We start from the raw sequence: 89,704 nt of genomic DNA on the forward strand, positions 1-89,704 counted from the left end.
CCTTGCGACTGCCCCCTCCCCCGTGCTCCAGAGTGGCGCGGGTGCTGGAGGGGGCAGTCGCAAGGCGGAGGAGGAAGCGATACCGGCGGTATCGCGCCCGACGACAACGCCGCGAATGCCCCCTCCAGCACCCGCGCCTAGCGGCGGGTGGCGTCGTCGACTTCGCCGACGAGCTCCTCGATGATGTCCTCGAGGAACAGCACTCCCGTGGCGCGGCCCTGCTCGTCGAACGCCCGGGCGAGGTGGGCGCCGGTGCGCCGCATGATCGCGAGGGCGTCCTCGAGGTCGGTGGCCTCGAAGATCGAGGCGAGCTGGCGGATGCGCTTGGCGGGGACGGGGAGGCGGAACTTGGCGCCCTCCGTGTCGCCGTCGAGGTCGAGGACGTCCTTGAGGTGGATGTAGCCCTCGGGGGTGCCGTCCTCGCCGAGGATCACGTAGCGCGAGAAGCCGTGCTTGGCGACGGCGCGCTCGACGTCGGCGGGGGTCGCTCCGCTGGGGAGGCTGACGATCCCGTCGAGGGGCAGGGCCACGTCGTGGACCTTCTTCTCGGTGAACTCGAACGCGGCGAGGAGGGTCCCGGTCGAGTCGCGGAGGGTGCCCTCGCGGGTGGACTGGTCGACGATCGTCTGCACCTCCTCGAGCGTGAAGGTGCTGTTCGCCTCGTCCTTGGGCTCCACCTGGAAGAGGCGGAGCACGCCGTTCGAGATCGCGTTGAGGGCGACGATGATCGGGCGGAGGACCCGGGCGATGGCGACGAGCGGCGGCGCCAGGAGGAGCACGGCGCGGTCGGGCATCGAGAACGAGATGTTCTTGGGGACCATCTCGCCGAGCACCACGTGCAGGAACGACACGATCAGCAGCGTGATGACGAAGGCGACGGTGCCGGAGAGCTCGTCGGGGACGCCGACGGCGTGCAGCGGTACCTCGAGCAGGTGGTGGATCGCCGGCTCGCTCACGTTGAGGATCAGCAGCGAGCAGACGGTGATGCCCAGCTGCGTGGTCGCGAGCATCAGGGTGGCGTGCTCCATCGCGGCGAGCGCGGTGATCGCGCTGCGGCGTCCGCTCTCCGCGAGGGGCTCGATCTGGGAGCGGCGCGCGGAGATGACCGCGAACTCCGCTCCGACGAAGAAGGCGTTCGCGGCGAGGAGCACCACGAGCCAGGCGATTCCGGCCCAGTCACTCATCGTCGGACTCCTTCCGGCCGCGGTGTCCGCGGGCGACGTCGGCGAGCGGGTCGGGGATCCCGTCGGGATCCGCGTCGGGGTCGGGCGTGAAGCGGAGGCGGTCGATGCGGCGGCCGTCCAGGCGCTCGACGCGCAGCGAGCCGCCCTCGACGTCGACCCGGTCGCCGACGGCGGGGAGGCGGCCGAGCTCGCTCATCACGAATCCGGCGACCGTCTCGTAGGGGCCCTCCTCGGGGATGTGCACGCCGGCGCGGTCGAGGACCTCGTCGGGGCGGAGCATGCCGGGGAAGGTGGTGGAGCCGGGGAGCTTCACGACGTCGGCCCGGGAGCGGTCGTGCTCGTCGGCGACCTCGCCGACCAGCTCCTCGACCAGGTCCTCGAGCGTGGCGACGCCCGCCGTCCCGCCGTACTCGTCGACGACGACTGCGAGCTGGAAGCCGCGTCCGCGCAGCTCCGTGAGCAGCACGTCGAGCTTCATGGTCTCGGGGACGCGGAGCGGCTCGGAGCGCAGCGCCGTGACGGGCACGTCGGACCTCTTGCCGCGGGGCACCGCGACGGCCTGCTTGACGTGCACGACTCCGACGATGTCGTCGATGTCGTCGTCCGTGATCGGGAAGCGCGAGAACCCGGTGGTGCGGGCGAGGTCGAGCACGTCCTGCGCGGTGCTCGCGCGCTCGACCGTCGACAGGCGCAGGCGCGGCGTCATCACGTCGCCCGCGGTGAGGGCGGAGAAGCGGAGGGTGCGCCCGAGCAGGTCGGCCGTGTCCTCCTCGAGCAGTCCGGCGCTGGCGGAGTGGCGCACGAGGCTCGAGAGCTCCTCGGCGCTGCGGGCGCCCGAGAGCTCCTCCTTCGGCTCGATGCCGACCAGGCGCAGCAGGGCGTTCGCGCTGCCGTTCAGCAGGGCGACGGCCGGGCGGAACACCGTCGTGAACGCGGTCTGCAGCGGCACGACGAGCTTCGCGGTCGCCCGCGGCAGGGCGAGGGCGAAGTTCTTGGGGACCAGCTCGCCGAGGATCATCGACAGCAGGGTCGCGATGACGATGGCGACCACCGTCATCACCGGCGCGAGCGCCTCCTCCGGGATTCCGAGTCCGCTGAACGGCTCCTGGAGCAGCGTCGAGAGGGCGGGCTCCATCGTGTAGCCGGTGAGCAGCGTCGTGAGGGTGATGCCCAGCTGCGCGCTCGACAGGTGCGTGGAGGTGACGCGCAGGGCGGCGATCGTCATGCCCAGGCGCGTCTCGCCGCGGTCGCGACGGGCTTCGAGGTCGGCCCGGTCGAGGTTCACCAGCGCGAACTCGCTGGCGACGAAGACGCCGGTTCCCAGGGTCAGCAGCAGGCCGACCCCGAGGAGGAGCCACTCAGTTCCCACGGTGGGCGCCCCCGGTCACGAGAGGGAGGTGCGAGGAGGGCCGGACGGTGCGGGCCGGCGGAGCGGCGGCACCGGAGCGGCGAGCGGGAGTCCGAGGAGCACGGCAGCGAGCGGAACGGTCCGGATGCGCAGAGGGAGGGTCGTCCATTGTGGCGCCGAGTCTACCCGCCGCGGAGCCCCGTCGGGCGTGCTCCGACGCGGCGGCTCAGAGCCACTTCTTCCGCTTGAACACCGCGTAGAGCGCGAAGCCGAACAGCACCATCAGGCCCAGCGCCCAGGGGTAGCCGAGCCGCCAGTGCAGCTCCGGCATGTCGTCGAAGTTCATCCCGTAGATGCCGGCCACCAGCGTCGGAGCGAAGAGGATCGCCGCCCACGAGGAGATCTTGCGGACCACGTCGTTCTGGGCGAGCCCGGTCTCGGTCTGCCGGCGCGAGACGAGCGTCGAGTGCACCGTGAGCGCCTTGTCGAGGATCGCGCGCAGGGAGTCGACCGCCTCCGTCACGCGGATGGTGTGGTCGAGCACGTCCCGGAGGGAGCGGCGCAGCTCGATCCGCTCCGGCGAGGGCGAGGGCTCCCCCTCCACGGGCGTCGACTCCTGCAGCAGCTCGTGCAGCAGGGCGGTCAGCGGCTGCACCGAGCGCTGGAAGTGGATGACTTCGCGCGAGAGCCGGTAGATGCGCTCCGAGAGCCCGTCGTCCGAGTCGTCGCCGAAGAGCTGGTCCTCGATCTCGTCCACGTCGCCCTGGACGCCGAACACCACCGGCGCGTACTCGTCGACGACCTGGTCGAGGATCGCGTAGAGCACCGCTTCGGGCCCCCGAGCGAGGAGGGCCGGATCCTCCTCCAGCCGGCGGCGCACGCGGGCCAGGTCCGGGGAGTCGGCGTGCCGGATGGTGACCACGAAGTCGGGGCCGACGAAGACGTGCAGCTCGCCGAAGACGACGGTCTCGGCGGCGTCCGCGTAGCGCGCCGGCCGCAGCACCACGAAGAGCCCGTCGTCGTAGCGCTCGAGCTTGGCCCGCTGGTGCCCGCTCAGCGCGTCCTCGACCGCGAGCGGGTGGAGTCCGAACTCCTCGGCGACCGCCTCGACCTCCTCGCGCGTCGGGCGGTAGAGGCCGATCCAGGCCATGCCGTGCTCGTCGCGCATCAGCTCGAAGGTGTCCTCGAGCGAGTCGGGGTTCCGGATGCGGCGGCCGTCGACGTACACGGCGTTGTCGACGATGGTCATGGGCTCGGTTCTAGCACGCGGCGCCCGCTCACCAGCTGACCGGCAGCGCCTTGCCCTCCTCGTAGCCCGCCGCCGACTGCAGGCCCACGTGCGCCCGCTCGTGGAAGTCGGCCACGCTCCGGGCGCCGGCGTAGGTGAAGGACGAGCGGACCCCCGAGGTGATCATGTCGAGCAGGTCCTCGACCGAGGGCCGCAGCGGGTCGAGGTAGATGGTGGAGGAGGAGATGCCCTCGGCGAAGAGGCGCTTGCGGGCCAGCTCGTAGGCGTCGAGGCGGTCGAACCGCTCCTGCACCGCCTTGGCCGAGGCCATGCCCCAGCTCTCCTTGTAGACCCGGCCGGCCGCGTCGCTGCGCAGCTCCCCCGGCGCCTCGATCGTGCCGGCGAACCAGGAGCCGATCATCACGGAGGCGGCGCCCGCGGCCAGCGCGAGGGCGACGTCGCGCGGGTAGCGCACGCCGCCGTCGGCCCAGACGTGGGCGCCCAGCTCGTGCGCGCGCTCGGCCGTCTCGAGGACGGCCGAGAACTGCGGGCGGCCGACCGCGGTCATCATCCGGGTGGTGCACATCGCGCCGGGGCCTACGCCGACCTTGAGGATGTCCGCTCCCGCGTCGACGAGGTCGTGCACCGCGTCGGCCGTGACGACGTTGCCCGCCGCGATCGGCACTCCGAGATCGAGCGCGGAGACCGTCCGCAGCGCCCGGAGCATCCCCTCCTGGTGGCCGTGCGCCGTGTCGAGGACGAGGACGTCGACGCCCGCGGAGACGAGCGCACGCGCCTTCGCCTCGACGTCGCCGTTGATGCCGACCGCCGCCGCGACCCGCAGACGCCCGTCCGCGTCGAGCGCCGGGTCGTAGACGGTGGAGCGGAGGGCGCCGGTGCGCGACAGCGTGCCGACCAGGGCGCCGTGGTGCAGCACCGGGGCGAAGTCGAGGTCGGCGGCGACCATGAGGTCGAAGGCGGCCCGCCCGGTGGGCACGTCGTCGGCGTCGATCGAGGGGGTGGCGGAGTGCACCAGGTCGCCCAGGCGCGCGTCCGGCAGCGCGGTCGCCAGGCGCGACGCCGGGACGCAGCCGAGGATCGCGCCGCCCTCCTCCTGCACCACGAAGCCGTGGCCGGCGACGGCGGGCAGGATGCGCAGCGCCTCCTCCACGGTCGTCGCCGGAGAGGCGGTGAGGGCGCCGGAGAAGGCGACCGGCTGGCGCTTCACCCAGCGGATCGCGGCGTCCAGCGCCTGCAGGGGCATGTCCTGCGGGAGGACGCCGAGGCCGCCCCGGCGCGCGAGCGTCGCCGCGAGACGCTGACCGGTGACCGAGTTCATGTTGGAGGAGACGACGGGGATCGTCGCCCCGGTGCCGTCGCCCGGGGCGAGCGAGACGTCGAGGCGGCTCGTCACCGACGAGCGGCCGGGGACGAGGAAGACGTCCGAGTAGGTGAGGTCGCCTGAGGGTGTTCCACCGGAGAAACGCATGGGGGAGACGCTACTCCGGCGCGGCCCCGGGTCGGCCGTGCAGGGAACGGGGCTAGGCTTGGCGACCGGGACGGGACCAGGCGACGGCACCGGTTCCCGCTGGTGCGAGGACGGACTCCTCCGCCGCGGTGGCAGGCGCCGAGGGATGCGACGGGCCCGTCCGGATGATCGAGGACGAATCAACGGAGAGAGTGGGCGATCGGCTGTGTCGAGCCAGTTGACCGGAGCAGGAACAGAGCAGGGCGCGGAGGACTTCGGAGCCAACGAGTGGCTCGTGGAGGAGCTGTACGAGCAGTACAGCGCCGACCGCGCCTCGGTGGACGAGTCCTGGTGGCCCATCCTGGAGCGCTACGGCGCCCAGCTCGCGAACTCCGGCAAGGACGCTCCGGCTCCGGCTCCGGCCGCCGCCGCGGCCCCCGCGCCCGCCGCCTCGAAGCCCGCCGCTGCCGCCGAGCGCGTCTCGTCGAGCGGCGGAGGCGCCGTGACCCATCCCGCCGCGGCCTCCTCCTCCGAGTCGACCCCCGCCTCCCGCACCACGTCGAAGCAGCCGAAGGCGCAGCCGATCCCGGCCGACGCTCCGGTGAGCAGGCCCTCCGCCGAGGAGTCGACGCCGGACGAGGACGTCGTCACCCCGCTCCGCGGCATGGCGAAGAGCCTCGCGACCAACATGGACGCCAGCCTCAGCATCCCTACCGCGACGAGCGTCCGCACGATCCCGGCGAAGCTGATGATCGACAACCGCATCGTCATCAACAACCACCTGCGCCGCACCCGCGGCGGCAAGGTCTCGTTCACGCACCTGATCGGCTGGGCGCTCATCCGCGCGCTCAAGGACTTCCCGAGCCAGAACGTGTTCTACGACGAGGTCGACGGCAAGCCCGCCGTCGTCGCCCCGGCGCACGTCAACCTCGGCATCGCGATCGACATGCCCAAGCCCGACGGCACCCGCGCGCTGCTCGTGCCGAGCATCAAGCGCGCCGACACGCTGAGCTTCACCGCCTACCTCTCGGCCTACGAGGACCTGGTCAAGCGCGCGCGCGGCAACAAGCTCGTCGCCGGCGACTTCGCGGGCACCACTCTCTCGCTGACGAACCCCGGCGGGATCGGCACGGTCCACTCCGTCCCCCGCCTGATGAAGGGCCAGGGCTGCATCATCGGCGCCGGCGCCCTCGAGTACCCGGCGGAGTTCCAGGGCGCGTCCGAGAAGACGCTGGTCGAGTTGGGCATCGGCAAGACCATCACCCTGACCTCGACCTACGACCACCGCGTCATCCAGGGCGCCGGCTCGGGCGAGTTCCTCAAGATCGTGCACGAGCTCCTGCTCGGCGGCCGCGGCTTCTACGAGGACATCTTCGCCGCGCTGCGCATCCCCTACGACCCGATCCACTGGTCCACGGACATCGCCGTCGACCTCGCCGAGCGCGTCTCCAAGACCGCCCGCGTGCAGGAGCTCATCAACTCGTTCCGCGTCCGCGGGCATCTGATGGCCGACGTCGACCCGCTGGAGTACGTGCAGCGCTCGCACCCCGACCTCGCCATCGAGAGCCACGGACTCACCTTCTGGGACCTCGACCGCGAGTTCGTCACGGACGGCTTCGGCGGCAAGCGCCAGCTCAAGCTGCGCGACATCCTCGGGATCCTCCGCGACTCGTACTGCCGCACCGTCGGCGTCGAGTACATGCACATCCAGGACCCGGAGCAGCGCGCCTGGATGCAGCAGAAGCTCGAGCGCGGCTACGAGAAGCCGGGCCACGACGAGCAGCTGCGCATCCTCGGCAAGCTCAACGAGGCCGAGGCCTTCGAGACCTTCCTGCAGACCAAGTACGTGGGCCAGAAGCGCTTCTCGCTCGAGGGCGGGGAGTCGCTCATCGCGCTGCTCGACGCCGTCCTGCAGGGTGCGGCCGACGAGCACCTCGACGAGGTCGCGATCGGCATGGCCCACCGCGGCCGCCTGAACGTGCTGACCAACATCGCCGGCAAGACCTACGGCCAGATCTTCCGCGAGTTCGAGGGCACCCAGGACCCGCGCACGGTCCAGGGCTCCGGAGACGTGAAGTACCACCTCGGCACCGAGGGCACGTTCCGCGGTGCTGCGGGCGAGGAGATCCCCGTCTACCTGGCGGCGAACCCCTCGCACCTCGAGGCCGTGAACGGCGTGCTCGAGGGCATCGTCCGCGCCAAGCAGGACCGCAAGCCCATCGGCACCTTCACCACGCTGCCGATCCTCGTCCACGGCGACGCCGCGATGGCGGGCCAGGGCGTGGTGGTCGAGACCCTGCAGATGTCGCAGCTGCGCGCGTACCGCACCGGCGGCACGATCCACATCAACATCAACAACCAGGTCGGATTCACGACTCCCCCTCACGAGGCCCGCACCTCGATCTACTCGACCGACATGGCGAAGACGATCCAGGCGCCGATCTTCCACGTGAACGGCGACGACCCCGAGGCCGTCGTGCACGTCGGCCAGCTCGCGTTCGAGTACCGCCAGCGGTTCAACCGCGACGTGGTCATCGACCTGATCTGCTACCGCCGGCGCGGGCACAACGAGGGCGACGACCCCTCGATGACCCAGCCGCTGATGTACAGCCTGATCGAGGCCAAGCGCTCGGTGCGCAAGCTGTACACCGAGGCGCTCGTCGGTCGCGGCGACATCACCGAGGAGGAGTACGACCGGGCGCACCAGGACTTCCAGGACCGCCTGGAGCGCGCCTTCGCCGAGACCCACGCGGCGCAGACGGGTGCGATCCCCGTGATCAGCGCCGACGGCGACTCCGTGGCCGACCTCGAGCTGCCCGATGCGCAGCAGGGCGAGGACTATCCGGGCGAGCCGGAGGCGACCGGAGTGAAGAACGAGGTCGTCACCCGCATCGGCGACGCGTTCACCACTCCGCCCGAGGGCTTCACCGTGCACCCCAAGCTCCAGCAGCTGCTGGCGAAGCGCCAGGAGATGAGCCGTTCCGGCTCCATCGACTGGGCCTTCGGCGAGCTGCTCGCGCTCGGCTCCCTCCTGCTCGAGGACACCCCGGTGCGCCTCGTCGGCCAGGACACGCGCCGCGGGACGTTCGTCCAGCGCCACGCGGTCCTCCACGACCGCGAGAACGGCCAGGAGTGGCTGCCGCTGATGAACCTGTCCGAGCAGCAGGCCCGGCTGTGGATCTACGACTCGCTGCTCTCGGAGTACGCGGCGATGGCGTTCGAGTACGGCTACTCGGTCGAGCGGCCCGACTCGCTCGTGCTGTGGGAGGCGCAGTTCGGCGACTTCGCGAACGGCGCCCAGATCGTGATCGACGAGTTCATCTCCTCCGCCGAGCAGAAGTGGGGCCAGCGCTCATCGCTCGTGCTCCTGCTCCCGCACGGCTACGAGGGCCAGGGCCCCGACCACTCGTCGGCGCGGATCGAGCGCTACCTGCAGATGTGCGCGGAGCGGAACATGACCGTCGCGCGCCCGTCGACCCCGGCGTCCTACTTCCACCTGCTGCGCCGACAGGCCTACTCCCGGCCGCGCCGCCCGCTGATCGTCTTCACCCCGAAGGCGATGCTGCGCCTGCGCGGAGCCTCGAGCCCGGTCGAGGACTTCACCTCGGGCCGCTTCGAGCCGGTGATCGACGACGCGCGGATCCAGGACGCCTCCGCCGTGAAGCGCGTCCTGCTCCACGCCGGCAAGGTCCACTACGACCTCAAGGCCGAGCTCGAGAAGAAGCCCGACGACGGCATCGCGCTGGTCCGGGTCGAGCAGTACTACCCGGCGCCGATCGAGGAGCTGCGCGGCATCGCCGAGCGCTACCCGGACGCGGAGCTCGTCTGGGTGCAGGACGAGCCCGAGAACCAGGGCGCCTGGCCGTTCATGGCCCTCGAGGTCGCTCCGAAGCTGGGCCGGTCCATGCGGGTCGTCTCGCGGCCGTCCGCGGCCTCCCCCGCGGCGGGCTCGGCCAAGCGGCACGCCTCCGAGCAGGCCGACCTGCTGTCGCGGGCGCTCACCCGCTGACCCGCGGTCCTCGCGACGCGGTCGGGCCCGTCGGAACCTCGTGTTCCGGCGGGCCCGACGCGTTGCGGGGGGACCGTGCCGGACCGCAGGCCTGCGGGAGCTGCAGCAGCGCTCCCGCTGTGCGCGTCGGCGGCCAGGAGGCCGCCGGACACGACGGAGCCCCGGCCCCTCGAGGGGCCCGCGGTGCGCGGGACTCCTCGTCGGGCCGGGGCTCCCCGGGTCGTGCTGCGCCTAGAGGCGGGCGGGCGTCTGGGAGTGCGCGGCGTGCTCGTCGCGGAGCATGCCGAGAACCTGGGCGCGGAGGTCCTCCGGCGCCGTCTCCTTGCACGCGCGCTGCACGGCGACCGTCAGCACCACGCCGACCTTCGCCTCGTCGGCGCAGTCCACGCATCCCGCCATGTGCTCGCGGATGTCGGCGGAATCCTCCTTGCACAGCTCGTTGTGGAGGTACTCCTCGAGCTCGGCCTTCGCCTTCGTGCAGCCGCTGTCGGTCATTTCGTGCTCCCGGAAGTGAATGCGGCGCGGAATCCGCGCTCGCGTGCGTAGTCGGTGAGTCGTTCGCGCAGCATGCGCCGGCCGCGGTGCAGCCGGCTCATGACGGTCCCGACGGGGGTCTTCATGATGTCCGCGATCTCCTGGTAGGAGAAGCCTTCGACATCGGCGAAGTAGACGGCGAGCCGGAAGTCCTCCGGGATCGCCTGGAGCGCCTCCTTCACCGCGGTGTCGGGGAGGTGGTCGATCGCCTCCGCCTCGGCCGAGCGGCTGGAGGTGGCCGTGGTCGACTCGGCGCCGCCCAGCTGCCAGTCCTCGAGCTCGTCGATCGCGCTCTGGTAGGGCTCGCGCTGCTTCTTGCGGTACGAGTTGATGAACGTGTTCGTGAGGATGCGGTAGAGCCAGGCCTTCAGGTTGGTGCCCTGCTCGAACTGGCGGAACGCGCCGAAGGCCTTGGCGAACGTCTCCTGCACGAGGTCCTGCGCGTCGGAGGGGTTCTTCGTCATCCGCAGACCGGCAGCGTAGAGCTGGTCGATGAAGGGCAGCGCCTGCTGCTCGAAGAGGGAGCGGAGACCCACGGGAGCCTCGACCGGGGCGTCGTCCAGCGACTCCTCGACGGTCTCCACGATCGTCTGCTCCGCGTCGGCGGGCTCGGGAGCCTCGTCGGCGGGGGTGGTGCGGGGTTCGTCGTCGCGAGTCATCACGAGCGATTCTAGAGCGGCGGCGCGGCGGACGACCGGGGTTGCGGCCCGAGGGCGCCTCCGGGCGACGGGCCTGCTGCTGGGGAGGACCGGGGGTGCTGCCGTCATGCTCCGCCTCCGTCACGCTCCTGACGACGCCCTGCGCGCCGACTATCCTGACAACCGATGGTCTTCTCGCGTTATTCCGCTCCCGAGTTCGATCCGTACGGCGACGCCCGTGCGCTCCCCGGCGACGACGCCTGGCCCGCACCCCTCGCGGCCGGCGCTCTCGACGCCGAGGTCGGCCTGCCCGGCTCCAAATCGCTGACCAACCGCGAGCTCGTGCTCGCGGCTCTGGCCGACGGGCCCTCCACGCTGCGGGCGCCGCTGCACTCCCGCGACAGCGCCCTGATGATCGAGGCGCTGCGCTCGCTCGGCACCACGATCCGGGAGTCGGGCTCGACCGGCGGCTTCGGCGCCGACCTGGTCGTGGAGCCCGCGGAGGAGCTGCTCGGCTCGACCACGATCGACTGCGGGCTCGCGGGCACCGTGATGCGCTTCGTCCCGCCGCTGGCCGGCCTCGCGCTCGGCCCCACCACCTTCGACGGCGACGCGTACGCGGCGAAGCGGCCGATGGGGGCGACCATCGCCTCCCTCCGCGCGCTCGGCGTCGACGTCGCCGATGACGGGCGCGGCGCGCTCCCCTTCACCGTCCACGGCTCCGGATCCGTCCGGGGCGGCGACGTCGTCGTCGACGCCTCGCGGTCGAGCCAGTTCGTCTCGGCGCTCCTGCTGGCGGGCGCCCGCTTCGACGAGGGACTCCACCTGCGCCACGAGGGCAGCGCCGTCCCCTCCCGGCCCCACATCGACATGACCGTCGCCGCGCTGGCGGCCCGGGGCGTCGAGGTCGGCACGCCCGCCGACGGCGAGTGGACCGTCGCGCCGCAGCCCATCGCCGGCGCCGACGTCCTGATCGAGCCCGACCTCTCGAACGCCGCGCCGTTCCTCGCCGCGGCCCTCGTCACGGGCGGCCGGGTCCGGCTGCGCCACTGGCCGGCCGTCACCACGCAGGTCGGGGCGCACCTCGAGCGGATCCTGCCGCTGTTCGGCGCCCGCGTCGAGCGCGACGGCGAGGACCTCGTGGTCACCGGCGGCGACGAGATCCTCGGCGTGGACCTCGACCTGTCGGAGGGCGGCGAGCTCGCCCCCGCCCTCGCCGCCCTCGCCGCACTGGCCTCCACTCCCAGCACCCTGACCGGGATCGGCCACATCCGCCACCACGAGACGGACCGCCTCGCCGCCCTCGCCGCCGAGATCACCGGCCTCGGCGGCCGGGTCACCGAGCTCGAGGACGGTCTGCGCATCGAGCCCGCCGAGCTCCACGGCGGCCGCTGGCGCACCTACTCCGACCACCGCATGGCTCACGCCGGCGCTCTGATCGGCCTCGTGGTCCCCGGAGTGGTGATCGAGGACGTCGCGACCACCGCGAAGACCCTCCCGCAGTTCCCGGAGCTGTGGACGACCCTCGCCGGATCGGTCTGACCCGTGTCGTGGTGGACGGACAGCGGCCTCGACGCCGACGGTGCTCTCGACGACTTCGACGGCTACGACGAGTCGGACGCGCGGGTGCGCCCGAATCCGAAGGGCACGAAACCCCGGACCAAGAACCGGCCCGCCTACGAGGACGCCGAGATCGCGATGGTGCTCGGCGTCGATCGGGGGCGCTACACCGTGATGATCGGCGACGGGACGCCCGAGGAGCACGAGTTCACGGCCGCCCGGGCTCGCGAGTTGCGGCGCCAGGCGATCGTGGCCGGCGACCGCGTCGACGTGGTCGGGGACTCCAGCGGCGACGAGGGGACGCTCGCCCGCATCGTCCGCATCCGCGAGCGGTCGACCCTCCTCCGCCGCAGCGCCGACGACACCGACGCGATCGAGCGCGTGATCGTCGCCAACGCCGACCAGATGCTCTGCGTCGTGGCCGCCGCCGACCCCGAGCCCCGGACCCGGCTGGTCGACCGCTACCTGGTCGCCGCCTTCGACGCCGGGATCACGCCAATGCTCTGCATCACCAAGACCGACCTCGCGGACCCGGCCCCGTTCCTCCGCAACTTCGAGGGGCTCGACCTCCGCGTGTTCCTCTCGAGCCAGGACGAGCCGCCGGTCGACGAGATCGCCGACGCCCTCCTCGGCCACGAGACCGTGGTCGTCGGGCACTCCGGAGTCGGCAAGTCCACCCTCGTGAACAAGCTCGTCCCGGACGCGCACCGGGCGATCGGACGCGTCAACACCGTGACGGGGCGCGGACGGCACACCTCCTCCTCCACCGTCTCGCTGCGCGTCGAGCGAGGCGACCGGCACGGTTGGGTGATCGACACCCCCGGCGTCCGCTCCTTCGGACTCGGCCACGTGAACACCGACAACATCCTCGGTGCCTTCACGACCCTCGCGGTGATCGCTCAGGACTGCCCGCGCGGCTGCACGCACCTGCCCGACTCCCCCGACTGCGCGATCATCGAGGCCGTCTCCGGCGGCCTGCTGGGCGCCAGCGGACCGGAGCGCCTCGACTCGCTCCAGCGCCTCCTGACCACCTTCGCCACGACCGACGGAAGCAGACGATGACCGATCTCTCCCCCCTCCCCGCCGAGGCGCGCCTCGCCGCCGGCGACTCCGCTCCGGAGTTCACGCTGCCGAACCAGGACGGCGACCCCGTCTCGCTCGCGGAGTACCGCGGACGGCGCGTCATCCTGTTCTTCTACCCCGAGGCCGACACCCCCGGCTGCACCACGGAGGCCTGCGACTTCCGCGACAACGCGGCGTCCCTCCGCGACTCCGGCTACGAGGTCCTCGGGATCTCGCGGGACGCGCCGGAGGCTCTGCGCCGCTGGGCCGACGCCCAGGGCATCGCCTACCCGCTGCTGAGCGACCCCGACATGACCGTGCACCGCGCCTACGCGGTGTGGGGCGAGAAGAGCCTCTACGGCAAGACCGTCGTCGGCGTGCTGCGCTCGACGTTCGTCGTCGGAGCCGAGGGCGCGCTGGAGTTCGCGCAGTACGGCGTCCGGGCGACCGGGCACGTGCAGGCGCTCCGCAAGAAGCTGAAGCTCGTCTGACCCCGGGCGCGCGGTGCGGGTCATCGCGCGCCACCGGCTCTCCGGACACCGATCGTCTGCGAGCACCTCTCATGTCGACATGAGCGGCGCCACCGGTGCCCCGTCGCGACGAGAGGTGGTCAGGATGCGCTCGAAGGCTCGCAGGACGACGGCCGGAGCGGCGATCGCGGTCGTGGCCGCCGCGCTGGCGGGCTGCACGCCGCCGGTTCCGGCGCTCACCGCCGCCAGGGTGCTGCAGTCGGTGTCCGTCGCCGTCTCGTCCGACGGGGGTGTCCGCGCGATCGAGGGGACGGCCCTCGGCGTCGGTGACGATCCCTCCCAGTGGATCCCCGGCACTCCTCGCCATGCCGCCCCCGATCCGAGCTTCCGTCGGCTTCGAGGGGAAGCGTAGCGGAGACCGCTCGGGCGGATCAGCGGTGGCGCATCGATCAGAACCCCTCGTTGGCCCGCGGTGCGTAGTCGGCGCCCAGCGCCTCCAGCTCGTCGGCGGTCAGCTCCACGTCCAGCGACGCGACGGCGTCGTCGAGGTGGTGGAGCTTCGTGGCTCCGACGATGGGAGCGGTGACCGCCTCCTGCTGCCGGACCCACGCGAGCGCCACCTGCGCACGGGGGACGCCGCGCTGCTCGGCGATGCGCGCGACCGTCGCGACGGTCCGCCGGTCGGCCTCCTCCTGCTGGCGGTAGAGGGTGCCGCCGAAGACGTCCGTCTCGGTGCGCGCCGTGGTCTCGTCCCAGTCGCGGGTGAGCCGGCCCCGGGCGAGCGGCGACCACGGGATCACGCCGACCCCCTGGTCGAGGCAGAAGGGATGCAGCTCGCGCTCGTCCTCGCGCTGGATCAGATTGTACTGGTCCTGCATCGAGACGAACCGCGTCCAGCCGCCCAGATCCGCGGTGTACTGCGCCTTCGCGAACTGCCACGCCCACATGCTCGAGGCACCGATGTAGCGCACCCTGCCCGAGCGGACGACGTCGTGGAGCGTCTCCATCGTCTCCTCGATCGGCGTCTCGGGGTCCCAGCGGTGGATCTGGTAGAGGTCGACGTAGTCCGTGCCGAGTCGTCGGAGGCTGTCGTCGATCGCGGTGAGGATGTGCCGCCGCGAGAGGCCGCCGCCGTTGGGGCCGGGGCGCATCCGCCCGTGGACCTTCGTGGCGATCACGACCTCCTCGCGGACCGCGAAGTCCGCGAGCGCCCGGCCGACGAACTCCTCGCTCGTGCCGTCGGAGTAGACGTCCGCCGTGTCGAACGCGGTGATGCCGAGCTCCAGCGCCCGCCGGAGGAAGGTCCGCGACTCCTCCTCGCCCATGCTCCAGCCGTGCGCCCCGCGGTCGGGAGCGCCGAAGCTCATGCAGCCGAGGACGATCGAGGAAATCTGCAGGCCGCTGGAGCCGAGTCGGGTGGAGTCCATGCGCGTCGCTTCCGTGTCGAGGAGGGGGGTCGCCCCAGCGTCGCACCCGCGAGCGGCGGCGCGCCAGCCGTGCGGCTACACGCCCGTATCGCGACGCGTGGCGGCGACCACGCTCGGGAGGAACAGCGCGACGACGGCCACCCCGGCCGGCGCCAGCAGCGCCCAGCCGATGTCCGGCACGGCGTACTTGCCCTGGAAGGCGCCGAGCGCCACGGCCGTCATCACCAGCTGGATCGTCAGCGCCGACGCGCGCATCCAACCGCGCCGCCGCACGGCTCCGAGCGTCGTCGCAGCGGCCCAGCAGACGGCGATCAGCGCGAGGACGACGATGGCGATCCCGCCGCCGACGGTGTCGGCGCGGGTCGTCAGCAGCTCGAGCACCAGCCACGCTGCGACGGCCGCGACGCCGAGCGTCTCCAGGGCCAGGACCGCGATCAGCACGACCAGGCCGAGCGGCCGGGAGGCGGCCGGGCGGGGTCCGCGGGACCCGTTCGCGTCAGCGGTCACAGGCACATCCCATCCAGGACTCTTGATTCGGGCTCATCCCCGTGACAGGCTAGTCCAGTTCGTTTCACCGCTCACAGGGTCGTGGGTTTCCGCCGATGTGAACATCCGATCCCGCCGCGCCGTCAGGCACGGGGGCGAGCCGGATGACCAGCACTGGAGCCGGGTGGCCGACGCAGTGCTCGCGCATCGCGTCGAGTGCACCGGCAAGAACCGAGCGTCCTCCCGTCCACCACCCCGATCCACCCCGCGCTCCAGCACGGGGCCTCGTGGCGTGCGCCGGTGAGGGCGCGGAGGTCGAGTACTGGTCGGGATCGTCGGCGTGGATCGATCATCCCACCCGAACACTGCGTGGTTCCTCCACGCACGCCTTCACACAAGGAGCACCCGCATGGACTGGCGCGACAAGGCCGCTTGCCTCACCGCAGACCCCGAGCTTTTCTTCCCGGTCGGCAACACCGGCCCGGCCGTGGACCAGATCGAGAAGGCGAAGTCGGTGTGCGCACGTTGCACCGTCACCGAGGTCTGCCTCCAGTACGCCCTCGAGACCGGCCAGGACTCGGGCGTGTGGGGCGGCCTCAGCGAGGACGAGCGCCGTGCCCTGAAGCGCCGCGCCGCCCGCGCACGCCGCGCCTCCTAGGCGCACCAGCCGCTCGGCGGCACGAACGATCCCGACCCCCGTCGCCTCTCGGCAGCGGGGGTCGCGTCGTCTCCGGGCTCAGGAGCGGGCGCGCTCCAGCCACCGCAGCGGCACCTCGATGGTGACCTCTGTGCCGCGCCCGACCAGCGTGTGCCAGTCGATCGTGCCGCCGAGCTCGCCCTGGATGAGCGTGCGCACGATCTGCGTGCCCAGGCCCGATCCCACCTTGCCCTCCGGCAGCCCGACGCCCGTGTCGCGCACCTTCACCGTGAGCTCGTCGTCGCTGCGCGAGGCGACGATCTCCACGTCGCCCTCGCGTCCGGCCAGGCCGTGCTCGACGGCGTTGGTGACCAGCTCGGTCAGGGCGAGGGCGAGCGGAGTCGCGTACTCGCTGGGGAGGTTGCCGAAGCTCCCCGTCAGCTTCGGGTGCACCGTGGTGTTGTGGGTCGAGGCGACCTCGGCGATCAGCAGCAGCACCCGGTCGAAGACCGCGTCGAAGTCGACGTTCTGGTTCAGCCCCTCCGAGAGGGTGTCGTGCACGACCGCGATGGCGGCGACGCGGCGCATCGCCTGCGTGAGCGCCTCCCGGGCGAGGTCGGAGTGGGTGCGCCTGGCCTGGATCCGCAGCAGCGAGGCCACGGTCTGCAGGTTGTTCTTGACGCGGTGGTGGATCTCGCGGATCGTCGCGTCCTTGGTGATGAGCTCCCGCTCCTGGTGGCGCAGCTCCGTCACGTCGCGGCACAGGACGACGGCGCCGACCCGCTCGCCGCGGTCGCGGATCGGGATCGCGCGCAGCGACACCGTCACTCCGCGGGCCTCGATGTCGGTGCGCCACGGCGCCCGGCCGGTCACGACCAGCGGGAGCGACTCGTCGATGACGACCTTGCCCGCGATCAGCTTCGTGGTGACCTCGGCGAGCGACTCCCCCTCGAGCTCGTCGGCGAACCCGATGCGGTTGAACGCCGAGAGGGCGTTGGGGCTCGCGAACGTGGTGACGCCGTCGACGTCCAGGCGGATCAGGCCGTCGGACGCGCGCGGGGCTCCCCGGCGAGGACCGGTCGGCGCGCCCAGATCGGGGAAGTCGCCCGAAGCGATCATCGAGAAGAGGTCGTTCGCGCAGTCGTTGAACGTCAGCTCCTGCCGGCTCGGCGTGCGCGTCTCGCTGAGGTTGGTGTGGCGCGTGACGACCGCGATGGGGCGGTCCGTCGTCCCGCCGTCGGAGGCCCCCAGGCGGCGCAGGACGGGCACCGCGCGCACGCGGGTGGGCGTCTCCTCGAACCAGTCCGGGGCGGAGGTGTCGACGATCCGAGCGGTCTCGAACGCCTCGACGACCTGGGCGCGCCACTCCGACTTGATCCTCTGCCCGACGAAGTCACGGTAGAAGAGCGTCGCCGCGCTGCTGGGGCGCGCGTGGGCGACGGCGACGAAGCTGTCGTCGGCCGTGGGCACCCAGAGCACGATGTCGGCGAAGGCCAGGTCGGCGAGCAGCTGCAGGTCGCCGACCAGCAGGTGCAGCCATTCGACGTCCGCTTCGTCGGATCGGCCGTGGGAGAGGACGAGGTCACTGAGGGTCGACACCCGCCAAGCCTAGGGCGCGCTCGGGCGGCGCACGCCGCACTCGCTGTCCACAGCTCGGGGCGGCCGACGATTATCCACAGACTGCGCGTCTGCGCTCCATGAGCATCTCTCGACTGCTTCGATGAGGTCGTCCTCGCGTGCCGACCCGGCGCGCCCCGCCCGTCGAGCAGAGAGGTGACCCGGACCCGTGAACAGCTCGTCCTGCCCCAGGAGATCGCCGCATGAGCCTTCCCCTCCACGCCTTCGACTACCGCACCCTCCCCCTCGACCCCGAGGCGGCCGTGGAGCCGCTCACTCTCGCGGAGTTCTTCGCCCCTCAGCCCGCGACCCGCGCGGAGCTGCCCGATCCGGAGCCCCTGCTCGCCCGCCTCACGCACCTCGTGATCGAGATCCTCGAGGGCTCGCGCGAGATCGACCAGATCGCGCGATGGCTGAGCGACGAGGTGTACCACCACCTGCAGAAGCGGGTCGTGCTCGCGGCCCGCGCCCGCAGCCTGCGGAAGCGGACGGCCCAGCGCGTCCCGTTCACGGTCGGACGAGTGATCGTCACCGAGCCTCGGGACGGCGTCGTCGAGGGAGTGGTCCTGGTGCATCACCGCGCACGGAGCCGAGCCGTCGCGATCCGGCTCGAGGGCACGGATGCGCGCTGGCGGGCCACCGCGATCACCGTGCTGTGAGGAGCGGGTCAGCGCTCCCGGGCGGCGGGGCGTCGGTGACGAGAGAGTCGGCGCGACCGAGCTCCGCTACCTCCTCGGGGACGGCTTCACCGCCGCCGACTACGACCGCGTCGGCGGGCTCCCTCCCCAACCCGGGTCGGAAGCGGTCTGCTCAGCGGTGGAGTCGACGCTCGAGGCCTGCTGCGTCCTCGAGACGGACCGGCCGACGACGATCGGCCTCGGCGACACCTTCGCCGGCGGCTTCGTCTCGGCCCTCGCGCGCGGCGAGTCCTGACGGCGGGAGGGAAGGGGATCCGAAGCCTCCGCAGGAACGCCGACGGCCCCGGACCCCGCTGCTGCGGGACCGGGGCCGTCGGCGTCGTCCGGGAGGACTCAGCGGCGCTTGGACTGCGCGCGGCGCTCCTCGCGGTTGGCGGGAGGGGCGTCCGAGCCGCCCGGCTTCTGGCCGAAGGCGCCGGTCGTCGGAGTCTCCTCCGCCTCGCCCTCGGGGAGCGCCTTGCGGGCCTCCTCGGCGCGGGCCTTCGCGGTGGCCGCCTGCTGCACCTGTCCGCGCTGGTTGCGGACCTCGACGCCGCCGGTGTCGCTCGGCGCCGAGTAGCTGAGCTTCTCGGCCGGAGCCACCGGCTGAGCGAGCCCCTTGGCCGCGACTCCGGCGACCTCGCCCTGCTTCTGGGTCACCTCGACCTCGAGGTTGAAGAGGAAGCCGACGGTCTCCTCGCGGATCTGCCCCATCATCTGCTGGAACAGGGCGAAGCCCTCGCGCTGGTACTCGACCAGCGGGTCGCGCTGGGCCATCGCGCGCAGGCCGATGCCGTCCTTGAGGTAGTCCATCTCGTAGAGGTGGTCGCGCCAGCGGCGGTCGATCACCGAGAGCACGACGCGGCGCTCGAGCTCGCGCATGGCGGGAGAGCCCAGCTGCTCCTCGCGGCGCTGGTAGGCGAGCTGCGCGTCCGAGAGGATCTCGCGGCGCATGAACTCCTTGTTGATGCGGCCGCGGCTGCCCGCCTCCTGCACCACCTCGTCGATGGTGAGGCTGATCGGGTACAGCGTCTTCAGCTCGGTCCAGAGGGCGTCGAAGTCCCAGTCGTCGCCGTTGCCGTCGCCGGTGTGCACCTCGAGGATCTCGTCGATCACGTCGACGAGGAACTTCTGGGTGCGCTCGTGCAGGTCGTCGCCCTCGAGGATGTGGCGGCGGTCCGAGTAGATCGCCTCGCGCTGGCGGTTGAGGACGTCGTCGTACTTGAGGACGTTCTTGCGGATCTCGGCGTTGCGGGCCTCGACCTGCGACTGGGCGCTGCGGATGGCGCGCGAGACGACCTTCGACTCGATGGCGATGTCGTCCGGGACGTTGCCCCGGCCCATGAGCGCCTCGGCGGCGCCGGAGTTGAACAGGCGCATCAGGTCGTCGGTGAGCGAGAGGTAGAAGCGGCTCTCCCCCGGGTCGCCCTGGCGGCCCGAGCGTCCGCGGAGCTGGTTGTCGATGCGGCGCGACTCGTGGCGCTCGGTGCCGAGCACGTAGAGGCCTCCGGCGGCCTGGACCTTCTCGGCCTCCTCGCCCACCTTCTCCTTGACGGCCGCGAAGACCTCGTCCCATGCGGCCTCGTACTCCTCCGGGGTCTCGGAGGGGTTGAGGCCCTTCGCCGTCATCTCGGAGACAGCGAGGAACTCGGCGTTGCCGCCGAGCATGATGTCGGTGCCTCGACCGGCCATGTTGGTCGCGACGGTGACGGCGCCGAGGCGGCCGGCCTGGGCGACGATGGCCGCCTCCCGCGCGTGGTTCTTGGCGTTCAGGACCTCGTGGCGCACGCCCTTCTTGGCGAGCAGGCGCGAGAGGTACTCGCTCTTCTCGACGCTGGTCGTGCCGACGAGGACCGGCTGCCCGGCCGCGTGGCGCTCCGCGATGTCCTCGACGACCTGGGCGAACTTGACCTGCTCGTTCTTGTAGACGAGGTCGGCGTTGTCGATCCGCTGCATCTTGCGGTTCGTCGGGATCGGGACGACGCCGAGCTTGTAGGTCGACATGAACTCGGCGGCCTCGGTCTCGGCCGTTCCGGTCATGCCGGAGAGCTTCGCGTAGAGGCGGAAATAGTTCTGGAGCGTGACGGTCGCCAGGGTCTGGTTCTCGGCCTTGACCTGCACGCCCTCCTTCGCCTCGATGGCCTGGTGGATGCCCTCGTTGTAGCGGCGTCCCGCCAGGATGCGGCCGGTGTGCTCGTCGACGATCAGGACCTCGCCGTTCAGCACGACGTAGTCCTTGTCCTTCTTGAACAGCGCGCGCGCCTTGATGGCGTTGTTGAGGAACGAGATCAGCGGCGTGTTCGCCGACTCGTAGAGGTTGTCGATGCCGAGGTAGTCCTCGACCTTCTCGATGCCGGGCTCGAGGACGCCGACGGTGCGCTTCTTCTCGTCGACCTCGAAGTCCTCGCCCTCGTCGAGGCGCTTCGCGAGGTTGGCGAACTCCGCGAACCAGCGGTTCGCCTCGCCCGAGGCCGGTCCGGAGATGATCAGCGGCGTGCGGGCCTCGTCGATGAGGATCGAGTCGACCTCGTCGACGATGGCGTAGAAGTGGCCGCGCTGGACCATGTCCTGCGCCTGCCACGCCATGTTGTCGCGGAGGTAGTCGAAGCCGAACTCGTTGTTCGTGCCGTAGGTGATGTCGGCCGCGTACTGCTCGCGGCGCTGCTCCGGGGTCTGGCCGGAGAGGATCACCCCGGTCGTCATGCCGAGGGCGCGGAACACGCGCCCCATCAGCTCGGACTGGTACGACGCGAGGAAGTCGTTCACCGTGACGATGTGCACGCCGCGACTGGCGATCGCGTTGAGATAGGCCGGGAGGGTGGCGACGAGCGTCTTGCCCTCTCCGGTCTTCATCTCGGCGATGTTGCCCAGGTGCAGGGCGGCGCCGCCCATGAGCTGCACGTCGAAGTGGCGGAGGCCGAGCGTCCTGCGCGAGGCCTCGCGGACGGCGGCGAACGCCTCCGGCAGCAGGTCGTCGAGGGACTCGCCGTTCGAGTAGCGCTCGCGCAGCTCGACGGTCTCGTTCTTCAGCTCCTCGTCGCTGAGGTGCGTGAAGTCCTCTTCGAGGGCGTTGACGGCCTTCGCGTAGTTCTCGAGGCGGCGGATGACCCGCCCCTCCCCGACGCGAAGGACCTTTTCGAGGACAGAGGCCACGGGGTACTCCAAAAAAGTAGAAGACAGGAGTCGCGCGCCGGAGCGCGGACCGCGACCAGCCTAGCCGGGGCGGGCGGTGAGCGGTCGGGGCGACGCGTCCGCCCTGGGCGGACTCCCTGCCTGGGCACGGGGAGGGCCCCGGAGCGGATGCTCCGGGGCCCGGGGTCGGATCTCAGCCGGCGGCCTGCTCGGCGAGCTCGTCGGCCTCGTCGCCGAGGCCGATGACGCCGTAGTCCCAGCCCTTGCGGCGGTAGACCACGCTCGGGCGGCTCGTGTCGGAGTCGATGAAGAGGTAGAAGTCGTGTCCGACCAGCTCCATGTAGTCGACGGCGTCGTCGACGGTCATCGAGACGGAGGCGAAGACCTTCTTGCGGATGACGACGGGGCAGTACGGCTCCTCGGCCTCGTCCTCCACCGGCTCCGGCGCCTCCTGCACGGGGATCACACCCGTGCTCAACTGCTCCAGGACCGCGGCGTCGGCCGGCTGGATGGCGACGACGCTGAAGTCGTCGGCGGCCGCGTCGCGGAGCGAGGTCGGCCGATGCTGGCCCCGATGGACCTTCTTCCGATCCTTGGCCCGTCTCACCCGTTCGAGCAGCCGGCCGATGGCGACGTCGAACGCCGCGTACTTGTCGGCTCCGCTCGCCTCGGCCCGGACCACGGGCCCCTTGCCGATCAGCGTCAGCTCCACGCGGTCGCCGCCGGCCGAGCCCTTGCCCTCGGCGTGCCTGCTCGCCTTGATCTCGAGTGCGAGAGCACGATCGGCGAGGTGCGCCACCTTGTCCGACTTCTCCGTCGCGTACGCGCGGAAGCGATCGGTGATGTCGATGTTGCGTCCTGTGATGTCGATGTCCATGACAACCTCCCAGTCGAGTACGGCGTGCCGCCTTTCTCCGGGGCGGACCGTTCACGCCGTGCCCCCACCGTAGACCCCGGCCACCGGATCGTCACCGGGAGTTCGTCCGGATTCTGCTGGTACGTTCCCTCCTCGTTCCGCAGTGCCGGCGAGCGCTGCCGCCGCCCTGACGGTCCCGCCCGCCGCGCGCAAGGCGCGCCGCAGCTCGAGCAGGGTCGCGCCCGAGGTGACCACGTCGTCGACGAGGACCACCGGCGGCCACGACGAGAGCGGCCGGCGGGCGCGGAACGCCCCGTCGAGATTGCCGCGCCGCTCGACGCGGCCGAGCCCGACCTGATCGCGGACCGTCCGCGACCGCCGGAGAGGACGCGCCGCCCGCCCTCCCGCCGCGGCGACCAGCTGCGCGACGGGATCGGCGCCCCGCCGCACGCGGCCGAGCCAGGAGCCGGGCGGGACGACCAGGATCGCAGGGCTGCCGGCGAGCGCCGCGCCGAGGGCCGGGCGCAGCAGCGCGCCGAGCGGGGCGAGGCAGGCAGTGCGGCCCTCCTCCTTCAGCGCGACGATGAGGCGGCGCACCGTGCCCTCGTACGGGGCCCCGGTGACGACGAGGAGCGGATCGTCCGGCGGCCCGACGACGCGGGTCAGCAGTGACGCCGAGGCGGCCGCGTCGACCGAGCAGTCCGGGCAGGGCGCCCGGCTCGTCGGCTCTCCGCAGGCGGGGCACTCCAGCGGGAGGAGGACGGCGAGGGCGTCGAGCAGGTGATCGGAGAGCATTCCTCCACGCTCGCCGACCGAGCCGCGGCGCGGGGTGCGGATCCGTCGGGCCGGGACGATCCGCCCGCTGGACGAACCTGGGGAGGAGCATCCGGAGCGCGCCGCCGCCGTGGGTAGTCGCCGCCGGGGACAGGACCCGTCAGGACCCCATGCCGGTCTGCGCCGCGAGCAGCCGGATGTCCGTCGCGATCGTCTGCCAGGCCGAGCCCCGCTGCTGCCGGAGCTCCCCGCCCTCGGCGAGGATGCGGACCTGGGTCGAGGTGTTGCCCGCGGCGATCTGGACCGTGCCCGTCGTCGTGCCGAGCGCCGTGGCGCCTCCGCCGAGGAGGTTCATCGTGACCGCGTCCTCCCCCGTCGAGCCTCGGACGACCGAGACCACGTCGAGCTCGTCCGTCCAGGCCGCGGCGACCGCGGTCCCCAGGGTCGAGCGGAGGACGACCGGCTCGCCGACCGCCACCGGGTCGCCGTCGCGCGAGCGGGTGATGCCGGCCACCAGCACTGTCGCCTGCTGCCCGTCCTGGGCGAGCGCCAGCATCCGGGTGCCGTCGCGGGACACCGCGATCGAGGCGAGCGACTCGACCTCGCTCCAGGCCGTCGCGACCTGCATCGAGCGTGAGCCGTCCGCGGAGTACGCCACAAGCTGCCCGGGCGAGGCCGAGGGCACGGACCAGACGTACCCGAGCGGATCGATGGTCGGCGCGACGAGGCCCGAGCGCGCGTCGAGCAGGACGTCGCCGCCGTCCGGATCCACGAGGCTCACGCCCGCGGTGGTGAGCACGGCGGCGGCCGCGTCGGAGTCGGCCCCGCGCTGCTCACCGAGCACCGCGGCCATCGGCTGCAGCGCCTCGATCCGATCCGAGATCCCGAGGCCGGCCAGGCCGGAGGAGCCGAGGAAGCCGAAGGCGTCGTCGGTCAGCACGAGCGGCCGGGTGTCGACGCGGGGCGAGGTCGGCAGCCCGGTGACCTCGGAGGGGACGTCGATCGGGTTCTGCTCGACCGAGAGCGCGACGCCGGTGACGTTGGAGACGTTCGCGAGGCTCCGGTTCAGCTGCAGGGCCATCAGCCGCCACTGCGCCGGATCGGCCTCGAGCGCGGCCGGGTTCAGGTCGACCACGGCCCGCTGCGACTCGACCGGCACGGTCTCGGCCGCCAGCGTCGTCCCGGTCGGGAAGGCCGACACGACGGCGGCGGAGTCCCGCAGCCACGGTGTGGGGCCGCGCAGCAGCTCGGTGACGATCGTGGTGCTGGTGGAGCTGTCGGCGCGCGAGGCGAACCAGCGCAGGTCCGGCACGAGGTACTGGTATCCGGGGTCGAAGAAGTAGAGGGCGTGCGTCGAGAAGACCTGCTCGAACGTGGTGCGGTCGATCACGACACCGCTCGGCGGCGCGCTGATGCGCCACTCGCCGTTCTCCTGGACGAAGCCGTAGTCGAGGGTCAGGCCGGCCGTGGTGGCGAGGTCGGTGTAGACGCCGGTCGCGTCGACTTCGGCGACGGGCGTGATCGTCAGCGAGAGCGTGGAGCCCGACTGCGGCGAGGCGGAGCGCTGGCCCTCGTCGACCGTCACGTGCTCGCCCGGCGTCCAGTCGGCGCCGGTGGAGAGGAACTCCCGGGCGATCTTGTAGTTGCTCTGCGGGCTCGACGCGGCGTCGATGAAGCCGGTGAGGATGTCGCGCTGCGACGCACCGACGGCGGGTCCTGACGGGAGGAAGTCGTACTGGAGGTCCTGCGGCGCGGTGTCGGGCCGTCCGACTCCGACGTCGCCGTCCCTCGGGATGCCGGCGCACCCGGCGAGCCCGAGCGCGAGCAGCGCGGCGGCCGCGGCGGCACGGAGGACGCCGCGCCTCACGGGAGCACCCCCGCGGCCCCGACCGGAGGAGCCTGCAGCGGCGGGAGGACGATCGGCCCGCTGTAGGCCTGCTCGCCCGCGTCGACCGGGGGCAGCGGGAGCGGCGAGGCCTCGATCCGCTCGCCGCGGTGCCGGGGCACGGTGAGGCGGAAGCAGGCGCCGCGGTCCGGCACGGACCAGACCTGCAGCCAGCCGTGGTGCAGGGCCGTGTCCTCCTGCGCGATGGAGAGGCCGAGGCCGGTGCCGCCGAGCGTGCGGCGGCGGGACGGATCGGCGCGCCAGAAGCGGTCGAAGACGCGCACGACCTCCTCGCTGCTCATGCCGTGGCCGTAGTCGCGCACGGCGAGGGCGACCGCGCTGGCGTTGCTGTCGACGGTGACCACGACCTCGCGGCCGTCGCCGTGCTCGATCGCGTTGCCCAGCAGATTGCGGACGATCCGGCGGATGCGGCGCGGATCGAGGTCGGCGTCGAAGTAGCCGCCCGGGGCGGAGAGCGTGAGCCGGGAGCCGTTCGCCTCCGCGATCCCGCGCATCGCCTCGATCTCGTCACCGGCCAGCTTCACCAGGTTGACCGGCTCGAGCTCGAGCTCGGCCGACCCCGCGTCGTGGCGGGAGATCTCGAGCAGGTCGGCGAGGAGGCTCTCGAAGCGGTCGATCTGGCTGTGCAGCAGCTCGACCGTGCGCTCGGCGACCGGGGCGAAGTCCTCGCGCTGGTCGTAGAGCACGTCCCCGGCCAGCTTCATCGTCGTCAGCGGCGTGCGGAGCTCGTGCGAGACGTCCGAGACGAAGCGCTGCTGGACCCGGCTGAGCGTCGCGAGCTCGCTGATCCGGTCCTGCAGGCTGTCCGCCATGCCGTTGAAGGACCGGGCGAGGGTCGCGATCACGTCCTGGCCCCGCTCCGGGATCCGCACGTCGAAGTCGCCGGCGGCGAGGCGCTGGCTCGTCTCTGCCGCGACCCGCACCGGGGCGACGACGATCCGCACGACGACCCAGCTGACCGCTCCGATCAGCAGGATGAGCAGGATCCCCGCCACGTTGAGCACCTGCTGCACGAACTGGAGGGTGCGCTCCGCGTCCGCGAGGGAGTAGCCGATGTACAGCTCGTAGCGCCCGGCCGAGCTCGGCAGCTCGAGGGTCGAGCCGACGAGGATGCCCGGCTGCTGCTGACCGGAGGCGTCGAGCGTCACCGACTGCCAGTACTGCCCGTCGGAGCCCGCCTGCACCCGCTCGCGCAGCGCGTCGCTGATCACGCCGTTCTGCAGCTCGCGGTTGTAGATGTCCTGGGGCGCCAGCGACGACGCCTCCTGGTCGGGCGAGCGCACGACGGCGATGAGCGCGGAGGAGGAGGCGTCCCGGACGGCGGTGCGCACCGAGCTCATCACCTCCTCCATGTCCTGGCGGGTGGAGACGGTGGCGGCGTCGAGGTAGCCCTGCGCGGCCCGGGTCGCGCGCGACGTGTCGCCCGTGACCTGCGTCAGCCGCGACTGGAACAGGTTGTCGCTGATGCTGTACGAGAGGTAGACGCCGGTCGAGCCGATGGCGATGCCGCTGAGCAGGACCGTGATCGCGACCGCGCGGAACTGCAGCGACGTGCGCCACACCCCGAGCACGCGGCGGGGCCACCGGCGAACGTCGGGAGCGGCGAGGCGGCGCACGGTCAGCTCGGGAGGACGGCGCCGGCGCGGTAGCCGACGCCGCGCACGGTCATCACGATGCGGGGGTCGTCCGGGTCCTTCTCGACCTTGGCGCGCAGGCGCTGGACGTGCACGTTCACGAGGCGGGTGTCGGCCTTGTAGTGGTAGCCCCAGACCTGCTCGAGCAGCATCTCGCGGGTGAAGACCTGCTGGGGCTTGGAGGCGAGGGCGAGGAGGAGGTCGAACTCGAGCGGGGTCAGGCCGATGCGCGTCTCGCCGCGGCGGACCTCGTGGCCGGCGACGTCGAGGCTCAGGTCGCCGACCTGCAGCACCGCGTTCGCGGCGGCGGTGGCGGGTCGCAGGCGCGTCTTGATCCGCGCGACGAGCTCCTTGGGGTCGAACGGCTTGACCATGTAGTCGTCGGCGCCGGACTCGAGGCCCTGCACCACGTCCGCCGTGTCGGACTTGGCCGTGAGCATGATGACGGGGACGCCGGACTCGCCGCGGATCGCGCGGCACACCTCGATCCCGTCGATCCCGGGCAGCATCAGGTCGAGCAGGACCAGGTCCGGCCGGGCCCGCCGGAAGGCCTCGAGGGCGCCGGAGCCGTCCGCGCAGAAGGAGACGTCGTACCCGTCGGCGCGCAGGACGATGCCGATCATCTCGGCCAGGGCGGCGTCGTCGTCGACCACCAGAATGCGCGCGCTCATCGGTCTGCTCTTCCTCGTCTCGGGTCGCGCCCGCCCACGGCGCGCACGGTGACCGCCCCAGGCTAACCGACGCACCTCCCCGCGGGCGGGGAGCGGGCTCTGCGGGCGAAGGGGGTCCGCTCGGGGGAGGACCCGGCCCACAGGCCTGTGACAGCATGGAGGGGATGACCGACGCAGCTCAGTGGCCCCCGCCCGCAGGGCGTCCGGACGACGCGGCCGTCCCGGCGCAGGACGGCGACCGGCGCACGCCGCCGCCCGCTCCCGTCGCCCCGTCCTGGTCGCCCGCGCCGCCGAGCGCAGGTCCCGTACCGCCCGGTCCCGCCGGAGGCTCCTGGACGGCCGGATCCGGCGCCGGCCCCTGGCCGCCCGGTCGCCCCGCTCCCGGCTGGACTCCCCCGCCCAGGCCCGGCCTCGTGCCGCTGCGCCCGCTCGGCTTCGGCACCCTGCTCGGCGCCCCGTTCCAGGTCCTCCGCCGCAGCCCCCGCACGACCCTGGGCGTCGCTCTGCTGGTGCAGGGCCTCGGGTCGGTGCTCGCCCTGGCGGTCTACGGCCTGATCGCGGTGCTCGCCGTCGGGCGCATCGCGCAGGCGGAGTCCGCCGACCGCGACGCCGTCGGCGCGGGGTCCCTCGCGGTCGTGGTCCTGGCCGCCCTCATCCCGCTCGCCGTCTCGCTCGCCAGCGGGGCCCTGGTGCAGGGCGTGGTCGTGCTCGAGGTCACCCGCGGCGTCCTCGGCGAGCGGGCGACCTTTCGACAGCTGCTCGCCCGGCTGCGGGGCCGCTTCTGGGCGCTGATCGGCTGGACGGTCCTGCAGGGTGTCGGCTACCTCCTCCTGGTTCTCCTCGCCGTGGCGCTGGCCGTGCCGCTGTTCGTCATCGGAGCGATGGACGGGACGTCGAGCGCGATCGTCGGCGGGATCCTGGTGCTCGTCGGCTCCGGCCTGGTCGCCCTCGCGCTGGGCGTCTGGCTGTCGACGAAGCTCGCCCTGGTGCCGAGCCTGATCGTCGTCGAGCGGCTGCCGCTGCGCCGCGCGGTGGCGCGCTCCTGGCGGCTGGTGGCGGGCGGCTTCTGGCGCACCTTCGGCGCGCTCGCGCTGATGACCGTGATCATCCAGGTCGCGGGCCAGATCGTGGCCACACCCTTCAGCCTGCTCATCCCGATCGCCGGCGCCCTGATCGCCCCGACCGATCCGGATGCGCAGCTCGTCACCTCGCTGGTGGTCACGATCGCCTCCGTCGCCGTGGGCTTCGTGATCGGCGCCGTCGGAACGGTGCTCCAGTCGGCCGTGACGGGCCTGGTCTACCTCGACCGCAGGATGCGCCGCGAGGGCTTCGACCTGGTGCTGATGCGCCACGTCGAGGAGCGCGCAGCGGGACGCCCCTCCTCCGATCCCTTCCCCGTGCCGGAGCGCCCGTGATCCTCGCCGCGGCCCCTCTCGAGCCCGACGCGGAGCAGGCGCGCCGCCTCCTCCTCGAGGAGCTCGCCGACCCGCGCTACCGGGCGGCCGAGCCGACCCTCTTCGACCGGGTGGTGCAGGCGGTGCGCGACTGGTTCGCCTCCCTCACGCTGCAGGGCGACGGCCCGCCGGTGCCGATCGCCGCGGTGATCGGCGTGCTGGTCCTCGTGGCGCTCGTGGTCGCGGCGCTCGTCATCGCCGGACGGCCCCGCGCCGGGCGCCGCAGCACCGTCACGGGAGCCGTGCTCGCCGACGACGACACCCGCTCGGCCGCGACCCTCCGCTCGCTCGCCGAGGCCGCGGCCGCCCGCGGGGACTGGGACGAGGCCCTCGTCGAGCGCTTCCGCGCTCTGGTGCGCTCCCTCGACGAGCGGACCGTCCTGCGGGTCTCGCCCGGCACCACCGCGCTCGGCCTGGCGTCGCGCGCCTCCGCCGCCTTCCCCTCCTCCGCCGCCGCGCTGCGCCGTACAGCCGACGACTTCGACCGCGTGCGCTACCTCGGGCAGCCCTGCGGCCCGGCCGAGTACGAGCGGGTCGCGGCACTGGACCGCGAGCTCGACGCGGCCTCGCCGGTCCTCGACGCCCTGGCGGCGCCCCGGTGAGCGCCGACACGGTCTCCAGCCCGACCCTCGGCGCACTGCTGCGCCGCGGACGGGTGTGGGCGCTCCTCCTGGTGATCGTCGCGGTCGGCACTCTGCTGCTCACCGTCGCGACCGGGACCCGGGTGGCCGCTCCGGACCTCGACGTCGACAGCGCGACCCCGGACGGCGCCCGCGCGCTCGCCGAGGTGCTGCGCGATCAGGGCGTCGAGGTCGTCCGCGCCGACGACCTCGACTCCGCTCTCGCCGCTTCGTCCACCGACACGACACTGCTCGTCGACGACCCGGACGTCGCCCTCGACGAGGCCCAGTACCGCCGGCTCGCCCGCGCCTCCGCGTCGCTCGTCCTGGTGACCCCGGGGGGTGCCGCGCTGGACGCCCTGCTGCCGGCCGTCCGCTTCGCCGGCTCCCCGGCGGGCGACGGCCCCTTCCGCGCCGAGTGCCCGCTCCCCGCGGCCGAGCGCGCCGGGACGCTGCCCGCCGGAGGGAGCACCTACCGGATCCTCGACGACGGCGACGCCGTCGGCTGCTTCCCCTCGGGCGACGACGGCTTCCTGCTCGTGAGCACCGGGTTCCCGCAGGGGGCCGAGGTCACCGCGATCGGCGACGCCGACCTCCTCCGCAACGGCACCATCGGCCAGGACGGCCGCGCCGCCCTCGCGCTCGGACTGCTCGGCGGCGAGGACCGGCTGGTCTGGTACCGCGCCGGAGCCGCCGACGAGGCGAGCACCACTCCCGCACCCGCCGACCTCGCCCCCGGCTGGGTCACCCCGGCCCTCCTGCTGCTGGTGGCCGTCTTCGTCGCCTCCGCCGTCTGGCGCGGCCGTCGGCTCGGCCCGCTCGCGGTCGAGCCGCTGCCGGTCGTCGTGCACGCCAGCGAGACGGCCCGTGGCCGCGCCCGGCTCTACGCTCGCGGAGCCCTGCGGCCCCGCGCCCTCGATGCGCTGCGCATCGGCACCCTCCGGCGCACGGCCGCGCTCCTGGGACTCGCTCCGGCGACCGGAGTCGACGAGATCGTCGCCGTCGCCGCCGAGCGCCTCGGCCGCGATCCGACCGCGCTGCGTCGGCTTCTCGTCGACGACCTGCCGGCCGACGACGCCGCCCTCGTCGCCGCCTCCGACGAGCTCCTCCGCTTCGAGAGCGCGCTCCGCGCCGCCCTCTCCCCGACGACCGCCCGACGACCGGAAGGCCCCTCCCGATGAGCGACACCACCCCCTCCGCCCGCGACGCGGCGCCGGTCTCCGACGACGACCTGCGCGCCGAGCTCGACCGGGTCCGCGCCGAGGTCGGCCGCGCGGTCGTCGGTCAGGACGGCGCCGTCTCCGGGCTCCTGATCGCCCTGCTCGCGGGCGGGCACGTCCTGCTCGAGGGCGTCCCCGGAGTCGCGAAGACTCTCCTCGTGCGCGCCCTGTCCGTCTCGCTCGGCCTCGACACCCGCCGGGTGCAATTCACGCCGGACCTGATGCCCGGCGACATCACCGGCTCCCTCGTCTACGACGCCTCCACCTCCGGCTTCGCCTTCCGCGAGGGCCCGGTCTTCACGAACCTCCTGCTGGCGGACGAGATCAACCGCACGCCGCCGAAGACCCAGGCCGCGCTCCTCGAGGCGATGGAGGAGCGCCAGGTCAGCGTCGACGGACGCACCCTGCCTCTGCCGGACCCGTTCCTCGTCGCCGCCACCCAGAACCCGGTGGAGTACGAGGGGACCTACGTGCTCCCGGAGGCCCAGCTGGACCGGTTCCTGCTCAAGCTCGTGCTCGACATCCCGCCGCGCGACGTCGAGGTGGAGGTGCTCTCGCGCCACGCCGCCGGGTTCGACCCGCGCGACCTCGACGCCGCGGGCGTGCGCCCTGTGCTCGACGCCGCCCGCCTTCGCGCCGCTCAGGCCTCGGCCCGGCGCGTCGGAGCCGGCCCCGACGTCCTCGGCTACATCGTCGACCTCGCCCGCGCCACCCGTGAGAGCCCGAGCGTCAAGCTCGGCACCAGTCCCCGCGGCTCGACCGCCCTGCTCGCGGCGTCCCGCGCCTGGGCGTGGCTCAACGGATACGGCTCGATCACCCCGGACCACGTGCAGGCGATGGTCCTGCCCGTGCTGCGCCACCGCATCCAGCTGGAGCCGGAGGCGGAGCTCGAGGGCGTCCGCACCGAGGCCGTCCTGGGCGGGATCCTGCAGCAGGTCCGCGTCCCGGTCTGAGCCGTGCACCTCACCGGACGCAGCGTCCTCGTCCTCCTCGTCGGCCTGGTGCCGGTCGTCCTGTTGGGCGGTCGCCCCGAGGTCGCCTTCGCCGTGCTCGGCCTCTGGCTCCTGGCCTGGGCGGCCCTCGTCGGGATCGACGTCGCGGTCGCGGGCTCGCCGCGTGCCGTCGTGCTCGAGCGGCGTGTGCCGGACCGGGTGCGGCTCGGCGAGCGGACCGAGGCGACCCTCCTGGTCACGAGCACCGGCCGCAGGAGGATCACGGGGGTCCTCCGCGACGCCTGGGAGCCGTCGGCCGGCGCCCTCGAGACCCGGTCGTCCCTGCGCCTGCCGCCGGGCGAGCGCCGCGCGGTGACCACGGTCCTGGAGCCGCTCCGCCGCGGCGAGCGCCGGGCGCTCCACGTCACCATCCGCTCCCGCGGGCCGCTCGGGCTGGCGGGCCGCCAGGCGACGCGGGCCGCGCCGGCCGTCGTCCGGGTGCTGCCCGCCTTCCGCTCCCGCCGCCACCTGCCCTCGCGCCTGGCGCGGCTGCGCGAGCTCGAGGGTCGGACCAGCGTGATGATCCGCGGCCAGGGGACGGAGTTCGACAGCCTGCGCGAGTACGTCCGCGGCGACGACGTCCGCTCGCTCGACTGGCGGGCGACCGCCCGGCGCCGGGAGCCGGTCGTCCGCACGTGGCGCCCGGAGCGCGACCGGCGAGTGATCGTCGTGCTCGACACGGGCCGCACCTCCGCCGCCCGGATCGAGGACGAGCCGCGCCTGGACACGGCGATCGAGGCCTCGCTCCTCCTGGCGGCCCTCGCCGCCTCGGCCGGCGACCGGGTCGACGTGCTCGCGTTCGACCGCACCCGGCGAGCCCGCGTGCACGGCGCCACCGGCACGGAGGTGCTGACCCGCGTGGTGGACGCCCTCGCCCCCGTGCAGCCCCAGCTCATCGAGACCGACTGGGCGGCGGTCCCCGCGCAGGTGCGCACCCTGGCCTCGCAGCGCTCGCTGGTGGTGCTGCTCACCGCGCTCGACTCGGTCGGCTCGGCGGAGGGGCTCCTCGCGGTGCTCCCGCAGCTCACCCGCGTGCACACGGTCGTGGTCGCCTGCGCGCTCGACCCCGAGCTGCAGCGGATGGCGGAGGACCGGAGCGACAGAGCCGCGGTCTACTCCGCCGCCGCCGCGGAGCGCTCGCTCGCGGACGTCGACCGGCTCTCGGCCGCCGTCCGCCGCCTCGGCGGGGACGTCGTGCTCGGCAGCCCCTCCGCCCTCCCGCCGGCCCTCGCGGACCGCTACCTCGCGCTCAAGGCGGCCGGACGGCTCTGACCTGCGCGAGCGGCCGTCGTCGGTCCCGAGCGCACCGCGACGACCCCGCTCCGACGAACGCGCTCGTCCGGCCGCGCTCAGCCGACTCCGCTCAGCCGGCCGCGATGCTCCGCGACCCGGCCTCGAACCGGTCGAGATCGCCCGTCTCCCCCGCCCGCACCGCGCGCCCGCCGACGACGATCATGTAGAAGAGGAACGCGCCGAGGGCGAGCGCCCCGATCCCGATCTTGAGCCACCAGGGCCAGGGCGCCGGAGTGACGAACCCCTCGATCACGCCCGAGACGAGCAGCACGAAGACCAGGCCGATCGCCACCGTGAACAGGCTCCGCGCGTCCTCGGCGAGCGCCTGGCCGAGGGTGCGCGCGCCGGGAGCGATCCAGGCCCAGAAGATCCGCAGGCCCGCGGCTGCGGCGACGAACACGGCCGTCAGCTCGAGCTGGCCGTGCGGCGCGATGTAGAGGAAGAACGTGTCGCCCTCCCCCACGTGGAACATCACCGCGATCGACGTGCCGAGGTTCTGCGCGTTCTGCAGCAGGATGTACGGCACGTAGACGCCGACGATCCCGAAGGCCACGCACTGCGCCGCGATCCAGGCGTTGTTGGTCCACACCTGCCCGGCGAACGAGGCGGCGGGGTTCTCGGAGTAGTAGTCGATGAAGTCGCCCCGGGCGAAGCGCCGCAGCTCCTCGTCATCGCCCAGCGCGGCGAGCAGGCGCGGGTCGCCGAGGATCCAGAGCGCGTAGAGCGTCGCCACCAGAGCGGTCGCGAGGGCGACGGCGAGCGTCAGCCAGCGCAGCCGGTGCAGAGCGGCGGGGAGCGAGAGGACGACGAAGCGGGAGACCGCGGCGAGCGGCTCGTCGCGCGTTCCGGTCAGGCGTCCCCTGGCCCGTGAGAGCGAGACGGCCAGCCGCGTCCCGACGGCCGTCGATCCGGCGGTGGAGGAGATCGCGGCGAGGTCCGCCGAGGCCGCCTGGTAGCGCTCGATCAGCTCGTCCGCCTCGGCTCCGGTCAGGCGGCGCCTGCGCGAGAGCTCGTCGAGGCGGGTCCACTGCGCAGCGCGTGCGGCCGAGAGAGCGTCGATGTCCATCTCCTGACAGGATAGCCAGGCACGCCGCGAGGCCGAGCATCCGGGAGGAGCACCGTGGAGGAGCAGCGGACCGAGTTCGACGACGCCGACCTGGTCACCGGCGAGGCGATCGCGCTCGAGGTGCCCGTCACCTCCTTCGTGCTCCGCGCGGTCGGCGCGATCATCGACCTGATCGCGGAGCTCCTGCTCGCGCTGGGCCTGTTCCTGCTGGTCTCCTCCCTCTCCGGGGACGGCGGCCTCGACCCCGCCGCCTCGGCCGCCGTGGCGATCGCTGCCCTCGTCATCGCCGTGGTGATCGTGCCCGTCACCGTCGAGACGGCCAGTCGCGGCCGCTCGCTCGGGAAGCTGACCGTCGGTGCTCGCGTCGTCCGCGACGACGGCGGCTCCATCGGCTTCCGGCACGCCCTCGTCCGCGGCCTCACCGGCGTCCTCGAGATCCTGATGAGCTTCGGCGGGCTCGCCGCCGTCGTCGGCCTCCTCTCGCGCCGGTCGCGCCGGCTCGGCGACGTCCTCGCGGGCACGCACAGCCAGCTCGAGCGCGTCCCCCGCGCGGAGCCGCTGGTCGTCGAGATCCCGGAGCCGCTGCGGGGCTGGGCCGTCACGGCGGACACCGCGCGCCTCCCCGACGCCCTGGCGCGCCGACTGGCGCAGTTCCTCCGCCAGCGCCACGGCATGACGGAGCCCTCGCGCTCGCAGCTCGCCGCCGCACTGGCCGACGAGACCGCCGTCCACGTCTCCCCGCTGCCCGCCGCGCCCGCGGAGGACTTCCTCCTCGCCGTGGCCGCCCTCCGCCGGGCACGGGAGGAGCGCGCCCTGCTCCTGTCCGACCAGCGCCTCGAGCGGCTGGCCCCCGTGCTCTCGAGCACACCGCGCGGCTTCCCCGAACGCCCCTGAGGCGCGCGGCAGCGGCCTAGGCGGGCCCCGCGCCGTAGCGGACGGTCTCCCAGCCGCGCGGGACGAGGAGCCGCCGGTCGTGCTCGGCGCAGAGGTCGTAGCCGTGCGGATCCGGCGCAGGACTCAGCGGCCCGACCGCCACCAGCGAGTCGCGGTAGTCGTAGGTCAGCGTGACGACGGCCTGCGCGCGGCAGCCCGTCCGCGAGCAGTGCCGTCCGGTCATCGCCGCCCACAGTAGCAATAGGCTGGAGCCATGCCCCGTGCTCGTCGTTCCGCCGCTCGCCCGACGAGCGGGTCGCGCGGAGGCTCCCGGGACCGGCACGGCCGCGGCGCACGAGGGCCGATCACCGGTCCGCACCTCCCGCTGCTGCAGACCCGCTCCGACTTCTTCGAGGCGACGATCGGCTCGGCCTTCGACTACCTCCGCGGCACCTGGCCGGAGGAGCTCGCCGGCATCCGGGTCGACGTCGCGGCGACTCCCGACGTCGATCCCGACCGGTTGCAGGGCACGGGCATCGCCCGGTGGCGCGTCGACCACGCCGCGCGCCGCATCACGCTCTACCGCGTGCCGATCGAGCGCCTGGCGAAGCTGCACCGCCGCGACGAGTGGCACCAGCGCATGCTGATCGAGAGCTACGTGTTCCGCGCCGTCGCGGAGCTGCTCGGCCGCGACCCGTGGGACATCTCCCCGGACCGCTACCGGCACCCCTGAGGCGCCGGCACCTTCGCGGCGCCGCCACCACTGGGGTGCCGCCGCCCCGCGTCTCAGTGCGAGTAGACGGTGATCGGCGAGGAGAGCGGTCCCGGCGGCACGATCGGGTACGAGGCGATCCGCCCGTCCCGCGCGATCGAGACCGAGGCCTGCACCGGCTGGGTGCTGCTGACGACCGCGCCGTCGCCGTCCAGCGGGGTCGCGAGAGCCGCGAACGGACCCAGCTCGAGCGTGCGGGTGCCGCCCGGCGACGCAATCTCGACCGAGGCGGTCGAGTCGCTGCCGTTGACCAGGTGCAGTCGCGCGTCGCCCTCGCCCGTGCCGGCGACGCCGAACGGCGTCGTGGTCGCGGTGCCGGAGGCGAACCAGGCGAAGTCCGTCCCGGCCGAGCCGGTCGAGGTCGTCCGCCCCGCCGCGACGATCGGCTGGTCGGCCCGCAGGACGATGCGGTAGGAGCCGTCCGCCAGGCCCGTGAGCGGGACCTCGCCGACGAGACCGGCCGGGACGACGACCTGGGTGGAGGCGCCGGACCCGCTCGGGTCCTCGTTGGTCACCTCGACCGAGACCGTGCTGTCGGCGTCGCCGGGGGTGAGGATGCGCAGCACGGGGCTGCCCGCGCCGCCGCTGCCGTCGTCGCTCGCGGTCTCCGCCGGAGGCGACGTGACGGTGAAGCCGGCGATCACGGCGAGCGTGTCCGGGCCGGCGGAGGGTCCGGTGGTCTCGACGCCCTCCGGGGTGAGGCCGGAGATGGCGCTGCTCTGCAGGCTCGCGGCGACCTCGCCGCCCCGGGCGGTCACGTGCACGACGGGCTGGACGACTCCGGGAGCGAGCCCCGCGAGCGGGAGCGCCCGGACCGCTCCGGCCGGAACGACGACGCCCGTGGCGCCGGTGGCCTGGACGGTGCCGGTCTCAGAGAAGAGCGTGAGGTCGACGGTGGAGGCGACCTCGCTCGGGTTCGCCAGGATCAGCACCGAGGTGCGCCCGACGTCGGTCGAGCCGGCCACGAGCCAGCTGTCGGCGGAGGGCTCGGCGCAGGCGCGGGCCGACAGTCCGGAGAGGGTGTCCGTCCCGATGGCCTGGACGGTGGCTCCGCCCGGGGCTGGGTCGGAGCCCGCGGGCACGCTCAGACCGGTGATGCCGGTGCCCGGTGCGGCGACGTCGTCCTCGTCGAGGACCGTGGGGTCGGAGGTGGAGCCCTCGGGCCGGACCGCGGTCGCCGCGCCGTCGAGGGCGCGCAGCTGCTCCGGCTCTCCGGCGTCGATCAGATCGCCGCCGCAGACCAGCGAGCTGTCGGCCGCGACGGGCGTCACGACGACGCCCTCCGCGGCGCTCGAGACCAGGGGGGACGGGAGGAGCTGGGGCACGACCACGGCGGCCGCGGCGATCACGACTCCGGCCGCGCCCACGGCGCCGCGCAGGGCCGTCCGGCGCCGACGGGCGGCCGACGGGGCGCGATCGGGGGCCGAGGCCGCGGCGCGGTCGGCGCGGCGCTCCGCGCGGGAGCGGCGGGCGGAGGACTCGGGCATCTGCTTCTCCTGGTCGGCGGGGTCAGACATCGTCGTTCCCGTCGTCGAACTGGCCGGTGGCCTCGCCCGGCTCGTCGTCGATCCCGGCGACCGCGCCGCTGGAGCGGCCCCGCTCGAGGGAGAGCCCGGTGGGCACCGCCAGCAGGAGCGCGACGACGAAGACGAGGAGGAGGGCGATCGTGTAGGCGATCCCGAAGGGTCCGACCACGCCGGACGGAGCGGCCTCGGTGCGGGTCCCCTCCGTGTCGACGGCCGTCCAGAGGAGCCCGTAGCGGGTGTCGCCGACGGCCGAGAAGGCCGCGTTGCCGTCGAGGGAGACGGCCGCCCGCGCACGCACGGCGGCGGCCGCGTCACCGACCTGGGTGCCGGCCGGCTCGGTCAGCACGACGAAGCGCACGCCGAGGCTCTCGAGCGCTGCGGGGACGTCGTAGCCCGTCCGCGAGACGAGGTTGCCCGCCAGCTCGTCGATCGCGTCCGTGCTCTCGGCGCCGGTGTTCGCGAGGGTCGACTGCTGGTCGAGGGTCGCGCCCGCCCCTCGCTCCAGGCGGGCGAGGACGCCGCCGTCCGCCTGTGGAACGAGCACGATCGTGCCCACCCGCGGGTCGTTCTGGGCCTCGGCCGCCACATAGGCGGGAAGCGAGCGGTCCGACGTGGTCGACACGGAGGTGCCGGCACCGGTCGGGAAGGCCACAGCGAGCGGACCGACCAGTGCTGCTGCGGCGGCCGTGACGACGAGCGCCGGCACCACGCGCACCGAGCGCACGGCGGCGAGCGAGAGCGACGCGCCGATCACCAGGCCGAGCCAGTAGAGGCTGAGACCGGTGCCGCTCCAGACGGAGACCGCTTCGGAGCCGGTGGTCGCGACCTGCACGCCCTGGGCGAGCGAGGCGGTCACCAGACCGGCCGCCGCGACGCCGACTCCGCCGAGGGCCGAGAGGTTGTTCGGGAGGAGGAGGGCGGCCAGCGCCGCGACGATCAGCGGCACGACGAGCACGGCCGTGACCAGCGGGGCGGCGGAGACACCGATCCCCAGGCCGCCGAGGAACGCGAGCCATCCGTCGGGCGGACCGGCCGGGAAGCCGGCGAGCAGCGCGACGAAGTCCGACTGCGCGGAGGGCAGCGGGACGCCCGGATCGGCGAGGACTCCGAGCCAGTCGCCTCGCGGTGCGCGGGCGACCACCAGCGGGAAGAGCAGGACCGCCGCAGGGATCGGCAGGCCGAGGAAACGGCCGATCCGCCGCCCCGAGGTCGCGACGACGACGAGCCAGATCACCAGGAGCGGCACGGCCAGCACCGGCGCGCACGCCACGACGGCCGCGGCCAGGATCGAGGCGCTCGCGGAGGCGGACCACGAGCGGTACGCGCCGAACCCGGCGAAGAAGAGCCAGGGCAGCAGCACGTGCACCAGCAGGGGGGCGGGGCGTCCGTCGGCCTGCGCGGCGAAGAAGGCCGGGGCGAGGACGTAGACGAGGGCTCCGGCGGCGCGGGCGGTCGCGCGCGGGGTGAGCCGCGCGATCATCAGCCAGGCGCCGAGGGCGGCAGCGGGGAGTGCGACGAGGTAGAGCAGCACCATCGAGTAGCTGGGCGACCAGAACGTCAGCGAGCCGAGCACCGCGAGGACGGCGGCGAACGGGTCCGCCGCGCCGATGAACCCGGATCCGAGATCGCGCCAGCCGTAGGCCGCGTTGCGCCACAGCTCGCCGGCCGTCGGCGAGAGCGTCAGCAGACCGCCGCCGCTGAGCGCGGGAGCGGCGAGGAGCGGCGTGTAGATCACCAGGCCGGCGAGCGCCGCGACGAGGACGACCCACACTCCCCCACCCTGGAAGAAGTGCAGAGGATGGCGGTCCCGCCCGGCCTGCACGCGCACCGCGTCGTGGCGCACCGAGCGCAGCTGCCGCACCACGTCCAGCGGGATGCGCAGCGGCGCGACGGCCTTCCACCCCACGTTCTTCGACGAGCGCAGCACCGTGCGGGCCCGGAGCACCTTCGTCCCCCCGAAGGCGACGACGAGGGCTGCGAGCAGCTCTCCTCCGACCAGCCCCGGCTGCTTGCGCAGCAGGCGCACGACCGCGCGGCCGATCGCCAGGGGGACGAGCGAGAGCCAGTGCAGGAGGAGGAGCACGACGGGCGCGTAGGCGAGCCGGCGGTGCAGCTGCGCGGTGCGGTGCTGGCGCGTGCGGCGCCGCTCCCCGCTGTCGATGCGGCGGCCGTCGGGGCGCTGCAGCCCGATGCGGGCGGTGGTGACGCGGGCGTCCGGCACACGGCTGACCCGGTGCCCGGCGAGCCGGGTGCGGATCGAGAAGTCGAGGGCGTCGTCGACGACCGGCAGGCCGGGGTCGAAGCCGCCGAGCTCCTCCCAGAGGGAGTGGCGCACGAGCATGCCGCCGGCGGCGACGGCCAGGACGTCGGGCGTGGAGTCGTGCTGGCCCTGGTCGAGCTCGTCCTCGACGAGGTGGACGGTCGTGCCGTGCTTGGTGATCGACTCGCCGTAGCTGCGGATGTAGCCCGAGCGCGTCCAGTCCATGATCTTGGGGCCGGCGACCGCGACGGAGGGGGCGACCTCGACCGCTCCCAGCAGCGCCGCGAGGGCTCCGGGCTCGGGGGCGGAGTCCTGCGCGAGCAGCCACAGCCACTCGTCCTCTCCGGCCGGCGGCTGCATCACGCGGACCGCGCGCGCCACGGCCTGGCCGAAGGGGAGGTGCTCGGCGACCTGCACGAGCTGCGTCGGGCCCCAGGACGCGAGGAGCTCGTCGGTCGAGTCCTTCGAGCCGCCGTCGACGAACACCGTCGCGTCGGGCTGACGGGTCTGCGCCCGCAGGGCCGCGAGGGTTCGTTCCAGATAGGCCGCGCCGTTGCGCGCGACGAGGACGGCGGTGACTCGTGGATACATCGCGGACCACCCTAAGCGATGCCGCCGCGCCGCCCGCCTGCGGCTCGCCGCCCCGTCGAACGGGTCACGGCGAGGAGGTGACTACGCCCGGCGGCGCAGCTTCCGGCGCTCGCGCTCGGACAGGCCGCCCCAGATGCCGAAGCGCTCGTCGTTCTCGAGTGCGTACTCGAGGCACTGCGCCCGGACCTCGCACGACGTGCAGATCTTCTTGGCGTCGCGGGTCGAGCCGCCCTTCTCGGGGAAGAAGGCCTCGGGGTCGGTCTGCGCGCAGAGCGAGTCGACCTGCCAGGAGAGCGCGCCCCCCGGCGCCTCGGTCGCGGTGTCGATCCCGGGTCGGACCCCGGGCACGCCCAGGCGGACCGGATCGACGAACCAATCCTCGGGGACTCCGGAGTGCTGTTCCGGAAGCGTCATGCCGTCTCCTACCCCGCCTGCGAACCGATGATCGGCGGCCGCTCCTCCCGGAGCCGCTGCCTAGGTAATTACAGCGGTGTCATTCGCTCAGGTCAAGTCGCGGACCATAAACCCTCAACCCGCCGTGGAGGGTTCACGACACACCGGCGTGTCGCGAACGTGAGATCCGGTCAGGCGGTCGCGGCGCTCCGTGCGCGCCAGGCGCTCTCCACCATCTCGGCGACGGTGTGCCGCATCTCCCAGCCCAGGTCGCGGGCGGCCGTCTCGCCGGAGGCGACGATGCGGGGCGGATCGCCCGGCCGCCGCGGGACGACCTCGGGCGTGAAGGCGATGCCGGTGCTGTCGGCGATCGCGCGCATGATCTCGCCGACGGAGGCCCCGGATCCGCTGCCCAGGTTGTAGACCGGGTCGATCGGCTCCCCGGCGGCCAGGCGGCGCGCCGCGGCGACGTGCGCGAGCGCCAGGTCGGCGACGTGAATGTAGTCGCGGACGCAGGTGCCGTCCGGCGTCGGGTAGTCGTCGCCGTTGATCCTCGGCGTGCGGCCCTCCAGCAGCGCCTCGAAGACGAGGGGGAAGAGGTTGTGGGGGCTCGTGTCGTAGACGTCCGGGTAGCCGGACCCGACGACGTTGAAGTAGCGCAGGGAGGCGTGCCGGACGCCGTGCGCGCGCCCCGCGTCCGCGAGCAGCCACTCGCCGATCAGCTTCGACTCGCCGTAGGGCGACTCCGGGCTCTTGGGGGTGTCCTCGGTGACGATCTCGACGTCGACCGCGCCGTAGACGGCAGCGCTCGAGGAGAAGACGATCGAGGAGACCCCGGCGCGCTCCATCGCCGCCAGTACGCGCAGGGTGCCGGTGACGTTCTGCTCGTAGGTGTGCAGGGGGCGCTGGACCGAGACGCCGGCGTACTTGAACCCGGCGACGTGGACGACGCCCTCGATGTCGTGCTCGGCGAGCACGCGGTCGAGCAGGGCCTCATCGAGGATCGAGCCCTGATGGAACGGGACGCCCTCGGGCACGAACGACGCGTGCCCCGACGAGAGGTCGTCGAGGACGACGGGGTCGATGCCCTGCTCCGAGAACGCGCGCACCACGTGCGCCCCGATGTACCCGGCTCCCCCGGTGACCAGCCATGCCATGTGGATCCTCCTCGGTGCGGGCCCGCGACTGCGCGCGCCGGAAGACACCCTAGCGGCGGGGATCGACGGGACGGATCGGCCGGATCACGATGGGGAGCGATATCCTGCCGCCGTGCTCCGTTCCGTCGCCCTCCTCGCCCTGCCCGGCCTCGCGCCGTTCGAGTTCGGGGTCGTCTGCGAGGTGTTCGGGATCGATCGCGGCGCCGACGGAGGTCCCGCCCTCGACTTCCGGATCGCCACTCCCGATCCGGGCCCCGTCCGGACGAGCCTCGGGTTCGACCTGCTGATCGCCGATGGTCTCGACACGGCCCGGGACGCGGACCTGATCGCCGTCCCCGCCCACGGACGCGGGCCCGCCGACGAGCGGGTGCTCGACCTCCTCCGCGAGGCCCACGAGCGCGGCGCGTGGATCCTCAGCGTCTGCAGCGGGGCCTTCACGCTGGCGCAGGCGGGCCTGCTCGACGGCCGGCGCGCGACCACCCACTGGATGCACGCCGCAGAGCTCGCCCGGCGCTTCCCCTCCGTCACGGTGGACCCGGAGGTCCTCTACGTGCAGGAGGGGCGCATCGTGACGAGTGCGGGCACCGCGGCCGGGATCGACGCGGCGCTGCACGTGGTGCGCGAGGAGCTGGGCGCGACGGCGGCGGGCGTCGTCGCCCGGCGGATGGTCGTGCCCCCGCAGCGCCACGGCGGGCAGGCGCAGTTCCTGCGGACCCCCGTTCCCGAGGCGCGCGCGGACTCGCTGGCCGAGGTCACCGAGTGGATGCTGGAGCACCTCGACGAGGACCTCTCGATCGAGGCGCTCGCCCGTCACGCCCTGATGGCTCCCCGAACCTTCGCGCGCCGCTTCCGCGCCGACCTCGGCACGACTCCGCTCGCCTGGCTCACCCGCCAGCGCCTCCTCCGGGCCCAGGTGCTGCTGGAGGAGACGGAGCTGACCCTCGAGGCGGTCGCCGCGCAGGTCGGCTTCGGCACGGCCGCGGTGATGCGCCACCACTTCACACGCATCCTGTCGACCACTCCCGCGGCCTACCGCCGCACGTTCGCCGCCTGAGCGGCCGGCACCGCGGTCGCGGGAGCGTCCGGGGTCAGACCGTCGCGACGAAGAGAGTGCCCCGTCCGGTGACGGCGAGTGCGCCCTCCGACGGGGTCACGAACACGCTGCCGCCGCGCTCGACGCGGACCGAGCCCTCGGCGCCCTCGAGCGAGAACGTGCCCTCGGTCGCGATCGCGATGGCGGGTCCGTGCAGGGCGACGCGGGCCGGCTCCTCCGACTCGGGCTGCACGACCGCGAGCACGAAGTCCGGGACGTCCGGGCGGTAGACGCGCACGCCCGGTCCGGCCTGCTCGGCCGGGAGGTAGGGCACGGGCAGCGGCGAGAACTCGAGCACGCTCACCAGCTCGGGGACGTCGATGTGCTTGGGCGTGAGCCCCCCGCGCAGCACGTTGTCGGAGGCGGCCATCAGCTCCACCCCCGTGCCCGCGAGGTACGCGTGGATGTTGCCGGCGGGCAGGTAGAGCACCTCGCCGCGGGCGAGGCGGACGCGGTTGAGCAGGAGCGAGAGCACGATGCCGGGGTCGCCCGGGTAGCTCTCGGCCAGGTCGCGGACCGTGGTCGTCTCGAGCCGGTCGTCGCCCGCGGAGGCCGCGACGACCGCGGACACCAGCGCCGCGACCTCGGCGCGGTCGCCGTCGGCGAGCAGCCAGGAGACGGCGCCGCGGAGGACCTCCGCGGGCTCGCCCTCGAGGGTCCGGGCGAACCGCGCGATCACGGCCGCCTCCTCCGCCGGGGCGCGTCCGGCCAGCTCGGCGAGCAGCGCCCGGGCGTCCGCCGGCTCGCGGAAGCCGCAGAGCGCGTCGAAGCTCTCGCTGAGCGCGTAGATCAGCTCGGGCTTGTGGAACGGGTCCTTGTAGTTGCGGTCGGCGGCGTCCCGCGGGATGCCGGCCTCCTCCTCCTCGACGAACCGGCGCCGGGCCCGCTCGGAGGAGGGGTGGGCCTGGAGCGACAGCGGCCCGCCCGCCGCGAGGATCTTGAGCAGGAACGGCAGACGGGGAGCGCCCGAGACCGGATCGACCGACCCCTCCACCCCGGCGAGCGCCGCCTCGGGGTGCTCGGCGATCCACTCGGCGAGCGTGCCGGCGCCGACGGAGGCGGGGTCGAGGATGCGAGCGGGCGATCCCGGGTGCGCACCGAGCCAGAGCTCGGCCTCGGGGGCGCCGGAGGGCGCAGTGCCGAGGGCCTCCGAGATGCCGGTGAGCGAGCCCCAGGCGTAGTCGCGGGGGGTGTTGCCGATCGGGATGAACACGGGAGCGCTGGCCTTCCGTCCGAGGGGTGGGTCCGAGCCGCTCAGCCGGACGCGCCGGGGCCGCTCCGCTGCGACGCTAGCAGGATCCACAACGCGGGCCCGGGAGGAGGGCCCGCCTGTTGGTGCTCTCCGCCAGAGGACGCGGCACTCGCAGGCGCGCTTCGTACGCTGGGAGGCGCAGCACTGCCGCCGTCGGAGCGGTCGCCGTGCCGCAACCGACGAGCGAGGGAGCACAGAGCATGGACGGCACGACCTTCGAGACCCTGGGGGCCGACTTCTACGGGTTCGAGGCGGCGCTCACGCCCGCCGAGAAGGAGCTGCTGGTCGGCGTCCGCGCGTTCCTCGAGGAGCAGGTGCGGCCGATCGCCGACGAGTACTGGGAGCGCGCGGAGTTCCCGCGGCAGCTGATCCCCGGGATCCACGCCACCGGCGTCATCGGCCTCTCCTGGCCCGAGACCCGCGCGATCGAGAACTCCGCCGTGTTCCGCGGGTGGGTGGCGCTCGAGCTGGGCCGGGTGGACGCGGGCATCGCGACCTACGTCGGCGTGCAGAACGGGCTGGTGATGGGCACGGTCGGCGTCGCCGGCTCCGAGGAGCAGCGCGCCGAGTGGCTGCCGAAGCTCGCCTCGGGCGAGGTCGTCGGCGCCTTCGGCCTCACCGAGCCGCACTCCGGCTCCGACTCCGCCCAGGGCCTGCGCACCACCGCCCGCCGGGACGGCGACGACTGGATCCTCGACGGCGAGAAGCGCTGGATCGGCAACGCGACCTTCAGCGACGTGACCGTGATCTGGGCGAAGGACGCGGACGACGGTCAGGTGAAGGGCTTCCTCGTCCCCACCTCGACGCCCGGCTACCGCGCCACCGCCATCGCGCGCAAGCAGAGCCTGCGCACGGTGCAGAACGCCGACATCGTGCTCGAGGGCGTCCGCGTCCCGGAGTCGCTGCGCCTGCAGGGCGCGAACTCGTTCCGCGACACCGCGAAGGTGCTCCGGCTCACGCGCGCCGAGGTCGCCTGGCAGGCCATCGGCGTCGCGATCGGCGCCTACGACGCGGCGCTGCGCTACGCGAAGGAGCGCGTGCAGTTCGGCAAGCCGCTCGTCGGGCACCAGCTGGTGCAGGACCTCCTGGTCAAGAGCATCGGCAACATCACGGCCAGCATCGCCCTGGCGACCCGGGTGTCCGAGATGCTCGACGCCGGCGAGCAGCGCGACGAGCACTCCGCCCTCGCGAAGGCCTACGCGACGGCCCGGATGCGCGAGACCGTCGCCTGGTGCCGCGAGGTGATGGGCGGCAACGGCATCGTCCTCGACTACGGCGTCGCCCGCTTCTTCGCCGACGCGGAGGCCCTCTACTCCTACGAGGGCACGCGCGAGATGAACACGCTGATCGTCGGCCGCTCGATCACCGGCACCGCCGCGTTCGTCTGACGCCTCCCCGGCCGGGCCGTCTCTCCCGAGGGGGCGGCCCGGCCGGGGAGCGAGCGGCGGCGCGACCGGCACGCCGCCGTGCCGCCCCCGCTCCCTAGACTGGTCGCCATGATCCGACGCGCCGCCCCCGCCGCTCCCCGAGCGCTCGCGGTGGCGGTGCTGGCCGTGCTGCTGGCCGGCCAGTCGCTGCGGAACCTCGCCGGATGGTGGGGCTGGGGCCTCGTCGTCGCCGTGCTCCTGGGCGCCTCGATCGCCGTGCTCGTCCGCGCCCGCCCCCGCCTGCGCTGGGCCCGCACGCCGAAGTCGCTGGTCCTCTTCCTCGGGCTCGCGGTGCTCTCGCTGGTGTGGTCCGCCTACCCGGGCGCGAGCGCGATCGGCGTCACGGCGCAGCTCGCGACGACGCTCGGCGGCGTCGTCCTCGCCGTCACGCTGACCAGCCGGGAGCTGCTCACCGCTCTCGGACGGGCCCTGCGCCTCTCCGTCGGCCTGTCGCTCCTCTTCGAGCTCGTGATCGCGGTCGTCGTGCGGCAGCCCGTCCTGCCGTTCGGCGTCGAGCCTCCCGCCGACGGACCGACGCCCGACGCCTTCTACTGGTCGCAGGCCGCCCTCTTCACCGGCGAGCCCGTCCAGGGGATCGTCGGCAACCGCAACCTCCTCGGCTTCCTCGCCCTGCTCGGCCTGATCGTGATCGCGATCGAGCTGGCCGCGCGCTCGATCCGGCGCCGCTGGGGAGCGGTGTGGGTCGCCCTGTTCGTCGTGACCCTCCTGCTCACCCGCTCCGCCACCGTCCTCCTCTGCCTCGTCGCCGTCGTCCTCGCCGCCGCGTTCGCGCTCTGGGCGCGCCGGAGGGGCGAGTCCCGCCGCCGCCCCGTCTACCTGACCGCCGCGGGTCTGACGGTGGCGGCCGTCGCCGGAGGCGCCGCGGGCCGGGGCGCCCTCCTCGGCCTGCTCGGCAAGAGCGAGGACGCCACGGGCCGCCTCGACATCTGGGACTCGGTGATCGCGCTCACGCTGCAGCGCCCGGTCCTCGGCTGGGGCTGGGTCAGCTACTGGGCTCCCTGGGTCGCCCCGTTCGACACCCTCGCCGAGCGCAAGGGCGTGCTCTACCTGCAGGCGCACGACGCCTGGCTCGACGTCGCCCTGCAGCTCGGAGCGGTCGGCCTCGTCCTGTTCGCGGCGCTCGCCGTCTCGACCCTGTGGCGCTCCTGGTTCCGCGCCGTCGACCGCCCGCGGCGCGACGCGACCTCGACCCTCCCCTACACGGCCGTCAGCCTCGCTCCTCTGCTGATCGTCGTCGCTCTCCTCGCGCAGTCGCTGTTCGAGAGCCGGATCCTGATCGAGGGAGGCTGGCTGCTCCTCGTCCTCTTCGCGGTGCAGACCAAGCGGCCGGCGACCGACACGCCCGAGGTCCTCGCCGCGACCCCGCTCCCCCTCGCCGACGCCTCCCCGAGGCGATGAGGCCCCGCCGCCCCTCGCTCCCCGCCTCCGTCGCCGACGCGACGGCGTCCCCGCAGTTCGCGGCGGCCCTCGCCCAGACCACCCTCGTCACCGTCCTCTGCGCCCCGGCGGTCCGGGGGCTCATCGGCTGGCCCGGCTACATCGCCGCCGTCGCCACGCTCACCGCCCTCGCGGCGGTCATGCTCGTCCTGCGGCGCGGCCTGCTCGACTGGGAGGGCCTGCTGCCCACGAGCATCCTGGTGTTCCTCGGCTGGATCGCGCTCAGCGTGCTGTGGAGCGACTACACCTGGGCCACGGTCTCGAGCGTGGTCTACCAGTTCGCCCTGGCGTTCCTGGCGATCGCGATCGGCCTCACGCGCGACATCATCCAGATCATCCGCTCGGTGGGCGACGTGCTGCGGGTCGTGCTGATCGCCTCGCTCGCCGTGGAGGTGCTCTCGGGGGTGCTGATCGACCAGCCGCTGCGCTTCCTCGGCGTGGAGGGCCTGCTCGCGGTCGGCGGGCCGATCCAGGGACTGGTCGGAACGCGCAACCAGCTCGGGCTGGTCTGCCTGCTGGCGATCGTCACGTTCTCGGTGGAGCTGATGACCCGCTCCGTCGCCCGCTGGCCGGCCGTCGCCTCGATCGCCCTCGCCGCGGTCACCCTCCTCTTCACGCGGTCCGCCGTGAGCGCGGGCGTGCTCGCCGTGGCCGTCGTCGTCGCGCTCGCCCTGCGCTGGGTGCGCCACGGCGACGGCGCCCAGCGCCGGCGGCGGCAGTTCGCGGTGCTCGGAGTCGCCGCAGCGGCCGCCCTCACCGTGTGGCTCCTGCGCTACCGGGTGATCGAGCTCCTGAACGCAGGCAGCGAGTTCGAGTTCCGGCTGCGGCTCTGGCAGCAGGTCTGGCGCTTCACGGACCTCGCGCCGATCGTCGGCTGGGGCTGGGTGGGCTACTGGCGACCCGACCTCTACCCCTTCACCGCCATCGACTACCTCTCGGGCCGCCCGCACTCGTCGAGCCTCAACGCGCTCTTCGACGTCGCCCTGCAGGTCGGGGCGGTCGGAGTGGTCCTGTTCGTCGTGCTGATCGGCCTCGCGCTCTGGCGCTCCTGGCTGATCGCCTCCGAGCGCAAGGCGGTCGTGCACGTCTGGCCGGTGCTGGTGCTGACGGTGCTGATGGTCACCGCGCTGGCCGAGAGCTCGATCCTGCTCGACGCCGGCTGGCTGCTCGTGGTGCTCTGCGCGATGCGCGCGGCCCAGGGGCTGAGCTGGCGCCGGCTCCTGCACCCGCGGGACTGACCGGCCTCCTCAGCGCCCGCGCCGCCGCGCCACCCGGCGGAGCACGGCGAGGTGCTCCTCCCGGCAGCGCTCCCAGCTGAAGGACCGGGCGCGCTCGACGCCGAGCGGGCCGAGCTCGCCGGTCCGCGCGATCGCCTCCAGGATCCCGTCCGCGATCGAGCGCGGCTCGAGCGGATCGACGTAGACCGCGGCGTCCCCGCAGATCTCCGGGAGCGAGCCCGCGTCGGAGGCGGCGACCGGGCAGCCCGACGCCATCGCCTCGATCGGCGGGAGGCCGAAGCCCTCGTAGAGGCTCGGGAACGCGAGCACCGCGGCCCGGCGGTAGAGGTCGGCGAGCTCCTCCGGAGTGACGTGGCCGCGCCACTCGACGAAGTCCGGCAGCGGGCCGAGGCGGTCCAGATCCCCTCCCGTCAGCACGAGCCGGAGGGAGTGCCCCTCCGCCCGCAGCAGGCGCACCGCCTCGAACAGGCGGGCGTGGTTCTTGTGCGGCCAGGCGCGCGCCGGGTAGAAGACGAAGTCCTCCCGTGTCCCCAGATTCGCGACGAAGCGCCCGGTGTCCACGCCGAGATGCGACACGTGGATCCGCTCCTCCGGGATGCCCAGCAGCTCGACGATCCGCCCCTTGGTGAAGGCGCTGATGGTGATGACCGCGTCGGCGCGGCGAGCGGTCGCCTCGTAGGCGAGGCGGCGGAAGACGCGCTCGACGCGGGGGAAGAGGTGCGGGAGGTCGCGGTGCTGCAGGTCGAACAGCATCTGCACGTGCCCCTGCCGCCGTGACGGCCACGGGAGCGGGACCGTGAAGGGGAAGTAGAGCACCGCGTCCCGGCCGACGCGCCGGCGCAGCCGCGGCGTGCGCAGGAGCGCCTGGAGCATCCCGACGGCCCGGCGGCGGTGGCCCGCACCGCTGACGACCCCCTCGGCCACGACCTCGGGCACGCCCTCGCTGAAGCCGCGCGCGTTCTCGGGCACGAGCACCTGCACGGCGGGCCCCTCCTCCCCCGGCCGCGGCGCCAGCAGGCGCGTGAGGGCGCGCGCGTAGGTCTCGCCGCCGCCCATCCCGCCCGGGTCGACGGTGAGCACGGCGAGCGTGACGGGGCGGAGTTCCGGCATGGCGTCCAATCGGTCCGAAGCCCGGCCAGGATACCCGCGGACCGCGCCGCGCCCGGCGGCCGGCCGGGCCCGTGGGTAGTATGTGACCCGCTGTCATCGACCCCGACGAATTGGACCACCACGTGCCCCGCGCTTTGATCACCGGAATCACCGGCCAGGACGGCCTCTACCTCGCCGAGCTCCTCCTCTCGAAGGGCTACGAGGTCTTCGGGCTCGTCCGCGGGCAGAACAACCCCAAGTACGAGCTGGTCCGCCGCACCGTCCCCGAGGTGACCCTGCTCACCGGCGACCTGACCGACGTCTCGAGCCTCGTTCGCGTGCTCGCCGCCGCTCAGCCCGACGAGGTCTACAACCTCGGCGCGATCTCGTTCGTGGCCTACTCGTGGGAGAACGCGTCGCTCACCACCGACGTGACCGGCAAGGGCGTGCTCAACATCCTCGAGGCGACCCGCCTCTACGCCGGCTCCGACATGTCGCGCGTGAAGTTCTACCAGGCCTCCTCCTCCGAGATGTTCGGCAAGGTCCAGCAGGTCCCGCAGAGCGAGGAGACGCTGCTCTGGCCGCGCTCGCCCTACGGCGTGGCCAAGGTCTTCGGCCACTACATGACCATCAACTACCGCGAGTCGTACGGCATGCACGCCTCCTCCGGCATCCTCTTCAACCACGAGTCGCCCCGCCGCGGCCCGGAGTTCGTCACCCGCAAGATCAGCCTCGCGGTCGCCCGCATCAAGCTCGGCCTCCAGGAGACGCTGGAGCTCGGCAACCTCGACGCGAAGCGCGACTGGGGCTTCGCCGGCGACTACGTCGACGCGATGTGGCGCATGCTGCAGCAGCCCGAGGGCGACGACTACGTGGTCGCGACCGGCGAGACCCACGAGATCCGCGAGTACCTCGACATCGCCTTCAACCACGTCGGCATCGAGGACTGGACCCCGTACGTGACCCAGAACCCCGCGTTCATGCGTCCCGCCGAGGTGGACCTCCTGATCGGCGACCCGGCGAAGGCGCGCGACGTCCTCGGCTGGGAGCCGAAGGTCTCGTTCCCCGAGCTCGTGGCGATGATGGTCGAGAACGACCTCGCCGAGCAGTCCGCGCTGATCAAGTAGTCATGCCTGCCGCTCTCGTCACCGGAGCGAGCGGTCAGGACGGGGGCTACCTCGTCGAGCGCCTGCTCGCCGACGGCTGGGAGGTCTCCGCGCTCGTGCGCGGGACCGACGACGCCGCTCTGCCCGCCGCCGTCCGGCCCTTCGAGGGCGACCTCCGCGACGCCTCCGGCCTCGGCCGCATCGTCGCGGAGGCGCAGCCGGACACGGTCTTCCACCTCGCCGGCCTCTCCTCCGTCGCGCTCTCGTGGAAGGAGCCCGTGCTCACGGCCGAGGTGACCGGCACCGCGGTCGCCGCGCTCCTGGAGGCCTCGCTGGCGCTCCAGGACTCGGCCGGCCGCGAGGTCCGCTTCGTCCAGGCCTCCTCCTCCGAGATCTTCGGGGCCGCGACCGAGAACCCGCAGACCGAGCGGACCCCGATCCGCCCCGTCTCCCCCTATGGCGCCGCGAAGGCGTTCGCGCACCACCTGGTCGCGGTCTACCGCGGCCGGGGGCTGCACGCCTCGTCCGGCATCCTCTACAACCACGAGTCGCCGCGGCGGCCGCTCGGCTTCGTCACCCGCAAGATCACCGCCGGAGTCGCGGCGATCGCGACGGGCGCCGAGTCGGAGCTCTCTCTCGGCAACCTCGACGCGCGCCGCGACTGGGGCTGGGCCCCCGACTACGTGGACGCCCTGGTGCGCGCCTCACGCGCCGAGGAGGCGGGCGACTACGTCGTGGCGACCGGAGTCGCGCACTCGGTCAGCGACTTCGTCCGCGCCGCGTTCACCGCGGCCGGCATCGACGACTGGGAGCACCGGGTCACGATCGACCCGCGCTTCGCCCGCCCCGTGGACGCCCCCGAGATGCGCGGGGACGCCTCCCGGGCCCGCGAGGTGCTCGGCTGGGCGCCCACTGTGGGCTTCGAGGAGATCGTCGCCCGCATGGTCGAGAACGACCTCGAGCTGGCGCGCCGCTCCGGCTGACCCGCTCCCGCGCACGCGGAAGGCCCCCGCTCCTCGAGCGGGGGCCTTCTCCGTGCGGGCGGCCGAGGACGCCTAGGCGGTCGCGTCCGACCGCTCGGCCCGGGCACGCTCGTCGACGCCCTCGCCCTCGACGAGGTACGACCAGACGCGCGCGGCGTACTCGTCCCACGTGCCGCCGTCGATCGCGAGCGCCTCCGCCGAGAGCCGCGCGTGCAGCTCGTCGTCGGTCAGCAGCCGCTCGAGGGCCGCGGCGATGTCGTGGTCGTCGTGCGGATCCACGAACAGCGCGCCGCCCGAGGCGGAGACCTCGTGCATGCTGCCGAACCCGGAGGTCACGACCGGCGTGCCGACCGAGATCGACTCCACGATCGGGAGACCGTAGCCCTCGTTGATCGAGGGGAACACCGTGCACCGGGCCAGGCGGTAGGCGCTCCAGAGCAGCGCATCGGTGATCTTGGAGAGCGAGCGGACCGGACGGCCCTGGCCCTCCAGGACCTCGAGGCGGTACTCGAACTCGGCGCTGCTCCAGGCGTTGCCGCCGATGAAGACCAGGCTGAAGCGCACGCCCCGGCGCCAGAGCAGCTCAGCCGCCTGGAGCACCGCCAGGTGGTTCTTCCGCGGCTCGTGGCTGCCGACGCAGACCACGAGCGGGAGGTCGCCGGTCACCAGCGAGCGCGCGGCGGTGGCCAGCTCCTCGTCCGAGACGCTCTCCGGCTGCGAGGGCAGCAGGATCGGGCGGATGTCCGGCCCCTGCATCCCGACGCTGCCGAGCATGTGGCGCCAGCCGGAGTACTCGGTCGCGGCCGCCTCGGAGATGGTCGCGATGCGGTCCATGTGCGACACGGCGACGAGAGTGCGCGAGAAGGCGGCGCTGATGCCGGTGCTCGCCGTCTCGGCGGTGGTGACCGGCACGCAGTCGAAGCCGATGGTGCCCGTGCGGTTGCCGCTGAACTCGGCGAGGGCGGAGACGCGCGACGTCCGCTCGTCCTCCACGGCGAGCTCGGGCAGGAGGTAGGTGCCCTCCCACGGCACGATCACGCGGGAGCGGTCCTCCGCGGCGTCGGGCACGTCGCCCGAGACGGCGTTCCGGCTCTGCTCCGAGGTGAGCATGACGAGCGACTCGTGGGTGGAGTCCCAGCCGGCGAGCAGGATCTCGTGGTCGCGCGTCCAGCGGACGAGGCTCTGGCGCACCACGCGCTGGATGCCCGTGGCCAGTCCCGTGCGCGCGGTGTGGTGCACGTCGACCACGACCGCGCCGACGACCACCTCGACCTCGGGGTGGTGGAAGCGGGCGAAGACCCGGTTCGAGGCGATGGTGGACGCGGCGTGGGTGAGCAGGCCGGCGGTGCCGTCCAGCCGGGCCCGGCGGCGACCGTCGACGACGTCCTCCCGGCGCGGGAGCGTGCCGCGGAGGACGGCGAGCACCAGCCAGACCTCGCGGTCGGTGGGGGCGGGCAGCAGAACGCTCAGCTGGCCCGTGAGGGCGTCGACGCTGCCCAGCGGCTCCACGGAGGGGGCGAGGGTGCGCACCAGGGTGGCGAGACGGTCGACCAGGTACTGCTTAGAGCGCACGGGGCGCCTCCTCGTGCTCGATGAGGGCCGAGGGGCCGATCAGGGCGGCCCACAGCTCCCGGGCGTAGTCGTCCCAGGTGCGCTCGGGCCGCTCGGCCGCCTCGAGCCGGAGCTCGTCGACGAGCTCCGGCGATGTCAGCAGTCTGCGCATCCCGTCGGTGATCTCCTCGTCGGACTCCGGGTCGATCAGGACGCATCCGCCGTGCTCGGCGATCTGGGCCGTGCTGCCGTAGCGCGAGGTCAGCACGGGGAGCCCGATCGACAGCGCCTCGGCGACCGGCAGGCCGTACCCCTCGTGCAGCGACGGGAACGCCAGGAACAGCGCCTCCCGGTAGCTCGCGATCAGGACGTCGTCGTCGGCTCCGCGGAGCACCTCGACCGGGCGCCCGGCGGCGACCAGCTCGCGCACGCGGGGATCGAAGACCTGGTGCGCCCAGGGGTTGGCTCCGCCGATGAAGCGGACGCGGAACCGCAGGCCCTCGCGCCAGAGGACCTCGGCGGCGTGCAGCACCGCGAGGTGGTTCTTGCGCGGCTCCTGGCTGCCGACGCAGAGCACGAGCGGCAGCCCGGACGCGCCCCGGCCCTCGGAGCGCAGGCCGTCCGGGAGCTCCACGGGCAGCGGGACCGGGACGACGGTCGGGCCGGTGAGGCCCTGAGCGGGGAGCGCGCGCACGAAGCCCTCGAACTCCAGCGCGGCCGCGGCGCTCACCGTGGCGACGCGCTCGGCGTGCTTGACCACGGAGAGGAAGTTGACGAACCGCACCGTCTCCTCCGGCGGCACCGTGTCGGCGCTGACGACGGGGATGGCGTCGTGGCCGAGGACGACCACCTCGTTGCCGGAGTACTCGGCGAGGGCCGAGAGCGGCCCGCACTGGTTGTAGTCGGGGACCGAGGGGATGACGACGACGCTGCGGTAGGGCACGACGAACTCGATGCGCTCCGGATCGCCGTGCTCCCAGTCGCGCCGCCCGGCGGAGGACCAGTCGACGACGCGCTCGTGCTCGATCGCGCTCAGCCGTCGGAAGGACATCGAGCCGTGGACCCAGGCGACCGGGACGATCTCGTGCTCGGCGTCCCAGCGGGACACGGTCTGGCGCACGACCCGCTGGACTCCGGTGTTGTGCCCGTGCCGGGCGGGGAAGTCGACGTCGATCAGGACGGCCCCGGCGACGACCTCGACGCGGGCGTCCAGATCGGCGAACCCGGTCGCGGTGCGGGAGCCCGCCTCGAGGAAGATGCGCAGCGCCGCCTCCTCGGGCGCGAGCTCGAGGGCGCGGCGGAACCAGTCGAACAGCTCGCTCGTCGGGTACGCGGCCGTGAACGACACCAGCGCGACCCAGGTCAGCTCGTCGTCCTGGCGCGCGCGGATCTCGCGGGCCACCTCGTCGAGGTACGGGCCGGGCCCGCGGGTGCGCAGCGAGGCGCGCCGCTCCTCGTCGAAGAGGAGCGCGCCGACCTGCTCCAGCCGCTGCAGCATCGCCTCCGTGCGGTGGGCGCGCGCGGTGGCCGCACCGGCGGCGGAGACCTGCGACCGGTCGCTCATCGCGCCCGACCGGACAGGCGGCGCTTCACGAAGCGCGCGCTGTGGCCGACGGCGCCCGACAGCCCGAGCTGCTCGACGCGGATCTGGAAGGTGCGCACCAGGCGGAGCGGCTTCGTCACCCGCCAGGAGAGGGTGCGCTCGAAGCCGGAGGCGGTCACTCCGCCCACCTGGATCCGCTCGACCCACTCGTCGAAGGGGTCGTTGAGGAGGGAGTCGACCTGCGCGCGCAGGCGGGCGAGCTCCTCGTCCGGGGACTCGGGCTCGGCGGGACGGGGCTCGACGGGGGCACCGGACGTGCGCGCGGGCGCCGTGGGGACGGTGCTGGGAGCCGCGTCGCCGACGGCCGACTCGAGGCTCGGGTCGGGAGCGGGAGGAGCGTCCTCGCCGGTGCCGCCGAGGACGGGGGCGGGGTCCCCAGCGCTCTGCGGCGCCGGGTCCAGGGGGACGTCGGATGGCTGCGTGGGCATGGCGAACACCTCGTTCGTGTCGTTCAGTCGGCGAGCGGGAGCAAGACTACCCGCCATGCGCCGCGCACCGGCACGCCAGCCAGGGGGCTCCGGGGTGGGCCGCACGTATAATGATGCGGTCCGTCGCCCGGCGGAGGCCGAGAGCTTGGAGTTCCATGCCCAGCAAAGCTGTGGATCGCGCGCGCGCGATCGCCGACGAGCCGTTCCAGATCGCCGGCACCACGTCGGCCGTCGGCGGCGGCTCGGGCGGCTTCGTCGCCTCCCTCGCCGAGATCCTGCGGCACCGCGAGCTGCTCCGCCTGCTCGTCGGGCGTGAGCTGAAGTCCCGCTACAAGGACAGCAGCCTGGGATTCGTCTGGAGCCTCGTCCGGCCGCTGATCATGCTCCTCATCTACTACGTGGCGATCGGCCAGATCCTCGGGGCCTCGCGCGGCGTCCCGAACTTCGCGATCTTCGTCTTCTCGGGGCTCACCCTCTGGGGCCTGTTCAGCGAGATCGTGACCGCGGGCACCACGTCGATCCTCGGCAACGGCGGACTGATCAAGAAGGTGTACCTGCCGCGGGAGATCTTCCCGGTGGCCGCCATCGGCTCGGCCCTGTTCAACTTCGGGGTCCAGTTCGTCGTCCTGATCGCGGGAGCCGTCCTCACGGGCTCGCTGATCTTCGGGGTCCAGCTCCTCTACATCGTGCCCGCGCTGGCGATCGTGCTCGTGTACGGCCTCGCGCTGGCACTGGCTCTGTCGGCCCTCAACGTCTACCTGCGCGACGTCCAGTTCCTGGTCGAGGTGGGGCTGCAGATCTTCTTCTGGCTCTCCCCCATCGTCTACGCGTGGAACTTCGTCGTCGCCGCCTCCACGGGTGCCGGCCACGGCTGGGCCGAGCAGCTCTACCTGATCAACCCGATCTCGAACGCGATCCTGGCCTTCCAGCGTGCGATCTGGGGCGACGGCTCGCGCGTCAGCATCATCGACGGCACCGAGATCGCCCCCCAGGTATGGCCGCCGGACATGGAGCTGCGCCTTCTCATCGTCCTCGTCGTCGGGCTGGTGTTCGTGTGGATCGGCCACCGGATCTTCCGCCGCCTCGAGGGCAACTTCGCCCAGGAGATCTGATCGTGACCCTCACCAGCAAGCAGGAGTCCGTGCCCGCCTCCTCCGGCACCCCGACCGTCGTCCGGGTGCGCAACGCCTCCAAGCGCTTCGTCATCCGCAAGGACAAGTCGTTCAAGGAGCGGATCGTGAACTTCGGCCGCGGGCGCAAGCACCGCGACGAGTTCTGGGCGCTCCGCGACGTCGACCTCGAGATCCCCCTGGGCTCGACCGTCGGCCTCATCGGCGCGAACGGCTCGGGCAAGAGCACGCTCCTCAAGCTCATCGGCGGCATCGTGCAGCCGACGACCGGCACCGTGGAGCGCCGCGGACGCCTCGCCGCGCTCCTCGAGCTCGGAGCGGGCTTCCACCCCGACCTCACCGGGCGCGAGAACGTCTACCTCAACGGCGCGATCCTCGGACTCTCGCGCAGCGAGCTGGACAGCAAGTTCGACTCGATCGTCGACTTCTCCGAGATCGCCGAGTTCATCGACACCCAGGTCAAGTTCTACTCGTCGGGCATGTACGTGCGGCTCGCCTTCGCGATCGCGATCCACACCGATCCCGACCTGCTGCTGGTCGACGAGGTCCTCGCCGTCGGCGACGAGCCGTTCCAGCGCAAGTGCATGGACCGCATCCGCGCCTTCCAGCGCGCGGGCAAGACCATCGTCCTGGTCACCCACTCGCTCGAGCAGGTCGGCGAGCTCTGCGACCGCACCATCGTCCTCGAGAAGGGCACCGTGGTCTTCGACGGCGAGACCTCCGAGGGGCTCCAGGTCCTCCGCGAGAGCTTCGAGGACCGTCGGGCAGCCCGCCAGGAGCGCGAGGCCGAGGCCGCCGAGGCCGCGGACGAGCCCGCCCCCCAGCTGATCGAGATCCTGGGCTGCCGTCTGCGCGGCGGGTCCATCGAGCACGGGGGCACGGTCGTCCGCAGCGGTGAGACCCTCGAGTTCGACGTCACGGTGCGCACCAGCCGCCCGGTCGACGACTGGAACATCGGGATGGGCATCGACACTCCCCTCGGCCAGCGGGTCTTCGGGACCAACACCGAGCGCATCGGCACGCCGCTGAGCGCGGTCGACGGAGAGATGACGGTCACGTTCACCCTCCCCGACCTGCACCTCGGCGCCGGCAACTACGCCGTGCACGCCTCCTCGGCCACCTTCTCGCAGGGCGAGACCATGCGGATCCCGGTCGCCGCGACCTTCACGGTCGAGCGGGCCTCCGTGCACGACGGCGTCGTCGACATCGACTCCACCGTCCGCCTCAGCAGGCCGTGACCGCGCGGCGCCGCCGCCTCCTGGTCGACGCGACCGCCCTCGCGGCGCCGCGCCTGACCGGAGTCGGCCGCGTCCTGCTCGGCCTGCTGCACGCCCTGGACACCGACGCGACCGCCGCGGAGGTCGAGGTGCTCCTCGTCGTGCCGGCGAGCGAAGCGCGCTCGCTCGAGCGCTTCGGCTTCCGGACCCTGCGCGTCCGTCCGGTGCCGCTGCCCCGGCCGCTGTGGAGCGCTCTGACCCGGCTGCCCGCGCCGGGGATCGACCTCCTGCTCGGCCGCGGCGCCTACTTCTTCCCGAACTTCCGGAGCTGGCCGCTCGCCCGCTCCCGCTCGCTCACCTTCGTGCACGACGTCTGCTTCGCCGTGATGCCCGAGCTCGTTCCGCGCGAGCGCCGGGAGCTGCTGTCGCGGTCGGTGCCCCGGTGGATCCGGCGCAGCGATCTGGTCCTGACCGGCACCCCGTCCTCCGCGGCGGAGGTCGAGAGCGCTCTGGGCGTCGCTCCCGCGCGCGTCCGCGTGCTGCCGACCACGATCGACGCCGACCTCTTCCACGCCCGCGGCGAGGAGGAGGTGGCGCGGGTCCGGGCGGAGCACGGCCTCGGGTCCTATCTGCTCTTCGTCGGATCGATCGAGCGCCGCAAGAACCTCGTCACCCTGGTGGACGCCTACCGGCAGGCCGAGCGGCCGGAGGGTCACACCCTGCTCCTGGTCGGCGGGGACGGCTGGGACAACGGGGACGTCCACTCCGCTGTCGCGCGCGCGGTCGCGGCCGGAGCCGACGTGCGCTTCGCCTCCTCCTACGTCGCCGACGAGGATCTGCCGGCCCTGCTCACGGGCGCCGACGCCGTCGCGATGCCCTCCTGGCACGAGGGCTTCGGCCTCCCCGCCCTCGAGGCCGTCGCCTGCGGCACCCCGGTGCTGGCGGCCGACATCCCCGGCCTCCGCGACGCGCTCGCCGGACGGGAGTCCACCGCCGTCTTCATCGACCCGGCGGACCGCACCGGGTGGACGACCGCGATCGGAGCGGCGCTGCGCAGCCCTCGGCGACTCGCACCGGAGCCGATCCCGGGGTGGGACCGCACCGCGCGGCGCCTGCTCGAGCTGGCCTTCGACGACCGCTGATCAGCGCTGGGTCGTGAACAGCAGCCAGCGCCCCGAGCCGGACGCGACCTCGGGCTCGACGTCCCCGGTCGCCGCCTCGACGTAGGCCCGCCAGCCGTCGGGGTCGTCGGTGTAGCCGGCGGTGTCCACGTAGACGGCGCAGGCGCCGCTGCCCGCCACAGCGCTGGCGAATGCGGCCGGGTCGTCGACGTCGCCCCAGACGTCCCAGCCGTAGGTGCCCTCCACCGCCCCGTAGCTCCAGCGCAGGCGTCCCTCCTCCGTCGCGAGGTACGGCAGCGCCTCGTCGTAGTCGGAGAGCGCTCCGATCCGCCCGCTGTCGGGGAAGCTCTTCAGGGGGAGCTCCACCACTCCGCAGCCGTCGTCCAGCTGCGCGTCGGCCTCCGACACGAACGAGCGCATCTCGGAGTCGTCGGTCGGCGCGATCGGAACCGCGGCCGATACCCCGGCCAGCTGATCGACCACCGCGATCGCAGCGAGCAGCGCCGCCACGAGGATCCGGATGCCGCCACGGGCCGTGATCCGGTCGAGCAGGAGCGCGAGCACGCCGAGGACGAGGACCGCGATGACGATCGACATCCGCGCCCATGCCCGGATCGTCGGCCCCGCCACCAGCGAGACCACGACGCCCAGGCCCGTCACCGTGTAGAAGAGGAGCGCGGCCAGCGTCGCCACGGCGAGGACGCGCACGCGGGCGTCCGAGAAGAAGCGGCCGACCGCGGTCGCACGCAGCGCCCGCCCGCCGCCGAGCGCGGTGATCGGAAGCGCCACGAGCGTGATCAGGAGCGCGACGCTGGCGAGGATCGAGAACCCGGGCGGCTCCGTCGTCGGCGCCACGCCGGACTGGCCCGCGTAGGTGTTCAGCAGGCCGTACCCCTGCGGCAGCCCGGTCCCCGACCAGGGCAGGCCCAGCAGCACGAGCTTGCCGGCGTAGGCCTCCGACTCCCCCACGGTCCGCGACGTGAAGTACGGGCTGTAGCGCTCCCCGAAGTCGAGCGAGAGCAGCAGCAGCGAGAGCCCGACGAACACGCCGAGCGCGACGAACGGCACCGACGAGACCGCGAGCACGCGCAGCCGCTCGCGGGAGAGCAGCCCGGCGGCCGTGCTCACCGCCCAGGTCGCTCCGAGGACCAGGACCGCGAAGACGTAGTAGTAGCCGCCCGTGCTCGCCACCAGGAGCCCGAGCACGACTCCCGGGACGACGGAGCGCAGCACCCGGCTCCTCCGCGTCGCGCCCCGCTCGGCCCAGGCGCGGAGAGGATCGGTGCGCGGTCCGGCGACCATCAGCACCATCACGCCCACGAGCGGGATCGCCCAGTAGTTGGCGAGGAACGCGTGGCCGAAGCCGATCCGGAGGAAGTGGTAGGGCAGCAGCGACAGCAGGACCGCGGAGAACGCCGCGACCCAGGGCCGCGTGCGCAGGGCGCGGAAGAACACGTAGCCGGTCAGGGCGACCGTCGCGAACGTGCCCAGGTAGAAGACGTTCAGGAGCGTCGTCCCGTCGCGCACCAGGAGGGCCAGGACCGAGACGGCGAGGGCGGAGGCGACGTCGAACTGCGCGCTGAAGAACGCGTTGAAGCCGTCGGGGAAGCCGAGCGCCGCGTTGCCGTCGAACGGGAACGCCTGCGTGGCGCTGGTGAAGAGCGTGTAGTGCAGGATCTGGTCGTCCCCGCCCACGGTCCAGCGGGCCGTCAGGTCCTGCGGCCCGATCCCGAGCGCGAGCACGGCGGCGACGACCGAGACGAGGGCGGCGCCGAGGGCCCACCCGAGCTCGACGAGCGTCCGGCGCCGCCGGCTCGCCGTCCGCGGGCCGCGCGTGTCAGTAGCCGCGCTCACGTCGCTGCTCCTCCACGCTGCTCTGGACGATCCTGTTCAGCTCGGTCTCGCCGTCGGTGCCCGCGTAGTCGTAGATGTCGAACCCCCCGCAGGCGACGATATCGGAGGGATCGCCGAGCGTCCCGCGCGCGAGCCCCGCCCAGTCGGGCGAGCGGTCGGCCAGGACGAAGCTGTACTGCCGGTCGCGGTAGTCGCTCAGGTTGTTCATCCAGAGCTGCACCGTGAAGTCGAAGTTGACCTGCTGGACGTGCAGCGAGGCCGGCCCGTAGAGGTCCAGGGGCCGCGTCGACCAGAACGAGCCGACGCCCGCGAGCTCGCGGCCGTCGATCCAGCGCTCCAGGCAGCCGGCGTCCGGGTCCGATCGCGCGCCGGCCGCCGCCGAGGCGACCGCCGCCGTGGCCGGCACGGCGGCGACGACGAGGCCTGCGGCGGCCAGCGGGGCCACGACGCGGACGACCGGCGCCAGTCGTGTGCCCGCGTTCCGCCGGTGCGCCGCCGCGGCGCCGATCAGCGCGATCACGACCACGGTCGCGGTCACCGGGATCGGCATCAGGTAGCGGCTGACCGAGCTGCCGGTGAAGACCTGCACCACCAGGAGCACCGCCGTCTGCGCCGGCAGGAACGCGCACACCGCGAAGCGCGCACGGGCCGCCTCGTCGAGGGCGGCCCCCCGCGCGACGCGGGCGGCACCGGCCACGACGACGGCCAGGGCGGCCAGCAGCAGCAGACCCAGCAGCGCCACCTCGAGCTTGCCGATCAGCGGCGCCTTCAGCACGAGGAACTGCACGATCAGGTCGTCCAGGGCCGTCCCGGCGAGCGGCAGCCGGAGGTACCCGCCGGCGTCGGTCCCGATCAGGAAGCCGAGCGGGATCCGCAGTGCGGCTCCGAGCGCCGCGGCCCCGAGGACCGTGCCCGCGACGACCAGCACCGCTCGGGGAGCAGCCAGAGCGAGCATCAGCAGCACGACGAGGACCACCAGCAGGGGGCCGACGAACTGCACCAGGAGGAGCGGATCGGAGAGGGTCGTCGCGGCGACGGCCGCTCCGACCAAGAGCAGCGGGCGCGCGGCCGGACGGCGCTCGCGCAGCGCGCCCAGGGCGACGGCGAGCCCGGCGAGGCCCGTGAGCACCGCGCCGTAGTAGTAGGTCGTCAGGAGGAAGGTGGTCGCCAGGGCCCCCTCGTTGTTCAGCGCGCGGCCCTCCGTGAGGCAGAGCACCAGCAGCACGGCGATGCCGGCGAGCGCGGCGGCGGGCCGCAGCCGGCGGTGCCGGTCCGCGACGAGTCGGCGCGCGAGCATCCGGAGCACTCCGTAGAGGAGGACGAGGTTGAGCACGGCGTTGACCGCGAGCGCCGCCGCGGGATCGCCGCCGGTCAGCAGCCACGAGGCCCCGAAGACGGGGAGCTCGGGGAAGAGGAAGAGCTGGCTCGTCATCACCCAGGCCGCGGGGCGGCCCTCGGCGAAGGACTGCAGGATCAGCGGCAGCGCCAGCGAGTCGCCGTCGCGGAAGAGCAGCGGCCGCCACGGCGTGCCGACCATGAAGCCGAGCACGAGCAGGGTCCCGCTGACGACGACGGCGAGGGCGGCGAGCTCGAGGAGGGCCCTCCGGGTCCGAGGGGATCCCGTCGGACCCGCCGTCACCGGTGCTTCCCGCCGAACCGGATGGCCAGGACGAGCAGGAGGTTCTTCAGGAGGGTGTCGCTCGGGATCTTGGAGTTGCCGACCGTGCGGTCGAGGAAGACGATCGGGATCTCCTTCACTCCGCGGGCCCGGCGCAGCGCCCGGTACTTGAGCACGATCTGGAAGCCGTAGCCGGCTGCGCGGATCGTCTCGAGGTGGAGGGTGCGCAGGAGGTCCGCGCTGAAGAGGTTGAAGCCGCCGGTCCAGTCGGTGATCTTCGAGCCGAGGAAGAGGCGCGTGTAGAGGTTGCCGCCGCCGCTCAGCAGCTTGCGGTCGAGCGTCCAGTCGGGAGTGCCCCCGCCGGCGATGTAGCGGGAGGCGACCACGAAGTCGGCGCCGCCGCGCACCTCCCGCAGGAAGGCGTCGATGTAGTCCGGGTCGTGGGAGAGGTCGGCGTCCATCTGCAGCAGGTAGTCGTAGCGGCGCTCGGCCGCGAGGAGGTGCTGGAAGGCCCAGATGTACGCCGCGCCGAGCCCCTCCTTCTTCTCGCGCGAGAGCACGAGGACCTCGAAGGTGTCGGATCCGAGCTCGGCCGCGAGCTCGCGCGCGCGGTCGGCGGTGCCGTCGGGGGAGCTGTCGTCGATGACGGCGACGGTCACGTGGAAGTCGGGGTTGCGGGACGCCGCGAGCGCGACCCGCGGCAGCGCCGTCGCGATGTTCGCGACTTCGTTGTAGGTGGGGACGACGACGGCGAGGGTGCGCATGAGGCGGGGGGATCCGTTCTTCCGGTGCACCGGCTGACCGGTGAGAGCCCTGCGAGTATAACGAGGCGGTGCTCGCGAGCCTCCGCGCGCGCCCCGCGGCCCGCCGCCCGCCGCCGCACCGTCCGCGCACTCTCTCAGGAACATGGCACCGGCCGTTCGACCGCCCGGCGGGGGTCCGCCGTTACGATGGACGACAGTGCACGGCGGTTCACCCCTTGTTCGCCTGCCCCGATGGACGCCCGTCGGAGCCCGACGGTCGGGCATCGACGCCAGAGGGGGACGGGAAAGAGCACCGCAGATGAAGAGACTCCTCGAATCGCAGAAGGTCCGCTTCCTCATCGCGGGATGCACCAACACGGCGATCGACTTCCTCATCCTCAACACGCTCGTGCTCCTGCTCGGTCTGCCGACCCTCCTCGCCAACGTCTTCTCCGTCCTGGTCGGCATCACGATCTCGTACGCGCTGAACCACTTCTTCGTCTTCCGCCACCCGGGCAGGGTCTCGGTCGCCACGTTCGCGAAGTTCTTCCTCGTCACCGGGTTCAGCTCGCTGGTCCTGCAGTCGGCGATCATCTACGGCTTCGAGGTCTTCTTCGACACCCGCTTCGGCAACTCGCTGCTCTTCCTCCCCAGCTCCGGCGAGAACGCCTTCCTCGCGATCAACATCGCGAAGGCCGTCGCCGTCCTCGTGGGACTGGTGTGGAACTTCTGCATGTACAAGTTCGTCGTCTTCCGCCGTCCGGCGCACGACGCGCTGCCCGCGATCGAGACGGTCTCCCCCGCCGCCGTGGCCGTCAGCACCGAGCCCGTCGACATCGTCCGCTGAGGGCCCCCGGCTCCCGGGCACCGCTCGAGCCGCGTGCTAGCCTCGTCGAGTTCTTCCGACGGGGCACTCCTCCCGTCGACGCCGCACCACCCGGAGGCTCCCATCGCCCGCTCGACGTTGCCCATCGCGGTCGTCGTCGTCACCCACTTCTCGGGTGAGGTCCTCCGCGCGTGCCTCGAGTCGGTGCCGGAGGCGACGGAGCACGACGTGCGCATCGTGGTGGTCGACAACCTGACCACGGACGACTCCGTCCGCAGCGTCGTCGAGCGACTGCCGCAGGTCGAGTTCCACGAGACCGGGCAGAACCTCGGCTACGGCCGGGCCGTCAACTACGCGGTCGACCGCCTCGGGCCCGAGGTCGAGTGGATCCTGGTGACCAACCCGGACACGGTCTTCCTCCCCGGCTCGATCGACGCCCTCTACGCCGCCGCGTCGGCGGACGACCGGATCGGCTCGATCGGTCCCCGCATCCTCGACTCCGACGGCACGATCTACCCCTCCGCCCGCGCTCTGCCCTCGCTCGGCACGGGCGTCGGGCACGCCGTCTTCGCCCACGTCTGGCCCGGCAACCCGTGGTCGGCGACCTACCGGCGCTCGCGCGCGGTCGAGACCCTGCGCCACGGCCGGATGGAGGCGGGCTGGCTCTCCGGCGCCTGCGTGATGGTGCGCCGCACGGCCTTCGAGGAGATCGGCGGCTTCGACGACCGCTACTTCATGTACTTCGAGGACGTCCAGCTGGGCGACTCGCTCGGGCAGCGCGGGTGGACCAACGTCTACCTCGCCGACGCGGTCGTCTCGCACCTCGGCGGGCACTCCACCCGCCTGGCCTCGGCGCGGATGCTCGCGGTCCACCACCGCAGCGCCTACCTCTACCTCGCGCAGAAGTACGGGGCCTGGTACCAGGCGCCGATCCGCGCGGCGGTGCGCGCCGGGCTGGGCGCCCGGGTCGCGCTGATGCGCCTGCGCTCGAAGAGCTGATCCGCCCCCGCCGGGCGGGAGCCGGGCCGCCCGTCCACCGGATCGGCGGTCAGGACGCGGAGTCGAGCTCCGCGTAGAAGGCCCGCGCTTCGTCCCAGGTCGGCAGCAGGCCCTGCGCCTCGGCCTCGGCCAAAGTCGGTGCGTCGGTGTCCTTCGGCGAGAGGAGCAGCTCGCCGGCCTCCTCCGGGAAGCGCAGGCCGATCTGCTCGTCGAGCGGGTCGATCCCCTTCTCCCGCACCGGATCGAAGGTGGCGTTCACGAGGTACGAGACCACGGCACCCTCGGTCAGCGCCACGAAGGCGTGCGCGATGCCCTCGGCGATGTAGACGGAGCGGCGGTCGACGTCGTCCAGCAGGATCGACTCCCAGCGCCCGAAGGTCGGCGACCCGACGCGCACGTCGATCACGTAGTCGAGGACCGCGCCCGAGAAGCACGAGACGTACTTGGCCTGCGACGGCGGGATCTGAGCGAAGTGGATGCCGCGGACGGTGCCGCGGCGCGAGACGGACGTGTTGCCCTGCCGGAGCGAGAGCGGGTGCCCGACCTTCTCGGCCAGGCGGTCGAAGCGGTAGAACTCGTAGAAGACCCCGCGATCGTCGGGGAACTGGCGCGGAGTCACTTCGTAGACGTCGGGGATGTCGAGCTCTCGGATCTGCACGGTGGCCAGTGTAACGACGGCGTCTCACGGGCCCGCGACGCCTCCGCGCCACGCGGTGCCGGGCCGGTGCGCCGACCGTCGACCGGCGGAGGGCTCGGGCATGATGAGGAGGTGACCTTCCTCATCACGGGCGCCTCCGGCATGCTCGGCACCGACCTGCGCGCGGCTCTCGGCTCCCGCCCCAGCACCGCCCTCGGCCGCTCCGACCTCGACGTGACCGACCTCGACGCCGTGCGCGCCGCCGTCGCGGGCCACGACGCCGTGGTGAACTGCGCCGCGTACACCCGCGTCGACGACGCCGAGACCGACGAGGAGGAGGCGCACCGCGTCAACGCCGTCGGAGCGCACAACCTCGCCCTCGCCACCGCCGAGACGGGAGCCGCACTCGTCCAGGTCTCCACCGACTACGTCTTCGACGGCTCCGCGACGACCCCCTACTCCGAGGACCACCCCCGGAACCCGATCTCGGCCTACGGCCGCACGAAGGCCGAGGGCGAGCGCCTGGTGCTCGAGGCCAACCCGGAGCGCGGCTACGTCGTCCGCACGGCCTGGCTCTACGGCGAGCACGGCGGCAACTTCGCGAAGACGATGGTGCGACTGGCGGGCGCGCACGAGACGCTGACCGTGGTCGACGATCAGCACGGCCAGCCCACCTGGACCGCCGACCTCGCCGCGCGCCTGATCGAGCTGGTCGACGCGGGCGCCCCGGCCGGCGTCTACCACGGCACCGGCTCGGGCGAGACGACCTGGCTCGGCTTCGCCCGTGCCGTCTTCGCCAAGGCGGGACTGGATCCCGAGCGCCTGCGCCCGACAGACAGCGGCTCGTTCGTCCGCCCCGCTCCGCGTCCCGCCTACTCGGTCCTCGGCCACGACGGCTGGAGCCGCGCGGGCCTGCCGCCACTGCGCTCCTGGCAGGACGCCCTCGCCGCCGCGCCCCTCGAGGCGGTGACCCCGTGACCACCACCCTCCGCGTCGTCGTCGACCAGATGCTCGCCCGCGTCCCCGGCGGCATCGGCCGCTACACCGAGGAGCTCACCCGCGAGCTGATCGCGACGGCTCCGCGCGACTGCGAGGTGGAGGCGGTCGTCTCCGCCCACCCGCCCGAGAAGGAGGAGGAGCTGCGCCTGCGCCTGCCCGGCCTCGCGCGCATCCACCGGCTGCCGCTCGGGCGCCGCGAGCTCTCCCGCGCCTGGCAGTACGGGATCGCCATCCCGGCCGGCGGCGGCATGATGCACGCCCCGAGCCTCTTCGCCCCGCTGCGCAGCCACGACGGGAGCGAGGGCGAGCAGATCGCCGTCACGATCCACGACACGGTGCCCTGGACGCACCCCGAGACCCTCACCCCGCACGGCGCGAAGTGGCACCGGGCGATGGCCAAGCGGGCCCGGAAGCACGCGGACGCCGTCGTCGTCCCCACCCACGCCGTCGCGCACCAGCTCTCCCAGCTGATGGACTTCGGCGACCGGCTGCGGGTGATCGGCGGAGCCGTCGGCTCCGGCCTGGTCGTCCCGGAGGACGCCGACCAGCGCGCCGCAGCGCTGGGGCTCCCCCCGGAGTACGTGCTGAGCGTCGGCACGCTGGAGCCGCGGAAGGGCCTGGTCTCGCTGATCGCGGCCTTCGGAGGAGTGTCCGCGCCGGCGATCCCGCTGCTCCTGGTCGGCCCGACCGGGTGGGGCGACCTCGACGTGGCCTCCGTCGCCGACGAGCAGGGCCTCGACGAGACGCGCGTGCGCGCGCTGGGTGTCCTCAGCGACGCCGATCTCGCCGTCGTCCTCTCCCGAGCCACGCTCTTCGTCTACCCGAGCATCGCCGAGGGCTTCGGCCTGCCGGTGCTCGAGGCGATGCACTTCGGGGTGCCGGTGGTGCACTCCGACGACCCCGCGCTGATGGAGGTCGCCGCGGACGCCGGCGTCGCCGTCGAGCGCGGCGACGCGAAGGACTACCCCGACCGCCTCGCCCTGGCCATGAGCAGCGTGCTCGCCGACACCGGGCTGCGCGAGCGGATGTCCGTGGCCGGCCGCGACCGGTCCCGCGCCTTCAGCTGGCGCGACTCCGCCGAGCGCGTCTGGGCGCTGCACGCCGACCTCTGAGGCGTGCGGCACCCGGCCGGCTACTGCGCGGAGTCGCCCGACAGTCCGGCGCTCACCAGCGAGTGCACGACGTCGTAGTCCGGGTCCTCCGGGTCGACCGCCGGCGGGACCAGCTCGATCGGATCCACCGGCTGCGACTTCGTCTTGAGCCCCAGCTGCACGAAGTAGCCGAGCATCCCCTGCGGGACGTCCGTCTTGATGACCTGGGAACCGGCGGACGCGACGTCCTGGAACTTGGCGAGCACGTTGCCCGGCTCGAACTGGGCGAGCAGCGCCTCCTGCACCTGCCGCTGGCGCGCCATCCGGTCGTAGTCGCTCGTGGTGTAGCGCGAGCGGGCGTAGGCGAGGGCCTGCTCGCCGTTGAAGTGCCAGTGCCCGGGATCGATCCACTGGTTGACGCCCTGCATCACGCCGTCGGAGTCGGGCAGCCCGCCCAGCGGCAGCGGTTCGTCGGCCACGTAGTCGATGTCGATGCCGCCGAGCGCGTCGATCAGCTGGGCGAAGCCCTCCATGTCGATCAGCGCGTAGTACTGGATCCTCAGATCGAGGATGCCCTCGACCGCGTCGCGCATCGCCTCGATGCCCGGCTCGCTGCCGTGGTCGACGGCGTCGGGGTAGAGCTCCGGGTGCTTCAGCTCGACCTCGGTGTAGACCGAGTTGAGCTTGCAGACGTCGACGGCGCAGTTGTCGGTGTCGTAGCCGTCGGGGTAGAGCTCGTGCATCGGGCTGGTCTCGGGGAACGGGAAGTCGACGAACTCGCGCGAGACCCCGATGATCGAGGCCTTGCCGCTCGACGCGTCGATGCTGACCACCGAGATGCTGTCGGGGCGCAGACCGTCTCGGTCCTCCCCCGCGTCGCCGCCGAGGAGCATCACGTTGTAGCGGCCGTCGATCGGCTGCTCGATCGCTCCGCCGCCGAAGATCGACGACAGCGTCCCGCGGGTGACGCCGAGCAGGTAGGTGCCGTAGGCGGTGGTGCCGACCGAGACCGCCATCAGCGCGATCGTCGCGAAGGCGAGCACGCCGCGCATCCGCGGGCGCACGCGGACGACGCGGATCAGGCGGAGGGTGTCGAGCGTCAGCACGGCCCAGACGACTCCGTAGACGACGAGCGCCGCCTGGAGCGCGAGCATCGAGAGGTCGAAGGTCGCGAGCGTGTAGAGGCCGGTCGGGAAGACGAAGTAGAGGAGCACCGCGACCAGGAGGGCGACCCAGAGCCCGAGGGTGAAGCCGAGCCCGAGGCGCCCGAGCCGCCGGTTCCCCGCCAGGACCTGAGCGGACCCGGGCACCAGGAGGTTGACGATCAGCAGCCACCACGCCCGCCGCGTCATGAAGGCGCGGGAGGCGACGTCCGGGTGCCGCAGCGGCAGAGCGACGGCCGTCACAGGCCCGCCACCAGGGCGTCGTTCTTCGCGGCGACCTGCACTTCGAGGTCGGCGGCGAAGGCGTCGAGCGCTGCGGAGAGGGCGTCGTCCGCCGTCGCGAGGATCTTCACCGCGAGCAGTCCGGCGTTCCGCGCTCCGCCGATGGAGACGGTGGCGACGGGGACGCCCGCCGGCATCTGCACGATCGAGAGGAGGGAGTCGAGCCCGTCCAGGCGGGCGAGCGGGACCGGCACTCCGACGACGGGGAGCGAGGTCACCGCGGCGAGCATGCCGGGGAGGTGGGCGGCTCCGCCCGCTCCGGCGATGACGACCTTCAGGCCGCGGTCGCGGGCCCCGCGGCCGTACGCGATCATCGCCTCCGGGGTGCGGTGCGCGGAGACGACGCGGACCTCGTGCGCCACGCCGAACTCGGCGAGGACGGTGGACGCCGCCTGCATGACGGACCAGTCCGAATCCGAGCCCATCACGACGCCGACGAGCGGCGCGGGCCCGTTCACGAGCGTGTCCGCGCTCACGAGAGGGCTCCGGCAGGGGTCGGGGAGGTCGGCTGGCTCGTCACGGCGACCATCGTACGGGTCAGTCCGTGAGAACGGCCGCCGCCGCGCGAGCCTCGTAGACCACGAGGTCGAGGTCGTCGCCGGTGGCGTTCACGTGCCCGACCTTGCGGCCCGGTCGCGGCTCCTTGCCGTAGTTGTGCACCTTCACGCCCGGGTGATCGGCGAGCACCCGCGGGTAGCGGTCCGTCAGCGACTCCCCCACCGGGCCGCCGAGCACGTTGACCATCACCGTCCACGGGTCGCGGCACCCCGTCGCGCCGAGCGGCAGGTCGAGGACCGCGCGCAGGTGCTGCTCGAACTGCGAGGTGGTCGATCCGTCCATCGTCCAGTGGCCGCTGTTGTGCGGGCGCATGGCCAGCTCGTTGACCAGGATGCGGTCGTCCGTCGTCTCGAACAGCTCGACGGCCAGGACGCCGGTGACCCCGAGGCTGTCGGCGATCGTCTGCGCGATCTCGGCCGCGGCGGCTGCGAGCCGACCGGCTGACGCGGGGGCCGGAGCGATCACCTCGGCGCAGACGCCGTCGCGCTGCACCGACTCCACCACGGGCCAGAGGATGCTCTCGCCGGAGGGGCGCCGGGCGACGAGCTGCGCGAGCTCGCGGCGGAAGCCGACCAGCTCCTCGACCAGGAGCGAGCCGCCCCGGCCGTCCTCGGCGAGGGCGGTGAACCAGTCGTCCGCCTCATGGGCGCCGCGCACCACGCGCACGCCCTTGCCGTCGTATCCGCCGCGCGCGGTCTTCACCACGGCGCTGCCCCCGTGCTCGGCCAGGAACTCCCCGAGCTCCTCGGCGCAGGAGACCTCGGCCCACTCGGGCACGGGCACGCCGAGCTCGGTCAGGCGGCGCCGCATCATCAGCTTGTCCTGCGCGAACAGCAGGGCGTCGGGGCCGGGGTGCACGGCGACGCCGCGGGCGACGAGCTCGCGGAGGATCGGCTGGGGAACGTGCTCGTGGTCGAACGTGACCACGTCCACGGTCTCGGCGAAGGCGAGCACGGTCGCCTCGTCTCGGTAGTCGCCGACCCGTGTCGCGGCGAGCGCCGCCGGGGCGCCCTCGCTCTCGGCGAGCACGGCGATCTCGATGCCGAGCTCCACCGCCGCGGGGATCATCATCCGAGCGAGCTGGCCGCCCCCGATCACGCCGACGCGCATGGCGCTCCTCCGTCTCCGCCCGCTGGCGCGGGGCGGCTCCATGCTACCGAGGCCCCGGCGGGCTCACGCGGGCGGCGGCCACTCCGGCTCGAGGACCGGAGCCGCGCCGATCGCCTCCCGCAGCAGGTCGGCCGTGAGCTCGGGATCCGGCAGATCGCGCAGCACGAACACCTCCGCGCCCGCCTGCAGGATCCGGACGTCGCCGCAGCGGGCGAGACGCTGGCCGAGGGAGCGCTCGACCGCGACGTCCATCCTCCGGTCGAAGACCACCTCGGCCCGCCGGACCGACGCCACGCCCCGGCGCGCGCTGAGGCCGGAGGCGGTGACGCGGTAGCGCACGCTCGCCCAGCCGGCGATCCCGGGAGCGCAGAGGAGCAGCACCAGCAGGGCGGTGCCGAGCCCGATGATCCAGCGCTGCAGGGCGAGCTCGAACTGCGCGGCGAAGTAGAAGCCCGTCCAGGTGAGCAGGAGGAGGCCGACGACCGGTGCGACCGCCCGGCGGGCGCGCGGGGTCAGCCGCGCCAGCTCGCGGTCGGCGGGGTCGGTCCGGGCCATCAGGAGCGCAGATGCGTGACGTCGCCGGCCGGGAACGAGCGCAGCGCGCCGCCCTGCTCGAGCAGGAGCGAGCCGTCCGGAGCGAGGTCGGAGGCGGTCCCCTCCTCCTGCGTGCCGTCGGGCAGCTCGAGCCGGACGCGCGTGCCGAGGGTGCCGCAGGAGGCGCGGACGGCGGCCGCCGCTCCGGAGGCCTCGGCGTCGCCCTGGGCGAGCAGCGGAGCGAGCAGGGCCTGGAACCCGGTGAGGAACGCGGCGAGCACCTCGTCGGCGCTCGTCGTCCGCGCCCCGGCGAGGGCGAGCGAGGTCGCGGTCGGGACCGGCAGCTCCGCCTCCGTCAGCAGCAGGTTCACGCCGGTGCCGACGACGACCCGCCCGTCCGGCAGGCGCTCGGCGAGGATCCCGGCGACCTTCCGGCCGTCGATCAGGACGTCGTTGGGCCACTTGACGGCGACGTCCCCGTCGACGAGGGGTGCGAGGGCGCGGGCGAGAGCCGCCCCGGCCACGAGCGGCAGCCAGCCGGAGGCCTCGGCGCCGAGGGCGGAGGCGTCGACCAGGGTGGAGGCCGCGAGCGTCCGGCCCGCGGGCGCCTGCCAGACGCGCCCCAGCCGGCCGCGCCCGGCGCGCTGGTCGCCGGTGGCGACGACGGAGAGGTGCGGCCACGCGGCGGGGTCGGCGACCGCCCGCTCGCGGAGCTCGTCGTTCGTCGACCCCGCCGATTCGAGCGCGAGGACGCGGGGGGAGACGGCCGAGGAGAGCGGGAGCTGCATCCCGCCACGGTAGCGGCGGCTCCCGCGAGGCCGCTCCGAGCGCTGCTCGCGACGGCCCGCCCTTGTCCGGATCCTCCCGTCCGGAGCGGCCCTCCCTGTGCGAGTGCGACAAGAGGAGGCGTCCGCCCCGCCGGTAGGGTGAGCGGGTGACCGCGAACACCGAACGTCCCGCGCCCGATCTGTACACGACCGCGGGGAAGATCGCGGACCTCAGGAACCGCTACCACGAGGCCGTCACGGCCAGTGGCGAGGCGGCGATCGAGAAGCAGCACGCCAAGGGCAAGATGACCGCGCGCGAGCGGATCGACACCCTCCTCGACCCGGGCTCCTTCGTCGAGCTGGACGAGTTCGTCCGCCACCGCACCCACGCCTTCGGCATGGAGAAGAAGCGCCCCTACGGCGACGCCGTCGTCACCGGGACCGGCACCATCCACGGCCGCCAGGTCGCCGTGTACTCGCAGGACTTCACGATCTTCGGCGGCTCGCTCGGCGAGGTGGCCGGCGAGAAGATCATCAAGGTGATGGACCTCGCCCTGAAGACCGGCGTCCCGATCATCGGCATCCTCGACTCGGGCGGAGCGCGCATCCAGGAGGGCGTGGTCGCTCTCGGCAAGTACGGCGAGATCTTCCGCCGCAACACCGCGGCGAGCGGCGTGATCCCCCAGATCTCGATCATCTGCGGCCCGGCCGCAGGAGGCGCGGTCTACTCCCCCGCGCTGACCGACTTCGTGATCATGGTCGACAAGACCAGCCAGATGTTCGTCACCGGGCCCGACGTCATCAAGACCGTCACCGGCGAGGACGTCGGCATGGAGGAGCTCGGCGGCGCGCTGACCCACAACAAGATCTCGGGCGTCTCGCACTACCTCGCGAGCGACGAGAACGACGCGCTGGACTACGCGCGGACGCTCCTCTCCTTCCTCCCCGACAACAACCTGTCGCCGGTCCCCGTCTTCGAGACCGAGGTCGACCTCGAGACGACCGACGCGGACCGCTTCCTCGACACGGTCATCCCCGACAGCCCGAACCAGCCGTACGACATGCGCGCCGTCATCGAGCACATCGTCGACGAGGGCGACTTCCTCGAGGTGCAGCCGCTGTTCGCGCCGAACATCGTGATCGGCTTCGGCCGTGTCGAGGGCCGCTCCGTCGGCATCATCGCGAACCAGCCGAGCGCCATGGCGGGCACGCTGAACATCGAGGCGGGCGAGAAGGCGTCCCGCTTCGTCCGCTTCTGCGACGCGTTCTCGCTGCCGATCCTGACCCTGGTCGACGTCCCGGGCTACCTGCCCGGCACCGACCAGGAGTGGACCGGCGTCATCCGCCGTGGCGCGAAGCTGCTCTACGCCTACGCCGAGGCGACCGTGCCGCTGGTCACGGTCATCCTGCGCAAGGCCTACGGCGGCGCCTACATCGTGATGGGGTCCAAGCAGCTGGGCGCCGACATCAACCTCGCGTGGCCGACCGCCGAGATCGCCGTCATGGGCGGCCAGGGCGCGGTCAACATCCTCTACCGCAACGAGATCCGCAAGGCGGAGGAGGCCGGCGAGGACGTCGCGGCCGTCCGGACGCGCCTGGCGAACGAGTACACCTACAACGTCGCGAGCCCGTTCCTCGCGGCCGAGCGCGGCGAGCTCGACGGCGTGATCGAGCCCTCGGCGACCCGCGTCTCCGTCATCAAGGCGCTGCGGGCGCTGCGCACCAAGCGGGCCAACCTGCCCGCGAAGAAGCACGGCAACATCCCGCTCTGACCCGGCTCGCTCGGACGCCGCGGCAGGAGACGGGAGACCGTCCGTGCCGCGGCGTTCCGCTGTGTCCGCCTCCTCACGGGGTTGAGGGGCGGAACGATCAGTCGGAGGAGCCGGGGCCGGTCCGTCGGGCAGCGGACTCCGCGGGAGTGTCGGCCTGCACGGCAGGAGCGTCCGGCTCCGCTGCCGGAGCATCCGGCTTCCCCGCCGCGGAACCGGGCCTCGCCGCCCGGGTATCCGTCTTCGCCGCAGGAGCACCCGCCTTCGCTGCCGGAGCACCCGCCTTCGCCACACCAGCGCCCGCTTCGGCTGCAGGAGCATCCGGCTTCGCCGCGGGCGTCTCGGACGGCTTCTCCTCCGGCTTCGCTCCGACCACCCGGGCGAAGGCCAGCGCCTGCGAAGCGGAGAGGTCGGGCAGGTAGGCGCGGCCGAGTGCGGCTCCGATCCGGGGCAGCTGCAGGGCGTCGGGGTAGGTCATCCAGAGGCCCGCGTAGCGCGGGTGGAACTTCGCCTTGAAGCGGAACAGCGACGTGAATCCGTAGGCGGGCTCGAGCGTCCGCGAGAGGAACTCCAGCAGGCGCGAGAGGACCGTCGGCTCCGGAGGCTCCTCCCCCTCCTCGACCGGTGCGGTGGCGAGCGGGGCGCCCGAGAGCGAGAGGAACTCGGCGCCCTCCTCCTTGACGCGCAGCGCCGCGGAGGCGATGAGGAACTCCATGATGCCGGGCATCGCGTCGTCGGAGCGGCGCATGAAGTCGAGGGTCCAGCCGACCACGCGGCCCTCCCTGTGCACGGGCAGCCAGCTCGTCACACCCTGCAGCACGCCGTCCGGCCCGACCGCGAGCAGGAGCGCGACGTCGGGATCGCGGACCTCGTCGATCCCGCCGAGGGTGAAGCCCATCTCGGGCAGCGCCTTCTCGGCGACCCAGCGCTCCGACAGGTCGACGATCTGGTTGGCCATGCCGAGGGAGAGCTCGGGCCAGCTGGTCCACCGCGCCTCGATGCCCAGCTTGATGCCGCGGGTGAGCGGGTAGCGCACCTTCTGCCACCGCTTGCCCGTGAGCTCGAAGGAGGAGAGCTCGATGATCGTCTCCTCGCCGACGGAGAGGCGCGACCAGCCGAGCCGGTCGAAGACGGGGAGCAGCTCGTCGTGGATGCTGTAGAACACGGGCGTCCAGCTGCGCTCGTCGCAGAACCGCACGAACTCGGCCACGACGTCCTCGCGTCGCTCGGGAGCGCAGGCCGGGTCGGAGAGGGTGACCGCCACGCCGCCGATCACCCGGTAGGCGACTCCGCCGGTCCCGTCGGCCGAGATCCAGTGCGCATTGCCCTCCCAGGTCCCCTGGTGGCCGAGGCTGCCGGCGCCGTGCAGGGAGAGGAGCGCGCGGTACCGCGCCTCGTCGCCGCGGTTCCGCTGCACGTCGGCGGCTCGGAGCAGGGCGACCACGGCCACGACGACCACGAGCCAGAACACCGGGCCGACCCACTCGAAGACGATCCGCGCGACGGGCTCCCGCGGCACGGCGAGCAGTCCGGCGCCGCCGAGGAAGCTCACCGGGACGAAGCGCAGCAGCCCGTCCAGGAGGAGCCTCCCGACGCCCAGGAGCGGCTCGAAGCTCGTGCGCACACCGGCCGAGAGCGCGAGGTAGCCGCCGAGGGACACGACGAAGGCGATCGCGACGACCCGCGTCCAGAGCCTCGCGGCGGCACGGGGAGCCCGGATGCGGAAGTGCCTCCTCCCGATCACGAGCATCGCCACGACGGCCAGCGGCACCAGCACCGTCGTCGCCACCCAGAGCAGGTACTCCGCGTAGTACAGGAACTCGGGGTGCCGGGCCGCGCGCTGGAGGGAGAACACCTCCAGGATCGCGATCGCGATGTTCACCCCGACCGCCAGCAGCAGGCCCAGGCGGCGCCCGGAGCGCAGGCCGTAGGCGGCGACGAGCAGGAGGAGGAGCGGGACGAACGTGAGCAGGATCGGCCCGGGGGCGACCAGGCTCAGCTTCACGTGGTGGGCGCAGTGCCGGAGGGCGCGGCTGCACGGGTCCTCGAGGTCCGTCGTCCCCGTGAAGGCGCTCTGCAGCAGTCGGCCGAGGAACGAGAACGGACCGTAGCCCGAGTCCGAGAGGACGGCGACGAGCGGACCGATCGCGGTGACGACGACGACCGCCGCCAGAAGCCCCCGGGACTCGCGGTGCGAGCTCGGCGCCGGACGCTGCGGACGCAGCCCCGACGCTCCTCGCGCGAGCACCGCGCCGAGCACGAGACCCGCACCGCCGGCGAGGAGCCGGTACGCGTCGGCGGAGTCGCCCGCGTAGAGCACGAACATCAGCACGACGGCGAAGACGGTCACCCGGAGCCGGCGGCGCCACAGAGCCCCCATGAAGGCGGTCGACGCGATGAGGGCGCCGACCGCGCCGATGAGCGGGTCGAAGGTGTGGTCGCCGACGGTGTCGCCCGCCCACCACTCGCCGGCGAGAGCGCCGATCGACTGCACGGCCGACCCGACGACGATCCCGACGGCCCCGGTCACGAGGAAGGCGAGGAGGGTGCGGGCCGAGCCGAGGCGGCGCTCCGCGGCGAGGAGCATCGGGAGCACCAGCACGACGTCCAGGAGCAGCTGCAGCGGGTCCGCCGCGATCAGGAGGGCGGTCACCGCCGTCCAGGGACGGCCGTCGAGGGTCGTCGTCGCACCCGCCGCCCACCAGGCCGTCGTCTCGGCTCCTGCGGGGGCGACGAGCGTCCCTGTGACCGCGCTCGCAGCCAGGAGGACCAGGACGACCGAGACGGCCGCGGGCGACCTCCGGACCAGCAGACGCAGGGGGCGCAGCGCCGCGGCACCGCTCCTCGGGAACCACGTCGGCATGCGGGGACGCTCCTGTTCGCAACGGACGGACGACGCTCCGGCGGCATCCGGCGTCAGCATAGCCATGCCCCGCCGACCGGCGCCGTGAACGGCATGCGATAGCGTCACGGGATGACCGCCTCCGAGTCCTCACCCGCCGTCGTCATCTCCACCCCCGGCCTCGACGCCGCCGAGATCGCCGCCGTCACGGCCGTCGTCACCGCACTGACCTCGCGCACCGAGGCCGAGCCGGAGACCCCGCAGGAGCTCAGCGGAGGCTGGAACGACCGCACCGCCGCGGTCCGCAGGCCGCTCCGGCCGGCACCCGGAGCATGGCGCTCCTTCTCCGGCTGAGCGCACTCGCAGACGCCGGCCGTGGGCGGACGGGCGATCCGCGACGTGGAACGTGAAATTTGTCCCCCGATTAGTCCCCTAAAGTGCTGACTATGCGCCTCCTGGCGGAGCGAGCACACTAGTGGACGTACGGTACTCCTCCTTCGGAAGGGGCACCGCCAATCACTCGCCGACCAGGGTAAGCAGGCGGGTGTGTTGGGGGCGAGTGAGGGTAATATTCGGGTTGTTACCCTCACTCGGGGTTTGACGGCGGGCCGGGCCCCCTCTTCGGAGGAGTGGACGGCCCGCCGCACTCCGTTAACGGGGGCTGCTGACGATGGGCTCCGGTCATGACGGGCTCCGCTCATGACCGGCTCTGGGCCTGACCGGCTCCGCTCACGATCGTGCCGCGCCGACGACCGGTCCGCGCCGAGACCCGAGCCGTGCCGAGACCTGAGCCGTGCTGAGAGTCGACTGCGTCCCGACCGCGGCGCCGATCCGACATCCGCACGCCCCCTGCACCGGGTCGCCGTCCGTCGCCGCGCGATCCGACTTCCGCGTGGCGCTCTCTCCGCCGCTCAGACGTCCCGTCCGCCGACGCCGTCGCGCCGGATCTCGACCCAGGCGTCGACCTCGTCCCCCGTGTCGTCGGAGCCGAGAGCGCCCGCGCTGCCGTCGCCCGCCGTCCGCAGGCCCACGACCGTGACCGCAGAGGCCGAGTCCGCCGACGCGGTGCGCACCACCACGCGGTCGACCTCCTCGCGGATCCCGCTCAGAGCCCGGGCGAGCTCCCCCAGCACTCGACGGCTCTCTTCCTCGGAGGTGCGGTCGAGGCCGCCGTCGTCGAGCACCGACACGGTCACGCCTCGCCGGCGCGCGTCGAGCACGAGACGCCGCACCTCGTCGTCCAGCAGCCGCCGGCCGCGGATCTCGTCGCGCACGGCCGCCTCGAGCAGGCGGCATTCTCGACGCTCCTCGTCGGTGAGGCCCGGTCCCGGCTCCGCGATGCGCAGCAGCATGTCGGAGGCGAGGGCGCGGGTCTGCTCCAGCCGGACCTCGCGCTCCGTGAGGTGCGCCTCCTCCGCCGCCCGCCACGACGCGGCCGCGCGCTCGGCCGCCTCGAGCACGCGCGCCTCCGACCCTGCGCGCCCGAGCTCGACGATGAGCAGCTGCGCGATCGCGACCCAGGCGATCCCCCCGACGACGCCGAGAGTGGCCAGAGCGGCCGGGCCGGCCCAGAACACGGTGTGCACGATCAGGAAGCCGACGCCGACCCAGGCGCAGGCCGCGCGCCGGCGGGCGCACACGATCGTCATCAGGGTGCCGACCGCGGCGATGTACCAGGTGGAGTAGCCGTTGGAGGCTCCGGGATCGAGCGAGGGCGCGACGAGCAGCGGCAGCGCGACGGCGACAGCGGTCATCCCGACCGCGACGGGCGGGGCGAGCCGGGTCGTCGCTCCGGGCCAGAGGGCGACGACGGTCGCCGCGACGTACAGCGCGACCGCGACGAGGTCGGCCGGCGTGGCCGGGGAGATGCGGAAGGAGAAGAAGGCGAGCACCACGTGGTAGAGCGAGAAGCCGGCGCCGAGCACCTGGAGCAGGGGGCGTGGATAGGCGATCATCGCGCTGCTCCCCCGTCCGCCCGCCAGGAGAGGACGACACGGGTGCCCTCGCCCGGAGTCGAGTCGACCCGCGCCGATCCCCGAGCGTTGTGCACCCGCTCGAGGATGGAGAGCCGGATGCCCAGCCGCTCGCGGGGGACGTCGGCGAGCCGGAAGCCGCGGCCGTCGTCCTCCACCACGACCTCCACCGCGCCGTCGCCCAGCAGCCCGTGCACGGCGCGGTGGACGCTGCCGCTCGGACCCGCGTGCTGGACGCTGTTGGCGAGCGCCTGCCAGACCGCGCCGAGCAGCGCCTCGGCCACTGGACGCGGCAGCGTCGTCGCGCGGGGGTCCACTCCGTCGGCCGTCGCGACCGCGATCTCGGTCCCGAAGGTCGACGCCGCGTGACCGAGCTGACGCTGCAGGAGCTCGAGCGGGACCAGCCCCTCGGGCGGCTCCGGCTCGTGGTCGGGCAGCAGCACGGCAAGGGTGCGCTGCGCCATCGAGGAGACCAGCGCGCGCTCGGCCGGCGACTCGGCGGAGGCGGCGGAGAGCAGCGTCGCGAGCACGTTGTCGTGCACCAGGGCGTCGACCTCGACCCGCTCCATCTCGCCGGCGTGCTGGCGCATCGCCGCCTCGTACTGCTCCATGGCCGTGGTCTGCGCGCGGTCGATCTGGTCGGCCGACTGCCGGAGCACGGTGATCAGCACCAGCATCACGAAGCCGACGATGCCCACGTAGGCGGCGTCGAGGATCGCGCGGGTCGGCTCCGCCCCGCCGCCGGAGGGGAGGACGCGCAGCAGGCCGAACAGCACGGTCGTCACCGACACGTACGCGATCGCGATCCGGAGCGGAGCGGCGATCGTGCAGAAGGCGGTCCCGATGGTCAGCAGGTACCAGATCCACGGGGTCTCGCGGTCCGCGCCTCCGCTGGCGACGGCGGCCGGCCAGGTCAGGAGCGCGACGAGGACGCCGACCGCGACCAGGACCGCCGTGATCCGCGTGCCCCGCCGCAGCACGGCGGTGATCACGGCGGCGGTGAGCGATCCGAAGACCAGCACCAGCACCGGCCAGGCCACCTCGGGGCGCAGCAGGGGCAGCTGGGCGAGGATCGGCGGAACGGTCTGCACGCCGAAGCCGAAGCCGAAGAACGACACGACCGTGCTGATGATCCTGTCGATCCGCTCGCGCCCGGCGTTGCGGCGGGCGATCGGCGCCTCAGCGCCCGCCATCGCCGTCGTCCGGGTCGATGCCCGGGAGGATGCCGTCCTCCACCGCGCGCCGCAGCAGATCGACCTTCGTCGGGGCGGGACGGCCGATCTCGACGTACTTGTCGCGGATCCGGTCGAGGTACTCCTTCGCCGTCGACACGGAGATCTGCAGCCGCTCGGCCACCAGCTTCAGCGGCAGCCCCGAGGCGTACAGATGCAGGACGTCGCGCTCGCGACGGCCGAGCACGGCCCGGGCGAAGTCGTCGTCGGCGTCGATCGCCGAGGCCCACTCCAGATTGTTGAGGACCTCGCCGCGGGCGACGGTGCGGATGGCGGCGACGACCGTCGACATGGGCGAGGACTTCGGGATGACGCCGGCGGCCCCCGCGGCGAGCGCCTCCCGCACGGCCACGACGCGGTCGGCGATGCTGTGGACGAGGACTGCGGAGCCGCGCACCTGCCCCCACTTGACGTTGCTGGTGATGCTCGAGCCGTCGTTCAGGGACAGGTCGAGGACGAGCACCTCGATCTCGGCGCCGCCGATCGTGCTCTCGAGGGCCTGGACGGTCTCGGCGGCGGCGACCACCTGCATCCCCGCGCTCTCGACGGCGGCGGCCACGCCCAGGCGCACCGACTCGTGGTCGTCCACGATCGCCACGCGCACGCGCGGGGCCTCGGCTGCGGCGACGTCGGCGTGGGGCTCCATCCCGCCCATGGTACGCAGGCGCGGGCCCGCGGTCAGTCCTCTCGTCGGACCAGTCGCGCAACGGCCTCCACGTGGGAGGTGTGCGGGAAGAGGTCGAAGCCCTCGAGGCGCTCCAGCTCGTAGCCGGCCCCGGTCAGGGCGCCCACGTCGCGGGCGAGTGCGACCGGGTCGCAGGCGACGTAGACGAGCTGCGCCGGCTGCAGGTCCACCAGAGCGTCGGTGACCGCTCGGCCGGCACCCGAGCGGGGCGGGTCGAGGACCACGGTCGCGGCACGCCACCGCGCCCGCTCGCGCGCATCGGCTTGGGCGACGACGTCGCGGAGGTAGCGGTCGACGCGGGCGGTCACCGCGCGGGCGCCGACCTGGTCGGCCAGGTTCTCGAGCGCGTGCTCGGTGGCGCGGGAGTCGCTCTCGACGCTGGTCACGCGCACTCCGGCGCCGAGGCGGTCGGCCAGCGCAGCGGCGAGCAGGCCCACCCCGCCGTAGAGGTCGTGGTTGGCGGCCGACGGGTCCGCCGCATCCGCGTCGACGGCGGCCTGCACGGCCTCGAAGAGCGCGGCGGCAGCGCCGCGGTGCACCTGCCAGAAGCCGGTGCGGTCGACGCGGAAGGTGCGGTCGGCGACGAACTCGCTCACCACTGTGCGGTCGCGGCGGGCGCGCTTGTCGGAGGGGTCGTGCACGAGCACCGCGGCCCCTTCGGACCCGGCCGCGTCGACGAGGTCGACCACCGAGCCGGGAGCGAGGCGCTCGCCCAGCGGTGCGGCCAGGGAGGAGTCGGCCGTCGCGAGGGGCAGCGACTCCACGGTGACGACGTGGTGGCTGCGCGCCGCGTAGGGGCCGACCCGTCCGTCGTCGTCGACGTGGAGGCGGTTGCGCGTGCGCCAGCCGAGGCCGCCGGACGCGTCGTCCCCGCCGATCGGCGAGACCTCCACCTCGACCTCGCGACGGGCGAAGCGGGAGAAGGAGTCGACGAGCACGAGGCGCTTCAGCTCGCGCTGGTAGGCGAGGTCGGCGTGGCCGAGCTCGGCGCCGCCGACGCGCTCCTCCGGGCGGCGGTCGAGAGCGGCCTCAGGCCAGACGTGCTCCACCCGGTGCTCGGACGCGTCGAGCACCTCGAGCGCCTCGGCGCGCCAGAAGCTGTCGTGCCGGACCTCGCTGATCCGCGCCCGCACGCGCTCTCCGGGGAGGACGTCCGGGACGAAGACGACGCGGCCCTCGTGCCGGGCGACGAACACGCCGCCGTGGGCGACATTGCTAATGTCGAGCTCGATCTCGGTCCCGAGTGCGTCGTCGGCCCCGTCGGGGCGGGCGGATGCTCGGGGCGGGGTCTGTGCCATCCGTCGAGCATCCCACAGCGTGGGCCCGGCCGCAGGGAGCCCTCGTGCGCCTCTACCTCGCCTCCACCTCCCCCGCGCGCCTCGCACTGCTGCGGGCCTCCGGGATCGAGCCCGTCGTCGTCCCCTCCGAGGTGGACGAGCCCGCGGCCGTCGCCCGGGCCGAGCTGGAGCGGGGCGCGGCGCTCGACGCGGACGCCACCGTCTCGCTGCTCTCCCGCGCCAAGGCGCACGCCGTCCTGCGCCCGGAGATCGACGGTCTGGTGCTCGGCGGCGACTCCGCGTTCGTCCTCGACGGCGTCGTCCACGGCAAGCCGCACGAGCCGGAGCGGGCCCGGGAGCGCTGGCGCGCCCAGCGCGGACGCACCGGCCGCCTCCACTCCGGCCACTGGCTCGTCGACCACCGCGGCGGGAGGATCGTCGCCGAGGCCGGAGCGGTCACCTCCGCCGCCGTCACCTTCGCCGACGACATCGACGACGCCGAGATCGACGCCTACGTCGCCACCGGCGAGCCCCTCGAGGTGGCCGGGGCCTTCACCATCGACGGCCGCGGCGCCGGCTTCATCACCGCGATCGAGGGCGACCCCTCGACGGTGATCGGCATGTCGGTGCCGACCCTCCGCGCTCTGGTGCGGAGCCTCGGCGTCGACTGGACCGCGCTCTGGAACCGCTGAGGACCGTCCCGCCCTTGTGAGGAACCGACGAAGGCCCTCCGCTTCTTTGTGGTGAGCCGCGCCGGACCGGGTGGAGCCGCCCCCTAGGGTTGGGGACCATGCCGAAGATTACGAAGGTGCTCGTCGCCAACCGGGGCGAGATCGCCGTCCGAGTCATCCGCGCCGCCCGCGACAGCGGGATCGCCTCCGTGGCCGTCTACGCCGACCAGGACCGCGACGCCGTGCACAGCCGCCTCGCCGACGAGGCCTACGCCCTCGGCGGGACGACCAGCGCCGAGACCTACCTCGTCATCGACAAGCTGCTCTCGGTGGCGCGCCGCTCCGGTGCCGACGCCGTGCACCCCGGCTACGGGTTCCTCGCCGAGAACGCCGACTTCGCCCGCGCCGTCATCGACGCCGGCCTGATCTGGATCGGCCCCGGCCCCGAGGCCATCGAGCGCCTCGGCGACAAGGTCTCGGCCCGCCACGTCGCCGAGAAGGTCGGCGCCCCGCTCGCCCCGGGAACCCTGAACCCCGTCTCCGGCGCCGCCGAGGTGCTCGAGTTCGTGGACCAGTACGGCCTCCCCGTCGCGATCAAGGCGGCCTTCGGCGGCGGCGGTCGCGGCCTCAAGGTCGCCCGGGAGCGCGACGAGGTCGAGGAGCTGTTCGCCTCCGCCACGCGCGAGGCCGTCGCCGCCTTCGGCCGCGGCGAGTGCTTCGTCGAGAAGTACCTCGATCAGCCGCGCCACGTCGAGACCCAGTGCCTGGCCGACGCGCACGGCACCGTCGTCGTCGTCTCCACCCGCGACTGCTCCCTCCAGCGCCGCCACCAGAAGCTCGTCGAGGAGGCGCCCGCGCCGTTCCTGACCGAGGCGCAGAACACCGAGCTCTACCGCGCCTCGAAGGCGATCCTGCAGGAGGTCGGCTACCTCGGCGCCGGGACCTGCGAGTTCCTGATCGGCAAGGACGGCACGGTGTCCTTCCTCGAGGTGAACACCCGCCTCCAGGTCGAGCACCCCGTGTCGGAGGAGATCACCGGCATCGACCTCGTCCGCGAGCAGTTCCGCCTCGCCGAGGGCGGCGTGCTCGACTACGACGACCCGGCGCCCCGCGGCCACTCCTTCGAGTTCCGCATCAACGGCGAGGACGCGGGCCGCGGCTTCCTCCCCGCTCCGGGCCCGGTGCACGTCTTCAAGGCCCCCGGCGGACCGGGCGTCCGCGTCGACTCCGGCGTCGTCGCCGGCGACGTGATCTCCGGCTCCTTCGACTCGCTCCTCGCGAAGCTGATCGTCACCGGCGACAGCCGCGAGCAGGCGCTGGAGCGCTCGCGGCGCGCCCTCGCCGAGTTCGAGGTCACCGGCCTGCCGACCGTCCTCCCCTTCCACCGCGCGATCGTCGAGGACCCGGCCTTCGCCCCCGAGGGCGGAGCGCCCTTCACGATCTACACCCGCTGGATCGAGACCGAGTTCGAGAACACGATCCCGGCCTGGAGCGGCGAGCCCGGAGCGACCGACGAGCCGGCGGACCGCCGGAACGTGGTCGTCGAGGTCGACGGGCGCCGCGTCGAGGTCACGCTCCCCGCCGACCTGGCCGGCTCGGGACCCGCCCGCGGGGCCGCTGCGGCCTCCCCGAAGCGCCGCGGCTCCTCCTCCGTCAGCACCGTCACGGGCGACTCCGTCGCCTCGCCCATGCAGGCGACCATCGTCAAGGTCGCCGTCGCCGAGGGCGACACGGTCGTCACCGGCGACCTGGTCGTCGTCCTCGAGGCGATGAAGATGGAGCAGCCGCTCACCGCCCACAAGGACGGCGTCGTGAAGGGCCTCGACGCGGCGGCCGGCGCGACCGTCCCCGCCGGTCACGTCCTCCTCCAGATCGTCTGAGCGCGCGGCGGCACCGAGGGAACCGCGGGCCGTCGAGGGAACCCGCTGGCCGCGGTTCCCTCGACGGTCCGGGGTTCCCTCGGTCGGGGGGCGGGCGTCAGGTGACGATGTGCATGGCGCGCGCGGCGTCCGAGATCGAGCCGGTGAGGCTCGGGTAGACGGTGAAGGCCCGCGCGACCTGGTCGACGGTCAGGCGGTGCTCCACAGCGAGGGCGAGCGGGAAGATCAGCTCGCTCGCCTTCGGAGCGACGATGACGCCTCCGATGACGGTGCCGGAGCCCGTGCGCGCGAACAGCTTCACGAAGCCGTCGCGGATGCCCATCATCTTCGCCCGCGGGTTCGCGGCGAGCGGGAGCTTGTAGATCTCGCCCTGCGCGATCCCCTCCTCGATCTCGCGCTGGCTCCAGCCGACGGTCGCGATCTCGGGCTGGGTGAAGATGTTGGCCGCGACATTGCGCACCTCGGTCGGGTTCACGGCGTCCCCCATGGCGTGGAACACGCCGGTGCGGCCCTGCATGGCGGCGACGGAGGCGAGCGGGAGGAACGTGGTGCAGTCCCCGGCCGCGTAGATCGAGGGGACGCTGGTGCGGGCGACGCGGTTGACGCGGATGTGCCCCGACTCCGTCAGCTGCACTCCCGCGTCCTCGAGGCCGATGCCCGCCGTGTTCGGCACGGAGCCGACGGCCATGAGGCAGTGCGAGCCCTCGACGACGCGTCCGTCCGAGAGCACGGCCTGCACGCCCTTCTCGGTCCGCTCGACGCGGTCGGCGCGCGACTTCGAGAGCACGACCATGCCGTTGCGCTTGAAGACGTTCTCGATCACGGCGGCCGCGTCGGCGTCCTCGCCGGGCAGCACCTGGTCGCGGGAGGAGATGAGGGTCACGCGGGCGCCGAGCGCGCGGTAGGCGGAGGCGAACTCCGCGCCGGTCACGCCGGAGCCGACCACGATCAGGTGCTCGGGGACGGACTTGAGGTTGTAGAGCTGGGTCCAGCTGAGGATGCGCTCGCCGTCGGGCGCAGCGGTCGGCAGCACGCGCGGGCTGGCGCCCACCGAGACCACGATCGTGTCCGCCTCGATGCGGTCGAAGTCCATGCCCTCGCCGCCGGCGGCCGTCGAGACGATCAGGGCGTTCGACCCGTCCAGGCGCCCGTCCCCCTGGACGATCCGCACGCCGTGGTGCACCAGGTTCGCGCGCATGTCCTCGGACTGCTGGCGCGCGAGGCCGAGCAGGCGCTTGTTCACCGTCGCCAGGTTGACCGCCACGTCCGGGCGTACCGGCTTGTTCTGCTCCGAGCGGGTGAAGAACTGCACGCCCAGGTCGGCGGCCTCGCCGATGGCGTTGGTGGCCTCCGCCGTCGCGATGAGCGACTTCGACGGGACGACGTCGGTGATGACGGCCGAGCCGCCCACTCCGACCCGCTCGACCAGGGTGACCTCGGCGCCGAGCTGCGCTCCCGCGATGGCGGCTTCGTAGCCGCCCGGCCCCCCTCCGAGTACAGCGATCCTCTGCGCGCGCTCGAACTCGTAAGCCATGCTTCCCATTGTCCTCTCTCACTGAGTGTTCGCCCAATCGCGGGGTGTCGGATCGGCTGCGGGAGCCGTCCTCCGCGGCCGCGCAGCCCGTCGGTAGGGTGGGAGGATGTCCGACCAGACCCTGCACCCGCTCGACGCCCCCGACGCCGATCCCTTCGAGATCGCGGCCCGCGCGGCCGCTCAGATCGCGGAGGCGACCGGGGTCGAGAAGCACGACATCGCCCTCACTCTCGGCAGCGGCTGGGGCAGGGCCGCCGACGCGATCGGCGAGACGACCGCGACCGTGGAGGCCACCGAGATCCTCGGCTTCTCCAAGCCGGCCGTGCACGGGCACGGCGGCACCCTGCGCTCCGTGCTGCTCCCCACCGGCAAGCGCGCGCTGATCATCGGAGCCCGCACCCACTACTACGAGGGCTACGGCGTGCGCCGCGTCGCGCACAGCGTCCGGACCGCCGCCGCGACGGGCGCGACGGTGATGATCCTCACCAACGGAGCGGGCGGCATCAAGGAGCACTGGACCCCCGGCACCCCCGTGCTGATCAGCGACCACATCAACCTCACGGCCGACTCGCCGCTGGAGGGCGCGACCTTCGTCGACCTCACCGACCTCTACTCCTCGCGCCTGCGCGACCTCGCGCGGCAGACCCGTCCTGAGCTGGACGAGGGAGTGTACGTGCAGTTCCGCGGCCCGCACTACGAGAGCCCGGCCGAGGTGCAGATGGCGAGGATCATCGGCGGCCACATCGTCGGCATGTCGACCGCGCTCGAGGCCATCGCCGCGCGCGAGGCGGGCATGGAGGTGCTGGGCATGTCGCTCATCACCAACCTCGCCGCCGGCATCCAGAAGACCCCCCTCAGCCATGAGGAGGTGCTCGAGGCCGGCCGCGACGCCGAGGACGACCTCGCCCGCCTGCTCGCCGGCATCACGGGGACTCTGTGAGCGCCGACGTCCGGGAGCTCGCCGAGGACTGGCTCGCCCAGGACCCCGACCCGGAGACGCGCGAGGAGCTGGTCGGCCTGCTGACCGCCTCCGACTCGGGCGACGCCTCCGCCCGCGCCGAGCTCGAGGACCGCTTCGGCGCCCGCCTGGCCTTCGGCACCGCGGGTCTGCGCGGCGCCATCGCGGCGGGATCCAATCGGATGAACCGCGTGCTGGTCTCGCAGGCCGCCGTCGGCCTCGCCGACTTCCTGCTGGAGCAGGGCGTCCAGCGGCCCGTGGTCGTGATCGGCTACGACGGCCGGAAGAACTCGCGCGTCTTCGCCGAGGACTCCGCCGCGCTGATGGCGGGCGCCGGCGTGGACGCCGTGCTGCTCCCCCGACTCCTGCCCACCCCCGTGCTGGCCTTCGCCGTGCGCCACCTCGGCGCCGACGCCGGCGTGATGGTCACGGCGAGCCACAACCCGCCGCAGGACAACGGCTACAAGGTCTACCTCGGCGGCGCCGACGAGGGCTCGCAGATCGTGCCGCCGGTCGACTCCGAGATCGCCGAGCGGATCCTCGCGGTCGCGCGGGACCGGCGCGTCCCGGAGCTGCCGCGCGGCGAGTACCGGCTCGCGGACGAGTCCGTGGTGGCCGCCTACATCGAGGCGACGGCCGCCGTCGGCCGCCAGTCCGCTCCGCTGCGCGTCGTCTACACGGCGATGCACGGGGTCGGCTGGGAGACGGCGCACCGGGTGCTCTCCGCGGCAGGGTTCGACGAGCCGGCCGTGGTGGTCGAGCAGATCGAGCCCGACTCGGCGTTCCCCACGGTCGCGTTCCCGAACCCGGAGGAGGCGGGCGCCCTCGACCTCGCATTCGCGACCGCGCGCTCCGGTCGCGCGCAGCTGATCGTGGCGAACGACCCGGACGCCGACCGCTTCGCCGCCGCCGTGCCCGACGCCTCCGCCCCGGAGGGCTTCCGGCGCCTCACCGGCAACGAGGTCGGCGCGCTGCTCGGCTGGCGCGCCGCTGAGCAGGCCCGCCGCGAGGGCCGCGTCGGAGGAGCGCTCGCCTGCTCGATCGTGTCCTCCCCCGCCCTCGGCGCCGTGGCCGCCGAGTACGGCCTCGACTTCGCCGAGACCCTCACGGGCTTCAAGTGGATCTCGCGGGTCCCCGACCTCGTCTTCGGCTACGAGGAGGCGCTCGGCTACCTGGTGAACCCCGGGACGGTCCGCGACAAGGACGGCGTCTCCGCCGCGGTCGCCTTCCTCTCCCTCGCGAGCGCGCTCGCCGCCGAGGAGCGCACGATCGACGACGAGCTGGAGTCGTTCGCGGAACGGTTCGGGCTCTTCGGATCGGAGCAGATCTCGCTCCGCGTCACCGACCTCTCCGAGATCGGCCGGATCATGGCCGGACTCCGCGCGACGCCTCCCACCGCGATCGGCGGGCTCGCCGTCGAGCGGAGCGAGGACCTGCTCGCCGAGGGCGGCGCGCTGCCCCCGACCGACGCGCTCCGCTTCTCCCTCGACGGAGCCCGCCTCATCGCCCGCCCGAGCGGCACGGAGCCGAAGGTCAAGCTCTACCTCGACGCCTGGTCGCACGACGCCGTCGCCGACGCCCGCCGGTCGGCCGTCTCGTCCCGCCTCGCCGCCCTGCGCACCGGCGCCGCGGAGCTCCTCGCGTAGGTCCCCCTCCGGTCAGCGGGGCGCGCGGACACCGATCCGCTCGCCCCGCTTCCAGAGCCACTCCACCGGGCCGAGCTCGAACCGGCGCAGCCACTGGTGCGCCGCGAGCACGACGGCCGCCGCGATGAGCAGGAACGCTCCCACGGTCACCGGGACGCGCCACTGCGCGGCCGTCACCGCCAGCCCGAGTCCCCAGCCGTAGAAGAGAGAGCCGCCGAGCAGGTTCTGCAGGAGGTAGGCGCTCAGGGCGACCCGGCCGACCTCCCGTGCCCGACGTGCCGCCCAGCCCTCGGCGCCCCGGCGGAGGCAGACCTCGGCGAGAGCCGCGAGCAGGCCGAGACCGACCAGGGGCGCGACGAGGTAGCGCTCGGCGAGCAGACCGGCGGCGCTCCCCCAGACGCCCAGCGCGAGGTCGACGGGGACGGCGAGGGCGCCGAGGACCAGCAGACGGCGGCGGAGCGGCGCGCCCTCGGTGGCGAGGACCCCCGCCCGGTGGAGGCGCGCGCCGAGGAGGAACATCGCGAGGCTGAGGAGCCCGATGAGCACCGGCTCCGCACGGAAGACGCCCGCGTTCTGCAGCCGGAAGAGGGCGAGGCCGAGGAACGACGCGTCCGCGTAGGGGCTCCGGCCGGTCGGCCCCTGTCCGGCACCGTCCGCGCTCGCCGCCACGAGCGCCACGAGCGCCGAGATCAGGACGACGTGCAGAGCGCCGCAGACGAGGATCACGCGGCGCTGCGTCGTCGGCCGGGTGAGCAGCAGCCAGGCGACGACCGCTCCGGTGACGGCGTACCCCATGAGGACGTCGAACTCCGCGATCAGCACGTAGTTGACCACGCCGTCCAGGAGGAGGAGCGTCGCGCGCCAGAGGTAGCGGCCCGGCCAGCGCGTCCTTCGCCGGACCGCGGAGGCGTGCTGGATCGCGAGGCCCATCCCGAAGGCGAGGGAGAGGAGGGCGAGGAACTTGCCCTGCGCCAGCGCCATCAGCAGGAGCTGCGCGGTCCCGGCGGAGTCGGAGGTCTCCGGCGTCACCGGGGCGGAGAGCAGTCCGAGCATCCCCCAGGGGTGGGAGAAGATCCAGATGTTCGTGCCGAGGGTCCCGATGATCGCGACACCGCGGACGACGTCCAGGGTCGCGGTGCGGCGGCCGGCTCCGGCAGGGGTTGGCAATACGGTCGTATTGGTCATGTCCGAGAGCGTAGCCTGCTCGAGCAGTCGAACGAGAGGGACACCATGCCGGATCGGCGCGAGAGCAGGAGCGACATCCTCTCGGCGGTCGTCGCCGTCCTCTCGACACGGGGGGCGGAGCACCTCAGCATCCGCACCGTCGCGGCCGAGGCCGGGGTCTCGGTGGGGGCCGTCCAGCACCACTTCCCGACGAAGCAGGCACTGCTGTCCGGGGCGATGGCCCGGGTCGAGGAGCGCTTCCGCGAGCGGATGCGGAGCCGCCTGGACGCCGAGCCGTCGGCCGAGGTGCGGCTGCGCGTCTTCTGCGACGAGATCGCCTGCGTCGCGGACGAGGACGTCCCCGACGCGATCGTCTGGACCGCCTTCGCGTCCCGCGCCGGTACCGATCCCGAGATCCGCACGATCCACACCGCCGGCTGGTCGCGCACGGAGGACGTCGTCCTGGAGCTGCTGCGCGCCGCGCATCCCGCGGCGTCGTTCGGCGCCGATGACGCCGCGCTGCTCCTCGCGGTCCTCGACGGCATCGCGGTCTCCCGCGCCTCCGAGCAGACCGAGGAGTACCTCCTGCCGGGCGAGGGCGTCCTCATCGACGAGCTCCCCAAGGTGTCGCTGCACGACCACCTCGACGGAGGACTGCGGC

General features: G+C 73.2%; 77 protein-coding genes. 34 read left to right on the top strand and 43 right to left on the bottom strand.

What is annotated here, in order from left to right:
• Positions 1–137: 137 nt before the first annotated feature.
• The 4 genes from C5C24_RS03565 to C5C24_RS03580 form a co-directional block, all read right to left on the bottom strand.
• Positions 138–1,184, bottom strand: coding sequence for a hemolysin family protein (locus C5C24_RS03565; RefSeq protein ID WP_104275286.1), 1,047 nt, complete (start codon positions 1,182–1,184; stop codon positions 138–140).
• On the bottom strand, positions 1,177–2,553 hold the full coding sequence (locus C5C24_RS03570; protein ID WP_104225499.1) for a hemolysin family protein: 1,377 nt from the start codon (positions 2,551–2,553) through the stop codon (positions 1,177–1,179). The genes C5C24_RS03565 and C5C24_RS03570 overlap by 8 nt, the downstream gene beginning before the upstream one ends.
• A gap of 205 nt (positions 2,554–2,758) precedes the next feature.
• Entirely contained in the window at positions 2,759–3,781 is a 1,023-nt protein-coding gene (gene corA / locus C5C24_RS03575) for a magnesium/cobalt transporter CorA (RefSeq protein WP_104224113.1), read from the bottom strand.
• Positions 3,782–3,809: 28 nt separating this feature from the next.
• Entirely contained in the window at positions 3,810–5,249 is a 1,440-nt protein-coding gene (locus C5C24_RS03580) for a GuaB1 family IMP dehydrogenase-related protein (RefSeq protein ID WP_104281412.1), read from the bottom strand.
• Between the two features lie 205 nt (positions 5,250–5,454).
• Between C5C24_RS03580 and C5C24_RS03585 the strand changes: the two genes are divergently transcribed.
• Entirely contained in the window at positions 5,455–9,237 is a 3,783-nt protein-coding gene (locus C5C24_RS03585) for a multifunctional oxoglutarate decarboxylase/oxoglutarate dehydrogenase thiamine pyrophosphate-binding subunit/dihydrolipoyllysine-residue succinyltransferase subunit (RefSeq protein ID WP_181135475.1), read from the top strand.
• Between the two features lie 231 nt (positions 9,238–9,468).
• Here the strand turns inward: C5C24_RS03585 and C5C24_RS03590 are convergent, their stop codons facing one another.
• Together C5C24_RS03590 and C5C24_RS03595 are read right to left on the bottom strand one after the other, a co-directional pair.
• Entirely contained in the window at positions 9,469–9,732 is a 264-nt protein-coding gene (locus C5C24_RS03590) for a zf-HC2 domain-containing protein (protein WP_104275289.1), read from the bottom strand.
• The gene (locus tag C5C24_RS03595; protein WP_104304323.1) at positions 9,729–10,430 is read right to left on the bottom strand and encodes a sigma-70 family RNA polymerase sigma factor; all 702 of its coding nucleotides are present in this window, start codon (positions 10,428–10,430) and stop codon (positions 9,729–9,731) included. Before C5C24_RS03595 ends, C5C24_RS03590 begins: the two co-directional genes overlap by 4 nt.
• A 165-nt stretch (positions 10,431–10,595) precedes the next feature.
• On the opposite strand from C5C24_RS03595, the gene aroA reads away from it, so the two are divergent.
• The 3 genes from aroA to bcp are packed head-to-tail and all read left to right on the top strand — an operon-like array spanning position 10,596 to position 13,522.
• Positions 10,596–11,951, top strand: a complete 1,356-nt coding sequence (gene aroA, locus C5C24_RS03600; RefSeq protein WP_104275290.1) for a 3-phosphoshikimate 1-carboxyvinyltransferase — start codon at positions 10,596–10,598, stop codon at positions 11,949–11,951.
• A gap of 3 nt (positions 11,952–11,954) precedes the next feature.
• The gene (rsgA, locus tag C5C24_RS03605) at positions 11,955–13,031 is read left to right on the top strand and encodes a ribosome small subunit-dependent GTPase A (RefSeq protein ID WP_104281410.1); all 1,077 of its coding nucleotides are present in this window, start codon (positions 11,955–11,957) and stop codon (positions 13,029–13,031) included.
• Positions 13,028–13,522: a thioredoxin-dependent thiol peroxidase gene (gene bcp / locus C5C24_RS03610; RefSeq protein ID WP_104275292.1), complete on the top strand. Its 495-nt coding sequence runs from the start codon at positions 13,028–13,030 to the stop codon at positions 13,520–13,522. The genes rsgA and bcp overlap by 4 nt, the downstream gene beginning before the upstream one ends.
• A 69-nt stretch (positions 13,523–13,591) precedes the next feature.
• On the opposite strand, the gene C5C24_RS17850 is transcribed toward bcp, so the two are convergent.
• The 3 genes from C5C24_RS17850 to C5C24_RS03625 form a co-directional block, all read right to left on the bottom strand.
• Positions 13,592–13,741 (bottom strand): hypothetical protein, encoded by a 150-nt coding sequence (locus C5C24_RS17850; RefSeq protein ID WP_181135476.1) that lies wholly within the window; start codon positions 13,739–13,741, stop codon positions 13,592–13,594.
• Positions 13,742–13,950: 209 nt separating this feature from the next.
• A complete protein-coding gene (locus C5C24_RS03620; protein WP_104304325.1) occupies positions 13,951–14,928 on the bottom strand; it encodes an aldo/keto reductase in 978 nt (325 codons plus the stop codon).
• Positions 14,929–15,003: 75 nt separating this feature from the next.
• Positions 15,004–15,435 carry a hypothetical protein gene (locus C5C24_RS03625; protein ID WP_104304326.1) on the bottom strand — a complete coding sequence of 144 codons (432 nt, stop codon included), beginning with the start codon at positions 15,433–15,435 and terminating at the stop codon, positions 15,004–15,006.
• A 388-nt stretch (positions 15,436–15,823) separates the two neighbouring features.
• On the opposite strand from C5C24_RS03625, the gene C5C24_RS03630 reads away from it, so the two are divergent.
• Positions 15,824–16,072, top strand: coding sequence for a WhiB family transcriptional regulator (locus C5C24_RS03630; protein ID WP_055788231.1), 249 nt, complete (start codon positions 15,824–15,826; stop codon positions 16,070–16,072).
• Between the two features lie 78 nt (positions 16,073–16,150).
• On the opposite strand, the gene C5C24_RS03635 is transcribed toward C5C24_RS03630, so the two are convergent.
• Positions 16,151–17,650, bottom strand: a complete 1,500-nt coding sequence (locus C5C24_RS03635) for a sensor histidine kinase (protein WP_104224128.1) — start codon at positions 17,648–17,650, stop codon at positions 16,151–16,153.
• A 221-nt stretch (positions 17,651–17,871) separates the two neighbouring features.
• Here C5C24_RS03635 and C5C24_RS03640 point away from each other — a divergent pair, with 221 nt between their 5' ends.
• Positions 17,872–18,327, top strand: coding sequence for an Rv3235 family protein (locus C5C24_RS03640; protein ID WP_219812826.1), 456 nt, complete (start codon positions 17,872–17,874; stop codon positions 18,325–18,327).
• A gap of 157 nt (positions 18,328–18,484) precedes the next feature.
• Complete coding sequence (locus C5C24_RS18210; RefSeq protein WP_146082509.1) at positions 18,485–18,601, top strand: carbohydrate kinase family protein; 117 nt, start codon at positions 18,485–18,487, stop codon at positions 18,599–18,601.
• Positions 18,602–18,699: 98 nt separating this feature from the next.
• On the opposite strand, the gene secA is transcribed toward C5C24_RS18210, so the two are convergent.
• From secA to mtrA, 6 genes are all read right to left on the bottom strand, one after another.
• The gene (gene secA, locus C5C24_RS03645; RefSeq protein WP_104275298.1) at positions 18,700–21,498 is read right to left on the bottom strand and encodes a preprotein translocase subunit SecA; all 2,799 of its coding nucleotides are present in this window, start codon (positions 21,496–21,498) and stop codon (positions 18,700–18,702) included.
• A gap of 172 nt (positions 21,499–21,670) precedes the next feature.
• Positions 21,671–22,354, bottom strand: a complete 684-nt coding sequence (gene hpf, locus C5C24_RS03650; protein WP_104304327.1) for a ribosome hibernation-promoting factor, HPF/YfiA family — start codon at positions 22,352–22,354, stop codon at positions 21,671–21,673.
• 51 nt (positions 22,355–22,405) lie between these two features.
• On the bottom strand, positions 22,406–23,128 hold the full coding sequence (locus C5C24_RS03655; protein WP_104304328.1) for a ComF family protein: 723 nt from the start codon (positions 23,126–23,128) through the stop codon (positions 22,406–22,408).
• A gap of 139 nt (positions 23,129–23,267) precedes the next feature.
• Positions 23,268–24,974, bottom strand: coding sequence for an LpqB family beta-propeller domain-containing protein (locus C5C24_RS03660; RefSeq protein ID WP_104304329.1), 1,707 nt, complete (start codon positions 24,972–24,974; stop codon positions 23,268–23,270).
• A complete protein-coding gene (mtrB, locus tag C5C24_RS03665; protein ID WP_258065034.1) occupies positions 24,971–26,575 on the bottom strand; it encodes an MtrAB system histidine kinase MtrB in 1,605 nt (534 codons plus the stop codon). Before mtrB ends, C5C24_RS03660 begins: the two co-directional genes overlap by 4 nt.
• 56 nt (positions 26,576–26,631) lie before the next feature.
• Positions 26,632–27,318, bottom strand: coding sequence for an MtrAB system response regulator MtrA (mtrA, locus tag C5C24_RS03670; RefSeq protein ID WP_104275302.1), 687 nt, complete (start codon positions 27,316–27,318; stop codon positions 26,632–26,634).
• A gap of 164 nt (positions 27,319–27,482) precedes the next feature.
• Between mtrA and C5C24_RS03675 the strand changes: the two genes are divergently transcribed.
• From C5C24_RS03675 to C5C24_RS03695, 5 genes are read left to right on the top strand one after another with little or no spacing between them, the layout of a single operon-like run.
• Positions 27,483–28,733 (top strand): hypothetical protein, encoded by a 1,251-nt coding sequence (locus C5C24_RS03675; RefSeq protein ID WP_146082510.1) that lies wholly within the window; start codon positions 27,483–27,485, stop codon positions 28,731–28,733.
• Complete coding sequence (locus C5C24_RS03680; protein ID WP_104275303.1) at positions 28,730–29,374, top strand: DUF4129 domain-containing protein; 645 nt, start codon at positions 28,730–28,732, stop codon at positions 29,372–29,374. The genes C5C24_RS03675 and C5C24_RS03680 overlap by 4 nt, the downstream gene beginning before the upstream one ends.
• Positions 29,371–30,573, top strand: a complete 1,203-nt coding sequence (locus C5C24_RS03685; RefSeq protein ID WP_104304331.1) for a DUF4350 domain-containing protein — start codon at positions 29,371–29,373, stop codon at positions 30,571–30,573. Before C5C24_RS03680 ends, C5C24_RS03685 begins: the two co-directional genes overlap by 4 nt.
• Positions 30,570–31,565 carry a MoxR family ATPase gene (locus C5C24_RS03690; protein ID WP_104275305.1) on the top strand — a complete coding sequence of 332 codons (996 nt, stop codon included), beginning with the start codon at positions 30,570–30,572 and terminating at the stop codon, positions 31,563–31,565. Before C5C24_RS03685 ends, C5C24_RS03690 begins: the two co-directional genes overlap by 4 nt.
• Positions 31,566–31,568: 3 nt before the next feature.
• Positions 31,569–32,876: a DUF58 domain-containing protein gene (locus tag C5C24_RS03695; protein WP_104275306.1), complete on the top strand. Its 1,308-nt coding sequence runs from the start codon at positions 31,569–31,571 to the stop codon at positions 32,874–32,876.
• 91 nt (positions 32,877–32,967) lie between these two features.
• Here C5C24_RS03695 and C5C24_RS03700 read toward each other — a convergent pair whose 3' ends face one another.
• The gene (locus tag C5C24_RS03700) at positions 32,968–33,963 is read right to left on the bottom strand and encodes a stage II sporulation protein M (RefSeq protein WP_104304332.1); all 996 of its coding nucleotides are present in this window, start codon (positions 33,961–33,963) and stop codon (positions 32,968–32,970) included.
• Between the two features lie 54 nt (positions 33,964–34,017).
• On the opposite strand from C5C24_RS03700, the gene C5C24_RS03705 reads away from it, so the two are divergent.
• On the top strand, positions 34,018–34,857 hold the full coding sequence (locus C5C24_RS03705; protein ID WP_104304333.1) for an RDD family protein: 840 nt from the start codon (positions 34,018–34,020) through the stop codon (positions 34,855–34,857).
• 16 nt (positions 34,858–34,873) lie between these two features.
• Here C5C24_RS03705 and C5C24_RS03710 read toward each other — a convergent pair whose 3' ends face one another.
• Positions 34,874–35,080, bottom strand: coding sequence for a DUF3499 family protein (locus tag C5C24_RS03710; RefSeq protein WP_104224141.1), 207 nt, complete (start codon positions 35,078–35,080; stop codon positions 34,874–34,876).
• Between the two features lie 30 nt (positions 35,081–35,110).
• Here C5C24_RS03710 and C5C24_RS03715 point away from each other — a divergent pair, with 30 nt between their 5' ends.
• Complete coding sequence (locus C5C24_RS03715) at positions 35,111–35,569, top strand: metallopeptidase family protein (protein ID WP_104224142.1); 459 nt, start codon at positions 35,111–35,113, stop codon at positions 35,567–35,569.
• Positions 35,570–35,622: 53 nt separating this feature from the next.
• Here the strand turns inward: C5C24_RS03715 and C5C24_RS03720 are convergent, their stop codons facing one another.
• The 4 genes from C5C24_RS03720 to galE form a co-directional block, all read right to left on the bottom strand.
• Positions 35,623–37,125: a DUF5719 family protein gene (locus C5C24_RS03720; protein WP_146082511.1), complete on the bottom strand. Its 1,503-nt coding sequence runs from the start codon at positions 37,123–37,125 to the stop codon at positions 35,623–35,625.
• A complete protein-coding gene (locus C5C24_RS03725; RefSeq protein ID WP_104304335.1) occupies positions 37,118–39,985 on the bottom strand; it encodes a glycosyltransferase family 2 protein in 2,868 nt (955 codons plus the stop codon). Before C5C24_RS03725 ends, C5C24_RS03720 begins: the two co-directional genes overlap by 8 nt.
• A gap of 81 nt (positions 39,986–40,066) precedes the next feature.
• The gene (locus C5C24_RS03730; protein WP_104224145.1) at positions 40,067–40,399 is read right to left on the bottom strand and encodes a WhiB family transcriptional regulator; all 333 of its coding nucleotides are present in this window, start codon (positions 40,397–40,399) and stop codon (positions 40,067–40,069) included.
• 170 nt (positions 40,400–40,569) lie between these two features.
• On the bottom strand, positions 40,570–41,535 hold the full coding sequence (gene galE, locus C5C24_RS03735; protein WP_104304336.1) for a UDP-glucose 4-epimerase GalE: 966 nt from the start codon (positions 41,533–41,535) through the stop codon (positions 40,570–40,572).
• A 112-nt stretch (positions 41,536–41,647) separates the two neighbouring features.
• On the opposite strand from galE, the gene C5C24_RS03740 reads away from it, so the two are divergent.
• On the top strand, positions 41,648–42,589 hold the full coding sequence (locus C5C24_RS03740; RefSeq protein WP_104304337.1) for a GlxA family transcriptional regulator: 942 nt from the start codon (positions 41,648–41,650) through the stop codon (positions 42,587–42,589).
• 34 nt (positions 42,590–42,623) lie between these two features.
• Here the strand turns inward: C5C24_RS03740 and manA are convergent, their stop codons facing one another.
• On the bottom strand, positions 42,624–43,841 hold the full coding sequence (manA, locus tag C5C24_RS03745) for a mannose-6-phosphate isomerase, class I (RefSeq protein WP_104275312.1): 1,218 nt from the start codon (positions 43,839–43,841) through the stop codon (positions 42,624–42,626).
• Positions 43,842–44,080: 239 nt separating this feature from the next.
• Between manA and C5C24_RS03750 the strand changes: the two genes are divergently transcribed.
• The 3 genes from C5C24_RS03750 (at position 44,081) to C5C24_RS03760 (ending at position 48,003) form a co-directional block, all read left to right on the top strand.
• Complete coding sequence (locus C5C24_RS03750; RefSeq protein ID WP_104304338.1) at positions 44,081–45,268, top strand: acyl-CoA dehydrogenase family protein; 1,188 nt, start codon at positions 44,081–44,083, stop codon at positions 45,266–45,268.
• A 108-nt stretch (positions 45,269–45,376) separates the two neighbouring features.
• Entirely contained in the window at positions 45,377–46,726 is a 1,350-nt protein-coding gene (locus C5C24_RS03755) for an O-antigen ligase (RefSeq protein WP_146082512.1), read from the top strand.
• Positions 46,723–48,003, top strand: a complete 1,281-nt coding sequence (locus C5C24_RS03760) for an O-antigen ligase (protein ID WP_104304340.1) — start codon at positions 46,723–46,725, stop codon at positions 48,001–48,003. The genes C5C24_RS03755 and C5C24_RS03760 overlap by 4 nt, the downstream gene beginning before the upstream one ends.
• Before the next feature lie 9 nt (positions 48,004–48,012).
• On the opposite strand, the gene C5C24_RS03765 is transcribed toward C5C24_RS03760, so the two are convergent.
• The gene (locus C5C24_RS03765; RefSeq protein WP_104281395.1) at positions 48,013–49,113 is read right to left on the bottom strand and encodes a glycosyltransferase family 1 protein; all 1,101 of its coding nucleotides are present in this window, start codon (positions 49,111–49,113) and stop codon (positions 48,013–48,015) included.
• Positions 49,114–49,235: 122 nt separating this feature from the next.
• Between C5C24_RS03765 and C5C24_RS03770 the strand changes: the two genes are divergently transcribed.
• Entirely contained in the window at positions 49,236–50,219 is a 984-nt protein-coding gene (locus C5C24_RS03770; RefSeq protein ID WP_104275317.1) for a GDP-mannose 4,6-dehydratase, read from the top strand.
• A 2-nt stretch (positions 50,220–50,221) separates the two neighbouring features.
• Positions 50,222–51,181: a GDP-mannose 4,6-dehydratase gene (locus C5C24_RS03775; protein WP_104304341.1), complete on the top strand. Its 960-nt coding sequence runs from the start codon at positions 50,222–50,224 to the stop codon at positions 51,179–51,181.
• A 72-nt stretch (positions 51,182–51,253) separates the two neighbouring features.
• On the opposite strand, the gene C5C24_RS03780 is transcribed toward C5C24_RS03775, so the two are convergent.
• Genes C5C24_RS03780 through C5C24_RS03790 form a run of 3 tightly spaced genes read right to left on the bottom strand, consistent with a single transcriptional unit; the run spans position 51,254 to position 54,763 of the window.
• The gene (locus tag C5C24_RS03780; RefSeq protein WP_104304342.1) at positions 51,254–52,753 is read right to left on the bottom strand and encodes a glycosyltransferase family 1 protein; all 1,500 of its coding nucleotides are present in this window, start codon (positions 52,751–52,753) and stop codon (positions 51,254–51,256) included.
• Positions 52,743–54,296, bottom strand: a complete 1,554-nt coding sequence (locus tag C5C24_RS03785; protein ID WP_104304343.1) for a glycosyltransferase — start codon at positions 54,294–54,296, stop codon at positions 52,743–52,745. Before C5C24_RS03785 ends, C5C24_RS03780 begins: the two co-directional genes overlap by 11 nt.
• Entirely contained in the window at positions 54,293–54,763 is a 471-nt protein-coding gene (locus tag C5C24_RS03790) for a hypothetical protein (protein ID WP_104281392.1), read from the bottom strand. Before C5C24_RS03790 ends, C5C24_RS03785 begins: the two co-directional genes overlap by 4 nt.
• A gap of 155 nt (positions 54,764–54,918) precedes the next feature.
• On the opposite strand from C5C24_RS03790, the gene C5C24_RS03795 reads away from it, so the two are divergent.
• From C5C24_RS03795 to C5C24_RS03805, 3 genes are read left to right on the top strand one after another with little or no spacing between them, the layout of a single operon-like run.
• Complete coding sequence (locus tag C5C24_RS03795) at positions 54,919–55,875, top strand: ABC transporter permease (protein WP_104275322.1); 957 nt, start codon at positions 54,919–54,921, stop codon at positions 55,873–55,875.
• 2 nt (positions 55,876–55,877) lie between these two features.
• The gene (locus C5C24_RS03800; RefSeq protein ID WP_244229465.1) at positions 55,878–57,131 is read left to right on the top strand and encodes an ABC transporter ATP-binding protein; all 1,254 of its coding nucleotides are present in this window, start codon (positions 55,878–55,880) and stop codon (positions 57,129–57,131) included.
• The gene (locus C5C24_RS03805) at positions 57,128–58,252 is read left to right on the top strand and encodes a glycosyltransferase family 1 protein (RefSeq protein ID WP_104304344.1); all 1,125 of its coding nucleotides are present in this window, start codon (positions 57,128–57,130) and stop codon (positions 58,250–58,252) included. Before C5C24_RS03800 ends, C5C24_RS03805 begins: the two co-directional genes overlap by 4 nt.
• On the opposite strand, the gene C5C24_RS03810 is transcribed toward C5C24_RS03805, so the two are convergent.
• From C5C24_RS03810 to C5C24_RS03820, 3 genes are read right to left on the bottom strand one after another with little or no spacing between them, the layout of a single operon-like run.
• On the bottom strand, positions 58,253–60,085 hold the full coding sequence (locus C5C24_RS03810) for a hypothetical protein (protein ID WP_104304345.1): 1,833 nt from the start codon (positions 60,083–60,085) through the stop codon (positions 58,253–58,255).
• Positions 60,069–61,724, bottom strand: coding sequence for a hypothetical protein (locus C5C24_RS03815; RefSeq protein WP_104304346.1), 1,656 nt, complete (start codon positions 61,722–61,724; stop codon positions 60,069–60,071). Before C5C24_RS03815 ends, C5C24_RS03810 begins: the two co-directional genes overlap by 17 nt.
• On the bottom strand, positions 61,721–62,467 hold the full coding sequence (locus C5C24_RS03820; protein ID WP_104275326.1) for a polyprenol monophosphomannose synthase: 747 nt from the start codon (positions 62,465–62,467) through the stop codon (positions 61,721–61,723). Before C5C24_RS03820 ends, C5C24_RS03815 begins: the two co-directional genes overlap by 4 nt.
• 298 nt (positions 62,468–62,765) lie before the next feature.
• Here C5C24_RS03820 and C5C24_RS03825 point away from each other — a divergent pair, with 298 nt between their 5' ends.
• Together C5C24_RS03825 and C5C24_RS03830 are read left to right on the top strand one after the other, a co-directional pair.
• Positions 62,766–63,293 (top strand): GtrA family protein, encoded by a 528-nt coding sequence (locus C5C24_RS03825; RefSeq protein WP_104275327.1) that lies wholly within the window; start codon positions 62,766–62,768, stop codon positions 63,291–63,293.
• A 117-nt stretch (positions 63,294–63,410) separates the two neighbouring features.
• Positions 63,411–64,271 carry a glycosyltransferase family 2 protein gene (locus C5C24_RS03830; protein WP_258065035.1) on the top strand — a complete coding sequence of 287 codons (861 nt, stop codon included), beginning with the start codon at positions 63,411–63,413 and terminating at the stop codon, positions 64,269–64,271.
• Between the two features lie 49 nt (positions 64,272–64,320).
• Here C5C24_RS03830 and C5C24_RS03835 read toward each other — a convergent pair whose 3' ends face one another.
• On the bottom strand, positions 64,321–64,929 hold the full coding sequence (locus C5C24_RS03835; RefSeq protein WP_104275328.1) for a dTDP-4-dehydrorhamnose 3,5-epimerase family protein: 609 nt from the start codon (positions 64,927–64,929) through the stop codon (positions 64,321–64,323).
• A 111-nt stretch (positions 64,930–65,040) separates the two neighbouring features.
• Here C5C24_RS03835 and rfbD point away from each other — a divergent pair, with 111 nt between their 5' ends.
• Positions 65,041–65,886, top strand: a complete 846-nt coding sequence (rfbD, locus tag C5C24_RS03840) for a dTDP-4-dehydrorhamnose reductase (protein WP_104281388.1) — start codon at positions 65,041–65,043, stop codon at positions 65,884–65,886.
• Positions 65,883–67,019 carry a glycosyltransferase family 1 protein gene (locus C5C24_RS03845; RefSeq protein ID WP_258065036.1) on the top strand — a complete coding sequence of 379 codons (1,137 nt, stop codon included), beginning with the start codon at positions 65,883–65,885 and terminating at the stop codon, positions 67,017–67,019. Before rfbD ends, C5C24_RS03845 begins: the two co-directional genes overlap by 4 nt.
• A 20-nt stretch (positions 67,020–67,039) precedes the next feature.
• Here C5C24_RS03845 and C5C24_RS03850 read toward each other — a convergent pair whose 3' ends face one another.
• The 5 genes from C5C24_RS03850 to C5C24_RS03870 all read right to left on the bottom strand — a co-directional run bounded on the left by C5C24_RS03850 (position 67,040) and on the right by C5C24_RS03870 (position 71,433).
• Entirely contained in the window at positions 67,040–68,404 is a 1,365-nt protein-coding gene (locus tag C5C24_RS03850; RefSeq protein ID WP_258065037.1) for an LCP family protein, read from the bottom strand.
• A complete protein-coding gene (gene purE, locus C5C24_RS03855) occupies positions 68,401–68,868 on the bottom strand; it encodes a 5-(carboxyamino)imidazole ribonucleotide mutase (RefSeq protein WP_104304353.1) in 468 nt (155 codons plus the stop codon). The genes C5C24_RS03850 and purE overlap by 4 nt, the downstream gene beginning before the upstream one ends.
• 112 nt (positions 68,869–68,980) lie before the next feature.
• Positions 68,981–70,111: a 5-(carboxyamino)imidazole ribonucleotide synthase gene (locus C5C24_RS03860; protein WP_104304347.1), complete on the bottom strand. Its 1,131-nt coding sequence runs from the start codon at positions 70,109–70,111 to the stop codon at positions 68,981–68,983.
• Positions 70,112–70,174: 63 nt separating this feature from the next.
• Complete coding sequence (locus C5C24_RS03865) at positions 70,175–70,666, bottom strand: PH domain-containing protein (RefSeq protein WP_104275331.1); 492 nt, start codon at positions 70,664–70,666, stop codon at positions 70,175–70,177.
• On the bottom strand, positions 70,666–71,433 hold the full coding sequence (locus tag C5C24_RS03870; RefSeq protein ID WP_104275332.1) for a biotin--[acetyl-CoA-carboxylase] ligase: 768 nt from the start codon (positions 71,431–71,433) through the stop codon (positions 70,666–70,668). The genes C5C24_RS03865 and C5C24_RS03870 overlap by 1 nt, the downstream gene beginning before the upstream one ends.
• A 146-nt stretch (positions 71,434–71,579) precedes the next feature.
• Here C5C24_RS03870 and C5C24_RS03875 point away from each other — a divergent pair, with 146 nt between their 5' ends.
• Positions 71,580–73,184: an acyl-CoA carboxylase subunit beta gene (locus C5C24_RS03875; RefSeq protein ID WP_104223164.1), complete on the top strand. Its 1,605-nt coding sequence runs from the start codon at positions 71,580–71,582 to the stop codon at positions 73,182–73,184.
• Between the two features lie 97 nt (positions 73,185–73,281).
• Here the strand turns inward: C5C24_RS03875 and C5C24_RS03880 are convergent, their stop codons facing one another.
• A complete protein-coding gene (locus C5C24_RS03880; RefSeq protein WP_181135477.1) occupies positions 73,282–76,044 on the bottom strand; it encodes a bifunctional lysylphosphatidylglycerol flippase/synthetase MprF in 2,763 nt (920 codons plus the stop codon).
• Between the two features lie 111 nt (positions 76,045–76,155).
• Between C5C24_RS03880 and C5C24_RS03885 the strand changes: the two genes are divergently transcribed.
• Positions 76,156–76,377, top strand: a complete 222-nt coding sequence (locus C5C24_RS03885; RefSeq protein ID WP_104304349.1) for an acyl-CoA carboxylase subunit epsilon — start codon at positions 76,156–76,158, stop codon at positions 76,375–76,377.
• A gap of 557 nt (positions 76,378–76,934) precedes the next feature.
• On the opposite strand, the gene C5C24_RS03890 is transcribed toward C5C24_RS03885, so the two are convergent.
• The 4 genes from C5C24_RS03890 to C5C24_RS03905 are packed head-to-tail and all read right to left on the bottom strand — an operon-like array spanning position 76,935 to position 81,211.
• Positions 76,935–77,978, bottom strand: a complete 1,044-nt coding sequence (locus C5C24_RS03890; RefSeq protein WP_104275335.1) for a hypothetical protein — start codon at positions 77,976–77,978, stop codon at positions 76,935–76,937.
• Positions 77,975–79,189, bottom strand: a complete 1,215-nt coding sequence (locus C5C24_RS03895) for a sensor histidine kinase (RefSeq protein ID WP_104304350.1) — start codon at positions 79,187–79,189, stop codon at positions 77,975–77,977. Before C5C24_RS03895 ends, C5C24_RS03890 begins: the two co-directional genes overlap by 4 nt.
• On the bottom strand, positions 79,176–79,883 hold the full coding sequence (locus tag C5C24_RS03900; protein WP_104275337.1) for a response regulator transcription factor: 708 nt from the start codon (positions 79,881–79,883) through the stop codon (positions 79,176–79,178). The genes C5C24_RS03895 and C5C24_RS03900 overlap by 14 nt, the downstream gene beginning before the upstream one ends.
• A 23-nt stretch (positions 79,884–79,906) precedes the next feature.
• Positions 79,907–81,211 carry a class I SAM-dependent RNA methyltransferase gene (locus C5C24_RS03905; RefSeq protein WP_146082514.1) on the bottom strand — a complete coding sequence of 435 codons (1,305 nt, stop codon included), beginning with the start codon at positions 81,209–81,211 and terminating at the stop codon, positions 79,907–79,909.
• Positions 81,212–81,255: 44 nt separating this feature from the next.
• On the opposite strand from C5C24_RS03905, the gene C5C24_RS03910 reads away from it, so the two are divergent.
• Together C5C24_RS03910 and C5C24_RS03915 are read left to right on the top strand one after the other, a co-directional pair.
• Positions 81,256–81,882 carry a nucleoside triphosphate pyrophosphatase gene (locus tag C5C24_RS03910; protein ID WP_181135478.1) on the top strand — a complete coding sequence of 209 codons (627 nt, stop codon included), beginning with the start codon at positions 81,256–81,258 and terminating at the stop codon, positions 81,880–81,882.
• Positions 81,883–81,980: 98 nt separating this feature from the next.
• Positions 81,981–83,741 (top strand): biotin carboxylase N-terminal domain-containing protein, encoded by a 1,761-nt coding sequence (locus C5C24_RS03915; RefSeq protein WP_104275338.1) that lies wholly within the window; start codon positions 81,981–81,983, stop codon positions 83,739–83,741.
• 97 nt (positions 83,742–83,838) lie between these two features.
• On the opposite strand, the gene C5C24_RS03920 is transcribed toward C5C24_RS03915, so the two are convergent.
• Complete coding sequence (locus C5C24_RS03920) at positions 83,839–85,275, bottom strand: NAD(P)H-quinone dehydrogenase (protein ID WP_104223171.1); 1,437 nt, start codon at positions 85,273–85,275, stop codon at positions 83,839–83,841.
• 106 nt (positions 85,276–85,381) lie between these two features.
• Between C5C24_RS03920 and C5C24_RS03925 the strand changes: the two genes are divergently transcribed.
• Both C5C24_RS03925 and C5C24_RS03930 read left to right on the top strand, forming a co-directional pair.
• Positions 85,382–86,215: a purine-nucleoside phosphorylase gene (locus tag C5C24_RS03925; protein ID WP_104275339.1), complete on the top strand. Its 834-nt coding sequence runs from the start codon at positions 85,382–85,384 to the stop codon at positions 86,213–86,215.
• Positions 86,212–87,879 (top strand): phospho-sugar mutase, encoded by a 1,668-nt coding sequence (locus tag C5C24_RS03930; protein ID WP_104275340.1) that lies wholly within the window; start codon positions 86,212–86,214, stop codon positions 87,877–87,879. Before C5C24_RS03925 ends, C5C24_RS03930 begins: the two co-directional genes overlap by 4 nt.
• A gap of 12 nt (positions 87,880–87,891) precedes the next feature.
• On the opposite strand, the gene C5C24_RS03935 is transcribed toward C5C24_RS03930, so the two are convergent.
• The gene (locus tag C5C24_RS03935; protein WP_104304351.1) at positions 87,892–89,064 is read right to left on the bottom strand and encodes a DUF418 domain-containing protein; all 1,173 of its coding nucleotides are present in this window, start codon (positions 89,062–89,064) and stop codon (positions 87,892–87,894) included.
• Positions 89,065–89,109: 45 nt separating this feature from the next.
• Between C5C24_RS03935 and C5C24_RS03940 the strand changes: the two genes are divergently transcribed.
• Positions 89,110–89,704 (top strand): TetR/AcrR family transcriptional regulator (locus C5C24_RS03940; RefSeq protein ID WP_104304352.1); only part of this gene is annotated, 595 nt, incomplete at its 3' end.

This window comes from Rathayibacter sp. AY2B3, from assembly GCF_002931755.1.
GTDB lineage: Bacteria > Actinomycetota > Actinomycetes > Actinomycetales > Microbacteriaceae > Rathayibacter.

What these genes read in the sequence shown, in the direction of transcription:
- C5C24_RS03885 (WP_104304349.1), top strand. Translation starts at nt 76,156, where the DNA reads ATGACCGCCTCCGAGTCCTCACCCGCCGTCGTCATCTCCACCCCCGGC.
- C5C24_RS03900 (WP_104275337.1), bottom strand. Translation starts at nt 79,883, where the DNA reads ATGGGCGGGATGGAGCCCCACGCCGACGTCGCCGCAGCCGAGGCCCCG.
- galE (WP_104304336.1), bottom strand. Translation starts at nt 41,535, where the DNA reads ATGGCATGGCTGGTCACCGGGGGAGCCGGGTACATCGGGGCGCACGTG.
- C5C24_RS03920 (WP_104223171.1), bottom strand. Translation starts at nt 85,275, where the DNA reads ATGGCTTACGAGTTCGAGCGCGCGCAGAGGATCGCTGTACTCGGAGGG.
- mtrA (WP_104275302.1), bottom strand. Translation starts at nt 27,318, where the DNA reads ATGAGCGCGCGCATTCTGGTGGTCGACGACGACGCCGCCCTGGCCGAG.
- C5C24_RS03765 (WP_104281395.1), bottom strand. Translation starts at nt 49,113, where the DNA reads ATGCCGGAACTCCGCCCCGTCACGCTCGCCGTGCTCACCGTCGACCCG.
- C5C24_RS03865 (WP_104275331.1), bottom strand. Translation starts at nt 70,666, where the DNA reads ATGGCCCGGACCGACCCCGCCGACCGCGAGCTGGCGCGGCTGACCCCG.
- C5C24_RS03630 (WP_055788231.1), top strand. Translation starts at nt 15,824, where the DNA reads ATGGACTGGCGCGACAAGGCCGCTTGCCTCACCGCAGACCCCGAGCTT.
- C5C24_RS03790 (WP_104281392.1), bottom strand. Translation starts at nt 54,763, where the DNA reads ATGCCCACGCAGCCATCCGACGTCCCCCTGGACCCGGCGCCGCAGAGC.
- C5C24_RS03700 (WP_104304332.1), bottom strand. Translation starts at nt 33,963, where the DNA reads ATGGACATCGACGCTCTCTCGGCCGCACGCGCTGCGCAGTGGACCCGC.
- C5C24_RS03725 (WP_104304335.1), bottom strand. Translation starts at nt 39,985, where the DNA reads ATGTATCCACGAGTCACCGCCGTCCTCGTCGCGCGCAACGGCGCGGCC.
- C5C24_RS03750 (WP_104304338.1), top strand. Translation starts at nt 44,081, where the DNA reads ATGGACGGCACGACCTTCGAGACCCTGGGGGCCGACTTCTACGGGTTC.
- bcp (WP_104275292.1), top strand. Translation starts at nt 13,028, where the DNA reads ATGACCGATCTCTCCCCCCTCCCCGCCGAGGCGCGCCTCGCCGCCGGC.
- C5C24_RS03755 (WP_146082512.1), top strand. Translation starts at nt 45,377, where the DNA reads ATGATCCGACGCGCCGCCCCCGCCGCTCCCCGAGCGCTCGCGGTGGCG.
- C5C24_RS03825 (WP_104275327.1), top strand. Translation starts at nt 62,766, where the DNA reads ATGAAGAGACTCCTCGAATCGCAGAAGGTCCGCTTCCTCATCGCGGGA.
- C5C24_RS03590 (WP_104275289.1), bottom strand. Translation starts at nt 9,732, where the DNA reads ATGACCGACAGCGGCTGCACGAAGGCGAAGGCCGAGCTCGAGGAGTAC.
- aroA (WP_104275290.1), top strand. Translation starts at nt 10,596, where the DNA reads ATGGTCTTCTCGCGTTATTCCGCTCCCGAGTTCGATCCGTACGGCGAC.
- C5C24_RS03895 (WP_104304350.1), bottom strand. Translation starts at nt 79,189, where the DNA reads ATGGCGGGCGCTGAGGCGCCGATCGCCCGCCGCAACGCCGGGCGCGAG.
- C5C24_RS03640 (WP_219812826.1), top strand. Translation starts at nt 17,872, where the DNA reads ATGAGCCTTCCCCTCCACGCCTTCGACTACCGCACCCTCCCCCTCGAC.
- C5C24_RS03925 (WP_104275339.1), top strand. Translation starts at nt 85,382, where the DNA reads ATGTCCGACCAGACCCTGCACCCGCTCGACGCCCCCGACGCCGATCCC.
- C5C24_RS03870 (WP_104275332.1), bottom strand. Translation starts at nt 71,433, where the DNA reads ATGCAGCTCCCGCTCTCCTCGGCCGTCTCCCCCCGCGTCCTCGCGCTC.
- C5C24_RS03730 (WP_104224145.1), bottom strand. Translation starts at nt 40,399, where the DNA reads ATGACGCTTCCGGAACAGCACTCCGGAGTCCCCGAGGATTGGTTCGTC.
- C5C24_RS03820 (WP_104275326.1), bottom strand. Translation starts at nt 62,467, where the DNA reads ATGCGCACCCTCGCCGTCGTCGTCCCCACCTACAACGAAGTCGCGAAC.
- C5C24_RS03690 (WP_104275305.1), top strand. Translation starts at nt 30,570, where the DNA reads ATGAGCGACACCACCCCCTCCGCCCGCGACGCGGCGCCGGTCTCCGAC.
- purE (WP_104304353.1), bottom strand. Translation starts at nt 68,868, where the DNA reads ATGGGCTCGGATTCGGACTGGTCCGTCATGCAGGCGGCGTCCACCGTC.
- C5C24_RS03760 (WP_104304340.1), top strand. Translation starts at nt 46,723, where the DNA reads ATGAGGCCCCGCCGCCCCTCGCTCCCCGCCTCCGTCGCCGACGCGACG.
- C5C24_RS03860 (WP_104304347.1), bottom strand. Translation starts at nt 70,111, where the DNA reads ATGCGCGTCGGCGTGATCGGGGGCGGCCAGCTCGCTCGGATGATGATC.
- C5C24_RS03795 (WP_104275322.1), top strand. Translation starts at nt 54,919, where the DNA reads ATGCCCAGCAAAGCTGTGGATCGCGCGCGCGCGATCGCCGACGAGCCG.
- C5C24_RS03890 (WP_104275335.1), bottom strand. Translation starts at nt 77,978, where the DNA reads ATGATCGCCTATCCACGCCCCCTGCTCCAGGTGCTCGGCGCCGGCTTC.
- C5C24_RS03915 (WP_104275338.1), top strand. Translation starts at nt 81,981, where the DNA reads ATGCCGAAGATTACGAAGGTGCTCGTCGCCAACCGGGGCGAGATCGCC.
- C5C24_RS03580 (WP_104281412.1), bottom strand. Translation starts at nt 5,249, where the DNA reads ATGCGTTTCTCCGGTGGAACACCCTCAGGCGACCTCACCTACTCGGAC.
- C5C24_RS03565 (WP_104275286.1), bottom strand. Translation starts at nt 1,184, where the DNA reads ATGAGTGACTGGGCCGGAATCGCCTGGCTCGTGGTGCTCCTCGCCGCG.
- C5C24_RS03720 (WP_146082511.1), bottom strand. Translation starts at nt 37,125, where the DNA reads ATGTCTGACCCCGCCGACCAGGAGAAGCAGATGCCCGAGTCCTCCGCC.
- C5C24_RS03935 (WP_104304351.1), bottom strand. Translation starts at nt 89,064, where the DNA reads ATGACCAATACGACCGTATTGCCAACCCCTGCCGGAGCCGGCCGCCGC.
- C5C24_RS03595 (WP_104304323.1), bottom strand. Translation starts at nt 10,430, where the DNA reads ATGACTCGCGACGACGAACCCCGCACCACCCCCGCCGACGAGGCTCCC.
- C5C24_RS03905 (WP_146082514.1), bottom strand. Translation starts at nt 81,211, where the DNA reads ATGGCACAGACCCCGCCCCGAGCATCCGCCCGCCCCGACGGGGCCGAC.
- C5C24_RS03710 (WP_104224141.1), bottom strand. Translation starts at nt 35,080, where the DNA reads ATGACCGGACGGCACTGCTCGCGGACGGGCTGCCGCGCGCAGGCCGTC.
- C5C24_RS03880 (WP_181135477.1), bottom strand. Translation starts at nt 76,044, where the DNA reads ATGCCGACGTGGTTCCCGAGGAGCGGTGCCGCGGCGCTGCGCCCCCTG.
- C5C24_RS03655 (WP_104304328.1), bottom strand. Translation starts at nt 23,128, where the DNA reads ATGCTCTCCGATCACCTGCTCGACGCCCTCGCCGTCCTCCTCCCGCTG.
- C5C24_RS03785 (WP_104304343.1), bottom strand. Translation starts at nt 54,296, where the DNA reads ATGAGCGACCGGTCGCAGGTCTCCGCCGCCGGTGCGGCCACCGCGCGC.
- corA (WP_104224113.1), bottom strand. Translation starts at nt 3,781, where the DNA reads ATGACCATCGTCGACAACGCCGTGTACGTCGACGGCCGCCGCATCCGG.
- C5C24_RS03675 (WP_146082510.1), top strand. Translation starts at nt 27,483, where the DNA reads ATGACCGACGCAGCTCAGTGGCCCCCGCCCGCAGGGCGTCCGGACGAC.
- hpf (WP_104304327.1), bottom strand. Translation starts at nt 22,354, where the DNA reads ATGGACATCGACATCACAGGACGCAACATCGACATCACCGATCGCTTC.
- C5C24_RS03715 (WP_104224142.1), top strand. Translation starts at nt 35,111, where the DNA reads ATGCCCCGTGCTCGTCGTTCCGCCGCTCGCCCGACGAGCGGGTCGCGC.
- C5C24_RS03775 (WP_104304341.1), top strand. Translation starts at nt 50,222, where the DNA reads ATGCCTGCCGCTCTCGTCACCGGAGCGAGCGGTCAGGACGGGGGCTAC.
- C5C24_RS03620 (WP_104304325.1), bottom strand. Translation starts at nt 14,928, where the DNA reads ATGGACTCCACCCGACTCGGCTCCAGCGGCCTGCAGATTTCCTCGATC.